The organism is Novosphingobium sp. KA1, assembly GCF_017309955.1.
Lineage (GTDB): Bacteria > Pseudomonadota > Alphaproteobacteria > Sphingomonadales > Sphingomonadaceae > Novosphingobium.
Window position 1 is genome coordinate 399,726 of the sequence record NZ_CP021248.1, and the last position, 112,295, is coordinate 512,020.

112 protein-coding genes and 5 pseudogenes (2 of these 117 cut by a window edge) are annotated in these 112,295 nt (G+C 62.0%); 58 read left to right on the forward strand and 59 right to left on the reverse strand.

Translation table 11 applies throughout. The features are described from left to right. Both CA833_RS19570 and gtdA (CA833_RS19575) read right to left on the reverse strand, forming a co-directional pair. Positions 1-263: the 5' end (the start) of a fumarylacetoacetate hydrolase family protein gene (locus CA833_RS19570; protein ID WP_207080861.1), read on the reverse strand. The gene continues 436 nt to the left of window position 1, outside the view; 263 of the gene's 699 nt are visible here — the first part of the coding sequence; its start codon is at positions 261-263; its stop codon lies off the left edge, out of view. Positions 264-341: 78 nt separating this feature from the next. Continuing rightward, positions 342-1,445 carry a gentisate 1,2-dioxygenase gene (gtdA, locus tag CA833_RS19575; protein WP_207080862.1) on the reverse strand — a complete coding sequence of 368 codons (1,104 nt, stop codon included), beginning with the start codon at positions 1,443-1,445 and terminating at the stop codon, positions 342-344. A gap of 724 nt (positions 1,446-2,169) precedes the next feature. On the opposite strand from gtdA (CA833_RS19575), the gene CA833_RS19580 reads away from it, so the two are divergent. Further along, positions 2,170-3,693, forward strand: coding sequence for a hypothetical protein (locus CA833_RS19580; RefSeq protein ID WP_207080863.1), 1,524 nt, complete (start codon positions 2,170-2,172; stop codon positions 3,691-3,693). On the opposite strand, the gene CA833_RS19585 is transcribed toward CA833_RS19580, so the two are convergent. The 9 genes from CA833_RS19585 to CA833_RS19625 all read right to left on the reverse strand — a co-directional run bounded on the left by CA833_RS19585 (position 3,659) and on the right by CA833_RS19625 (position 12,105). Further along, on the reverse strand, positions 3,659-4,453 hold the full coding sequence (locus CA833_RS19585; RefSeq protein WP_207080864.1) for a helix-turn-helix domain-containing protein: 795 nt from the start codon (positions 4,451-4,453) through the stop codon (positions 3,659-3,661). The two genes, CA833_RS19580 and CA833_RS19585, sit on opposite strands and share 35 nt — an antisense overlap. A 236-nt stretch (positions 4,454-4,689) precedes the next feature. Next, complete coding sequence (locus CA833_RS19590; RefSeq protein WP_207080865.1) at positions 4,690-5,439, reverse strand: sulfite exporter TauE/SafE family protein; 750 nt, start codon at positions 5,437-5,439, stop codon at positions 4,690-4,692. A gap of 90 nt (positions 5,440-5,529) precedes the next feature. Next, positions 5,530-6,216, reverse strand: a complete 687-nt coding sequence (locus CA833_RS19595) for a fumarylacetoacetate hydrolase family protein (RefSeq protein ID WP_207080866.1) — start codon at positions 6,214-6,216, stop codon at positions 5,530-5,532. Beyond that, positions 6,209-7,276, reverse strand: a complete 1,068-nt coding sequence (gene gtdA, locus CA833_RS19600; protein WP_207080867.1) for a gentisate 1,2-dioxygenase — start codon at positions 7,274-7,276, stop codon at positions 6,209-6,211. The genes CA833_RS19595 and gtdA (CA833_RS19600) overlap by 8 nt, the downstream gene beginning before the upstream one ends. Continuing rightward, complete coding sequence (locus CA833_RS19605; RefSeq protein ID WP_207080868.1) at positions 7,276-8,109, reverse strand: fumarylacetoacetate hydrolase family protein; 834 nt, start codon at positions 8,107-8,109, stop codon at positions 7,276-7,278. Before CA833_RS19605 ends, gtdA (CA833_RS19600) begins: the two co-directional genes overlap by 1 nt. Beyond that, positions 8,106-8,528 (reverse strand): heme-binding protein, encoded by a 423-nt coding sequence (locus tag CA833_RS19610; protein WP_207080869.1) that lies wholly within the window; start codon positions 8,526-8,528, stop codon positions 8,106-8,108. Before CA833_RS19610 ends, CA833_RS19605 begins: the two co-directional genes overlap by 4 nt. Then, a complete protein-coding gene (locus CA833_RS19615) occupies positions 8,525-9,337 on the reverse strand; it encodes an alpha/beta fold hydrolase (RefSeq protein ID WP_207080870.1) in 813 nt (270 codons plus the stop codon). Before CA833_RS19615 ends, CA833_RS19610 begins: the two co-directional genes overlap by 4 nt. Continuing rightward, complete coding sequence (locus CA833_RS19620) at positions 9,337-10,485, reverse strand: VOC family protein (protein ID WP_207080871.1); 1,149 nt, start codon at positions 10,483-10,485, stop codon at positions 9,337-9,339. Before CA833_RS19620 ends, CA833_RS19615 begins: the two co-directional genes overlap by 1 nt. 21 nt (positions 10,486-10,506) lie before the next feature. Beyond that, on the reverse strand, positions 10,507-12,105 hold the full coding sequence (locus tag CA833_RS19625) for a bifunctional 3-(3-hydroxy-phenyl)propionate/3-hydroxycinnamic acid hydroxylase (RefSeq protein ID WP_207080872.1): 1,599 nt from the start codon (positions 12,103-12,105) through the stop codon (positions 10,507-10,509). Between the two features lie 103 nt (positions 12,106-12,208). Here CA833_RS19625 and CA833_RS19630 point away from each other — a divergent pair, with 103 nt between their 5' ends. Beyond that, positions 12,209-13,228 carry a LysR family transcriptional regulator gene (locus CA833_RS19630; RefSeq protein WP_255535888.1) on the forward strand — a complete coding sequence of 340 codons (1,020 nt, stop codon included), beginning with the start codon at positions 12,209-12,211 and terminating at the stop codon, positions 13,226-13,228. A gap of 118 nt (positions 13,229-13,346) precedes the next feature. On the opposite strand, the gene CA833_RS19635 is transcribed toward CA833_RS19630, so the two are convergent. From CA833_RS19635 to CA833_RS19675, 9 genes are all read right to left on the reverse strand, one after another. Beyond that, a complete protein-coding gene (locus tag CA833_RS19635) occupies positions 13,347-13,955 on the reverse strand; it encodes a DUF1080 domain-containing protein (RefSeq protein ID WP_370584616.1) in 609 nt (202 codons plus the stop codon). Between the two features lie 348 nt (positions 13,956-14,303). After that, complete coding sequence (locus CA833_RS19640) at positions 14,304-15,368, reverse strand: sugar phosphate isomerase/epimerase (RefSeq protein WP_207080874.1); 1,065 nt, start codon at positions 15,366-15,368, stop codon at positions 14,304-14,306. 17 nt (positions 15,369-15,385) lie between these two features. Continuing rightward, a complete protein-coding gene (locus tag CA833_RS19645; RefSeq protein WP_242526545.1) occupies positions 15,386-16,501 on the reverse strand; it encodes a Gfo/Idh/MocA family protein in 1,116 nt (371 codons plus the stop codon). After that, positions 16,498-18,192, reverse strand: a complete 1,695-nt coding sequence (locus CA833_RS19650) for a GMC oxidoreductase (RefSeq protein ID WP_207080875.1) — start codon at positions 18,190-18,192, stop codon at positions 16,498-16,500. The genes CA833_RS19645 and CA833_RS19650 overlap by 4 nt, the downstream gene beginning before the upstream one ends. Next, positions 18,192-18,836, reverse strand: coding sequence for a gluconate 2-dehydrogenase subunit 3 family protein (locus CA833_RS19655; protein ID WP_207080876.1), 645 nt, complete (start codon positions 18,834-18,836; stop codon positions 18,192-18,194). The genes CA833_RS19650 and CA833_RS19655 overlap by 1 nt, the downstream gene beginning before the upstream one ends. Then, positions 18,833-19,840, reverse strand: coding sequence for a sugar phosphate isomerase/epimerase (locus tag CA833_RS19660; RefSeq protein ID WP_207080877.1), 1,008 nt, complete (start codon positions 19,838-19,840; stop codon positions 18,833-18,835). Before CA833_RS19660 ends, CA833_RS19655 begins: the two co-directional genes overlap by 4 nt. Before the next feature lie 10 nt (positions 19,841-19,850). Continuing rightward, positions 19,851-20,228, reverse strand: coding sequence for a DUF6379 domain-containing protein (locus CA833_RS19665; protein ID WP_207080878.1), 378 nt, complete (start codon positions 20,226-20,228; stop codon positions 19,851-19,853). An 11-nt stretch (positions 20,229-20,239) separates the two neighbouring features. Next, complete coding sequence (locus CA833_RS19670; protein WP_207080879.1) at positions 20,240-21,589, reverse strand: MFS transporter; 1,350 nt, start codon at positions 21,587-21,589, stop codon at positions 20,240-20,242. Positions 21,590-22,125: 536 nt separating this feature from the next. Then, entirely contained in the window at positions 22,126-24,519 is a 2,394-nt protein-coding gene (locus CA833_RS19675) for a TonB-dependent receptor (protein ID WP_207080880.1), read from the reverse strand. Between the two features lie 2,085 nt (positions 24,520-26,604). On the opposite strand from CA833_RS19675, the gene CA833_RS19680 reads away from it, so the two are divergent. The 5 genes from CA833_RS19680 (at position 26,605) to CA833_RS19700 (ending at position 31,553) form a co-directional block, all read left to right on the forward strand. Next, positions 26,605-27,168 carry an RNA polymerase sigma factor gene (locus CA833_RS19680; RefSeq protein ID WP_207080881.1) on the forward strand — a complete coding sequence of 188 codons (564 nt, stop codon included), beginning with the start codon at positions 26,605-26,607 and terminating at the stop codon, positions 27,166-27,168. Between the two features lie 576 nt (positions 27,169-27,744). Next, a complete protein-coding gene (locus CA833_RS19685) occupies positions 27,745-28,311 on the forward strand; it encodes an AraC family transcriptional regulator (protein WP_242526546.1) in 567 nt (188 codons plus the stop codon). A 323-nt stretch (positions 28,312-28,634) separates the two neighbouring features. Continuing rightward, positions 28,635-29,564 (forward strand): sce7726 family protein, encoded by a 930-nt coding sequence (locus tag CA833_RS19690; RefSeq protein WP_207080883.1) that lies wholly within the window; start codon positions 28,635-28,637, stop codon positions 29,562-29,564. A gap of 7 nt (positions 29,565-29,571) precedes the next feature. After that, positions 29,572-30,513, forward strand: coding sequence for a sce7725 family protein (locus CA833_RS19695; RefSeq protein WP_207080884.1), 942 nt, complete (start codon positions 29,572-29,574; stop codon positions 30,511-30,513). 8 nt (positions 30,514-30,521) lie between these two features. Continuing rightward, positions 30,522-31,553 (forward strand): RES family NAD+ phosphorylase, encoded by a 1,032-nt coding sequence (locus tag CA833_RS19700; protein WP_207080885.1) that lies wholly within the window; start codon positions 30,522-30,524, stop codon positions 31,551-31,553. Positions 31,554-32,149: 596 nt separating this feature from the next. Here CA833_RS19700 and CA833_RS19705 read toward each other — a convergent pair. Next, positions 32,150-32,317, reverse strand: coding sequence for a hypothetical protein (locus CA833_RS19705; protein WP_207080886.1), 168 nt, complete (start codon positions 32,315-32,317; stop codon positions 32,150-32,152). Between the two features lie 125 nt (positions 32,318-32,442). On the opposite strand from CA833_RS19705, the gene CA833_RS19710 reads away from it, so the two are divergent. Then, positions 32,443-33,614 (forward strand): IS3 family transposase gene (locus CA833_RS19710; protein WP_207080887.1). Its coding sequence is split into 2 segments (ribosomal slippage): positions 32,443-32,707 and positions 32,707-33,614, totalling 1,173 coding nucleotides; the frame shifts between segments, so codons are not numbered across the junction. On the opposite strand, the gene CA833_RS27020 is transcribed toward CA833_RS19710, so the two are convergent. Continuing rightward, positions 33,603-34,559 (reverse strand): PAS domain S-box protein, encoded by a 957-nt coding sequence (locus tag CA833_RS27020; protein ID WP_242526547.1) that lies wholly within the window; start codon positions 34,557-34,559, stop codon positions 33,603-33,605. The genes CA833_RS19710 and CA833_RS27020 overlap by 12 nt on opposite strands. Positions 34,560-34,863: 304 nt before the next feature. On the opposite strand from CA833_RS27020, the gene CA833_RS19725 reads away from it, so the two are divergent. From CA833_RS19725 to CA833_RS19740, 4 genes are all read left to right on the forward strand, one after another. Next, a complete protein-coding gene (locus CA833_RS19725; RefSeq protein WP_207080888.1) occupies positions 34,864-35,079 on the forward strand; it encodes a hypothetical protein in 216 nt (71 codons plus the stop codon). A 227-nt stretch (positions 35,080-35,306) separates the two neighbouring features. Continuing rightward, the gene (locus CA833_RS19730; RefSeq protein ID WP_207080889.1) at positions 35,307-36,557 is read left to right on the forward strand and encodes an Nramp family divalent metal transporter; all 1,251 of its coding nucleotides are present in this window, start codon (positions 35,307-35,309) and stop codon (positions 36,555-36,557) included. Between the two features lie 19 nt (positions 36,558-36,576). Continuing rightward, positions 36,577-37,071 carry a DUF421 domain-containing protein gene (locus tag CA833_RS19735; RefSeq protein ID WP_207080890.1) on the forward strand — a complete coding sequence of 165 codons (495 nt, stop codon included), beginning with the start codon at positions 36,577-36,579 and terminating at the stop codon, positions 37,069-37,071. Between the two features lies 1 nt (position 37,072). Continuing rightward, entirely contained in the window at positions 37,073-37,336 is a 264-nt protein-coding gene (locus tag CA833_RS19740) for a hypothetical protein (RefSeq protein ID WP_207080891.1), read from the forward strand. Here the strand turns inward: CA833_RS19740 and CA833_RS19745 are convergent, their stop codons facing one another. Genes CA833_RS19745 through CA833_RS19755 form a run of 3 tightly spaced genes read right to left on the reverse strand, consistent with a single transcriptional unit; the run spans position 37,337 to position 38,818 of the window. After that, positions 37,337-37,912, reverse strand: a complete 576-nt coding sequence (locus tag CA833_RS19745) for an isochorismatase family cysteine hydrolase (protein ID WP_207080892.1) — start codon at positions 37,910-37,912, stop codon at positions 37,337-37,339. Positions 37,913-37,969: 57 nt separating this feature from the next. Next, on the reverse strand, positions 37,970-38,158 hold the full coding sequence (locus CA833_RS19750; protein ID WP_207080893.1) for a hypothetical protein: 189 nt from the start codon (positions 38,156-38,158) through the stop codon (positions 37,970-37,972). A 51-nt stretch (positions 38,159-38,209) separates the two neighbouring features. Beyond that, entirely contained in the window at positions 38,210-38,818 is a 609-nt protein-coding gene (locus CA833_RS19755) for a flavodoxin family protein (RefSeq protein ID WP_207080894.1), read from the reverse strand. A 192-nt stretch (positions 38,819-39,010) separates the two neighbouring features. On the opposite strand from CA833_RS19755, the gene CA833_RS19760 reads away from it, so the two are divergent. The 7 genes from CA833_RS19760 to CA833_RS27320 all read left to right on the forward strand — a co-directional run bounded on the left by CA833_RS19760 (position 39,011) and on the right by CA833_RS27320 (position 43,111). Beyond that, on the forward strand, positions 39,011-39,664 hold the full coding sequence (locus CA833_RS19760; protein WP_207080895.1) for a class I SAM-dependent methyltransferase: 654 nt from the start codon (positions 39,011-39,013) through the stop codon (positions 39,662-39,664). Beyond that, positions 39,642-40,262 carry a DUF6766 family protein gene (locus tag CA833_RS19765; protein ID WP_207080896.1) on the forward strand — a complete coding sequence of 207 codons (621 nt, stop codon included), beginning with the start codon at positions 39,642-39,644 and terminating at the stop codon, positions 40,260-40,262. The genes CA833_RS19760 and CA833_RS19765 overlap by 23 nt, the downstream gene beginning before the upstream one ends. Before the next feature lie 69 nt (positions 40,263-40,331). After that, a complete protein-coding gene (locus CA833_RS27315) occupies positions 40,332-40,706 on the forward strand; it encodes a transposase (protein WP_370584539.1) in 375 nt (124 codons plus the stop codon). A 17-nt stretch (positions 40,707-40,723) separates the two neighbouring features. Further along, on the forward strand, positions 40,724-41,050 hold the full coding sequence (gene tnpB, locus CA833_RS19775; protein WP_348635608.1) for an IS66 family insertion sequence element accessory protein TnpB: 327 nt from the start codon (positions 40,724-40,726) through the stop codon (positions 41,048-41,050). Positions 41,051-41,112: 62 nt separating this feature from the next. Continuing rightward, complete coding sequence (locus CA833_RS19780) at positions 41,113-42,723, forward strand: IS66 family transposase (RefSeq protein WP_207079232.1); 1,611 nt, start codon at positions 41,113-41,115, stop codon at positions 42,721-42,723. Then, on the forward strand, positions 42,723-43,019 hold the full coding sequence (locus CA833_RS19785; RefSeq protein WP_207079233.1) for a hypothetical protein: 297 nt from the start codon (positions 42,723-42,725) through the stop codon (positions 43,017-43,019). The genes CA833_RS19780 and CA833_RS19785 overlap by 1 nt, the downstream gene beginning before the upstream one ends. Positions 43,020-43,039: 20 nt before the next feature. Then, entirely contained in the window at positions 43,040-43,111 is a 72-nt protein-coding gene (locus tag CA833_RS27320) for a DUF6766 family protein (RefSeq protein ID WP_370584617.1), read from the forward strand. A 28-nt stretch (positions 43,112-43,139) separates the two neighbouring features. On the opposite strand, the gene CA833_RS19790 is transcribed toward CA833_RS27320, so the two are convergent. From CA833_RS19790 to CA833_RS19840, 11 genes and pseudogenes are all read right to left on the reverse strand, one after another. Next, entirely contained in the window at positions 43,140-43,313 is a 174-nt protein-coding gene (locus CA833_RS19790; RefSeq protein ID WP_207080897.1) for a hypothetical protein, read from the reverse strand. Then, the gene (locus CA833_RS19795) at positions 43,310-43,492 is read right to left on the reverse strand and encodes a hypothetical protein (protein WP_207080898.1); all 183 of its coding nucleotides are present in this window, start codon (positions 43,490-43,492) and stop codon (positions 43,310-43,312) included. The genes CA833_RS19790 and CA833_RS19795 overlap by 4 nt, the downstream gene beginning before the upstream one ends. A gap of 12 nt (positions 43,493-43,504) precedes the next feature. Continuing rightward, complete coding sequence (locus CA833_RS19800) at positions 43,505-44,014, reverse strand: hemerythrin domain-containing protein (RefSeq protein WP_207080899.1); 510 nt, start codon at positions 44,012-44,014, stop codon at positions 43,505-43,507. A 156-nt stretch (positions 44,015-44,170) separates the two neighbouring features. Continuing rightward, positions 44,171-44,872, reverse strand: a pseudogene (locus tag CA833_RS19805) (SDR family NAD(P)-dependent oxidoreductase); the annotation flags it as partial. Between the two features lie 37 nt (positions 44,873-44,909). After that, positions 44,910-45,521: a UPF0149 family protein gene (locus tag CA833_RS19810; protein WP_142635965.1), complete on the reverse strand. Its 612-nt coding sequence runs from the start codon at positions 45,519-45,521 to the stop codon at positions 44,910-44,912. Continuing rightward, the gene (locus CA833_RS19815) at positions 45,518-47,026 is read right to left on the reverse strand and encodes an IS66 family transposase (RefSeq protein ID WP_185928620.1); all 1,509 of its coding nucleotides are present in this window, start codon (positions 47,024-47,026) and stop codon (positions 45,518-45,520) included. Before CA833_RS19815 ends, CA833_RS19810 begins: the two co-directional genes overlap by 4 nt. A gap of 92 nt (positions 47,027-47,118) precedes the next feature. Next, positions 47,119-47,472, reverse strand: a complete 354-nt coding sequence (gene tnpB / locus CA833_RS19820) for an IS66 family insertion sequence element accessory protein TnpB (protein WP_142635969.1) — start codon at positions 47,470-47,472, stop codon at positions 47,119-47,121. Next, positions 47,469-47,912: a transposase gene (locus CA833_RS19825; RefSeq protein WP_142635971.1), complete on the reverse strand. Its 444-nt coding sequence runs from the start codon at positions 47,910-47,912 to the stop codon at positions 47,469-47,471. Before CA833_RS19825 ends, tnpB (CA833_RS19820) begins: the two co-directional genes overlap by 4 nt. Before the next feature lie 85 nt (positions 47,913-47,997). Beyond that, positions 47,998-48,084: pseudogene (locus tag CA833_RS19830) on the reverse strand (oxidoreductase); the annotation flags it as partial. 117 nt (positions 48,085-48,201) lie between these two features. Then, on the reverse strand, positions 48,202-49,395 hold the full coding sequence (locus CA833_RS19835) for a zinc-dependent alcohol dehydrogenase (RefSeq protein ID WP_207080900.1): 1,194 nt from the start codon (positions 49,393-49,395) through the stop codon (positions 48,202-48,204). Next, positions 49,395-49,988: pseudogene (locus tag CA833_RS19840) on the reverse strand (SRPBCC family protein). The gene CA833_RS19835 and the pseudogene CA833_RS19840 overlap by 1 nt, the downstream one beginning before the upstream one ends. A 302-nt stretch (positions 49,989-50,290) precedes the next feature. On the opposite strand from CA833_RS19840, the gene CA833_RS19845 reads away from it, so the two are divergent. Both CA833_RS19845 and CA833_RS19850 read left to right on the forward strand, forming a co-directional pair. Continuing rightward, positions 50,291-51,196 carry a Ku protein gene (locus CA833_RS19845; RefSeq protein ID WP_207080901.1) on the forward strand — a complete coding sequence of 302 codons (906 nt, stop codon included), beginning with the start codon at positions 50,291-50,293 and terminating at the stop codon, positions 51,194-51,196. Between the two features lie 3 nt (positions 51,197-51,199). Then, on the forward strand, positions 51,200-51,460 hold the full coding sequence (locus tag CA833_RS19850) for a hypothetical protein (RefSeq protein ID WP_207080902.1): 261 nt from the start codon (positions 51,200-51,202) through the stop codon (positions 51,458-51,460). 4 nt (positions 51,461-51,464) lie between these two features. Here CA833_RS19850 and CA833_RS27025 read toward each other — a convergent pair whose 3' ends face one another. After that, positions 51,465-51,890: a KTSC domain-containing protein gene (locus CA833_RS27025; RefSeq protein WP_242526549.1), complete on the reverse strand. Its 426-nt coding sequence runs from the start codon at positions 51,888-51,890 to the stop codon at positions 51,465-51,467. On the opposite strand from CA833_RS27025, the gene CA833_RS19860 reads away from it, so the two are divergent. From CA833_RS19860 to CA833_RS19880, 5 genes are all read left to right on the forward strand, one after another. Next, complete coding sequence (locus tag CA833_RS19860) at positions 51,879-52,787, forward strand: GNAT family N-acetyltransferase (RefSeq protein ID WP_242526550.1); 909 nt, start codon at positions 51,879-51,881, stop codon at positions 52,785-52,787. The two genes, CA833_RS27025 and CA833_RS19860, sit on opposite strands and share 12 nt — an antisense overlap. A 65-nt stretch (positions 52,788-52,852) precedes the next feature. After that, positions 52,853-55,240, forward strand: a complete 2,388-nt coding sequence (gene ligD / locus CA833_RS19865; protein ID WP_207080904.1) for a DNA ligase D — start codon at positions 52,853-52,855, stop codon at positions 55,238-55,240. A 124-nt stretch (positions 55,241-55,364) separates the two neighbouring features. After that, positions 55,365-56,906, forward strand: coding sequence for an IS21 family transposase (gene istA / locus CA833_RS19870; protein ID WP_370584601.1), 1,542 nt, complete (start codon positions 55,365-55,367; stop codon positions 56,904-56,906). Then, positions 56,903-57,760 (forward strand): IS21-like element helper ATPase IstB, encoded by an 858-nt coding sequence (gene istB, locus CA833_RS19875; RefSeq protein ID WP_207080631.1) that lies wholly within the window; start codon positions 56,903-56,905, stop codon positions 57,758-57,760. Before istA (CA833_RS19870) ends, istB (CA833_RS19875) begins: the two co-directional genes overlap by 4 nt. 89 nt (positions 57,761-57,849) lie before the next feature. Beyond that, positions 57,850-57,993, forward strand: coding sequence for a hypothetical protein (locus CA833_RS19880; RefSeq protein WP_207080906.1), 144 nt, complete (start codon positions 57,850-57,852; stop codon positions 57,991-57,993). 57 nt (positions 57,994-58,050) lie between these two features. Here CA833_RS19880 and CA833_RS19885 read toward each other — a convergent pair whose 3' ends face one another. Next, complete coding sequence (locus CA833_RS19885; protein ID WP_207080907.1) at positions 58,051-58,521, reverse strand: cupin; 471 nt, start codon at positions 58,519-58,521, stop codon at positions 58,051-58,053. A 9-nt stretch (positions 58,522-58,530) separates the two neighbouring features. After that, complete coding sequence (gene xth / locus CA833_RS19890; RefSeq protein WP_207080908.1) at positions 58,531-59,334, reverse strand: exodeoxyribonuclease III; 804 nt, start codon at positions 59,332-59,334, stop codon at positions 58,531-58,533. A 636-nt stretch (positions 59,335-59,970) separates the two neighbouring features. Between xth and CA833_RS19895 the strand changes: the two genes are divergently transcribed. Together CA833_RS19895 and CA833_RS19900 are read left to right on the forward strand one after the other, a co-directional pair. Beyond that, positions 59,971-61,245: a DUF763 domain-containing protein gene (locus CA833_RS19895; protein ID WP_207080909.1), complete on the forward strand. Its 1,275-nt coding sequence runs from the start codon at positions 59,971-59,973 to the stop codon at positions 61,243-61,245. 995 nt (positions 61,246-62,240) lie between these two features. Further along, positions 62,241-62,537 carry a plasmid stabilization protein gene (locus tag CA833_RS19900; protein WP_207080910.1) on the forward strand — a complete coding sequence of 99 codons (297 nt, stop codon included), beginning with the start codon at positions 62,241-62,243 and terminating at the stop codon, positions 62,535-62,537. Positions 62,538-62,612: 75 nt separating this feature from the next. On the opposite strand, the gene CA833_RS19905 is transcribed toward CA833_RS19900, so the two are convergent. Beyond that, positions 62,613-62,870, reverse strand: a complete 258-nt coding sequence (locus CA833_RS19905; protein WP_207080911.1) for a hypothetical protein — start codon at positions 62,868-62,870, stop codon at positions 62,613-62,615. A 156-nt stretch (positions 62,871-63,026) separates the two neighbouring features. Next, positions 63,027-63,533 carry a DUF4126 domain-containing protein gene (locus CA833_RS19910; protein ID WP_207080912.1) on the reverse strand — a complete coding sequence of 169 codons (507 nt, stop codon included), beginning with the start codon at positions 63,531-63,533 and terminating at the stop codon, positions 63,027-63,029. A gap of 231 nt (positions 63,534-63,764) precedes the next feature. Between CA833_RS19910 and CA833_RS19915 the strand changes: the two genes are divergently transcribed. After that, positions 63,765-63,932 (forward strand): DUF1328 domain-containing protein, encoded by a 168-nt coding sequence (locus tag CA833_RS19915; RefSeq protein ID WP_207080913.1) that lies wholly within the window; start codon positions 63,765-63,767, stop codon positions 63,930-63,932. A 270-nt stretch (positions 63,933-64,202) separates the two neighbouring features. Here CA833_RS19915 and CA833_RS27030 read toward each other — a convergent pair whose 3' ends face one another. The 8 genes from CA833_RS27030 to groES all read right to left on the reverse strand — a co-directional run bounded on the left by CA833_RS27030 (position 64,203) and on the right by groES (position 71,228). Further along, complete coding sequence (locus CA833_RS27030; protein ID WP_242526552.1) at positions 64,203-64,406, reverse strand: hypothetical protein; 204 nt, start codon at positions 64,404-64,406, stop codon at positions 64,203-64,205. 2 nt (positions 64,407-64,408) lie between these two features. Next, positions 64,409-64,960 (reverse strand): SDR family NAD(P)-dependent oxidoreductase, encoded by a 552-nt coding sequence (locus tag CA833_RS19920; RefSeq protein WP_242526553.1) that lies wholly within the window; start codon positions 64,958-64,960, stop codon positions 64,409-64,411. Continuing rightward, entirely contained in the window at positions 64,957-65,403 is a 447-nt protein-coding gene (locus CA833_RS19925) for a pyridoxamine 5'-phosphate oxidase family protein (RefSeq protein ID WP_207080914.1), read from the reverse strand. The genes CA833_RS19920 and CA833_RS19925 overlap by 4 nt, the downstream gene beginning before the upstream one ends. Positions 65,404-65,634: 231 nt before the next feature. Beyond that, positions 65,635-67,449, reverse strand: a complete 1,815-nt coding sequence (locus CA833_RS19930) for a recombinase family protein (protein ID WP_242526554.1) — start codon at positions 67,447-67,449, stop codon at positions 65,635-65,637. Between the two features lie 717 nt (positions 67,450-68,166). Next, the gene (locus tag CA833_RS19935; protein WP_207080915.1) at positions 68,167-68,643 is read right to left on the reverse strand and encodes an Hsp20 family protein; all 477 of its coding nucleotides are present in this window, start codon (positions 68,641-68,643) and stop codon (positions 68,167-68,169) included. Positions 68,644-68,891: 248 nt separating this feature from the next. Then, the gene (locus CA833_RS19940) at positions 68,892-69,083 is read right to left on the reverse strand and encodes a YdcH family protein (protein ID WP_067736065.1); all 192 of its coding nucleotides are present in this window, start codon (positions 69,081-69,083) and stop codon (positions 68,892-68,894) included. Between the two features lie 157 nt (positions 69,084-69,240). After that, positions 69,241-70,860: a chaperonin GroEL gene (gene groL, locus CA833_RS19945; RefSeq protein ID WP_207080916.1), complete on the reverse strand. Its 1,620-nt coding sequence runs from the start codon at positions 70,858-70,860 to the stop codon at positions 69,241-69,243. Positions 70,861-70,913: 53 nt separating this feature from the next. Beyond that, on the reverse strand, positions 70,914-71,228 hold the full coding sequence (gene groES / locus CA833_RS19950; RefSeq protein WP_188822545.1) for a co-chaperone GroES: 315 nt from the start codon (positions 71,226-71,228) through the stop codon (positions 70,914-70,916). 263 nt (positions 71,229-71,491) lie between these two features. Here groES and CA833_RS19955 point away from each other — a divergent pair, with 263 nt between their 5' ends. Continuing rightward, positions 71,492-71,725 carry a hypothetical protein gene (locus CA833_RS19955; protein ID WP_207080917.1) on the forward strand — a complete coding sequence of 78 codons (234 nt, stop codon included), beginning with the start codon at positions 71,492-71,494 and terminating at the stop codon, positions 71,723-71,725. After that, positions 71,722-71,991 (forward strand): usg protein, encoded by a 270-nt coding sequence (locus CA833_RS19960; RefSeq protein ID WP_207080918.1) that lies wholly within the window; start codon positions 71,722-71,724, stop codon positions 71,989-71,991. Before CA833_RS19955 ends, CA833_RS19960 begins: the two co-directional genes overlap by 4 nt. A gap of 179 nt (positions 71,992-72,170) precedes the next feature. On the opposite strand, the gene CA833_RS19965 is transcribed toward CA833_RS19960, so the two are convergent. Further along, positions 72,171-72,803 carry a tyrosine-type recombinase/integrase gene (locus CA833_RS19965; protein WP_207080919.1) on the reverse strand — a complete coding sequence of 211 codons (633 nt, stop codon included), beginning with the start codon at positions 72,801-72,803 and terminating at the stop codon, positions 72,171-72,173. Between the two features lie 455 nt (positions 72,804-73,258). On the opposite strand from CA833_RS19965, the gene CA833_RS19970 reads away from it, so the two are divergent. From CA833_RS19970 to istB (CA833_RS19990), 5 genes are all read left to right on the forward strand, one after another. Beyond that, complete coding sequence (locus tag CA833_RS19970) at positions 73,259-73,879, forward strand: cytochrome b/b6 domain-containing protein (RefSeq protein WP_207080920.1); 621 nt, start codon at positions 73,259-73,261, stop codon at positions 73,877-73,879. A gap of 9 nt (positions 73,880-73,888) precedes the next feature. Beyond that, a complete protein-coding gene (locus tag CA833_RS19975; protein WP_207080921.1) occupies positions 73,889-74,419 on the forward strand; it encodes a hypothetical protein in 531 nt (176 codons plus the stop codon). Then, complete coding sequence (locus CA833_RS19980) at positions 74,416-75,108, forward strand: VIT family protein (RefSeq protein WP_207080922.1); 693 nt, start codon at positions 74,416-74,418, stop codon at positions 75,106-75,108. Before CA833_RS19975 ends, CA833_RS19980 begins: the two co-directional genes overlap by 4 nt. Before the next feature lie 612 nt (positions 75,109-75,720). Continuing rightward, entirely contained in the window at positions 75,721-77,214 is a 1,494-nt protein-coding gene (gene istA / locus CA833_RS19985; RefSeq protein ID WP_207080923.1) for an IS21 family transposase, read from the forward strand. Beyond that, a complete protein-coding gene (gene istB, locus CA833_RS19990; protein WP_207080924.1) occupies positions 77,211-77,984 on the forward strand; it encodes an IS21-like element ISSsp5 family helper ATPase IstB in 774 nt (257 codons plus the stop codon). Before istA (CA833_RS19985) ends, istB (CA833_RS19990) begins: the two co-directional genes overlap by 4 nt. A 235-nt stretch (positions 77,985-78,219) precedes the next feature. Here istB (CA833_RS19990) and CA833_RS19995 read toward each other — a convergent pair whose 3' ends face one another. Beyond that, positions 78,220-79,131: a LysR family transcriptional regulator gene (locus CA833_RS19995; RefSeq protein ID WP_207080925.1), complete on the reverse strand. Its 912-nt coding sequence runs from the start codon at positions 79,129-79,131 to the stop codon at positions 78,220-78,222. Positions 79,132-79,336: 205 nt separating this feature from the next. Between CA833_RS19995 and CA833_RS20000 the strand changes: the two genes are divergently transcribed. The 18 genes and pseudogenes from CA833_RS20000 (at position 79,337) to CA833_RS20085 (ending at position 98,105) form a co-directional block, all read left to right on the forward strand. Beyond that, positions 79,337-81,598, forward strand: a complete 2,262-nt coding sequence (locus tag CA833_RS20000; protein WP_207080926.1) for a TonB-dependent receptor — start codon at positions 79,337-79,339, stop codon at positions 81,596-81,598. Then, positions 81,588-83,006: a nucleobase:cation symporter-2 family protein gene (locus CA833_RS20005; protein WP_242526555.1), complete on the forward strand. Its 1,419-nt coding sequence runs from the start codon at positions 81,588-81,590 to the stop codon at positions 83,004-83,006. Before CA833_RS20000 ends, CA833_RS20005 begins: the two co-directional genes overlap by 11 nt. A gap of 1 nt (position 83,007) precedes the next feature. Next, positions 83,008-84,036, forward strand: a complete 1,029-nt coding sequence (locus tag CA833_RS20010; RefSeq protein WP_207080927.1) for an isopenicillin N synthase family oxygenase — start codon at positions 83,008-83,010, stop codon at positions 84,034-84,036. Position 84,037: 1 nt separating this feature from the next. Beyond that, positions 84,038-85,021, forward strand: a complete 984-nt coding sequence (locus CA833_RS20015) for an isopenicillin N synthase family oxygenase (RefSeq protein WP_207080928.1) — start codon at positions 84,038-84,040, stop codon at positions 85,019-85,021. 11 nt (positions 85,022-85,032) lie between these two features. Continuing rightward, the gene (locus tag CA833_RS20020) at positions 85,033-85,425 is read left to right on the forward strand and encodes a VOC family protein (protein WP_207080929.1); all 393 of its coding nucleotides are present in this window, start codon (positions 85,033-85,035) and stop codon (positions 85,423-85,425) included. After that, complete coding sequence (locus CA833_RS20025) at positions 85,422-86,501, forward strand: Rieske 2Fe-2S domain-containing protein (protein WP_242526556.1); 1,080 nt, start codon at positions 85,422-85,424, stop codon at positions 86,499-86,501. Before CA833_RS20020 ends, CA833_RS20025 begins: the two co-directional genes overlap by 4 nt. A gap of 129 nt (positions 86,502-86,630) precedes the next feature. Next, positions 86,631-87,661 (forward strand): annotated as a pseudogene (locus CA833_RS20030) (IS110 family transposase). A 393-nt stretch (positions 87,662-88,054) separates the two neighbouring features. Then, positions 88,055-89,635, forward strand: a complete 1,581-nt coding sequence (locus tag CA833_RS20035) for a gamma-glutamyltransferase family protein (RefSeq protein WP_305082438.1) — start codon at positions 88,055-88,057, stop codon at positions 89,633-89,635. Beyond that, positions 89,629-90,885, forward strand: coding sequence for an allantoate amidohydrolase (locus tag CA833_RS20040; protein WP_207080930.1), 1,257 nt, complete (start codon positions 89,629-89,631; stop codon positions 90,883-90,885). The genes CA833_RS20035 and CA833_RS20040 overlap by 7 nt, the downstream gene beginning before the upstream one ends. A gap of 37 nt (positions 90,886-90,922) precedes the next feature. After that, positions 90,923-92,119: an alanine--glyoxylate aminotransferase family protein gene (locus tag CA833_RS20045; RefSeq protein ID WP_207081234.1), complete on the forward strand. Its 1,197-nt coding sequence runs from the start codon at positions 90,923-90,925 to the stop codon at positions 92,117-92,119. Continuing rightward, positions 92,116-93,003, forward strand: a complete 888-nt coding sequence (gene puuE, locus CA833_RS20050) for an allantoinase PuuE (protein WP_207080931.1) — start codon at positions 92,116-92,118, stop codon at positions 93,001-93,003. Before CA833_RS20045 ends, puuE begins: the two co-directional genes overlap by 4 nt. Then, the gene (uraD, locus tag CA833_RS20055) at positions 92,996-93,469 is read left to right on the forward strand and encodes a 2-oxo-4-hydroxy-4-carboxy-5-ureidoimidazoline decarboxylase (protein ID WP_207080932.1); all 474 of its coding nucleotides are present in this window, start codon (positions 92,996-92,998) and stop codon (positions 93,467-93,469) included. The genes puuE and uraD overlap by 8 nt, the downstream gene beginning before the upstream one ends. Next, positions 93,466-94,899 (forward strand): NAD(P)-binding domain-containing protein, encoded by a 1,434-nt coding sequence (locus CA833_RS20060; RefSeq protein WP_207080933.1) that lies wholly within the window; start codon positions 93,466-93,468, stop codon positions 94,897-94,899. The genes uraD and CA833_RS20060 overlap by 4 nt, the downstream gene beginning before the upstream one ends. Further along, positions 94,896-95,225, forward strand: coding sequence for a hydroxyisourate hydrolase (uraH, locus tag CA833_RS20065; protein ID WP_207080934.1), 330 nt, complete (start codon positions 94,896-94,898; stop codon positions 95,223-95,225). Before CA833_RS20060 ends, uraH begins: the two co-directional genes overlap by 4 nt. A 6-nt stretch (positions 95,226-95,231) precedes the next feature. After that, the gene (locus CA833_RS20070) at positions 95,232-95,411 is read left to right on the forward strand and encodes an alpha/beta hydrolase (RefSeq protein WP_207080935.1); all 180 of its coding nucleotides are present in this window, start codon (positions 95,232-95,234) and stop codon (positions 95,409-95,411) included. Further along, entirely contained in the window at positions 95,408-96,745 is a 1,338-nt protein-coding gene (locus tag CA833_RS20075) for an AtzE family amidohydrolase (RefSeq protein WP_207080936.1), read from the forward strand. Before CA833_RS20070 ends, CA833_RS20075 begins: the two co-directional genes overlap by 4 nt. Further along, positions 96,742-97,122 carry an oxalurate catabolism protein HpxZ gene (hpxZ, locus tag CA833_RS20080; protein WP_207080937.1) on the forward strand — a complete coding sequence of 127 codons (381 nt, stop codon included), beginning with the start codon at positions 96,742-96,744 and terminating at the stop codon, positions 97,120-97,122. The genes CA833_RS20075 and hpxZ overlap by 4 nt, the downstream gene beginning before the upstream one ends. Further along, entirely contained in the window at positions 97,119-98,105 is a 987-nt protein-coding gene (locus tag CA833_RS20085) for a bile acid:sodium symporter family protein (protein ID WP_207080938.1), read from the forward strand. Before hpxZ ends, CA833_RS20085 begins: the two co-directional genes overlap by 4 nt. A 17-nt stretch (positions 98,106-98,122) precedes the next feature. Here the strand turns inward: CA833_RS20085 and CA833_RS20090 are convergent, their stop codons facing one another. After that, entirely contained in the window at positions 98,123-98,656 is a 534-nt protein-coding gene (locus CA833_RS20090; RefSeq protein WP_207080939.1) for a phosphoribosyltransferase, read from the reverse strand. Between the two features lie 9 nt (positions 98,657-98,665). Further along, positions 98,666-99,619 carry a LysR family transcriptional regulator gene (locus CA833_RS20095; RefSeq protein ID WP_207080940.1) on the reverse strand — a complete coding sequence of 318 codons (954 nt, stop codon included), beginning with the start codon at positions 99,617-99,619 and terminating at the stop codon, positions 98,666-98,668. A 136-nt stretch (positions 99,620-99,755) separates the two neighbouring features. Between CA833_RS20095 and CA833_RS20100 the strand changes: the two genes are divergently transcribed. Beyond that, the gene (locus tag CA833_RS20100; RefSeq protein ID WP_207080941.1) at positions 99,756-100,751 is read left to right on the forward strand and encodes an isopenicillin N synthase family oxygenase; all 996 of its coding nucleotides are present in this window, start codon (positions 99,756-99,758) and stop codon (positions 100,749-100,751) included. A gap of 5 nt (positions 100,752-100,756) precedes the next feature. Here CA833_RS20100 and CA833_RS20105 read toward each other — a convergent pair. From CA833_RS20105 to CA833_RS20115, 3 genes and pseudogenes are all read right to left on the reverse strand, one after another. Next, positions 100,757-100,900 (reverse strand): annotated as a pseudogene (locus CA833_RS20105) (integrase); the annotation flags it as partial. A 504-nt stretch (positions 100,901-101,404) separates the two neighbouring features. After that, complete coding sequence (locus tag CA833_RS20110) at positions 101,405-102,598, reverse strand: IS91 family transposase (protein WP_207080942.1); 1,194 nt, start codon at positions 102,596-102,598, stop codon at positions 101,405-101,407. Positions 102,599-102,602: 4 nt separating this feature from the next. Further along, a complete protein-coding gene (locus CA833_RS20115) occupies positions 102,603-103,523 on the reverse strand; it encodes a site-specific integrase (protein WP_207080943.1) in 921 nt (306 codons plus the stop codon). Between the two features lie 1,004 nt (positions 103,524-104,527). Between CA833_RS20115 and CA833_RS20120 the strand changes: the two genes are divergently transcribed. After that, complete coding sequence (locus CA833_RS20120) at positions 104,528-104,932, forward strand: hypothetical protein (RefSeq protein ID WP_207080944.1); 405 nt, start codon at positions 104,528-104,530, stop codon at positions 104,930-104,932. Positions 104,933-104,962: 30 nt separating this feature from the next. Here CA833_RS20120 and CA833_RS20125 read toward each other — a convergent pair. Further along, a protein-coding gene (locus CA833_RS20125) for an IS3 family transposase (protein WP_207080945.1) occupies positions 104,963-106,326 on the reverse strand; the annotation gives its coding sequence in 2 pieces (ribosomal slippage) (positions 104,963-105,976 and positions 105,979-106,326; 1,362 coding nt in all). A 155-nt stretch (positions 106,327-106,481) separates the two neighbouring features. On the opposite strand from CA833_RS20125, the gene CA833_RS20130 reads away from it, so the two are divergent. Together CA833_RS20130 and CA833_RS20135 are read left to right on the forward strand one after the other, a co-directional pair. Next, positions 106,482-106,631, forward strand: coding sequence for a hypothetical protein (locus CA833_RS20130; RefSeq protein ID WP_207080946.1), 150 nt, complete (start codon positions 106,482-106,484; stop codon positions 106,629-106,631). 403 nt (positions 106,632-107,034) lie between these two features. Further along, positions 107,035-107,433, forward strand: a complete 399-nt coding sequence (locus CA833_RS20135; protein WP_207080947.1) for a hypothetical protein — start codon at positions 107,035-107,037, stop codon at positions 107,431-107,433. 2 nt (positions 107,434-107,435) lie between these two features. Here CA833_RS20135 and CA833_RS20140 read toward each other — a convergent pair whose 3' ends face one another. After that, positions 107,436-111,176, reverse strand: coding sequence for a conjugal transfer protein TraG N-terminal domain-containing protein (locus CA833_RS20140; RefSeq protein WP_207080948.1), 3,741 nt, complete (start codon positions 111,174-111,176; stop codon positions 107,436-107,438). A gap of 8 nt (positions 111,177-111,184) precedes the next feature. Beyond that, a protein-coding gene (locus tag CA833_RS20145; protein ID WP_207080949.1) for a conjugal transfer protein TraH crosses the window boundary here: on the reverse strand, positions 111,185-112,295 show its 3' portion. It continues 329 nt past the right edge of the window; the window shows 1,111 of its 1,440 coding nt (coding positions 330-1,440); its start codon lies off the right edge, out of view — the gene reads right to left on this strand; the stop codon is at positions 111,185-111,187.

Genomic DNA, 112,295 nt, shown 5'->3' on the forward strand with positions numbered 1-112,295 from the left:
GCGACGAGTTCTGCCTCGTAGTGGTAGTTGTCGGTCTCGGCCGGATAGGCGAGCGTCAGGATATCGTCGTAGCCCACCGGCACGACCGAGTTGTTCGGCTTGCAGAAGAAGAAGGGCGGATCGCGGTCGGGATCGAACCCCATTTCGCGGGCGTGAGCGGCATAATTGCGCCCAACGCAGTAGACGCGGCGAACTGCAATGGCGTCATCGGATCCGACGACCGGAACAGCGACGGGAGCTTCGGGCGGAAATACGAAGGTCATGAAAGCGGGTTCCTCGATTGGCATGGGTGTCGGTGTGTGCTTCGGCCCGATAGAGCCGAGGTTCGCCTTGTCTGATGGTTATGCGCGCTCTTCGCGAAGCAGTCCGACGCCGGCGAGCACCGGGCGGTTGGAGTAGCTGAAGAGGACCGCGTCTTCGTCGGCCTCGAAGCGGACGGGTTCCCACGAGGGCGCGACGAAGAGATCGTGCGGTGCAAAGGCGAAGACCTCGCTCCCGATCTGGACCTTCCCGTGACCCTCGACCACGCTGAAGACCGTCGATTCCGTCGATCTGGAGCTCTTCCCCCGGAAACCCTTGGGCAAGAGCTGCATGAAGGTCGCCATCGTCGGGATCGGAAAACCCCCGGTTGCAGGGTTCACATAGCGCAGCTTGAAACCGTCCCATTCATCGAGAGGGCTGGTTTGGCCGAGCGTGTGGAGCGCTTCGCGAGTCCGCTCGTAGGGATAGTTGAAGATCGGCGAGTTTCCGGTCGTTATCTCATGCCGGACGGGCAGCATGTTCTGACCGTAACGGGCAAAACTGTCGCCTTCCGGCCGGCTGATCGGCTGGACGTCGGCCGGGTAGTTCTCGGCAAACCCTGCATCGAGCTGCTGGACAAGCGGAATGTCGAGACCATCCAGCCAGACGACGGGTTCGCCGCCTTCCTCGAGGCTTGGGTTGCCATGGTCGTGCCACGTCCAGGAAGGCGTGATGATGAAGTCGCCCGGGGTCATCGTGGTGCGCTCGCCGTCGACAGCCGTCCATGCCCCCTTGCCCTCTACGATGAAGCGTAGCGCGGATTGGGTGTGGCGGTGGCTGGGGGCGATTTCGCCTGGGAGGATGAGCTGGAGGCCGGCGTAGAGGTTGGAGGTGATGCTTGAAGTTCCGGGCAGGCCAGGGTTTTCGAGGATAAGGACGCGTCTCACCGCTTCCGCCGCGGTGATCAGATCTCCGGCCTCCATCACATAGTCGCGAAGGTCCGAGTAGCGCCAGTGGGCAGCGAGTGCGCGCGGGCGGGGCGCGTTCGGGACCAGGGCGTGCAACGACTCCCACAAGGGAGCCAGATTGTGCTTTGCGATCTCGCCATAATAGGCGTGCCGCGCATTGTGCGACCGTCCGGACACGACCCTCTCCTCAATGAATTTTCTGTTGTTACGCTCAGGACGCGGGATGTCCGTCGGCATCGTTGACTGAAGCATGCTGTATAAAGTCGAGGATGTCGGCTTTCTTGGGAATCCCTGCTCGCTTTTGTGAAAATCTGCGAAAGTCGCAGCCGCTGCGGTTGTTGGAACGGCGCAGCCGTTCCGGACCGGTCCAGGCAGTGCCGTCGAAGGGTTTCGGACCGGCGCGACTTGTCGGCGCACGCGCGGATGCGCACCGAGCTTCAGATAGCCAAGTCGGCTCCGAAATAGGCGCCGGTACTGGCATGGGCCAGGAAGCAGTCCCACGTCCCGGCGGTCGGGACTAGAGCTGCCTTGTTTCGATAAAGCCGATCAAGTTTATCAAGGCGAGCCTTTGATGCTTGAGCGTTTCTGTACTCTCAAGAGCATTTTCCAATCAGGTGGAATCACCTGATGACTCGGAAAATGCGGCAAACCACAAACTTAGAGCGGTCGAGCCGATGCAATCGAATCGGAAACCGCTCAAGGCGACGAATATGGCGCCCAGCTGTCGAAAAGTGTGCCTGGCGACATCTCCTTTCGATTGGCCGACTTGCTGTGCACCAGTCGAAGCGTGCATGCACACGCCATGCTTGAAATCCGACCCCTCAATTCCGATGAACTGGGCGCGAAAGGCGAAGCGCGGTTCCCGGAACTCTGCCTCGACGCAAAGTTGAAGCCGGCGAAGCCGGACAGGGACAGGACCGGTTGAGATCTTGTCGTCACCTGGCCAATTTCATCCGGCGGTTTGCTCGACAGACGACCAGCGCCGCTGGTATGTCACGTCCAGCTCAAGACGGTCTGGGTCGGCAACGACAGTGTCAGCCTCAATCTCGGAACCTTGTACAACATCGTCAGTGACAGCCGGCCTGCCTACATCGTTGTCCTTGAAGTCGATGATCCGAGCCTTGCTTTTGTCGGCATGCGCATCATTCACATCACCGGGGGATTCCTGGCCGAAATCCTCAAGCGGCTGCGCAAGGCACACAGTGAAGGAAAGTCGGCCGGCGAAATCATGTTCCAGGCATCGATCTCCAAATGGAGCGTTCCTGCAACAGATTTCAGCGGAGCTGCGTTTCGGCGTGCTGTCGAAGCCGGTATCCCGGATGGTATGGTGGCCTATGGAACTGCCAAACAAACGCTTCTCGGCACTCTCGGTTATGAGAAAGGTCAAATGAGCCTTCAGACCGTATTCGAGACGACGAGCCACGAGGATATTGTCGACGGCTTCCTGGGCCTTCGGCCGCTGAAGCTCATCGAAGCTGAGAAATTCGACACTCGGTTCGATATCCCGGTGTCTCTTGGCAAGTTGAGCGCCGAAAATGCTCTCCTCGAGATCAAGCCTTCCCGTTTCGATCGAGGCGTGGTCAAGGTGAAGAGATCGACGAGCGACGAGACGCTGACATTTCCAGGCGATATTTTTACCGCTCCTTCGGAAATCGTGGGGCCAGACCGCCTCGTTCTCGAATTTCGCACTTCGCTCTTCCGGATTCGGATCGATCTTCGAGCCACGGGCCGCACTTCGATTGCAACGATCAATCTCACCACCGCCCAGGACATCGGGTCGGTCGCGGAGACCGCAGCTGCCTGGCGCGACTTCTACACTCTGTTCGCTTGGGCAAGCGCAGCGGAGGTTGGCTTCGAACTGCGGGCCCGTAGAAAGAAGATCGAACCGATTGTAGCCACTAGCAACCCCAGGAACGATCCGGATCACGCAAGGAAAATGGCGCGCTACGCGCGCGGCGCTGACCTCGTGGATTGGGTGATGTGCCGCGCGGAAGCGCCGGATACCCGGATTTCGGGGGAGGACCTGTTCAAAGCCGCCGACGATCTAGGGATCATCAAGGCGATCGAGCAGACACCGGAAGCGCTGACGCCATTGAGTTTCACGACGATTCTCGGTGATGCGCCTCCGCCGGATGACGAGTACGAGATGCTCTACATCACCCACGTAAAAATCGGTGCTCACCAGATCGCCTACGCGGCGAAGGCTAAGTTCAAGCCAGTGCGGAAGGGTGATGTGATGCACTGGAGGTCAGGGCCGCTCCAACTGACCTATGTCCGCAAGCTCAAGGCTGGCCAGCAGGCATTCGTTGGCTTCATCAAGAAGGCGCGTCGCGTCACCGGGATTGTGCGGTGGGTGGCGCTAACCGAGTTTGATTTGAGCGCGCAATTGCCATCAGCGCCTTTCATAGTGGCAGATAATGGGGAGCGGCGGATGACCTTCGGCTTGCCCGCTATTGAAGCTGCTCTCGGTAGCGCTTCGGTGTAATGCCTGTCAGGCGCTTGAAGACCTGAGTCAGGTGGGCTTGATCGGCAAACCCAAGGCTGGCGCTGATTTCCTTGATCGGCGTCTTGCCGCGGGCAAGTAATTCCCTGGCTTTCGCGACACGGCGCTCCATGACGTAGCGGTGGGGTGTCTGGCCGGTTCGAGCCTTGAACATGCGGCTGAAATGGTACTCACTGAAACCTGCAATTGCAGCGAGGTCTCCAAGCGAAAGATCCGCATCGAGGTTGTCCTCGATGAAGTCGGTCACCTTTCGTAGTCGCCAGAGAGGAAGCCCGCGGCCATCTTCCAGCGTGTCGAGGACGGTGTTCGAATAGCAACTCGTGAGGCGCGCTGCGAGTGCCATCGCCAAAGCCTCGCCGTAGAGCCGCCCGGAAGGAAAGCCACTTTGGCATTCGCTGAGAACGGCAAGGCCGATCTGCCTGATCTGCTGGTCGGGCACATAGCTTGCGCGCATCAATTCGAAGCTGCTGGCAGGTGCCTTTGCCTCATTCATCACGCGTTGGAACGTGAGCTCGGACGGCATCATGAACAGCACCGTGAGCTGCTCGGTCCATCGTGCGCCCGTCAGCAGTCCAGGCGGGTCGATATGCACGATGTTCCGGATCGATCCGGTCTCGTAATGGCTCCTGGATTCAAGCCGCCCGACGTCAATGTCATCATCGGAAAGGGGCTGAACGATCGTTGTCTGCTCGACATAGCAATCGCGCATTTCCGCAGGCGCAACGACAGCCAGTTCGGCCATAAGCGAATCGTCCCATCGCGAGCCCCGGCTCGACAGCTTGATGTCGACAGCGTCAGCAAATGGACGAAAATTCTCGCTTGGCGAACTGCTTACTCTCACCCGTGTCTGAACCGATTGTATGCTCGACATCCGATCAGCTTTCTCCCGAAACCAGTTGAAGTAAGGTGTCGGAATTTGCAAGCCCGCCTCGGGTGGATGCGCTGGCGGAGATGGCCGTGAAATTCGCTTTCTGGGTATCAGAAAATGCCGTTCCAAAGCAGCTTGGCGCCGATCAGGACCATCAGGATGTAAATGATCTTATAGAATTTCTGCGCGTCGATGGCCCGGATCAGGAAGACACCGCCAATGGTAGCGGCAAGCGCGATCGGCATGAGCATCAGTGATGTCTTCAACGCCGAAGGCGTGAACTGCCCCAGCGCAATGTACGCCGGCACCTTGATCCAGTTCATGTAGGCAAAGCAGATCGCGTTCGAGCCGACGAGCTCATCGCGCGGCAGTTTGCGGGGAAGCACCCACATCTGGAAGGGCGGTGCGCCGGCATGGGCTATCTGGCTGCCGAACCCCGATGCGACCCCGAACACAGTGCCAAGCCATTTGGGAGAATTGGAGGCAAGGACGATGGCACCGCCGCGCTCCTGCCAGAGACGATGCAGACCGAACAGGAGCGAAAGGCCGCCGACAGTGGCAAGGACAGCGCTTTCGGCGACTCTTGCGGCAAAGAAGTAGCCAATCACGACCCCAAGCGTCATGCCCGGGATCATCACTGCCAGGACCGTGCGATCCCAGGTTTTGCGGAACGACCAGACGCTCACCATGTCCTGGACAATGAGGATCGGGAGCAGGACGGCGGCGCTCTCCACTGGCGGATTGGCGAGAACCATGATCGGCATCGAGAGCGCCCCGATACCGGCAAAGCCGCCCTTCGAGAGGCCGGAAATGAGGACCGCGAGCAAGGCGCAGGCGATCGCGGTAGAACTGTCGAGCATTTCCAGGTCGTTCTTCAAGAATGAAAGGGACGGAACCGTTTTACCGGGAGGAGTTGATAGCCCGGTCCCGTCCCCGCTGCCATCGCCCCCCTAGACGACGGCAACGTTGAGATTTGGCAAGCCGGCAATGCGGCCCACGATCTTGTCTCCCGGCAGAACCGGCCCGACGCCGGCAGGAGTACCAGTGTAGATGAGGTCGCCAGGTTCGAGGCGGTATTGCTTCGAAAGCTGCGAAACGATTTCCGCGCAGTTCCAGATCAGCTGCTCGAGATCGCCCGACTGGCGCTGCTCGCCATTGACATCGAGCGAGATCGCGCCGGTCGTGGGCAGTTCGCCGTTCTCAAGCGGAACGATCGCTGAGATCGGGGCGGATTCGTCGAACGACTTGCCGGCTTCCCAGGGACGGCCGGTATCTCGGGCCTTGAGCTGAAGATCGCGGCGCGTGAAATCGATGCCGACAGCGGCACCGAAGACATATTCGGCCGCGTTCTCGACCGAAATGTCCGCGCCGCTCTTGCCGATCGCAAGCACCAGTTCGATCTCGAACTGAAAGTCCTGGGTCGAGGTCGGATAGCGAACGGCTGCACCGTCGAGGACTATGGAATCGGTCGGCTTCTGAAAAAAGAAAGGCGGCTGACGCTCGTCCTGACCCATTTCGCGAATGTGGTCGAGGTAGTTTCGGCCGACGCAGTAGATGCGGCGAACCGGGTAAACCTGCTGGCTGCCTGCAACCGGAACGGTTGCGGGTGCGGCAGGGGCGAAAACGAAATCAGTCATTACCACGCTTCTCCCGGAAGTAGTCGAGCTTCGCTTGAGCGATCTGGTCCGAATAGCTGAACATCACGGTGTCCTCCTCGGCTTCGAACTGGACGGGGAACCAGCTCGGCACGACGAAGATGTCCTTGGCGACCACGGAAAAGGTCTGGTCGCCGATCCGCACAGTTGCCTTGCCTTCGACAACGTTGAAGACGGTGCCCGCGGTCGAGCGGTACGGGACCGACGAGAAGCCCTTCGGCAGCAAGCGCATTGCTGTCGAGATCGTCGGCATGGCCGAGCTGCCCGTCAGCGGATTGATGTAGTTCATGCGGAAGCCATGACAGGCGTCATGCTCGCGGAAGCGGGCAAGCTGGTCGAGCGCCTCGCGCGTGCGGCGATAGGAATAGTTGAAGATCGGCGAGGTCTGCGAAGCGTGCTCGTAGCCCTCGGGAATCATGTTGTATCCCACCTCGGCCATCGTTCCGCCCTGCGGCTTCAGCGTCGGGTGCGTTGCGCCCGGATAGCTGTCGCGGAAGGAGGCGCTGAACAGGTTCACCATGTGCATGTCGAGACCGTCGATCCAGACCATCGGACCATCGGACTCGTTGCCGTGATCGTGCCAGGTCATGCTGGGCGTGATCACGAAATCGCCGACCTCCATCATGGTCTTTTCGCCGGCGATCGCCGAATAGGCATCGCGGCCCTCGACGATGAAGCGCAGCGCCGAGGCGACATGGCGGTGCGCAGGTGCGATCTCGCCGGGCAGGATGATCTGCAGGCCGCAGAACAGGCTCGGTGTGATCCGCGACTGGCCCGGCAGCCCGGGGTTCTCGAGCACCATGACGCGGCGCTCGGCTTCCTCGGTGCCGATGAGGTCGCAGGCTTCCATGAGGTAGGGCCGGACCTTGTCATAGGAGTAGTGCGCGGGAAGGGCGGTCACCTTGGGCTCGGCGGTAACCAGCCCGTGAAGCACGCGCCAGAGCGGCGCGAGGTTTTCCTCGCGCGCTCGGTCGTAGAACCCCATGCGGCCTTCCTCGGCCGCAAGGTTCACGGTCTCGACGATGCCATCCGTTTCGCTCATCACACTTCGTCCTCGATGGGGTGGCGCAAGGTGCCGACGTCGCTGACTTCGACCTCGAGAACATCGCCCGGCTTCATCCAGAGAGGGGGATTGCGCTTGCCGCCGACGCCGCCCGGCGTTCCCGTGGCGATCACGTCACCGGGCGAGAGTTCGGTGAAGGTCGAGCAGAACGCAATGATCTCGGGGATGCTGAAGATCAGCAGATCGGTTGTGGTGCGCTGTACTTCCTCGCCGTTGAGGCGCGTGACCAAGGTCAGGACCTTGCCGTCGGGGATTTCATCGCGGGTGACGAGCCAGGGGCCGAAGCCGCCGGTGCCGACGAAGTTCTTGCCGGGTGTCCATTGGCCAGTCTTGTGCTGCCAGTCGCGGATCGTGGCGTCGCAGTAAGGCGCAAAGCCAGCCACGTGATCCCAGGCATCGGCAGCCTCGATGCGCCGGCCGCCCTTGCCGATGACGACGGCGATTTCGCCTTCATAGTCGAGCTGGTCCGATTCCGGCGGCCGCAGCAGCGGCAAGCCGTGGCCGACCTGCGAGTTGGCAAAGCGGGTGAAGATGATCGGCGCTGCGCTTTCGTCGCGGCCGGTCTCGATGCGATGCGCATGGTAGGCAATGCCGACACACAGGATCTTGTCGGGATCCGGCACTACCGGCAGCAGCTCGATCTCGTCGATGGCCGGGCCCGGTTCGCGTCCTTCGATCGAGGCGGGAACGAGGTCGCCCTCGAGAGCGGCGCGAAGGGTGGGGGCGACGTCGGCGAGATCGACGACGCGATCGTCAGCGGTCAGCGCGCCCCAGCTGGCCTTGCCGGCCTGCTTGTAGCTTACGAGTCTCACTTGTTCTTCTCCCGTTCCAGGAACGCATCGATGGCGGCTTGGGCAAATTCAGCATCGAGGTGTGGGGGGGCGCCGGCAACGCCGACGGCGCCGACGCACTGGCCTTCGATCAGGATCGGAAGACCGCCTTCGATCGGGGTGTGCGGGAGCTTCACCATCGAGAAGCGGCCCTCGTTGAGGGGCTTTTCGAAGAAAGTGGTCGGATGACCGCCTTCTGCCGAACTGCGTGCCTTGTCGAACGAGCCTTCCGCGCTGAACAACGGAGCGCCATCCATTCGGGCGACCGATTGCATGTAAGTGCTCGCATCGACGACCGTGACCGAGATCGGGAACTTGCCGCCCTTGGACTCGGAGGCCTTGCAGGCGGCTGCGGCCAGGAACTGAGCATCATCGAGGCTCAGGCTCAGTTTCGTGATCATGCTTGGGCTTCCTGAATCTCGCGGACGTGGCCGTGCTTCTGGATGAATGTCTCGACGACGCGATTGTAGTGTGCGGGTTCCTCGAAATAGGAGGAATGGCCGCTGTCCGGGAAAGTGTAGACCTCGGATCCCGGAATGAAGCTCGCGGCGATCTTGTGCGTTTCGGCGCCCAGCAGCTTGTTCTGGAGCCCGCTCATCACCAGCGTCGGAACCGAGTAGCCCTCGAAATGCTCAGGCAGGAGACGCAGTTCGGGATCGGTGATGTGCGAGGTATCGACCTTCTGGTTCTGGCGCGCGAGGATCTGGTAGAGCGCGATCAGGTCGGGTCGTTCGCTGACGAAACGCTCCGTGAAGCCGAGCGATGTCGGCGCCACCTTCTCGCCGTTGCCTGCTCGCTTGAAGGTATTCGAGACGTTGGTCAGCGCGGCATGGTGCGGGCCATAGGCAGGCGTGGGGGAGCCGGACAGGACGAGCGCACGGAAACGGTCAGGCTCCCGAACTGCCAGCGGCAGACCGGCCCAGGCACCCATCGACTGGCAGACAGCCGCGACGGGACCGTCTGCTTCCTTGTCGAGGATGCGGGCGAGGTCGTCGGGAAACCAGCGCTGGTGGAACGTCTCTGCATTGCAGATCGAACCACCGAACCCGCGCATATCCATGCACAGGACCCGGTAGTTCTTCGAGAAATGCTCAACCTGCTGGAAGAACACGGTGGAGTTGGCACCCGCCCCGTGAACGAACACGAGGAGGGGACCGTCGCCGGTTACGTCATAGCGCAGGCGCGCGTCGGGTACGTCGATGTATGGCATCAGCCCAGAGGTCCCAGGAAAGGAGGTTCATACCAGTTGGCGCCGCCGTGGCGGATCGTGGCGGGAAGCGTCGCCATCGGCTGGGGCGTTGTCGCATCGGCATCGAAACGCTCGGTGCCGTAGACGATCTGGATCGCGACTGCGTCGGGGCCCTTGACCCAGAAGCCGTAAGGAAGGCCGGGCGACAATTCAGCGGGAAGGTCGAGGATCTCGACTCCGCGCTTGGAAAGGTAGTCGTAAGCTGCCTTGAGCTGTTCGTAGCTGGCGACAGTGAACGAACAGGCCGCGCCAATGCCGAACTGTTCCTTGACCGTGTTCGAGAGCAGGGCGAGCGAATGATGCTCGCTTGCGGCACGAAGGAAGATGGCAGGCTGGCCCGCGACTTCACTGCGGCTGGTGACCGAAAGACCCAGCACGTCGCGGTAGAAGGCGAGGCTTTCCTCCGGGTTCTCGACGAACAGGCAGACCCTGGCCAGACGCGTCAGCTTGAAAGGCTGAGCCAGCAGCACGCCGTCGACGACATAAGCACCTTCGGGCTTGTCATCGTAGCGATAGCCGATCAGCTCGCCTTCGCGCGCCAGAGCCTCGTCGACTTCCTGATGTTCGGAAATCTGGGGAAGCGGCGGCAGCGAGTGGAACGCGCGATCGTACATCGAGGAGGGCTTGCTGCGCCCATCCCAACCGATCTGCTCCATGCCGTAGTAGATCTCGTTGACGTAACCATCGGGGCAATAGGCATAGGCATGCCAGTTCGAACCCGGCGAATCCCGCCCGATGCGGCGGATCTTGGCGTTTTCCTCGAGATAGGTGACGCCGTCGATCACTTGCTGGAGGCTGCCGATCTGCCAGGAAAGCTGGTTGACCAGCGCGCCCTTGCGGGCAGGTTCCCGGATGTCGACAAGCATCTGGCTGCCGATCACCAGGGTGTGGTGATCGTGAGCGCAGCGCACGAAATAGCCGGTTGCGTGCTCCTTGGGCAACTCGGGAACGCGCTTGGTAAAGTCGTCGACATCGCTCAGCAGCAGACCGAGATCCTCGGTTAGGAAGCGGATCGTGCCGGAAAGATCGGGCGTGTGATAACCGAAGTGGCCCAGTCGCTCGATGCGGTAGGGCCGCTCGAGTTCGAGACCTCCAACAACGTAAGTCATGTGTCTGTCCTGTAGTCCGGTTCAGGCCGCGGCTTCGGGAAGCCGAGCAGTGATGGGGGCGTGCATCTGCGCGGCGAGATCGCCGATCAGCGAGGCGGCTGCCTCGTGGGCAGCGCCGCCGAAGCAGAAGAAGTCCGGGCGAATGATCGCGAGATCGACGCCGTGGCTGTTCAGGAATTCGAGGTAGACGCCGTCGCAATCGAGCACCGCGTCATGCGAGGAGGGATCGTCGAAGACTGCCACGCTCACATCGTGCTCCTTCAGCCAGGCGCGGCTCTCGGGATCGAGGGAGGAGACCAGGTCCTTGCGCGCCCAGATCTGGAATCCGGTGCCGAGCAGGTTGTCGCCTCGGCACCAGCGCACGCCGCGCCGGACCATGCCCTGCGGCGTCTTGGCGCCGGCTGCGGGGCCAAGAGTGCCATCCGCCTCGCGATGAAGAATGCCGGCGGTGAGGTTGGGCAGATCGGGCGGGCGGCGATCGCCGTCCTTGCGCATCCCGGCGTTGCGCTTTTCCGCTTCTGCCGGATCGACGATGTTGACGATGCGCGAAAGCATGTCGGAGCCCATGAGAATGGTCGTCACATGCGGCTTGCGCTCGACTTCGTAGGTATCGAGCAGGTCCTCGGCGCTGCGCCCGGCAAGCACTTCGACGAGCTTCCAGCCGAGATTGCGTCCGTCGCGGATCGCTGCACATCCACCCTGGCCCATGTAGGGAGGCATGGTGTGGGCCGCGTCGCCGGCGATGAACACCCGGCCAACCCGCCACTTTTCGGCAAGGCGCGTGTGGTAGTGGTAAACGATCTGGCGCATGATGCGCACATCATCCGGTCCGAGACCGTGTTGCTTTGTCAGGAACTCCCAGGCGACCGAAGGGACCGTGACTTCTTCGTCGGTCTCGTTTTCCATGACACGGAACTCGAGACGCAGGTAGCGCTCACCGATCGGCATGTACATGTGCGGACGCGCCGGATCCATGAAGATGGCAAGCTTGTTGAATTCCTCGGGGAGGGGGCGCTTGAGCTCCGCGTCGAAGTTCAGCCACCGCTCATGCAGGTTGAAATCGCGGACCTCGATGTTCATCGCCGAGCGCACGAAGCTGCGCGCTCCGTCGCTGCCGACCAAGTACTTGGCCCGGAAGGTCTCGGTCTCTTCGGTCGGCCTTGCGATCTCGGCATCAAAGCGTGCAGCCACGAGCGTGACCCCATTTTCGTCCTGTTCGATGCTGAGCGCTTCCCAGCCCCGGCGTACCTCGACATTGGGCATCGTCGCGACCTTGTCGGCGATCCCGCGTTCGAAATCGGGCTGGAAGATCGAAACGCGTGCCGGCCAGCCACCCATCTGTCCGGGATAGAGCACACGCATGATCGGCTCGCCCGCCGTGTCCACGAAATGGGCAGCGTCCTGAACGCAGCTTTCCTGGAAGCCGAGATCGACGTCGGCGCTGGTCGCCTGAACGACGCGGCAGCACTCGCCGTCAAGTGTGGTGAGGCGTGGCAGCGGGTAAGGCTCCGGCCAGCGTTCGAGTACAAGGACCTTGAGTCCGGCTTCACCCAGGGTCGAGGCAAGGACTTCACCCGCCGGCCCATATCCAATGATTGCAACGTCGACGTCGTGCGACACCAATCCACTCCCGTTTGCTTGTTTGCAGTTCTGGAAACCGGAATATGGAGGTGAGGATCATTGAACAACGTCGTGATCTATATTACCGTCATCACTCAGGCTGATGACCTGCCGGGATCAAAAAGGCAGGCGAAACTGGGAGAGAACCTTGCCTCAGGTGCAAGTCCAAGAAGATGATTCGGGTCGAATCGACCTCAATCTCCTGCTCGTTTTCGACATGGTCATGGTCGAGCGCCATGTGACGCGCGCGTCGTACCGTCTTGGCCTCACGCAGTCGGCCGTCAGCAATGCGCTCAACCGCTTGCGCAAGCTGTTCGACGATATGCTCTTCGTGAAAGCCGCGCGGGGCGTCGAGCCTACACAGCGCGCGCTTGCGCTCTGGCCCGAGATCCATTCGGCTATTGCGCAATTGCAGAGGTCGGTAAGGCCCGGCACTTTCGATCCGGGCGTGACCGAAGTCGAGTTCCGCATGTCGATGGTCGACCTCTCAGCGGCGCTGATGACGCCGCACATCTACACGCTGATTTCTGCCGAAGCTCCAGGCGTCAATCTCTCCTTCCTGCCGCATAACCCGGATCTGACTGCAGAGCGCCTCGTGCGCGGCGAGGTCGATTTTGCCGTCAGCATCGAGCCGCCTCGAATGAGCGTTCTTGAGGCAATGCCTTTGTGGACCGAGGAATACGTCGTCGCCGGCAGGCGCGGCCATCCCATGCTGAACCGCAAGATATCGCTTGAGGATCTGTGCAGTTACCCGCAGTTGGCGGTCAATCTCTCGGGAGCGCCTGACGCGCTCTCGCCATTCGATATCGCACTGCAGGAGAGGGGGATGAGCCGCCCCGTCAAGCTGGTGGTCAACCAGTTCCTGGTCGCGACGACGATGTTGCGAGAATCGGAGTTGCTCGCAGTGTTGCCTTTGCGCCTCGTGGTCGATGCGTTTCGTCGGAACTGGATCAGCTACCAGCCCCTTCCGTTCAAGATGCCCGAGGCGACCCTCTATCTCGTCTGGCACAAGCGCAACAACGGGCTGCCGGGCATGACCTGGCTGAAGGATATCATTCTGCGCGCGACCGCTGCCATGAACGAGGATGTGGCGCGGGAACTGGGCGAAGCGAAGGTCGCCTGACGCCAAAAAGGAAACGAGCCAGCCGAATGCGCCAACCCCGGCCCGGTGCTATCTAGTGGGAAGGGCTCGGCGTTCGGTTTAAGCAGGCAATGGGTCGCGGCGAGCGGAAATCGATAGGTTAGATCGAGCGGATCTTGATGTTTCTGAACATGATTTCTGCAGCCTCGATCTGTAGCAGGATGCGGCCTTTGTCGAGCCGGACATACTTGGTCTTATCGATGGCGTCCTGTCGCTGCATGCCGTAGAGGGCGGTGACAATTCGGCCATTGACGATGTGAGCTGCTGAATCGCCTTTGGCGATGACTTCCACGGTGTTCCATCCATCGAGTTCGTCAAACGCACCGTCGGCCCTGATCCATTGCCGCAGAGTGCCTCCAACATTTGCTTGAGGGGCATATTGCGAGTTTCCGGGCAAATCCTCAGGCCAGGATGGAAGTCCGCCAAGCGAGACCGCCTGGATCGCGCGGTGATTGATGGGCAGCGCGTCGCCGGTATTGCGATCCATGATCTGGTATTCGATCGAGTCAGGCCAAAGGAAATCAGGCCCCATCGGCGTGTGATATAGAATTCCGCTGTCTCGCTTCCACAGCATGCGCGGGTCATGGCGCCGCGTACCCCACTGGTACTCGAGACTGAGATGGTAGTCTGCGTATTCGCGGTCCGTCGCCAGATAGCCCATGCCGGCCTTGAGCGGGCCTCGAAACTTCGGACCGAGGATATGAATGATACCGTGCTCGACAACGGCAGCGTCGTCGCGGTCGGTCGCGCCGACGCCGTTCTGAAAAAAACGTCCAGCCGGAAAGATCGTGACCGTTGAAGAGGGGGCGCCAGTCCGGCGCGTCGGCGGGCCCGCCGGACGAATGAGCCGGCTTCCTGGTTGCAGCCTCGATCCCTGATCCTGTTATGAGCCCGGTGGCGGCCATCGGGCCAAGTGCTTCTCTCCTGGTCGGTTTCATGGATCATAGCTCCTCTCGCATGCGGACGAGATCGCGATCTCGTGCGCACACAGGTTCTCTCTCGGCAGGGCAAGGCGCCGCCGCGGATCGTTATCCGACTTCAGCGTAGTCCTTTTGGGCTAAACGCTGGCAGCAATCCCCATCAGGCGCGCGTTGAGAGCGCGGTCGCTGCCGCTGCTGGCGAAATCGTCGAAGGCCCGCTCGGTGACGCGGATGATGTGATTTGCAATGAACGGCGCTCCCTCTGCGGCGCCTTGCTCGGGGTGCTTGAGCGCGCATTCCCATTCAAGCACGGCCCAGCCATTGAAGTCGTATTGCGCCATCTTCGAGAAGACCTGCCCGAAATCGACCTGCCCATCGCCCAGCGAACGAAAGCGTCCCGGCCGGTCCACCCAGCTCTGGTAGCCACCGTAGACGCCGACGCGGCCATTGGGGCGGAACTCGGCATCCTTCACATGGAAGCACTTCACGCGCTCGTGGTAGATGTCGAGGAAAGCCAGATAATCGAGCTGTTGCAGCACGAAGTGCGAAGGGTCGTAGAGAATGTTGGCGCGCGGGTGATTGCCGACGCGATCGAGGAACATCTCGAAAGTCGCCCCGTCGTGCAGGTCTTCGCCGGGATGCAGTTCGAAGCCGATATCGACGCCGTTCTCGTCGAACACATCGAGGATCGGTTTCCAGCGCCGCGCCAGTTCGTCGAAGGCATCCTCGACCAGACCCGCCGGGCGCTGCGGCCAGGCGTAGAAGTAGGGCCATGCTAGTGCACCGGAGAAGCTCGCCTGCGTGGTCAGGCCAAGACGGCGGCTGGCCATCGCGGCAAGCTTCATCTGCTCGACGGCCCATTCCTGCCGCGCCTTGGGATTGCCGCGCACATGCGGGGCGGCAAAGCCGTCGAACTGGACGTCATAGGCCGGATGAACGGCGACAAGCTGGCCTTGCAGGTGCGTCGACAGCTCGGTGATGGCGAGGCCCTTGTCGGCCAGCATACCGGTGATTTCGTCGCAGTAGGTCTGGCTTTCGGCGGCCTTTTCCAGATCGAACAGCCGGGTGTCGTTGCTGGGGATCTGCAAGCCCTTGTAGCCAAGCCCGGAAGCCCAGTCGGCGATGCTCTCCAGCGTGTTGAACGGCGCTTCGTCCCCTGTGAACTGGGCCAGGAAGATGGCGGGGCCTTTTATAGTTTTCATGGGTTCTCTCGCTTCGGTCAGGCGGGGAACGCGGTCCAGCCGAGGTCATCGCGGCTGGCGCGCACGGCAAGGTCGATCAGGCGCATTCCGCGCAGGCCATCAGGCATGCCGGGAACCAGAGAACCCGGCTCGCCGCGCAGCTGCTTCGTGAAATCGCGATAGAGGTTGGCGAAGGCTTCGAGATAACCCTCCGGATGGCCGCCCGGCGTGCGGCTGGCGGCCACCGCATCCGCACCAAGGCCGGGATCGCCCGCCTGCACCAGTTCGGTCCGGCCATCGAGTTGGTAAAGGCGCAGCTCGTTCGGGCTCTCCTGCCGCCAGCAGAGCCCTCCCTTCTCGCCATAGACACGCAAGGCAAGGCCATTGCGTTCGCCCACGGAGATCTGGCTAGCGAGGAGCGCGCCGCGCGCTCCGTTCTCGAAGCGCAGCAGGATCTGGCAATCGTCGTCGAGCACGCGGCCCGGCACCACTGCACCAAGGTCGGAGAGGAGGCGCGTCACTCGAAGACCGGTCACGAACTCTGCCAGTTGGAAGGCATGGACACCGATATCGGCAATGCACCCGCCGAGCCCGGCCCGCGCGGGATCGACGCGCCATTCTGCCTGCTTGCCCTCGGCCTCGGCGGCGAGCCAGCCTTGCGGATATTCGACCACGACCTTGCGGATCGCGCCGAGCGCGCCGCCCGCAATCCGCGCCCGTGCTTCGCGCACCAGCGGATAGCCGGAATAAGTGTAGGTCAGCGCGAAAGGTAGCCCTGCATCGGCAACCAGCGCGGCCATTTCCTCGGCCTCGGCTAGAGTGGCGGTGGCAGGCTTGTCGCAGATCACCGGCACGCCTGCCGCAAGCGCGGCCTTCACGGCGGGAAGGTGATGGAAGTTGGGCGTCGTTACTGCAACGAAATCGATCCCGTCCTCGCGTGCTGCCTCTGCGCGCAGCATCGACTCGATGTCGGCGTAGGCGCGCGCAGGGTCAATCCGATAGCTCTCGCCCGCTTGGTGGGAGCGCTCGGCGTCGCTGCTGAAAGCGCCGGCGACGAGCTCGATTTCGCGGTCGAGTTCGGCAGCGATGCGGTGCACGGGGCCGATGAAGGACCCGGGGCCGCCGCCGACCATGCCCATCCGCAACCGCCTCACAGAGCGTGCTCCTTCATGCGAGAGACCGCTGCATCGCAGGCCCGGGCGGTCAGCGCCATGTAGGTCAGCGAGGGGTTCTGGCACGCCGTCGAGCTCATGCAGGCGCCATCGGTAACCAGAAGGTTCGGTACGTCGTGAGCCTGGTTCCAGGCGTTGACCACCGACTTGGATGGATCGTTGCCCATGCGGGCGCCGCCCATTTCATGGATCGAGGAGCCGCCTGGATCGGGCTCGGCCGAGCTCATGACGACAGTGCAACCTGCTGCCTCGAGCATCTTGCGAGCCTCGGCTTCGGCATCGCGAAGCGCTGCCTTTTCGTTTTCGCCGTAGCGGAAACTGATCTCGACTTGCTCGAGGCCGTAAGGGTCCTTGATCTCCGGATGAAGGGTGATGCGGTTGTCGGCATTGGGCATGCATTCGGCAAAGGCCCCGAGGAACAGCGACCACTCGCCGGGTCCCTTGAGCTCTTTCTTGAGTTCGGTACCGAGGCCCGCCATGTCGCCGCCCCGTTTCCATCCGCGCCGGGAAGCGGCGCCCTGGAACATGTAGCCGCGATGGAAGCTCTGCTGATCGTCGCCAACATTGCGGAAGCGCGGGATGATGATGTTGTTGGGGCGATTGCCGAAATAGCTGCGGTTGTCGATGCCGTGGACAAGGCCGACCGCCGCGGTCGAGGACGCGTGGTCCATGAGGTAGCGACCCAGAACGCCGCTCGAGTTGGCAAGGCCGTTGGGGAAGCGTTCCGAGCGCGAGCGCAGCAGAATGGCGTTGGTGTTGATGGTCCCGGCGTTCATCATGATGAGCTTGCCGGAGTAGGTCTCGCGGACCCTGGTCTTGGTGTTGAGCGTACGCACGCCGGTTGCTCGTCCGGAAGCCGGATCGTACTCGATCGATTCCACGATGGTGTCGGTCAGCAGTGTAAGCAGGTTCGTGTTGCGGGCTGCGGGCAGGGTCGAGGACTGGGTCGAGAAATAGGCGCCGTACGAGCAGCCGCGACCGCAGAGCAGACGTTTCTGGCACGGGCCGCGATCGCCCACTTGCTTCGTGATGTTCGAAGAGCGGCCCATGATCATCCGGCGGTCCGGGAACTTGGCTTCCATAGCCTCCTTCACCACCTTTTCGGCGGCGCGCATCTCCATCGCGGGCAGAAAGTGGCCGTCCGGGAGCACTTCCAGCCCTTCCGTGGACCCGGATACACCGATGAAGTCCTCGACATGGTCGTACCACGGCGAAAGGTCGGCATAGCGGATTGGCCAGTCGACGCCGTGGCCGTCGGCCTTGTTGGCGCCGAAGTCGATATCCGACCAGCGATAGCACTGGCGGCCCCAGATCAGCGATTTGCCGCCGAGCTGGTAGCCGCGGAACCAGTCGAAGCGCGTTCCTTCGGCCTGCTGGTAGGGGTTCTCCTTGTCGTTCACCCAGTGATCCTGCGTGTATTCGTTGAAGAACATCGTCTTCTGGCTCTGCAGGAAATATTCGCGCTTGTAGAGATTGGCATCGCCAAACCCCTGGAAGGGCATATCCCACGGGGCTTTCATCTCGTTGGTGTAATCGGTCTGGTGCTCGATCATGCGCCCGCGTTCGATCATCAGGACCTTGAGCCCGCGCTCGGTGAGTTCCTTTGCGGACCATCCGCCGGTGATGCCGGAGCCAACGACAATGGCATCAAACTGCTCGAATCTAATGTCCATCAGAACACATTCTCTACCCAATAGTTTGACAGGTACGGGACTTGGTTGACGTCGACGTCCGCGCGGTAATCCTCGCCCGCAATCAGCTGGAAATGAAGTTCGTGCGCGCCGCCCGTTTCGGTGGTGTAATAGCTGCACACGATAGCATCCTTCACGATCCGCCAGAGGTGCTGCTCGAGCGGTTCGCTGAGCGCTGCGGGACCGTCAGCACCTGCCGAGGTCTGCGAGACGGGAGGCCTGCGGTGTGAGAAGGTCTCCTTGTCGAGAGCCTCGAGCGCGCGAAGCTGTTCCTCCGGGCTGGCCGTATCGAAGAAGCGGCCGGGAACGCGCCGATCGAGGAACGAGGCCAACATGCCGAGCGTTCCCCCGTCACCGCCGAACAGGCCATGTACGAAGGCGTTGGGCAGGAACTGTGCGACGCCGGCCCCAGTGGCGCCTGCGGTTTCTGTCGCCGGCAACACGATGTCACATACCCTCGATACGAACAGGGGAGAAGCTGCGCGCGCGGCAAGAACAGGCTCGGCCGTCATTGCACCGCGCACGAGCAGCCCTCCACCGAAGATGGCGAGCCCGCCAAGGCCCGCCAGCTTCAGCACATCGCGCCGCTGAGTCCCGATCCGGGTACCGGACGCAGCCTCGTTCACGGCTGGATCTTGTCCAGAATGCGGCGGGCGAGGGCATGGTGACGGCGTATCTTGTCGAAGCCGTCGGCATCGTTCCACATGTGCCCCTCGTACTCGCTGGACATGAAGCCATCGTACCCGGCCTCGACGAATACGGGGAGGATTTCCTCATAGTCGACGGCGATTTCATCGCCGTTGTCGTCGAAATCGAAGAACTTGCCATGCACGTGGATGACCTGGTGCATGATGTCGGCCCAGCTCTTGGGCAGCGCCCTCGAGAACAGACCGAAGATGATCACCAGCGACATAATGTGGCGATCGTTGAAGCCGCGCTCGCGTGCATCGGCTATGTAGGCATCGCGCCGGACGTAAGGCTCGCCGTCCTTGATCCAGTAGTCCTTGGCGAGCGCGATCAGGTCTGCCGGCACACCGTTCTGCATTTGCGCTTCGAAGAAGCTTGGCGGTACGGCGCGGGCGGTGGCGCCAAAGTCCGGGATGAAGCCGACATGGCTCGAATTCACCCGGTCATACATCTTGCGATATGCAATGATGTCGGGATGGTTCGCGTGGTGCGGGGCGTGGACTTCCAGGCCGAGCTTCACGTCGAGTTTCTCGGCGGTGGGCACCAGACGTTCGATAACGGAAGGGCCTGCAGGGTACTGATAGCGGACCAGCGGGAAGCCGAGCTTGGCTGCGGCTTCGAGCTGGCGAACATGGTAGGCGAAGCTTTCGTCCTCGGTCATCGGACGATCTGGATCGATGCGCAGATCTGCATTGATGCCGAGGCACGAGGGAATGAGTCCGGTCTCGTCGATCAGTCCCTTGAAGTGTTCTGCAAACTCATCGGAGACCTCGGGAAATCCGCGGATGCTCTGGAAGCCCACGACTTCGAGGCCGGGGCCGATACCCTCGGCGGCCACTTTGCGGACCAGTTCGTCGAAGGTGTACTCGCGGGCATGAAATTGGGTGGTGAGGCTGTAGAGGGTCGTGCCCAGCTTCAGTCCCCGGGAGGTAACGGTGGTCATGGCGGGTTCCTCAGTTCGCAGTCAGGGTCTTGGTCGTCTTGACGATGCGATTGAGCCCCTGGATGTAAGGGGGGCGCACTGCGATCGTGACCGAGACTTCGTGTTCGGTTCCACTGGCGACAGGTTCGTGGTCGACATGCAGCAGGGCGCTGTCGAGAACATACCACCAGTCATCGGTTCTGGGGCGGAGCTGGTCGAGGCGAAGGTTTTCCCCGTTCAACTCGAACGAAACCTTTTCGCGTTCGATCGTCTCGCCATCGAGGACGACCTCGACGACTTCGACAACCGAGAGCGGGAGGGTGCGATACCAGGGAAGGCGCACATCCACATCGAAGCCAGTCGAGGTGCCGGTAAGGCCACCATCGCTGACCACGCGATGATCCATCATTGTCTTGTTCCTTAGTTAGAAGAAGGTGCCTCGGCGCTGTGCTCGAAGCGATAAAGCGACATGACGACGATGAACCCGACCATCAGTATGGCCTGGCCACCGTAGAAGACCCAGCGCAGGGCCGTATTGGCGCTCTCGGACGGCGCATGCGGCGAGTATCCGGCGAGGCCGAGCGCATAGGCGGTGACGGCGATGCCGACTGCCATACCGAGTTTGGTTGCGAAGCTGACCGAGGAGGAAAGCAGGCCCTCGGCGCGTTCACCGTAGCGCTCGTCCTGGTACTCGACTGCATCGGCGGCCATGATGAACGTCGTTGCCGCAAGAATGCCGCCTACGACATTCGTCACCGCGAAAATCGCGACGAACAGGGGGATGTTGTGCTCGACGAAGGGCAGGGTGAGAAACAGTGCCAGCGTCACGCTGTTCGCGATGATATTGCCGCGCCGCTTGCCGAAGCGCAGCAGGAACAGTCCCGAGACGAGGCCACCGATCAGGATGGCTACCGACATTAGCGGAAGCGCGATCGAGACCACGCCCGGATTGCGCAGCACATCCTTCGCCAGATAGACGAAGCTCGAGACCATCACGCCGATCTTGATGAAGATCAGCATCGCGGCAGCAAAGGTCAGGCGCCAGATCGGATTGGAGACCATCTGCCGGATGCTGGCGGAAATCGGGCGGCCTTTGCCGGTGGCCGCGCGCGAGTGGCGTTCGCGGCAGTTGCGGAAAGTGATGAGGAAGATGCCCGTCGTTGCCAGGCCTAGGATCGCGGCAGTGGCCGTGAAGCCGAACTGGCGATCGCCTTTCCCGATCATCCCGACCAACGGCATCGCCGCGCCGTAAGCGACGATCGAGGCGATCGAAGAGCCCATGGCGCGGAAACTGCCGAGCTGCGTTTTCTCGCGCGGATCCTTCGTCAGCATCGGCTGCATGGCGCTGTAGGGCACGTAGAGCAAGGCATATAGGATGCCGAGGACCGTGAACGTCACGTAGGCGTAGACAAGCTTGAGCGTCGGGCTGACATCCGGCACCGAGAACGTCGCAATCGTCATGAGCCCGAATGGCAGCGCCGCCCACAGAAGGTAAGGTCGGGCCTTGCCGAACCGGCTGCTGGTCCGGTCGACGAGAAGGCCGACAATGGGATCGATCGCGGCATCGGCTACCCGGGTGACCAGCATCAGCGTGCCGAGTGCGGCAACGGGCAGGAGAGCAACGTCCGTGTAATAGAGAAGCAGGAAGCCGGTGACCATGTTCCAGGCCAGATTGGCGGCAATCTCGCCGCCGCCGTAGCTCAGCTTCTCGGTCATCGTCAGCTTGGCGCTTGGCGCCGCAGACTGACGCGGGTGTTCAACGGGAGGCATTGCCGAAGCGGTCAAGGAAGCGTTTTGGTTCACGAGCAAAGGGCCGATCCTGAAGGGGAATTCGTAAGGTTCACGAATGTGGGCAGCGCGCCCGGAGCAATGCGCGGCCGTTTTGCGTGCTCGACAGCCGCGGCGAGCTGCGCTGGAATGCGCGCGCGCTATCGGGACCATTGGTCAAAAGGGCTGCCATCTCATCTCTCCGTGCGCCTTTACGTCCTGTGGCTTTATGCCACGGGCAGGACCTGCGCTGGCCCGGCTGGATCAGTTGAGCGAAGCCCAGGGGAGGACTCAATAGCCTCACACGCATTACGATTATCACTGGGAGTGATGACGGTGTGTCGTATTCCGGCGCAATCGGGGCAGACCCGCAGTCGATCCGCGAAAAAATGGCAGGAAACGCGGGGGTTCTGAGCGCGGAAGGGTGTTGCCCTATACCTCCGCACTAGCGGTTGCCTCGTGCGGAATGTGTTGCGCCGTGCGAAGAAAGGGGACGCCTTGGCGCCCTCTTTCCCAGATATTCGCCGGCCGCAGCGCGCTTACCAGTTGAGGCGTGCTCTGATTCCGTAAGTTCGGGGCGCCAGCGGACTGCTGGTGAAGACCTCGAGCTGGTCGTTATAGGCACTTTGGCCGAACGGCCGGTTGTTCTCGATGTTGTTGACGTATACGGAAACCGACCAGTCCGATTTTTCGGGAGCGAACTCGATCGAGGCGTTACTCATGAAGTAGGATTTCTGCTCGCTGACGCCTTTCAGCATCTCGAAGCCGATTACGCTTGCCGACTGGTAGTGGGTTTCCGCCGACAGAACGATGCGGTAGTCACCGAGCGGCACGGTCTGGTCGATGCCGCCGTTGAGCGTCCATTTGGGCGAACGAAGTGCCCGGAAGCCAGAGCAGTCCACCTTTGCGAGCGATGCGCTAACAGCTTCCACCGGGCATCCGGTTACCACGGGGCCGTTGGTTGTCGGAGCTTCGTAGGTGAATTCGTCATACTTCGCGTCGAGGTATTGCGCATCAAGATGCAGCTTCGTGTTCGTAAGGGCCCTCAGCTGCGCCGAGACCTCGAAGCCCTTGTTGGTCGAGCTCCCTGCATTCTCGGTGATGAAAACCTGCGCGCCGTTGATGTCGGTCGCGAAATGGGAGATCTGCTGATTGCGGTATTTCCAGAGGAACGCCTCGAAATTGAGTTGGAGGCGGCCGGAGAAGAAGCGGTTCTTCGAGCCTATCGTGTAGGCATCGATGGTCTCTGGCCCGTAGCTGTTGTTGAGCAGCGCGAAGGCGAAGCCGCCCGCATGGAAGCCGTTTTCGAAGCTTGCATAGAGCATCGATTCTGCCGCCACATCGTATTCGACGGCCGCCCGGAACGTCGTCTTGTTGGTCGTGAGATGGTCGTCGACCGGAATTGGCCCAAGCTGATAGATTGTATGGGCGGCATCAGCGCTCGGCTGGATGAAGACGGAGGGCGGGCCGGCCGCGACCTGGACGAGGTTCATCTTGGAGATCACGTCGGCGACGCTGGGACCGAGCACGAAGAACGGAGCATTGGGACAGGCCGGGATCGGCACCGTCGGTGCGGTGCAGATATTGAGAAATACGTTGCTCACGCCGTCGAAACGCTTGCGCTCATGAGTGTAGCGTATCCCGCCGACGAACCGTAGATTGTCGGTCGGGGCAATGGTCAGGCGGCCGAATCCGGCGGTCGAGGTCGTTCCGGTCTTGAGGTTCTGCAACGAGGTGAGCGAGTAGATGTTGAACTGATACTGGCTCGAGATATTTTCGTCGTAGTTGTAGGCGCCGACTAGCCAGCGGATCAAACCTTCGTCGGGGCCAGCAAGGCGCGCTTCGAGGCTGAACTGGTTGTCCTTCTGTTTCGTGTACGCCGGGAAGCCGACGCCGAAATCGAGCCCGTTGAGATCCGACCACCGCGTCGCCGCAAGCACAGTCAGCTTCGCGAACCCGAGGTCGGCGCCCAGCTCGCCCTTGAAACCCCAATAGTCGTTGTCGGTGAACGGCTGTTCGACAATGCCCTGGCCAAAGCGGCCACTCAAGAACGAGTACTGGCCTTCGAAAATGGCAGAGCTCAGCGGATCCTTGAGGCCGATCCTGCGCGATACCGGCGATGTGGTCGTCGTGCCGGAAAGCGGATCGATATAGGCGGAAATCACTGAGCCGTTCCCGTTCCCGCCGTCGTGGGCGTAGTCCGCCGAAAAGCGAATGCTGAATGCGTCGCTGGGTTCCAGGAGCAGCTGCGTGCGCATTGCCCAGCTCTTGGCATCGTTCGTTCCATCCGAGAGATAGCCGTCGTGGCGGTTCAGCGTTCCAGCAACGCGCAGAGCTGCGATCTCTCCGAGCGGGACATTGACAGCGGCGTCGAGCTTCAGGTCGTTGTAGTTTCCATATCCTGCGCCAACGCTGCCCTCGAAAACGCCGAGATGGGGTTTGGCGGGAATGACATTGATGGCGCCCCCGGTCGCATTGCGGCCATAAAGCGTGCCCTGCGGGCCTTTGAGAACCTCGACCCGCTCAAGATCGAAGAAGGTGTTGCGCATCGAAGTCGGCCTGCCGATGTAGATGCCGTCCACGTTGAAAGCGACGCCCGGATCGGTGTAGCTGTTGGCCGAAAGCGTGCCAACGCCGCGAATGAAAAGCGACTGGGCACCGGCTCCGGTCTGGCTGATCTGAAGAGCAGGAACTACAGCGGTCAACTGGGTTGGATTGGTGACCCCGGCATTGGCAATGTCATTGCCGCTTACGACATCGATGGGAACGGCCGCCCTCTGGAGACTTTCCTGTCTGAACTGTGCAGTGACCACAATTTCGTCGAGCGAAACGGTTTCGTTCGATTGAGCTTCTGTAGTAGTCGTTTGCGCTAGAGCCGTATTCGGCAGAATGATTGCCGCAGCACTAGTCGCTGCGAAAATCCCAATTCGCATAACCTCTCCCCTAGGTGATGATCGGGGCGCTTATTCATTATTGCCCCTAGGAAGAGATCGCCTATCCAACGCCTATTAATCAATTGGCTGCTCGCTGATATTGCTTATTGATTGGAGTGATAATCCTCTGTTTCCGCACAGATCGACTGTAAGTGCGGCCAGTGACGCAGCACTCTGGTCTGCATTCTCTTCTATCCGGCGGGGCCAGCGAGCCCACTGTCGACTTTGAGCCCAGGCAGCTTTGGAACTCCGTTGGCCTTGGCACTGGCTCTCAACATAGTGACGATGTTCTAGCATCGACCCTAGCGTTACATCAGCTTTTTAAGGGCATGATCGACCCGGTGGCTTGCAAAGGCCCGCGCTGGTAGCGCGCGGCGTCGCGCGTCGATCGATTAACCATCGACGACTGGCCTTCTTGCGCCGTCGAACCGCGACAGCACGCCTGGAGCCGCAAGCCGCTAGAGTTCCTGTTGCAAGGGGTTGGCCTCTGGGGAGGTCGCCACCAAGACGAGGCGCTGAACCATTTCCTAGTCTGGCGCGATTATCGGTCCGACAGTCAGTGGGCGTTGGAGGCGGCGTTGTGGCCGGTGGGAAGCGAACTGGGGCCGACAGCGCGCCAACCTCTGGTATGCCGCTCGAGAGGAACGCCGCACTCGTCGCAAAGCGCGAGATAATGGTCATTCTTGCCCCGCGAAAGGGATACGGGTGATGGCTTGTGCCGGCCGATCAGGCAGAAAATCGACATGACCGGACAATACTGCAAAACCGGCCAGGTCGGGCAGGGGGAGTTTCTCCACAGCTTGTGGATAGCGTGGATAATTGTGTCTCGGTCGCTTTAAGTGTTCGCATTCGGGACTGACGTGCGGCCCCCGTCAGTGGAGGGAAGGCCTTGTGTAAGCGAAATCCCGTGGACCTGTCGAACTATACGATCTTTCCGGCGTCTCTTGGTGCCTCGCCCGGTATCTGCGTCAGCGAGGGACGCTGTTGATGACGTGAGGCTCACGTTGTGCGACGCCGAGCCGAGGTCGATGGAAATGGGCATGAACCCGTCTGTCCAGCGGTGGCAATGGGTTCGTGTTCTTTTTCGGTTCCCGCACCATGGCCAGTCGCAAGGGCGGGATGTGCCTCCTGTCTTCCGCATTTCGCGGAGAGATGAGGATTTGCAGATGGAGCCGGGCGGACGTGCTGAGAGCAGCGCGATGTGGATGGGGGGAGAGGGAGAGAGGGAGAGAGGGAGAGAGGGAGAGAGGGAGAGAGGGAGAGAGGGAGAGAGAGAGAGAGAGAGCGAGGAAGAGAGGCTCCTGCAAATTTCCGCGTGGCTTGTGCAGTATCCCGTGTTCGTGACCTTGCTCCGAATTCAGCCGGCGAGGTTCAAGGAATGCAGCCCTTGAGCTGGCGAAAAAAAAGCCGGCCATGAAGGCCGGCTGGAAAGTCTTTGGGAGAGGATGCCTGAAAGGCACGCGCCATATGTGGTAGATGTCGCTTCTCGGCAATTGCGCAAAGCGCAAGCAATGTTGCTTATCCTGGTTGCGTTTTCCGATACAGCCGACTGGCCGTGATCGAGCTGCGATAAATCGATCATGATACGATCCCGGCTTCCCTTTCCAGAGCCGATCGAACCTTTCCAGCGCCCTCGAATTGGCATCGAGGTGCGGCGTCGCCCGAGCGACTTCGCCGTACCGGAGCATTGCCGTGCCAACAGGGTGGGAGTGGGCATTCATTGTGGTCACTACCAAAACGAAACGGAGCAGTAGCCGCAATTGTGAATGGAAAAACGAATGCCCAATTCACTCATGAATTTGATTGTCTGACAATCGCTACTTTCGAGAAGCGTGCGTAGAAGAAAGATTGTGTGATTGAATTAAATTGTCTATGATGTTGATATTCGAAGACTTATCCATGATGACAAGATTTTAATAGTCCAAGTATGTACAGGGTAGATCCGTTTGGACAGTGTGAAACGCGCGCGTCTGAACACGACCGGCCCTCTGCCTTCACCCGCGCATCTTTGAAAGCTTGATGAGGGGATTGATTGGCGATTTGCCGAACCCTGCGAGGTGCGACTTTCCATGGATTTGAGGCAAAATGACCGAGGACCCTCCCGATCCCCCAGAATCGGGCGCCGAGTACCGGGATGGGCCGCATGCGGAAGACCATGCCGCCGGCTTGGCGCGCCTTTTGCAATCGATCTACGAGGAGTTGGCTGCACGGCTTGAGTTTGACCTAGGATCGCGCGAGGCTGCGCAGGACGCCCTTCAGGACTCCTGGATAAGGCTTTCGGTTGGGCCCGCGATCGGACCGGTGCGCAATCCCCGCGCCTACATCCGCAGGATGGCGCACAATCTCGGACGCAACAGGCTCCGGGGAACCGCACGCTACTCCCTCATGGCCTCGTCAATGGTGGCGGGCCTTGCCGATCCGGCTCCCGACCCCGAACGGATCGCTGCCGATCGGCGCGATCTGGCGGTGGTTTTCGAGGCGATCGCAGAGCTGCCCGAGCAGCGGCGGACGATCTTTCTCGACAGGTTCCGGGACGATCTCTCCCTCGACGAAATCGCCCGCTTGCGAAAGCTCCATCGCCGTACCGTCCAGAAGGAATTGCACCGCGTTTCGCAATTCCTTCGCGAACGGCTGCAGCGCGAGTCCTGAAGCGTCGGGCGCGGCGCCGCAGAGAAGGCGGCGGCCCAAATATATTTTCCGGGCATGGGCGCATCGATGCCTTGCCGAGTGTCAGGGGACGGGAAACACAGGGCCTCCTCCGATGCCGGGGCGTTTGCACGCTAGCGGCCGGTGGTGGCCGCAGAGTGGCAGGTCGATCCCACGGTGGGAAGACGGTGGCACTTGCAACCCCACGGAGGTCGCTATGGCGGCTTGGAACGCATGACCGCGGGAGCATCCCGCATCGTGCCTGGTGCAGATGCTGCAGCCCTTTGCGGTCCTGCGGCGGGACGTATTGTCGGACCGGACAGCGTCGGCCTGGGCGCGGCTACCTCAGCAAACGCCGCGCGCGCCGCGCCCGCTTCCGAGCTCAGGCATCATTCGCGGCGGCGACAATCTTTATCTCATGCGCGGGCGTCATGGTCAGGGGAAGGTTCATGCCGTCACAGCCCTGAATGCCGGGTGCGATCCCTTTGTCCTGACGAGGCACAGTGCCGCGACCGCGCGCCGTGCCGTGGATACGTTGTCGCGGGCCCCTCCCGGCGGCCGATGCTCGCCGATTGGCAAGTGAAGACTGCGACCCAATTTCTGCGCGCGAAGTTGCCGGAGCAAGTCTCCATCAAGCAAGTCGCCGGAGTGTGTCACCTCTCGCCGTCCTATTTCATCAAGGCTTTCGCCCAGACGGTCGGACTTTCGCCTTATGCATGGCTTATAGCGCAGCGCGTCGAGAAGGCGTGCGGCCTGCTCGGCGAAAACAAGCTACCCCTTGCGCAGATCGCCCTTGAATGTGGGTTTGTGGATCAAAGCCATCTTACGAAAGCTTTCGTGAAGCGAACCGGCATCACTCCTGCGCGCTGGCGTCAAGCTCGGGTTCAGGAGACTGGCGAGGCGGAAACTCGGGACCCGGAAACTCGGAACTCGGAAGCTCGAAGTGGCGAAACTCTGGCCGGGGAAGATCGCGCCCTGGAACCTCAGGTCCAGGAGGCTCAGGCCCGGGAAGTCCAGACCCGGGAAGCCCAGACAGAGGAACGCCCGAGGCCGGAAGACTTGATCCCGCAGACAGGCAGGCAGAGTGCGGGTTACAATCTGCGCGCCTGCTTCGGACGCGTGTGCGAGTGCAGGGACGAGAAATGAGCCTAAGGGAAGTAGTGCCGCCCGCTTCGCCTTGCGCGCGCTTACGTGCTTGTGCGGACGGCCCGCTCTTGAATTCGCCTCGCGCACTGGTTCGCGTTGGCAGCGAGGCAATACCTGCTACTGGCTCCCAAAGGACTGCGCGAGGACGATGTCCGGTGACAAGGATGCCGGAGGGGCAGTCCAGGCGGGCGACCGCCTCAATGCCGCACCGGGATGCGTACATTTCCGGTGAACGGCGTCACCGAAACCGCGGCGCCGATCCGGGAAGCAACCCAGGCCCGAAAATTGTCGCTTCCTGGGAGGCACTAGTCTAGATCATTGGCATGACGCCGCGTCCTGGCGCGCCGTCTCCCGGAGCTTTAGAATTGACGTCGTCCTTATCCGAACTGAGCGCGCTTGACCGCCTGTTCTCCTCTGCCGTTTTCCAGGAAATGGCGAGGAAGGGGCGCTCGCCCTTGTTCAGCCGCCTCATGCACCAGGCAGGCGTAGCGGAGCGCTGCGGGAGGGACGCGACTGTCGGTTCGGCATTCGATACCGCCTTCGCGCGCCTGAAGACCGCTGGGAGCCGGAACGAATACGTCTACCGCGCGGCGGTCACCAAGAACGTCCTTCTCGGCAAGCATTCGCTGCGCACCGCCTCGATGCTCAACGAGGTGCGCGCCGGTGAGTGCAAAGCGGATCTCGTCATCCTGAACGGCACAGCCAGCGTCTACGAGATCAAGTCGGAACGCGATTCTCTAGCGCGCCTCGTCAACCAGGTCGCCAACTACAAGCGCGTCTTTGCGACCGTGAATGTCATTGTCGGCGAGGACCATGTCGAGGGTGTCCAGCGCGTGCTGGACGGTGATGTCGGCATCCTCATGCTTTCCCGGCGCTACCGGATAACCCAAGTGCGCGAGGCCGTGGATGCGCCCGAGCGGACTTGTCCTGCAACCATCTTCGAGACCCTGCGATCCGCCGAGGCCGTGGCCGTCTTGAAGTCGCTCGGCATCGCCGCGCCCGATGTTCCGAATACGCGGCGTCATGCCGTGCTCCGCGCGCTGTTTTCCGAGCTGGACCCAGCCGACGTCCACCGCGAAATGGTCAGGACGCTGAAACGGACGCGTTCGCTGGTGCCTCTGGCGGAGCTCGTTGCGCGACTTCCGGTCTCGCTGCAAGCTGCGGCGCTTTCGATACCGGTCAGGCGCGGCGATCACGACCGCGTCGTCAGCGCGGTCGAAACACCTCTCGAAATTGCGATGGAGTGGGCATAAACCGGCGATGTACTATCCCTATTTTCGCGGCAAGCAGTTCGAACTCATCACCATTCGTGAGACAGCGGGGGTAATGGCACAAGCGGGATTTGTGCCGATCATCGAACCGGTCAAGGAGACCCTGAAGGGGCTTCACAAGGCCTTGCAGACGGTCTGCGAAGCGGGCGGCAAGGCGATCGTCATCGTCAACCCATACGTCGGCGACCACCAGGAAAACGGGATCGGCATTTCCGGTCTCCTGGCCCAGGAGTTTGCAGACAATGCCGCGATATCGGCAGGCATCCTTCTTCGGGACGGCATGAACCTCGATGATGCCTACGCGCTTTTCGAAGCGCACGCCGCGCACGATCCGGTCTTCGTCCATGCCGGTTTCGGGGACCAGAAGGCTCTGGCCGACCAGCTTGGCGCCGGCCTCAAGGACACCCGCCACGTATTCATCGAGAAGCATGCAAGCACGCTCTATCGCAAGCCCTTTGCGGACGCGATCCGGGTGCTGGTCCGCGATGGCTTCGAGCGCCTCAAGAACTCCGAATATGCCAAGATCCCTTCGGAAGAGTTTTCCGAACTCCACATCACCTACGGCGATCTGGGCATGAAGGGCTTCGGCGATTTCCTGATGGTAGGCGACAGCTACTCGGAAGGCGGCGGTCCAGCCTATGCAGTCGCGATCCACCTCACGTACATCGACCCCGAGCGCGACGACGTGATGTATATCTACCATTTCGTCTCGACCACGAACGACACCCCGACCGACCCCGCCGGCAAGTTCGGACAGGCACTGGAAAAGCTGATCGCCAAGCTTGAGAGCGGCAATTCCAAGCTTCTGGAAACCTCGGCGATCAAGGAATTTCGCGATCTGCACGCCAAGGGCCACTTCCCCGGGCTTGGCTACGTCAAGAAGCTCTCGATGAACCATCACATCGAGACACTTGCCGACTTTCTTTCCTGAGGCGGGCCGTGGCCAAGCGTCAGTGCTGCCCGGAATGTTTCGGCGACCACCATTTGCGCGATCACGTCTTCCCGTTCCTTGGGGCGACCGGAGGGCAATGCGACTATTGCGGGACCGAGGATGTCTTGCTGATCGAACCTTCCGCTCTGGCGGATTGGTTCGGACCTTTGATCAGCGTCTATGAGCCGCACGAAGACGGCGAACCGATCGCCGACTGGCTGAAGCGGGACTGGCAGCTGTTTTCCCATCCAAGGATGGATGCGGCGCACACCAAGGAACTGCTTGCCGACATTCTCGATGACGGCCAAATCGTACGAGGAAAGTTCATCCCCTCGCCAAGCTACAAGAGCGAGGCGCTCATGCAGTGGGAGACCCTGCGTGATGAGATGATGTACCAGAACCGCTGGTTTCTGGACGTCAGTTTCGACAAGGACCGATTGGCCCAGCTCCTGGATTATCTCGTTGCGACGGACTTGCCGACGCAGTGGTTTCGCGCCCGTATCCGCACCGGCGATGTCAGTTATCAGATTGCGGAAATGGGGCCGCCGCCCAAGCGCCTGGCGAGCCACGGCAGGGCGAATCCCGCCGGCATTCCCTACCTCTATCTCGGCTCTACCGCCACCACGGCCGCAGCCGAAGTGCGGCCGCATACAGGCGAGATCGCCTGCGTCGCGAACTTCGAGGTTCCGCCGATCCGTGCCGTGGATTTGCGAGCGCCGCGCAAGGGCGTTTCTCCATTCATCGTGCAGGATCCAAGGCCGATAGGCCAGCTTCGAGCGGACCTGCCGCTCCTTGAGCGTCTTGGTGAGGAGCTTACGCGTCCGGTTCTGCCATCGGGCGCGGCGATCGATTACATTCCGAGCCAATATCTGTGCGAGTTCATCAAGAAGCTCGGGTTCGACGGCGTCGTCTATCGCAGCTCGGTAAGCGACGGCATCAATCTGGCGCTCTTCGAACCGGCGCGGGCCACCGGCGGCGCCGTATCGCTCTACACGGTATCGCGGGTATCCGTGGAGGTCGCGGTAGTTCCGGTAGCCTGAAGTTATCGGACTGCGAACAAGTGGGCTCTGCGGGCGGGGCGGAGATCGATTGCCGGCCAAATCAAAGGAATGAATGGCTTTTTCATGCCGGGCCACGTGACAGGCGGTACTCCTGTCTGCAATGTCACGCGATGAAGACGAATCCGCTCCGTTTCTATCGAGATTGCCTTCAGCGAGCATTTGCCGGCTGGTTCAAGCGGATTGAGGGCTGGATCAGTTCGCTTTCTCTTTGTGTCGGCCTCGTTCTTCTCTTCTAGCATCCGGGAGAACACGTCGAAAAGACGGTGACCTCTGTGCCCAATATGGCTTTCCTGGCCGTATTCTTGGTCATCATTCTCTTCCGACTTGCGATGTCTCCCTATTGGCTTTGGGCGGAAGAGCACCAAAAGCGTGGAGCCGCCGAAAGTTTGCGACGGCCCAGACTGGAACTTGGTCTGCCCGACCCTCCCGTGATCGACGTCATTACCCTGGGCGGTACGACCTCGCAGTCGCTGGGCGGCACGCGTCAAACCGTGATCAATCGATGGGTGCACGACGTGGTTGCGCTTTCCTGCATCAACACCGGTGAGACGGCGGTGCAGGGGTGCCGGGCAAGGCTAATCGCGGTAGAGGCCGTCCGTTCCGATGGGAGAGAGCCGACACGAATTGTCGGCACGGTGGAACTTCCGTGGAGGAAGGAAGATCCCGAAGGCAGTCTGAAAATCGACATAGCGCCAGGAGAGGCTCACCGGATCTGGGTTGGCGGTGTCCGTGGTGGCGGTCATGTTTGGCTGTTTCGCGAAATTCAGTCCTTGCCCATCGAGTACCAGCAGATGCTGGGCGGTCCTGACCTGCCCCCCGCTGAGTGGCCCAGAGACTATGATAGTCTGGACCACGAAAGGGACGATGAATGCCGAGCAAGAAGCACAAGCCGGAAGAGATTATCGGCAAGCTGCGTGAAGTTGAGATTGTGCTGGCGCAGGGAGCGAGCACGGCTGAAGCCTGCCGCCGGATCGCGGTCAGCGAGCAAACCTATTATCGCTGGCGGAAGGAATATGGCGGCCTGAAGACGGACCAGGCGCGGCGTATGAAGGATCTGGAGAAAGAGAACCAGCGTCTTCGCCGGGCGATTTCGGACCTGACGCTGGACAAGCTGATCCTGCAGGAGGCTGCCAAGGGAAACTTCTGAGCCCTGCGCGGCGGCGGCGCTGCATCGATCATGTACGACGAGAGCTTCCGGTGTCCGAGCGACGGATATGCCGGGTGCTGGGTCAGCATCGATCGACACAACGCAAGGTGCCGCGCGGGGCGGATGACGAACAGGCGCTGACAGAGGATATCATCGCTTTGGCGAAGCAATATGGCCGTTATGGCTATCGCCGGGTGACGGCATTGCTGTGCCATGCGGGATGGACGGTGAACCATAAACGGGTTGAGCGGATCTGGCGGCGTGAGGGGCTGAAGGTTCCGCTGCGTCAGCCAAAGCGGGGACGCCTGTGGCTCAATGACGGTTCATGCATCCGCCTGCGGCCCGAATATCCGGGACATGTCTGGGCCTACGATTTCGTCGAGGGACGGACGCATGATGGCCGCAAGTTCCGCATCCTCACGATCATCGACGAGGCCAGCAGGGAATGCCTGGCGCTCATCGTTGTACGGCAGCTCAAGCATGAGGATGTTCTGGCGGCCCTGGCCGACCTGTTCATCTCGCGCGGTCCGCCTGCACATATACGGTCCGATAATGGCAGCGAATTTATCGCGACCGCCGTCCAGAAATGGCTGGGCCAGATCGGCGTGAAGACACTCTACATCACACCGGGATCACCATGGGAGAATGGCTATAACGAAAGCTTCAACGGGTCGCTTCGCGACGAACTGCTCAACGGCGAGATCTTCTACAGCCTCGCGGAGGCCAAGGTACTGATCGAGGCATGGCGGCGGCATTACAACACCGTTCGCCCTCACAGCAGCCTGGGCTACCGACCGCCGGCACCAGAAACGGCGACACCGCCATATCCGGCCTCCGGTTCCGCTTCGCTCCACCTCCGTCCGGATATGGCGGTGATGAGCTTAATGCACTAACAAACCAATCGGTCCACTCGGTGGGGGCAGATCACCTGCTTCATCGCGGATCGGCGAAACCGAAAGAGAAACATGGATCGCCGAGCCATCCTTTCGTCTGCGGACGGTCTCGAAGTGCTCGGTTCTCTCTCCTGACCGGATACGCGAAAGGATCTCGTCCTCTTCGTGCAGTCGATCCTCAGGTATGAGCAACGAAATCGGCTGCCCAATCACCTCGTCAGCCGTGTATCCGAAGAGGCGCTGGGCACTTTCGTTCCAGCTCATGATCGTGCCGTCGAGCGATTTGCTGACGATCGCGTCTTCTGAACTTTCGACGATCGCGGCGAGTTTTGCACCGGCGTGCTGGGCGACCCGGCGAAGCTCGGCTTCTTTTCTTGCGTCGGCAATGAGCGCGGCATTGTCGATGGCGATTGCGGCGTGGGCAGCAATTGCCTTCACGACTTCTTCTGCTTCTTCATCGAACACGCCCGGCTTCTCATGTGCGATGAAGAGGCCGCCGTGGACGGTACCCTTCCTGGAAATCACCGGGACAGCGAGATAACTAACGACAGGCAGATGCCCCTTCGGCGTTCCGAAGTATGGGCTATTCAGCCCGAATCGCGGGTCCGCGCGAATATCATGGGACCGCACCACGCCGGTTCCATCGAAGGTCGGGGCAAAGACTGCCGTATTGCGCGGCATTGGAAAGCCGGCAAAGTGGGACCGGGAAACGCCGGAAAGCGTGTAAAGGCTGTATATCTCGCCCTGGTCGTCAATCTGGTTGTAGAAGAACGCACCGAACTTGCCGCCGGACGCCTGAGTGGCTGCATCGGTGACCTTTTGAACCAGATCCTCCAGATCAAAGTCGCCTGCGACGGTTTGCGCGATGCGGCTGAACAACCTCAGGCGCTGGACCTCGGCTGACACCGGGTGTTGGTCGTCATCACCTGGCAACCCTCGTGTCATCGGTCTGTGCTGACGAAGAATTTATCCATAAACGGGCCCGATCGCTGGGCGCCGACTGTAATGCCGCACCGATTGCTGCGATCTTAGCGAAGTGCCGATGGCAAGCAAGCCTCCCTGCCGGTCACATGCCTTCAGGCGCATGCCAGTCTCCGGTGTGTGGGGCCTACCGGGCCATTTACGCCTGAGGGACCCGCGAAAAGAGAGGCCGGGCTGTCAGCAAAAATCGAACAACGTGTGCGGCTCTGGAACCGGGCTTCGGATCGCGAGCTTACATGGGCGGTGGGAGGACGACGGAGCACAGAGCATGATCAATCGACTGAAAAAGCTGTCCGAAGCTGCGAGCGGCCGCGAGAAGGAAAAACGGTTCGTCCGGACGCTTGAAGAAACCGCGGCAAAGGCGGTCGTGACTGCCACCGTGACATTTGCGGTGGGGTTGATCCTCAAAAAGATGTTCGAGCGCTCTGTAGCACAGGCTGCGGAAGAGGGCGCTAAATCAGGGCTTGAACAACGGATGGATTGAACAGAGCCGGCGGAAAGGAGCCACCGATGGGAATCAGCCATTCGCTCGAAGCCGCATTGGATCTTAGCGCAATTTCCACCCGTTCGACCTGAATTGGGGGGGCGGCGCGCCTGCTGATGGTCAGATCTGGCAACCTGCGAAGGCGGGAAGGATTTATTTCCCTGATAGAGCAATAACGGGAAGAGCCTCATGGATTTTGCAGAAACGTGCCTTTTCGCGGAGTTATTGTGAGCATTGGCGAAAAGCTGCGGCGGCTTGGGCCGGGGCTAGTAACCGGAGCCGCCGACGACGATCCCAGTGGGATAGCCACGTACTCCCAGACCGGCGCCCAGTTCGGCACTGGTCTCATGTGGACTATGGTGCTGTGCTATCCCCTGATGGTCGCTGTCCAGCTTGCCAGCGCGCGCGTTGGACGGGTGACCGGCAAAGGACTTGCGCACAGCTTGAAAAAGATCATGCCGCGATGGCTGATCATCATGATTGCCATTCTGCTGTTCGTCGCAAACACTATCAATGTCGGCGCCGATCTGGCGGCCATGGGCGAAGCAAGCAGCCTGGTTGCTCCCATCAACAAGCATATCTTCACAGCGATCTTCGCCCTGGTTTCATTGGGATTGCAAATGCGCATCCCTTATCATCGCTATTCGTCGTGGCTGAAATGGCTCACGCTTGTTCTCTTCGCCTATGTAGCGCTGCTATTCATGGTGAAGATCGAGTGGTCCGAGGTGGTCACGGGCCTCTTCATTCCCAAGATCTCGGGCACCGACGAGATCACGACGATCGTCGCTATCTTTGGCACGACCATCAGCCCATATCTGTTTTTCTGGCAAGCGGCCCAGGAAGTCGAGGAACTCGATAACGATGAAGAGCGCGAACCTCTATTGGAGCGTAAGGATCAGGCCCCGGACGCCTTGAAGCGTATCCGCTGGGACACATTCGCCGGCATGGCGGTTTCCAACATAGTGGCGCTTGCCATCATCCTCGGGACGGCTGCGACGCTGCACAATACCGGCAAGACAGATATCCAGAGCGCCGCCGATGCCGCGAAGGCATTGCAGCCGGTGGCGGGGAACTTCGCTTTCGCGATCTTCTGCCTCGGGATCGTAGGTACCGGCCTGCTGGCCGTGCCCGTGCTTGCCGGATCCTCTGCCTACGCGGCGTCGGAAATTGGCGGCTGGAATGCGAGCCTCGAGGACAAGCCTCGCAGGGCGAAGGCTTTCTATTTCGTGATCGCGCTGGGGGTTGTCCTCTCGATCGGTATCGATTGGTCCCCCTTCAGTCCCATGAAGGCGTTGTTCTGGAGCGCAGTCCTAAACGGCGTGGTGGCCGTACCCGTGCTGATAGGCCTCATGCTGGTCGTCGCGCGGAGGCAGATCATGCAGCGGTTCGTTGCGCCGGCGTCGCTGCGCGCTTTCGGTTGGATGGCGACAGCGGTGATGGCGATCGCCGTCGCCGCGATGCTGGCCACTGCCGGATAGACGGTTCGGGAGAACGGGAATGGAATGGGTGCAATCGATCGTGGGCTCTGACCAGGGATCGCCCAGCACGGCACAGCTCTGTGCCCGAGCGGTCATCCTGTTCATCTATGGGATCGCATGCATCCGTATCGCTGGCAGGCGGACATTTTCCAGCCTCACGCCGCTTGATATTATCGTGGCCATAATTGTCGGCTCGAACATCAGTCGCGCCATGACCGGCAAAGCGCCATTCCTTCCTGCTCTGGCAGCGACGCTTTTGCTGGTCGTGCTGCACCGCCTTGTCGCGATGGCCACGGTTCGCTGGAACCCATTGGCGAGCTTTGTCAAAGGACGCTCGACTGTCCTCATCAAAGACGGTCGGATCGACGCCGAGGCCATGAAACGCCATGGCATCAGCACAGCCGATCTCATGGAAGGCTTGCGGATGGAGCAAGTCAGGCATGCCGACGAGGTGGAACTCGCCACATTGGAGCGCGGAGGCAAGATCAGCGTCGTTCGGCGCGGAAAGGCGTGATATGCCCGATTGGGCGAGAGACGCGCTTCAATACTACGGCGCAGGCGCGGCCGTTGTCGCATCGCTTCTGGTATCCCTCAATCTGGGGAGGCTATGGACCGGCCGGGCGATGGTGATCTTTGTTTCCAGTTCACTTGCCCTCATCGCGTGGGGATTCCTCAATCCGGATAGCGAAGGCATTGGCTGGCAAAATCTGGTCCTGCTGGCAATCAACGCGGTTGGCGTATGGCGTTATCTCGTGTCCGGCGCTCGAGCCGGGGCCTGATCAACCCGCCAAGTCACCGCACTTCCATGCCGAAAGCGCCATGTTGACGGTGGAATCGATCCGAGCGTTCATCGAGGCGTTGGCGATCTTCAGAGCCCATTTTTCCCGACTTTCGTCCTCGCCCGCAACTGCATCTGCCGGAATCCACAGGGTGTAATCTTGCATATGGGCGTCAGCCGCGGTGAACAAAATGCAGATATCCGCCGCGATCCCGGTCAGCACCAAGCGCGTGACGCCGAGCTTGGGCAGCAACACGGGCAAATTCGTCGCGTAAAACCCGGAGAACTGCGGTTTGAGGATGAAATAGTCCTTGTCCCGTGGGCGGAGTCTTTCGGCGATCGGATTGGGTCGTTCCAATGCGTGATCAATCAACGCGGAACGGTCCGAATGCCATTCTCCGAAATTGTCGTTCACATAGATGACGGGGTAGTCGAGCGCATCGCATTGCCCGATGAGGCCTTCGATAACCGGTACGATTGTCCTTGCCCGAGGCTCGAGAGTTTCCCCCCCCGGAAAGTCAAAGCAGTTGATCATGTCCATGATCAGCAGGGCGGTGCCTGTCGCGGGGTGATCCATATGCGCTCCGGTTTGCTGTTCGGGCAGGGTCTGACCCTGCGCGGCTAATCCGCGCCGTCAGTCGGGTTTTTGTTCCGCTGTTTCCTGTCGGGACTGGCGGATGCGACGCAGGCCTTTAGTCTGCTCCTTTTCTCCTTCTAGGACGAGGTCGGGACGCGGGGCGATTTCTCCGGCAAGCCTTTTCGCGTAACCCTTGATGACCGCGCCGATGCCTGCTGCGACACCTTTGTCCTTACTATCCGTCATATTGGCAGTCCTTTCGTACCCAAGCCTCGCGGGCTTCAAAGCTTCCATTTGCTATCCGGGGTAGGGGGCCGTCTTTAACAGTCCTGCGAGGTGGGCCGCATTCCCGGCCACCATTTTTGCTGTCTTCGCGACCATTTCAGGTGTTTCATCCAGGTCCTTGAAGTCGGTAGAGCCCATCGCTTCACCCACCCAATAGCAAGCGGCCACCGCAGGGATCGTCCAACCGACATCGTTGAGAGCCTGGAAAAGCTGGGCGGAGGAAAAATGTGCGCCGTCCTCATTCCCCACGATCGCCGCGACCGCGACCTTGCCATAACTCGGCATACGTCCGGCATCGTCTGTCTCATCGAGAAACGCATCCATGCGTTCGAGCACGCGTTTGGCAATGCTGCCGATCTGCCCCATCCAGATCGGTCCGCCGAAAATCAGAATATCATGCGCGAGGATCTTCTCCCGAAGGGCGGGCCAGTCGTCACCTTCTCCCTCGTCGGAGGTGACACCGGGCAGGATGTTGAGCGCGGCGACACGGACGGTTTCGGAGACGGATACCTGTCGTCCGGCGAAGGCCTTCTTGAGGACCGCGATCATCGCGTCGCTCGAAGATGCTTCACTCGGATCGGATTTCAGCGTGCAATTGATAGCCAGAGCCTTGAGTGCCATCGGCGTTCTCCTTGGAGGCGACATCCCGCACGGGATCGCTGTTGATAGTGCAACGTCTGGCTGGCTGATGGGTTCGCGACAAATGGTTCGGCTAAACTCGGAACATCCCGTTTTGCGAAAGCCATCAGTAGTCTTTGGAACCGCGAGGCCTTGCCGCCGGTTGAAAATGCATGTGGCGCGAGAGGAAAGCCGATGTCGACCAAGCCATGGTCTTTAGCGAAAAGCAGCGCACGGATCGCGTTAGCCGAATTTGTTCGGGACCCGGCGAAGGTCGGATCGGCGTTTCCAGCAACGGAACGTCTGGTCGACCGGGTATTCGAGCCGCTAAACTGGCCGAGGATTGGGGTTCTGGTGGAGTTCGGCCCCGGAACCGGACGTTTTACCTCAGCGGCCCTGGCGCGGATGCGCCGCGGGACTCGCCTGATCGCGATCGAGCCAGGCGGCGAATTCGTGGACCACTTGCAAAGTTCCATACGTGACCCGCGCCTTTCCGTAGTGCGCGGCCTCGCCCAGGACGTTGCAAAAATATTGAGCGATCACGGCCTTTCGCAGGTGGATTGCATTGTCTCAGGACTTCCATTCTCGACGCTGAACCACGCCGTGGGCGCTCAAATCGCTGAGGCCAGCGCGTCGGTTCTGAGCCAGCACGGCAGTTTCGCCGCATATCAGATGAGAACCAGCGTGAAGCCGCTGCTGAGACGTTACTTCTATTCGGTTCGCAGCCGGTACGAATGGCGAAATATTCCTCCATGCCATCTGTATTGGGCCAGCCATCCCAGGTTTCGTCCCCACATGCATTCATTGGTGGGAGGGAGAGCGCATAATGCCAGCCTTTCTGAAGAATAACGGCCTTACGCTCGTTTTGGTGGTGCTCTTTGCATTGAGCATTCTCGGTCAGTGGTTTACCGGCTGGAGGGTGGCGATCGAAGACGCGGTGCGCCACGGGCAGCATGCCGACAGTATCTGGGACTATGCGCGCAGCCCGCAGTTCCTCTCCTCGGTTTTCGAAAATTGGGAGAGCGAGTTCCTGCAAATGTCGGCCTACGTGATCCTCACTGCATTTCTTGTTCAGAAGGGATCAGCGGAATCGAAAGATCCGGATGAGCCGCCGCGCGATTCCGAGCTGGCCCTACAGGCCAACAAGTCGGGTGCGCCCAAGATCCTCAGATGGGGCCGCGTCTGGCGTGCGCTTTACGCCCGTTCTCTGGGGATTGCTCTGGGAGCTTTGTTCGTGATCTCGTTCGTGATCCACTGGACCCAAAGCGCGCAAGTGGCCGCAGAGGAGGCGCTATCCCATGGTCAGGCGCCGTCCACGCTCCTCGAATATCTTTTCGATCCGCAGCTGTGGTTCGAATCGTTCCAGAACTGGCAAAGCGAATTTCTCTCGACAGCCGTGCTGGTGGTGCTGTCTATCGTAACCGTCCGATTGGGACCGCCTGCCTGATGGCGCGATAATCTCTTAAGAGACGGTCATAGCGACGTCGCTAACGACGTCTCTTGATCGGGGATTGCGATGAGGGTGGAGATACTGGGTCAGGAACGTCGGCGCCGGTGGACGGATCAGCAGCGGCTGGAGATCATTGGTGCCGTTGGCGTGAATGGCGCTACACTGACAGAGGTGGCGCAGCGCCACGATGTAACCCGACAGCAGATTTATACTTGGCGGTATGATTTGAAGAAACGCGGGCTCTTGGGAGCCGCCCCCGAACCTGTCTTTCTCCCCCTGGACTTGCCTGCCGTTCGAGCCCCTGAAGTTGCTTACGACCCTGGCCCAGACGCGACGTCCATGGTTGAGCTGCGCCTGACGAAAGGCCGGACTTTGCGCTTTGGAAGCGACATCGAGGTCATCTCCCTGGCACGGCTCATCCGCTGCGTGGAGGCGGCGTGATAGGGCCGGGAACTGGCGTGCGGGTTTACTTGGCCTGCGGCGTCACTGACATGCGCAAAGGCATCTCTGGTCTTGGTCAGCTGGCCCAGACGGTGCTGCGACAGAAACCGACAAGCGGCGCGGTGTTCGCTTTTCGAGGACGTCGCGGCGACAGGGTGAAGCTCCTGTACTGGGATGGGCAGGGATTTTGCCTGTACTACAAGGTCTTGCAGCGTGGCCGTTTTCCTTGGCCTTCCGCTGCAGACGGGACGGCGCGGCTGACGTCGGCACAACTCGCGATGCTTTGGGAAGGCATCGACTGGAGGCGCCCAAATTGGGGCGCGCCGCCTGCCCATGTGGGCTGATTTTTGTTCCTGAATCTACCTGTTTTCATGGATATTCCTGCCCCTGGCTGGTAAGCAGGATCATGCTGAGCGCGGCGCAAAATCTTCCCGAAGACCCAGCTTTGCTGAAGGCGATAATCGCCGACTTGCAGGCGGAAAACGCGAAGCTGGCGGCAACGGTCCGTGCACATGATCTGGTGGTTCAGGCCCTGCGTCTGCGCATTGCCAAACTGAAGAAACAGGCCTTCGGCAAATCCTCGGAAAAGATCGAACGCGAGATCGAGCAGCTGGAACTGGCCCTAGAGGACATTCTGGTCGCCGCGGCACAAACCGTCGCTTCGCCGAGTGATGTCGAAGAGGATGAGGCCACTGCGCACGTAGACAGTGCACGGGCCATGGCCCGGCGCCCGCGCGTTGCGCCTGACACCCCGCGCGAGCGAAAAGAACTCGACCCGGGCAGCGCTTGTCCCGATTGCGGGGGCCAGTTACGCCTCGTCGGCGAGGACGTAAGCGAAATCATCGAAATGATTACCGCCAAGCTGAAGGTGATCGAGGTCGCGCGGCCGAAGAAGTCCTGCCGCGGCTGTGAGAAAATGGTGCAGGTGCCGGCTCCGAGCCGCCCGATCCCCGGCAGCATGGCCGGAAGCAGCCTGCTTGCCTACGTGCTCGTCTCAAAGTTCGACGATCACTTGCCGCTGTACCGGCAGAACGAAATCCTTGCCCGCATGGGCGCTGACATTCCCCGCAGCACGCTGGCTGACTGGTGCGGCAAGGCGATGCGAAGCCTGCAGCCCTTGATCGAGCGTATTGAGGCATCGGTCCTTGCCAGCACCGTCATCCACGCCGATGATACACCGATCCAGGTGCTGGATCACACAAGGCGGGCCAAGGGGCTCGGCAAGGGCGTGAAGCAAGGCAGGATCTGGGGTTATGTCTGCGATCAGCGCCCGTGGAACGGGCCGGCACCGCCGGGTGTGGTCTATCGCTTTGCCCCCAACTGGAAGGCGGAGCACGTGCAAAGCCACCTTTGCAATGCGAGCGGCATTCTCCAGGCCGACGCCTATAAGGGATATGCGAAGCTCTATGAGCCCGGCGCGGACGGCGAACCGCGCTTCCGGGAAGCTGCCTGCTTCGCCCATTGGCGGCGTGACTTCCACGACATCTGGAAAGCGAACAAATCCCCGATAGCGCGAGAAGCCCTCGATCGCATCGGCCAGCTGTACGACATTGAACGCGAAATTGTCGGGAAACCTGCCGATGTTCGGCGTGCCGTCCGCCAGGAGCATAGCAAACCCAAACTCGAGGCGTTGCGCGCCTGGGCCGAGCAGCAACTCACCCGCATTCCCGTCAAGGGCGACTTGGCCAGCGCTATTCGTTACGGCTTGGGTCGCTGGCAAGCCTTCTCATTGTTCACCGAGGACGGGCGCGTCGCCATCGATAACAATGCCGCTGAGCGAGCCGTCAGACCTATTGGTCTAGGAAGACGCAACTGGCTATTCGCCGGCTCCGAAGCAGGCGCTGAAACACTGGCGCGAGCCATGACGCTTATTGAAAGTTCCAAGATGAACGGTCTTGATCCGCAGGCTTATCTCGCCGACGTGCTCGGCCGTATCCATGATCACAAGATCAACCGGATCGAGGAATTGCTGCCTTGGAAATGGGTGCCCTTGGTACCGTTGGCAGAGGTAGCCTGATGGCCACGATCACCCATGTGCACACACTGGCCTATGCTGCCGAAATGCTCGGCGAGGACGTGGAGCTGTTGCAAGCCATCATCCGGAGCGGCGACAATCTGACATACGGCAGCATCATCAGCGTTTACACTGGCCCCGATGAGACCATTACGGCGCTCACCGACGACGGCGTCGACGAACTGTCAGATATGCTTCGAGAAGCACGCCGCACCACCCAGACCTGGCACGGCTTCCTCGATGACTTCGTTGACGATCCCGAACTCGCCACTCGCTTCAAGGCCCAACCACCGCGGTAACAATCGGACGGTTACTGTCTATCTATCTGCGCCAGCGGGAGTCCCCGGAATCGAAACCCGTCGCCGCTCCCCACGCCAAGACCGGGAATTGATCTGGAAGCGAAGGGAGCGGCGATAGCCTCAGTTGAGGCCATTCTGTTCCTTGACGCCAGTTTCCTGTTCCTGGTCGAGTTTTTCTGCGTGCCAGATGTTGCGGCCGGCAAAAACCAGGACGATGACCGCAAGGATAACCGCGACTACGAAAATGCCCGCACGGCTCAGCCTCCGCTCGCTCGGTTGATTGGGCTTCTTCATGGCTTGTCAGCGCCTTTCGCGCGCTGGTCTTCCGGGTAATCCTCAGGCTTGACCGTTCCCACGTTGGGGCGATCTTCCACCTTTTCGGGCTTCAGCGGACCTTCTTTTTGGCGACGGGGATCGACTGCGTCGGGACGGGCATCGCCCAAGGGGCCCCGCTTGCTGGCATTATCGTCCATCAGGTCGCTCCTTTATGTTGTGACAAGGTTGACGGCAGTGGGCTTGGCTGCCGGCAATCCGCCCGATTTCGCCATCGCCAAGAGTTCGGTTTTGCGCGCCAACATACGGTCCCGCAGTTCAACGAGATCGACGTCTGTCTTGCGGCACTGTGCGAACATCCCCTCGGAGGGCATTTCCTCTTCGTGGACATGGTGCTTGATCTCTTCCGACAGCACCTTGACCTTGGCTGCAAAGAAGCTGTCTTCGGGCGCGGCGGCCTCGATGTCATTGATGAGAATCTTGGCGCCATCGTGTTCGACATAGGCTTCATCGAGAGTGTCATCTTCGATCTTGCCGCGGAAACTGGGGTAGAAGATCTCTTCCTCGATGGCCGTATGGATCTTGAGCTCAAGGCATATCTGATGGGAGATTGATTTCTTCTGCGAAGAACTTTTGGCGCTTTCAAACTTGTCGAAGAGTTCTTCGACTTTTCTATGATCGGCCTTCAGCAGGGCAATCGCGTCGGTGAAGGAATCTGTCATGGGATATCTCCGTTTTTTTAGTTATCTGCTGGTTAAGCGCGTCCCGGGCGGACTCGTTCCCCGAATTCGGCGTCCTTCGGCTCGCTGGATCCCGCGGGGATTAAAAAAAGAGGAAGGGCGTTAAAGATCGAGGCCCTGACCGCTTTTGTCGCGGGACTAATGCGCGCTGCCTGGCTCGGCCATCTTCCGGTGCTGTTCGGCGAGCATAGACTGAGGGACGACGCCGGCTGCCGCCACCTGCAACTTGTTGAACCAGCCAGAAACGACCGTGCCCTTTCCGGCCTGCAGCGCGTCCCAGCCATCCTTGGCGACTTTCGCAGGATCGGCCTTGCTGTCGTCGGCCCCGACATCGGTATCTTTGCCAAGCCCGGCACGGTCGAAGAAATTCGTATCGGTGACGCCTGGCATGAGAGTAGTCAGGGTAATGCCATCAAGGTCCTTCAGCTCATTGCGCAGCGCTTCTGTGAAGTTGTCGACGAATGCCTTGGTGCAGTTGTAAACGGCATTGAAGCTGCCGGGGATGAACCCGGCGATTGATCCCGTCACAAGTACCTTGCCGTCGTTCCGGGCGGCCATCGACTTCAGAACGCTTTGCAGGAGATAAAGGGTTCCGGTCAGATTGGTGTCGATAACATGCCGCCACTCGGAAACCTCCTGGTCGAGAAACGCATGGCCCAGGCCGTGGCCGGCATTGGCGCAGAGCAAGTCGATCTGCCGGCCGGTGGCACGCACGAGCAGAGCGTCGACGCCTTCGAGAGTTGATAGATCGGCCTCCAGAGTTTCGACCGAGACGCCGAGCGCCTCCAACCCCGCCTTGGCATCGCCAAACGAAGTGTCGGCGGCCAACAACAGATCGTAGGTTAGCGGTGCGAGAACCCCACGTTGACGCTGCTGGTTATCGGATTTCGATGTTTCGGGCGCCGCCGATGCTGACGTGAAGCATCTCGACCAGCTCTGGAACGATTTTCCAGGATTGAGCCAGGATCTCGCCGGCCTGGCCGCGTAGTGCGTTCTGGCGTTGATCCTCGGGCATCATTGTCGTGCAATGACCGAGGATGGCGGTCAGTGGGTGGCCGATTTCCGGATTGGATATGTGCGGCTTCCAGTCGTCGATGCTGAGCCGCATGCCGAGGTAGAAGCCATTGGCGAAGTCCTCCAGGAGAACTTCGCCAGCGTCCGTGCGCATGTAAATGGGGGCATAGCGCTTCGGTCCGCCGGACAGGGTCGCGCCAATCTGGCTATACCGCTGGAAGATCGTGTTGCGGACAGCCTCCTCGATACTGCCATCCGGCGCCCAGGCGATGCCGTCTCCGACTATGGGGCGCAGCCAGTCTTCGGGAGGAATGAACTGGGGCGATACGACAAGCGCGGCGAGATAGCCGTCGATCATCGATACGCCCGGCATCGGATGCTCGCGAGTGGCCAGCCATTCCTCAAGCTTTTCATGCGTGAGGATGCGCGCTCTTCTGGGCTTCTTTGGGCGCTTGAAGCGACTGGTGCTACTCATGCGGCCAGTCGCATAGCGGTCGGTTCAGCGGGGCGCCAGTTCCATGCCAGGAGCTGCTCGAGATCATTGCTGAGGACTTCACCCGAGACCATCCGGGCCAGCACATCGTTCAGCCAGGTGTAGGGATCGAGCCCGTTCAGTTTTGCTGTCTGAAGCAGGGAAGCGAGCACCGCCCACGTATGGGCCCCGCCTTCGTTGCCGGCGAACAGACTATTGCGGCGTCCGATTCCAATCGGGCGCATTTGCCGCTCGATCATGTTGTTATCGACCTCGACGCGGCCATCTTCGAGGAACAGGTTGAGGCCGCGCCAGTGGCCCTGAGCATAGCGGATGTGCCCAGCCAGATCCGAGACCTGCGAGACGCGCGGCAAGGTATCGTCGAGCAGCGCCTTGAGTTCCTCCATGATCGGCCTGGACTTCTCCTGCCGCGTGAGCAGCCGGTGCTCGGCACTGGTGCCACGGATTTCCGCCTCGATCCGATAAATGCGACTGAGCAGAGTGATGATCTGCGCGGTGATCGGCGATCGGGTGCTTTTATGAAGGTCCACGAAGCGTCGCCGCAGATGCGCGAGGCAGAACGCGAGCCGGATATCTCCGGACAACTCGTCCGGGTTCTCGAAGGCCTTATAGGCACGATAGCCATCGACCTGGAGCACGCCCTGATAGCGTCCAAGCTGCTCGGATATCGTGCGATGGCTTCGGGAACGGGCATGGACATAGCACACCGCCGGCGGTGCCGGACCATTCCAGGGGCGATCATCGGTTCCATGGGCCCAGAACTGGTCGATGCGGACTTTGCCGTTGCCACCTCCAACCACAGGCATCCGGGTTTCATCGACGTGGATGCGGGGATGACTATGGATTGCCCGCAGTTGCAGATCGTAGAGGCCTTCGAGCCACCAGGCTGCGCACTTCAGCCAGCGTGTCAGCGTCGATCGATCAATCTGCAGGCCATGCCCTGCCAGCATCTGGGCCTGGCGATAAACCGGAAGATACCATGCGAAGCGCTGTGTCACGATCCAGGCGATCAGCGAGGTTGTCGCCATTCCGCCTTCGATCATCCTGCGCGGCGCCGGTGCCTGGACGATGCCGCCCTCACAGGTCCGGCAAGCGTACTTGGGGCGGACGGTCGCAATCACACGCAGGATGGCCGGCACGATGTCGAGCGCCTCGCTCACGTCCTCGCCGATTTTATGCATGCCGCCCTGACAGCAGGCACACTGCGTGCTTTCAGGTTCGATGACGTGAATGATCCGGGGCAGATGCTTGGGTAGAGCGCCGATGTTGCGCCTGGCACGAGGCTTTACCCCCATGGGCATCGGATCATCGTTGGCTGCTGGCGCCACGTGAACGGCACTCAGGTCCCCCAGATCGAGGCACCCTTGCTCGTCCAGAACGACGCGCGCTTTTTCGGAGCGCGAACCGAACAACATCGCCTTATAGGTCTGCAACAGCCTGGAGGCCGCCGCGAGTTCGGCCTCCAGTTCCGCCACCCGGCGGGTCATCGCATCGAGTGCGTCAGCCTGATTTTCCGGGGGTCGGGTCACCCGATTTTGTTAGCACACAATCGCGCAAAAACCCATAAAAACCGGCACTTTCACCCTGCCATGTCGGGCTTTTTTATCGGGTTTTCCTCAAGGCGGCGCCAGTCCATTCCGCCCAGCAGCAGCGTCATCTGCGCCGAGGTCAGCTTGATCACCCCGCCTGTCACGGGCGGCCAGAAGAACTTCCCAGCCTCCAGCCATTTTGTCACCATGATGGTTCCGGAGCCGTCAAAATGCAGGAGCTTCAAACGGTCCATCCGCTTCGACCGGAACACGAAGACATCACTGGAATAGGGATCTCGGCCCAACTCGTTGGCCACCAGCGAGGCGAGCCTGTTGATACCGGCCCTGAAGTCGATCGGGCCCGACACCAGCACGACTTTCAGATCGCTGCGCCCGCCGATCATCGCTGACGCAGCGCCTCGCAAACAACCCTCAGGACGCCCGCGTCCACCGCGCCGCGCACCACGACGTGGGCGCCGTCGAACCCAATCTCGAGACTGCCTTCCGGAGCCCGCGTGCCATCGTCGACTTCCAGCGGCACAAACGAGATCGGCTCCATCGCCGCCCGGTCGCGCACCGTTCGCCGCCAGTAATGGAGCAAGCCCGGGCTCATGCCATGGCGCCGCGCCACCGCGCTGATGTTGGCGCCCGGCTCAAAGCTTTCCGCAGTGATCCGCGCCTTCTCGTGTGCATCCCACCGTCGGTTGCGCTTCTGCGGGCCCAGGATTGTCGCTTCGGCTACATCCGACTTCGCACTATGCGGCACACCGTTCCAATGCGTATTCGCACACCGTGCCGCACTGTTTAAATCGCCGTTCAAACCACTGGCGTCATCATCGAGCATCTTGCCATCTCCGCTGCCAATTCAAAGGCAGGGTCATTGGCTCAGCAATCAGCGCCGTCTACGTGGGGCGCTCGCATCGCTAACGATCGTAGCCGTCTTTGGCCGCGAGCTTGGCCAGCTCAAGGCCAATGCCGCTAGATGCGCCGGTGATCACAGCAAATTTATTCGTCATGGGTTTCTCCTGCAGACAAGATTCGAACGGCCGCCGAATGGCCGGCGTGAGCCGGAAGCCACTCGGGACCGGCCGTTAGTTCCGCGACCTCGGGGAGGGCCGTAGCCCTCCAACTCGTCAAGGCACCCGCGCGAGGTCGAGGCCAGGCTTCAGTACGACCTTGGTCACCTCGTTCTGCTTGTCATGGAACATCTTGTAGCCATCGGGCGCCTGCTCGAGGGGCAGACGGTGGCTGATGAGGAAGGTCGTATCGATCTTCTCTTCCATGATCGCATTCAGCAGCCCGGGCAGGTAGTGCTGGACGTGGATCTGGCCGGTCTTGAGCGTCAGGCCCTTCTCCATGAATGCACCTAGCGGGAACTTGTCGACGAACCCGCCGTAAACTGCCGGCATCGACACTCGGCCTCCCTTTCGGCACGCCAGGATGGCCTGCCGGATCGAATGGGTGCGGTCGGTTCCCAGAAACGTGGATGCTTTGATCTGGTCCCAGACATTGTCGGCGAAGAAACCGTGCGCCTCGAGCCCGACCGCATCGATGCAGGCATCGGGTCCGATGCCGCCGGTCATCTCCATCAGAGCCTCATAGGTCTTGGTCTCTTCGAAGTTGATCGTTTCGGCTCCGAACTTTCGGGCGAGTTCAAGCCGGTGCGGAAAGTGATCGATGGCGATGACCCGCTCGGCGCCCATCAGAAACGCCGACTGGACGGAAAACAGCCCGACCGGGCCGCATCCCCAGACCGCTACCGTGTCGCCCGGCTCGATCTCGGCATTCTCCGCTGCCTGCCAACCGGTGGGCAAAATGTCGGATAGGAAGAGGACCTTGTCATCTTCAATCCCATCCGGAATCACAATCGGCCCGACGTCGGAAAACGGGACGCGAACATATTCCGCCTGGCCGCCGGCATAGCCTCCGGTCATGTGGCTGTAGCCGAAAAGGCCGGACATGGGCTGTCCGTAGAGTGTCTGCGCGATGTCCTTGTTGTCGGCGGGCAGGCCATTGTCGCATGCAGAATACTGATGCTTCGAGCAATGGAAGCAGGATCCGCAGGCAATGGTAAAGGGGACGACCACGCGTTGCCCCTTCTTGAGCGTGGAATCCTTGCCGATCTCGACGACCTCGCCCATGAATTCGTGGCCGAGGATGTCACCCGCCTGCATCGTCGGTATGTAACCGTCGTAGAGATGAAGGTCCGAGCCGCAGATCGCGGTGGAAGTGATCTTGATGATGGCATCGCGTGGATTGAGAATTTCGGGATCATCGACGGTGTCGACGCGAACGTCGTGCTTCCCGTGCCAGGTCAACGCGCGCATCAGGCGTTCTCCTTGTCGAGCTGTTTGCGAGTGCGCGCCGCAGTTGCGACCTCGCCGGTTTCCATGAATTGCTTGAAACGCCGCAGGTCGCGCCGCGCCTGGATGGCGGGCTCACGCTGGAACATCTTTGCGACGATCTTGCCGACTAACCCTGCCGGCGGATCGTACAGGATTGTCGCCGTCACCCAGGTACCTCGGCCACCGGGCGCATCGCTGAACTCGATCCGGCCGCTGTTGGGAACGTCGGCGCCTTCTTCTGTTGTCCATGCGATGAGTTCGCCCGGCGTTTCTTCGGTAATGACGGAAGTTCATTCGACCGAGCGCCCGCCCGGTGCCCGAACCGTCCAGCGAGATCGCCCGCCATCCAGATTTTCTACGCAAATGACGTTGTCGAGAAATTTGGGGAGGTTCGAGAAGTCTCGCCAGACGGCAAAAAGGTGGTCTCGCGGGCAATTGATCGTAACGGTCTTGCTGGAAAGAGTGTCACCTTTGGCCTCATCGAGCTCGCTGGCGACTCTCTGCGCCCTTCTGCCGTCCTTGGCGGTGGTCAAGGGGGCATCGTCGTGCCCCGTGCGATCGCGCACGTCGCCCATTCACTCACTCCCACTGGTCTGAAAATCGGCTTCAAGACGGCAACGCTTTTGACGCCGCATTAGTCGCCGCAGTCTGTCCGTTTTGCGATAAAGCGGGGCAAGGAGCCGCCCGAATATGCGGAGGTTAATTCAGGTTACTCGCCAGCGTCGCCACGCAAGCGCCGGGGTGGACGTTTTCTGAGGCAAGGAGGATATCTGTCGATGCGGAGGCGGGGTGGCAGATGCGATGATCCCGCCCTCGAAAGCTCCGGAACGACGCGGCGATCCGCGAATTAAAGAAGTCTGCCCGAAGGAGAGGACAGATGGCTGCACGTCCATACTGGAAAGGCCAGATCCGCCTGGCGCTCGTTTCGATCCCTGTCGAGATATATTCCGCCACTAGGAGCGGAGCCACGATCGCCTTCAATCAAATCCACGAGCCTTCGGGCCAGCGTATCAAATATGAAAAGGTCGTGCCCGGCATTGGTCCAGTGGACGTCGAGGACATCGTCAAGGGCTTCGAGTATGCCAAGGGAGAGTATGTCCTGCTCGACGAAAAGGAGATCGAGGGCGTCAAGCTCGAGAGCAAAAAGACCCTCGAGCTAACCCAGTTCGTCGACGCGCATGATGTCGACATGATCTATTTCGAAAAGCCGTATTACGTCGTGCCGGCCGACGATCTGGCAGAGGAGGCGTTCATCGTCCTTCGCGAAGCGCTGCGGCGCACCCGCAAGATAGGGTTGGGGCAACTCGCCATGCGCGGCCGGGAGTACGTCGTCAGCATCAAAGCCTGTGGGCGCGGCATGGTGATGGAGACGCTGCGCTACGCCGACGAGGTAAACAAGGCGACGAGCTATTTTCGCGACATCGGCGATACGGATCCCGACGAGGAGTTGCTCGACCTGGCTACCACGCTGATCGACAAGAAGACCGGCAAATTCGACGCGGCCGAATTTCACGATCGCTATGCCGATGCCTTGAAAGAGCTCATCGAGCGAAAAAAGAAGGGCAAGACGCTCAACATCGATTCCGACGACAGCGGCAAGGATCCGCGCGGCTCGAACGTCGTCGATCTGATGGCGGCGCTCAAAAACTCGCTCGGCAGCACGGGCAGGGCGGCGACCAAAACGACTGCCAAGAAGCCAGCCGCCAAGAAAACTGCGAAGCCCGCCGCCAAGAAACCGGCCACCAAATCGGCTGCGAAGCCATCGACGCGCAAGCGGGCCTGAGCCGTGACGGAAAGCCTCGACCATCCCGCCCCTGCGCTTGGGGACGATGATGCCGCTTTTGCCGAAGGGGCGATAACGCTTTGGGCCAACCTCCTGACACTGATCGGCACGCATCTTCGCGAGACAGGCATGCCGAGACAGGAGGTGCTTGACATGCTTGCCATGCTGCACGAGACAAATGAGGAGACCATCCGCTCGCCGCGCGCCCGCGCGGTGGCATCGCGGCATCTGATGTCGGTTTATCGTGCACTTGGTGAAGCCTGATCGCTCAGCCATTTGGCCCGAAGCGCTTGCGCCCGGGATTTCGCAGGTGCCGGAAATGGTCCTTGATACGCGCGTTGAAGAATGTCCCCGCAGAAGGCGCTCTGCAGAACGCCTCAAAGAGGGGTGCAGGCACGTCGTAATAAAGATAATCGCCGGTCTGGTAGAACGAGATCCTGAGGGTCCCTGCCTCGTCGTCGTAGGCGATTTGATCGATGATCGAGGACTCAGAGAAACTATGCGTGCGCATATCATACCGAGCGCACGGGGCAGCGGCTCGTTCCCGGCTCAGCCACGATCCGACTGCATTGCCGGGAAGACGGCCAATGCTGAGTTCGAAAGTCGGCAAAAATCCTACTTCGGGCCAGTCGCCGAGGATTTCCAGTAAATGGCGTCGGCAAGCGACGATCAGCTGCGCGCGATGGCGCAGCATCGCGGGCTCAAGCTGCTGCGCTCCAGGCGGCGCAAGCCCGGCGTCGGTGACTACGGTAAGTATGGGCTGGCTGATGAAAGTGGAAATGCCCTTCTTGGTGTCGGCGAAAACGGGCTAACCGCGAGCGCGCAGGATATCGAGGACTTCCTGCGCGAAAGCGAATTTGGCACATGGAAGCAATCCGCTGAGACGACGCAGCAGCGCCCACGACCGCCGAAAAAGCCTCCGGAACCCGAGCCCGACGATGAAGATGCACCTGTTCGGCGGCGCTCCGGGCAGCGACTGCGCCGGCGGACGGCGTCTGGTGCGGATAATCCGCCGCCTGGCAAAAAGGACCTAGCAGGTGGAACCCGCCCAAAACCGGCTTTGAGGCTAGTTCCCCAATCCGGACCGGCGCAAGAGAAACTATCCCAGCTCACCGAAAAGCCCAGATCAAGGAACGAGTCCTCACTGGTACCCGTACCCGACCCAGTGCTGGTTGTGCGTTCAGCCGCCACCGCCGATAGCGAGGAACTGGCGGCGCTGCTCCATCAGCTCTCGGGCGTGGCGATTGAGCAAAGTGAGGTGGAAAAAAATCTGGCCATGGTCCGAAAGGCGAAGGCCGGGTTGATCGTCGCCGAGCTCGGCAAGGTGATCGGCTGCTGCCAGTGGTCGATCATTCCCGCTGTCCATCGCGGTGCCCTGGGCCGTCTGACCGTGCTTGTCGTCGATAAAGCGCATCGGCGGCGGGGCATTGCAACGGCCATGCTGGCCGCGGCGCAGAAGGCGCTGGCGAAGGCTGGATGCAAGCAGGTCGAGGCGCTTAGCGATATCGCGATCAATAACAGTCACAATTTCTTTCGCTCGCTCGGCTTTGAACAAACAAGCTATCGTTTTGTCCGCGACCTCGGCGAATAGGGAAGGGCGGCGAGGGAACGAGTTCGGCTCCGCATCGATTAACTGGCATATCGATCGGAACCGACATGGCACGAGCCCTCAAGACAAAGCATACGCAGGCGGAGGAGCGTCTCGGAAAATATCGCGAGAAACGTGATTTTTCGCGTACCGCAGAGCCTTCCGGGGCGACTGGCCCCACAAGCGGCAACGGTTTTGTCGTTCAAAAACACGCGGCATCGCGCCTTCACTTTGACTTCCGGCTCGAGTTGGACGGCGTGCTGGTAAGTTGGGCGGTTACGCGGGGGCCAAGCACCAATCCCGACGACAAGCGTCTCGCGGTCCGCACCGAGGACCATCCGCTCGATTACGCGCGCTTCGAAGGAACGATCCCCAAAGGCGAGTATGGCGGCGGCACCGTGATGCTGTGGGACAATGGCACTTGGGAAACGATTCCAGGCAAGGATCCCCGCAAGACTCTGCCCGAAGGCCACCTCCACTTCGTCCTCCATGGTCGCCGCATGCAGGGCGAATGGATCCTCTTCCGCCTCAAGCCGCGCGGCAGGGAAAAGGGAGAAAACTGGATATTGCGCAAGGTGCAGGATGAATTTGCAGGCGGGTCGGATGACCTGACCGGTACCCACCTCACCAGCATCGATACCGGCCGCACCATGGAGGAGATAGCTGCGGGCAAAGCGGTCCCGAAGCATAAGGCGAGAAACGGGAAAACCGTTACGGCTCCCAATCAGGATAGTGCCGGGCCGCGTAGAGGCAGGAAAGCGAGTTCGCCCCCGCCGTTCCAATCCGTGCAACTCGCCGCCCTGGTCGACCGTGTCCCACCCGGCGACCGCTGGCTCCATGAACTCAAATACGACGGCTACCGCACGCTTCTCGCCCTCGGCGGGGGTGAAGGACGAGCGTATACTCGATCGGGCCTCGACTGGTCGGACCGTTTCGCAGCCCTCATTGCCGAGGCGCAGAAGCTAGGAGTCCGCAGCGCGCTCATAGACGGCGAGGCGGTCGTCACCCTTCCTGACGGTCGCACCAGCTTTCAAGCCCTGCAAGCCGCGCTCAAGGCCAACCCCGAGGCCATCGATTATTTCGCGTTCGATCTCCTCGAACTCGATGGCGAGGATCTGACCGGTCTCCCGCTCATTGAGCGCAAGGAGAAGCTCGCTGCGCTGATCGGCAAGGGCGGAGGCCGAATTCGCTATTCGGATCATATCGTCGGTAATGGCGAGAAGCTTCTTGCTAGCTTCTGCAGCGCAGGGCTCGAAGGCGTCATCTCGAAGCGCATCGACGCGCGCTACAGTGGCTCGCGCAGCGGCAGCTGGGTCAAGACCAAGTGCATTCGCCGTCAGGAGTTCGTGATCGTGGGTTGGACGCCGTCCGACAAACAGCGCGGATTTCGCTCGCTTCTGCTGGGGGTCAATGAAAATGGCAAATTGCGATACGCTGGCAAGGTTGGCACCGGCTTCACCGGTGATGAGATCGACCGATTGATGGAGATCATGGAACCCCTCGAGCGCAATAAGCCAACGGTCGAAGCGCCCCGCGCCGCCGTTCGTGACGCTCACTGGATCGAGCCGAAGCTGGTTGCCGAAATCGCCTATATCGAGTTTACCGATGAAGGCGTCCTTCGCCATCCAAGCTATCTCGGCCTGCGCGAAGACAAGAAGCCCGAAGCGATCGTGCTCGAGACCGAGGCTCCGGTGGCCGCCGCGATCGCTCCGGCGACAGACGCCGTGCGGATCAGCAACCGGGAGCGTGTGATTTTCCCGGAGGGAAAGCTCACCAAAGGCCAGCTTGCGGATTATTATGAGATCGTCGCGCCAATCATGCTGCCATGGGCGGGAAGCAGGCCAATAAGCCTGGTCCGCTGTCCGCAGGGCCGAGCCAAGAAGTGCTTTTTCCAGAAACATGATGCCGGAAGCTTCGGCAGCGAGGTCAAGCAGATCGGTATCCGCGAGAAAGACGGGCACGAAGAGGCGTACCTGTTTGTCGATACGCCGGCGGGCCTTCTCACCTGTGTTCAGATGGGTACGATCGAGTTTCATGGCTGGGGCGCGCGGATCGAGGATATCGAAAAAGCCGATAGGCTCGTATTCGATCTCGATCCCGACGAGGGGCTGGATTTCAAGGACGTCGTTTCAGCAGCATTTCACGTCCAGGACTTGCTTGCCCAGATGGGGCTGACCACCTTCCCGATGGTTACGGGCGGGAAGGGCGTCCATGTGATCGCTCCGCTCACTCCCTCGGCCGAATGGCCAGAAGTGAAAGACTTTGCCCACCGCTTTGCCCTGGCGCTTTCCCAGGCAGACCCCGAGCGCTTCACCGCCGCTCTTGCAAAAGCCAAGCGGACAGGACGGATCTTCATCGATTACTTGCGCAACCAGCGCGGCGCGACAGCGGTCATGCCTTACAGCGCCCGCAGCCGCGAGTTTGCGCCGATCGCTGTCGCGCGACATTCAGGGTGAGAAAGCGCGACAAACAAGATGAGAATCCTGCGTTCCGGAATTGGCGAAGGGCGTAGCCCGTAGCCGATACCGGAACGCAGGAGGCGCCTTTTGAAGGGTGCCTGTGATGGTCGTGGCGGCCGCTATGCATTGGGTTTTCCTGGGAAGGAGGACCTGGCGTGTGGCGGGCCGACACATCAACGATCATCAGGTGAGACTTTTCATGACTAACAGACGTAACGATCCCGTCGCCCTGGCAGCGGCGAAGGCCGGTTTCAGCCCGGCGACCGGCTATCGGGTGCTGCAGGATGCGCGCCTGCCTTCCCAGCGACAGGCGCCGCGCGGCCGACGGCGCCCTGATCCGCTATCGGGCATTTTCGAGGAGGTTGTCGTGCCGATGCTGGAGGCCGCCCCCGGTCTTCGTCCTGTCGCGATCTTCGAGGAACTGCGCCGCCGGTACCCGGATACCGAGTTCGGCTCACGACGAACCCTGGAGAGGCGTATTCGCGACTGGCGAGCTCTGAACGGCCAGGATCGGGAAGTCATCTTCAGGCAGGTTCATGAGCCGGGGCGGCTCGGCATGTCCGATTTTACGTGCATGAACGATCTGGAGGTCGCCATCGCCGGGGCGCCTTTGGACCACTTGCTCTATCACTTCCGCCTGCCTTGCGGCGGCTTTGAACATGGGCACGTCATTCTAGGCGGCGAGAGTTTCGTCGCCCTGGCCGAAGGGCTGCAGAATGCGCTCTGGTCTGCCGGCGGAGCGCCCAGGCTCCACCGTACCGACAGCTTGTCGGCCGCCTTCCGCAACCTGGACGCAGATGCGAAGGCCGACCTGACCAAGCGCTATGACGCCCTATGCGCCCATTATGGAATGGTGCCGACGCGCAACAACACAGGCATTGCCCACGAGAACGGTGCGATCGAGAGCGCCCACGGCCATATCAAGGCTGCAGTGAAGGACGCGCTGTTATTGCGCGGGACCACGGACTTCACCGACCTTGCCGCTTATCGCCGCTTCATCGACGAAGTCGTGACCGCAAGGAACCGGCGCCACGGTCCCGGCATCGATGCTGAGCGCAAGGCGCTGCAATCCCTCCCGAACGCACGGACTACCGATTACGAGGAAGTCCTCGTGACAGTGACGTCCTCGGGCGGCTTCACCCTGCGCAAGGTGTTCTACACGGTCCCCTCGCGCTTGATCGGACATCGCCTGCGAGTGCGCCTTTACGACGATCGTCTCGATGTCTTCATCGGCGGCACAAGGCTCATGACCCTGCAGCGCGGCCGCGCCGGTGTGAACGGTAAGCACGGCCACGTTGTCGATTATCGCCATGTCATTCATTCCCTGCGCCGCAAGCCGATGGCGCTACGGGGATTGGTCTATCGTGACAGCCTGTTCCCCCGCGCGCCCTACCGCCTCATGTTCGAGCACTTGCTGGAAGCTGTGGGCGAGAAAGAAGCCTGCCGGATCATGGTCGAGCTTCTGGCCATGGCCCACGAGCGCGCCTGCGAGGCGGAGCTCTCCCATATCCTGGAAGAGGACCTGGCAATCCGCAGGATCCCATGCCTGTCGGCACTTCGGGCCCGCTTTAGCCCCGATCCCGCCACTTTGCCTGAAGTCGTGGTCGAGATGGTCTCGCTCTCGATCTACGACGGGCTGATCGAACAGGGAGAAGCGGCATGAGCACGGCTCCCATGATCGACGCACAGCGCCTGGGCCTGATGCTCAATGAACTGCGCTTGCCAACCATCAAGCATATCTGGGGAGATTTTGCAGCCCAGGCGGACAAGGAAGGATGGCCCGCGAGCCGGTTCCTTGCAGCTCTCGCCGAACACGAACTCGCCGAACGCGATCGTCGCCGGATCGGGCGTCATCTGGCTGAAGCCCACCTGCCGGCGGGCAAGACGTTGGACTGCTTCGCCTTCGAGGCCGTGCCGATGATCTCCAAGGCACAGGTCATGGCCCTGTGCGCCGGCGATGGTTGGCTCGACCAGGGTTCCAATCTCATCCTGTTCGGTCCGCCAGGCGGCGGCAAAAGCCATCTGGCGGCGGCGATCGGCCTGGCATTGGTGGAAAATGGCTGGCGAGCACTGTTCACCCGCACCTCTGACCTCGTCCAACGTCTGCAGGTGGCTCGCCGCGAACTGACGCTGGAATCCGCAATCGCCAAGCTCGACAAGTATCATCTGCTCATTCTCGACGACTTCGCCTACGTCTCACGCGACCAAGCGGAAACCTCTGTCCTCTTCGAACTGATCAGTGCCCGATACGAGCGCAGATCCTTGCTCATCACCGCCAACCAGCCCTTCGGTGAATGGAACCGCGTCTTCCCGGACCCGGCAATGACGCTCGCTGCGGTCGACAGGCTCGTGCATCACGCCACGATCTTCGAGATGAACGTGGAAAGTTATCGCCGGCGCACGGCTCAGGCCCGCCGCTCCGGGGCTGGACGTCCTGCCGCCTACACCACTCCGAAAGTCCTCGAGACCATCCGCGACAATCAGGATGAGAACGAGATCCTTGCCAGCGACAATTAAAATCGGCACTGAATGACGCGCCGCGACAATCACATTCTCATCCTGATTGACGCGCAATCCTCATCCTGTTTGTCGCGCTACAGATCGCCGTGCCGTTGACTTGGGAGGAGCTGCGCGACATCGACGGGCCTTCGCGTTGGCATATCGGCGACGGCGCGGAGATGGTGAAGCGCGCCGGGTCGAAAAATCTCGCACTCTGGGGGCGCGCCGACCAGATCCTACCCGACCTGTAAAAAATCGGGACATACAAAACCAGAAGCCGGACGATTGCTGTTCGTGCCACTTCGAGATCATTTGCCAGTAACGGGATCTTGCTCAGCTGCGAGCATCGTCTGGATACGCTCGAGCGCCTCCTTCGATGGCGGGTCCTGGCAAATGTCCCAATCCTGTCCCTCAGGGTAGGCACCCACGACCAGGAAATCTTCACTGGCCTCGATCAGGCAATGGCCGGTGCCGACCGGCAATACGAGTGCGTCACCCGCTGCAACGCTCACGATCTGTGCGCCTGGTCCGCCCAGGATCAGCGAGGCGCGGCCGCTCGCGACGCCCAATGCCTCATGGGTGGTCGAGTGATAGTGATGATAGTCGAATATGGTATCCCGCCATTTCGCCGGCCAGCCGTGATCAGCGAAGCGCGTCTCGAACGCTTCGGCGATCTGTTCCCGGGCACCGCTTTCCACGCTTCGGTAGATCAGTACCGGCAATCCTTGATTGTTGGGCACCCAGTCATTGGCGTCGAGCAGGAATTTCTCTGGGTTCATGGGATGCTCCTACGGTTTGCGCCGGGTCTTGCGCACGAGCCCGTCGCGCAGCTCGATCCATACCGGTGCATGATCACTGGTCTTTTCCCAGCTACGTGGGCGCCGGTCCACCTCGGCAGCCACCAGCAGCTTGGCTGCAGCCGGGTTGAGGAGGACATGATCGATCCTGAGACCCGCGTCGCGCTCGAAGGCGCCGCGCCAGTATTTCCAGAACGTGTATATGGCCTCGTCCGGATGAAGATGACGTAGCGCGTCGGTCCATCCCTGCTGGAGCAACCCGGCGTAAGCCGCTCTCACTTCCGGTGTGAAAAGGGCATCGTCACGCCAGCGATCCGGCGCGTAAACATCGAGATCCGTCGGCATAACGTTGAAGTCTCCCGCAACAATCACCGGAGCGTCCAGTGCGACAAGCTCGGCAAGACGATCGCTCAAACGCTCAAACCATCTCAATTTGAATTCGAATTTGGCGCTCGGCCGCGGATTGCCATTGGGAAGGTAGAGGCCGGCAATGAGCGCTCCATTGATTGCCGCTTCGATGTAGCGGCTCTGCTCATCATCTGGGTCGCCAGGAAGCCCGCGACGGGTTTCGTGAATATCACCGACCCTGCTGAGGATCGCGACGCCGTTCCAGCGGCTCTGTCCATGCCAAATGGCCCTATAGCCCGCTGCCGTAATCGCAGCATCTGGGAACCTGTCCTGCGGCGCCTTCAGTTCCTGCAGGCAGACGATGTCCGGTTCTGCAAGCTCAAGCCAGCGCAAGAGCACTGGCAGGCGCCCGTTGACACCGTTGACGTTGTAGGTTGCGATTTTCACAGGTATGGTCGCTCCTGGCTGCGGCCGCACATCTGGAAAGTGCCTGGAATTCTTCGCCTTCCAAAGCGCCCGGCAGCGCTGGCGATCGAGAAGGCGGGGCCTCATTGATCGTCTTATTTTCCACCCGGCTGCCAGGCGCAGCGATCGGAGTGCTCGCCGTCCTTCCTGGTGAACGCTCTCCCAGTCGCCCACTGATTTGTTGAAAAGGTTCCCTACTGGCTGGGCTTGCCGCGACGGCTCCCCGCCTGAACACCGGTTCTGGTGTCGAGCGGAGTATCCTTCGCTGCGCGGCCGCCATGGTTTTCGCTCGGCCGGGCTCCAACGCCGCCGGTACCTCCGGTGTCCTGACCGGGAGCGGCACGCTCATGATCATGATCAGACTTGTCCCGGATCGGCGGGTAAGTGTTTTTCGTATTTGCCATGACGCTCGCCTTTTTTGCCCTCGCATCGTCACAACGGATGCGGGGCATCTCCCGTTCCGCAGGATATTGCGATTGTTCGGGGGACGGCGGGCTTCACCCATATGTTCATATTATGTTCGGCGTGTGCTAGGATCTCGCCCATGATCGCTTTTCAATTGCCGGCCCTCTTCCCAGGCAAGCCCGAGACCTGCCGGCTTTTGGCGGGGAGGAACTCTTGAGCAGGCGCGGTGGGAGCGCCGACCTTCCCCTGCACGGCGGCAGGGTTCCCGCCTGGCTGGGCGAACGCATGACCAGACTGGGCGCCGTTATCACCCAGGCAATCGTGCTCGAGTATGGCCGCGATGAATTCCTTCGCCGTTTGTCCCATCCCTTCTGGTTTCAGTCGTTCGGTGCGGTGATGGGAATGGACTGGCATTCCTCGGGCATCACAACCAGCGTTATTGGCGCGTTGAAGCGCGGACTGGCGCCATTGTCGGGTGAGCTTGGCATTCATGTCTGCGGCGGGAGGGGCAAGCACAGCCGCAAAACGCCTGATGAGTTGGTGCTTGTAGGAGAACGTACCGGCATCGACGGCGCGGCACTCGCCGCCACCAGTCGTCTGGTCGCCAAAGTAGACAGCGCGGCGCTTCAGGATGGTTTCGACTTGTACCTGCACGGGTTCATCGTCGCGGATGACGGGCGGTGGGTAATTGTGCAGCAAGGCATGAACGCTGATCGGCGGCAAGCTCGACGTTATCACTGGCTGAGCGAAGGTATTAAGGATTTTGTCGACGCTCCTCATGCGGCGATAGAGGGGCGAGGCGGTGGCCAAATCGTCAACCTTGCCGATCGCCGCGCAGCAGACTCACGCAGCGGGCAACTGGAGCTCCTGGGATCGCTCGGGCCGGACGGAATCTTGCGCGAGTTGCGGCGCATGACGCCCGGGGTCGAGCCGGAACAAGGCCTTCTCCCTCATCTGATCATGCCGGACCATCACGATGTTCGTCCCGAAAATGTGATTGAACGGCGTTTGCATGGTGCCCTTGCGGCTGCGGCGGATCTCGGTCCCAAGGATTTTTCCGAATTGCTGCTGGTTCCAGGAGTGGGAGCACGAACGGTTCGTTCCCTGGCTATGGTGGCGGAAGTCGTTCACGGCGCCCCGTGCCGTTTCAGCGATCCGGCTCGATTCTCCCTCGCGCACGGCGGCAAGGATCGACATCCTTTTCCGGTACCCACGAACGTGTACGACCATACGATTGCGGTAATGAAGTCTGCGGTGCGAAAGGCCAGGCTCGGGTACGGCGAAGAGTTGGCAGCGATCAGGCGGCTGGATGAGCAGGCGCGGAGACTTGAGGCAACCGCCTCGGGCCCGTCGCTTGACGATTACCTCGCCGAGGAACGGTCGCGATCGCATGAATACGGGGGGCGAAGCGTATTCGGATGGGAACCGCCAGCTGAACAGGTTGCGGCGATTAGTCGGCCGCTCAAGTCAGCAACACGGCCAGAGTGATCGCTTGCACAGCCAGGACCGTCCGCCCTCAGATGCTGCATTTCGGCGATTTCGGTATTCTCGTTGGATGCAGTCCCGCTTCCCCTATGGTAACCGTCAATAGGGAACAATCGGGGGCAATCCCGATTGTTCTCATCATGATGGAAAATCGTTCGGACCGGAGACCCAACTCCCGATGTCTCGCGGCGTAAATCTATGACACCGCTTGAACGTATGGCCCAGGCGGCATTTACCGCAGACTGGCCTGCCGAGAATTCGCAGCCGTGGGACCAGGCGCCACCTGAAACTCGTCTCCGTTACAGATCGATAGCCTTTGCGGTTCTCGCAGCAATCCGCGAGCCTAATGATGGCATGGAGGCAGCCGGCGATAAATGGCTCGATAGTGCCAGTTGTCGGGCGATTTGGTCGGCGATGCTCGAAGCGGCGCTTACGGAAGAAGAAAGCGAGACACGTTAGGACGGGCGATCACCTCGTTCGTCTTTCCTCTCCATAGACTGCCGCCAGCCATTGCCGACCACCTTGGCAAGGAACCATCAGCATCCGCTCCTTGTTAGGAATAGACATACAGCAGCCGAGCGTCAGGCTGTGAAGGAGATGGATCATGAGCGATAACCGATCGCGGCCCAACAACCATGAGGTCGAGAACGAGATGATCCGAACTCCGGCTGTCGAAGGTGATCCGCCGACACCAGCGACGGAACCGAACAAAAAGGACGAGAGCACGCGTAGACCCAAGGATGGACCGGCTCCGCCGGGGAAATATTCGGGAAGTCGGCGGTAAAACATGATGCCCGTGCAGAGAAAGAATTTGGCTGGGTTTCGTCGAAGGCAACTTCCTGACCTGGTTTCAACTGGTCGCTCAGCCGCGATTAAAAGCCCCTAGCTTTGCCCTTTCGGCAGTTCGGTGTGTCAAAGCCGCTCACAGAAGCCGCTGGAGACGAATGCGCGGCCTCCAGATCGAGGTCGTATAGTAGGTTTGTGAAAGGAGAGAGGTTGTGCCGCGAGGTGACAAATCAAGCTACACAGATAAGCAAAAGCGCAAGGCCGAACATATCGAGGAAGGCTACGAAGACCGTGGTGTCGGCCACAAAGAGGCAGAACGACGGGTTTGGGCAACGGTCAATAAGGAGTCCGGCGGCGGTAAAAAATCCGGGTCGGGTCGGGGAAAGATGGAAGACCACGCAGCATCCAAGAAAGGAGGTCGCATCGGCGGAAAATCGCAGAGCCATGCCGATCGTTCCGCGGCAGCCAAAAAAGGTTGGGAGACGCGACGCAAGCGGTCTGGAGGCTGATAGGGTATAAGGGTTTCGATCGTTCAGAGCGAAGAAACCGTCAGGCTTGCGGGAGCGGCAAATTCACAGATCGCTTCATTGTGCCGGCGGCGCCGGGCTTTGCATCCCGGGTTGATCTTGCGGCGCCGCGTAACCCTGTTCTACCGCTTGGCGGGTATCGCTGATGCGGCCTGTATCCTTTGGCGCCTGAACGGCGCGAACGATCCAGACCATCGACAGTGCAGCGACCACCAAGATCAAGCTGATAAGTAGCACATACCGGACAACTCCGGGCGTTGTTCCGGCACGGGCATCCTCTTTTTGAACCTTTATCCTTTCGTTGTCGGGGCTCATTATTTCTCTCCTAGAGCGTTTTCTGACCAGGTGGAATCACCTGGTGACTCGGAAAACGCGACAAACAAACGATAAATAGAGCGGGCTTCGGTTCGGAACGAACGGATTACGCTCTAAAATAAATAGCGAATGATCCTCGGGCATTGATCTCAAAGGTCAGACTCTCCCGCTGCGAACCCTTGGAGCAGGGAATCCGCCGGTCTCCCGTCCCGCGATCAGATCGGGGTTCGCCACGAGAATGCCGGAACCGAGGACCATGACATCTTCGACAAATCCGGTGGCCGTCTGGCCATAGCGCCGCATCGCCGCGCAGCGCAGGCGCCAACCAATGTACGAAGACATCAGCGCAGTTGCGGTCGCGATGATCGCGCCCGCCGCGCGGCTACCACGGGGGGCAAGCGCAGCCCCGGCGTATGCGGAAGTCACAGAACGCACGGCCAGCCCTATCGGCACGATGCGATCCGGCGCCGATTTCATCTTGTCACCGGCCATCTCTGCAGCGGCCAAGGCCGCCGTTCCTGCCGCAACAATAGGATTTTTCAATAGTGCCTGCAGGGGAAGGGCTGACGGAATAGCACCCCGGCGCGTTGCAAGAGCGATCGAGGCGAGCGGCGATATTCCACGCTGTCCGGCCACAAGACCGATGAGGATTGAGCGGATCATGATCGGCTTTCATGCTGCGTCGTGAATGCATGAAATGCGCGCTGCCGAAGATTTGATCCCGTCATGCACGGTTGCCGTGTCAATGTGTTGGATCGCTGCGCCAGACCGCTATGCATCTCGCCTGCTTTCTTCAGGACAAAGACATCCGCGGAACATCGGGGGAGGTCGAATGTTTTAGAACAGGGCTGCTCGAAAATGTCGACGCAGCGTTTGTATCTAGGGAGAGGCCTCATGTTTCGCTGGGCCATCATTTTTGCTGTCGTTGCACTCATTGCAGCGCTTCTGGGATTTGGCGGTGTAGCAGGTCTTTCCGCCAGCCTTGCCAAGGTCTTCCTGCTTGTTGCAGTCGTGATCCTGGTCCTTGGCTTCTTTTTTGGTCGAGGCCGAAGGGTGCCGTGAAGCGCATTGGACGGAGCCAATGCCCAGGGGCTCAACCGCATGCCATAGCTTGGAGCCTCCGATTCTGCGTCGCAGGGGCCTACAGCAAAGGCTGCTGCGACGTTGAAACAAGCAGCAAGGGGGCAGCATTGTCGGCGGCGAGAGGCCTTGCCCATGTCGCTTGAAAGATCGCAGCCATCCATGGCGTGCGAATGCAACTCATTTCCCGAGACCTGACTTTCGCTGTTCTCAAGTCCCACACTTCGATGACGGTCAGACCAGTTCCCTCGGTCATTCCTGCGCCTGTTCGCGTGGGGCTATCGTTATTTGTTGGACCACGGCCCGCCTCGGCTGAGTAAGCAGGTAGTGGACGCCTACCGCGATATCTTCGGCGCGCAGCATCGTTTCCTCCGCAATCATGGCGCGCTGTTTCTCCGCCGGGATATCCGGATAATGGAAGTCCGCACCGGTCTTGCCAGGCTCGATCAGACCCACTTTTATTCCTTGGGACCCAGCTTGCGGCGAAGGGCCTCGGCAAAGCCGGCGATACCTGCTTTCATGCCAGCATAGACGGTTGATCCGGGCCCAAGAATATGCGCCGACATGGAACCTATCAACACGATATCGCCCTTGTCTGCCAATATCTCCTGCGCGGACTTTGCGCTGAGGATGTAAGCGGTGAAATCGACCTCCACCGCGTAGCGTATTTCGTCGGCGGACATTTTGGAGAGGGCTTGGGCTGGAACGGCGGCATTGACGATCACGATATCGGGAGAGCCGAGGTAGCTTCGGGCTTCGTCGAAAAAGCGGTCCAGTTGCCCAGGTTCGGCAAGATCGAGCGCGATGCCGTTGCCCTTGCCGACTTCGCCTATTCTCGCCAGCGCATCGGCGAGGTGCTCGGAGGAACGGCCGCAAATGAAGACTTCCGCGCCTTCGCTGGCCAACAGGACTGCTATGGCCCTTCCGATCCCGGTCGTCCCACCGGTGATGATCGCCTTGCGACCGGCGAGCGGCGAGACTGCCGTGTGAGTGTCCGAGAGAGGGGTCATGACGATGCAGACCCCAGAACGATCTCGCCTTCTTCCTCTTCTTCCCAGTAGTGAGCTCGCTCGCCTCGCGCTTCGATCAGCACGAGACCCGGGGTTTCAGGTCCTTCCGGCCACCAGCGATCAAGACCATCCGTCCAATGTTCGGCAAGTGCAGCTTTGTCGCGAATGAGCCTTGCATGACCTTCGACAGCGAGGAAAAACGGACGCTGGCCAAGTAGCTCCGACTTGCCCTGATAGGACAGCAAGATTTTGGGATCGGCCTCAATATCGGCCACTATCAGCGCGGTCTCCTTGGTGAAGAACCAGGCGGTGCCTTGATAGTCTACTTCTCGGTTGTTGCTCATCGGCCGCGCCGCGATCGCTCCGCCCCTGGTGTGCGTCGCAAGCATTGCGAAGTCGATGTCCTTTATTTTATTGGAAAGCTCTGCAAGAGACCATGTCATTAGGGCTATCCTCGTTCGTTTGCACTTGAGGAAGGAACGCTTGAGGCAGCCGTTCGATGCGTGATCGCTGACGGGAATTAGCGGGTTCTAACATTGCCGACCGGCAGCTTTCAGCATCAACCAAATGGCCGCTGAGTGTCCGGTTTGGGGGCGGCAGCCGTCACCGCTTGTCGCCTGGATCCTGGCATTGACTTCGGCGCGGCTTTCATACGCGTGTAAGCGTCAGGTCCCTCACAAACTCTGGACGTGCAAGTCGATCAAGAAGTTGTTCGATGCTTTGTGTCGGCTTTCGAATTTGTATTTCAGATGGTTGTGAGCCCCCGCAACCACCGATACCGACAAACCAGATTTTCCTGGCGTTTGTCGGTCACGGTTGGATCGCCCTCCCGCAACCACCGATACCGACCTAGCGGACACCCCTGGCGCACCAGCGCCGGGGGTGGTGTCGTTTTTGGCGGATTGCTGCCGCTCAAGCCAATCCAGGATGGTACCGAACTCGCCATGCAGCATGGCGTTGACTTCGCCGCGCCTGCTGCCCGGCGTCAGGACGACGCGCTCGATGAGCCCGCGCAGGGCGTCGGCCGCTTCCTCACGTTCCTCGGGACAGACCAGGGCATCTGCCAGGCGCTCGACCTTGCCGCGATAAATCTCGGCGATGTTGGGATGGATATCCGGAACATCCGCCGGGGCGGCAGCGAGGCGCGCGCGAATGGCGTCCTCCTGCGCTTCCAGATCGAGAAGGCGGTCGACGAGCGAGCGAGTTCCCTTGCCTTCTTCCACTATGTCCAGAACGCCCTTGATCGCTTTCAGGACCTTGTCGAGTTCAGCGCGATCTGCCGTGTCGGTTGCCCGGCGCTCGCGGTTCAGGCGATTGGTTTCCTCTACGCAGGTGCGAATGGCCTTGGCGGCAACTTCGGGACTCATCATCCGATCGCGGAGGCCATCGAGAACCCGCGTCTCCAGTTTTTCACGAGAAATGCTATGACCATTCGAACAACTTCTCGTGTCGATATGGTTCGAACACGCAAACCGCCCCTGCCCGCGAAGGGTATAAGACCCGCCGCAGCATCCGCAGTAAACGAGGCCTGAGAGCAGGCTCCTGGGGCGACGGGTGCGGTTCAGCTTATTGTGTGCCGCGCGCGTCGCTTCGATCACGCCGGCATATTGGACCGCTATATCTTCCTGTCTTGCCTTGGCTGCCTGCCACAGTTCCTCATCGACGATCCGTAGATCGGGGACGTCGGCGACGATCCATTCCGATTGCGGATTGATCCGTGACACGCGCTTGCCGGTCTGCGGATTCTTGAGATAGCGAAGCCGGTTCCAGACCAGCTTTCCGATATAGAGCTCATTGTTAAGCAGACCGGTTCCACGCTTTGCGTGGCCTCGGATCGTGGTCGATGTCCAAAGTGTGCCGGTCGGAGCGGGTATGCCCGCTTCATTCAAGCGGCGCGCAATCGCCTGAGGGCTAAGTCCGTTGGCGAACTGCCGAAAGACCTGACGCACCACCTCGGCTTCAACGGAATTGATGCTGCGCTCGCCATGGACAGCCTCGCCTTCGCTGGAGAAGCGACGAACAACGTCATAGCCGTAGCACAGGCCGCCACCAGACTTGCCTTTCTCGACGCGTCCGCGCAGGCCACGATGCGTCTTCTTGGCAAGATCCTTGAGGAACAGGGCATTCATAGTGCCCTTGAGGCCTACGTGTAGTTCCGACACTTCGCCTTCAGCCAGCGTGACGATCTTCACGCCAGCGAATTGCAGGTGCTTGTAGAGCGTTGCAACGTCGGCCTGATCGCGGGACACGCGATCCAATGCCTCCGCGAGCAGAACATCGAAGCGACCCATCTGTGCGTCCTGGACGAGAGCCTGAATGCCGGGGCGCAGGATAACGCTGGCACCCGAGATCGCCGCGTCTTTGTAGCTGCCTATAACATGCCAGCCTTCACGCTTCGCCTGCTCTCGACATATCAGGAACTGGTCGTCGATCGAGGCAGCACTCTGCTTGTCGTCGGAATAGCGGGCATACAGGGCGACACGGGTCATATCGTTCTCCTCGCCAGAAAAATAGCATGATCTCTCTAACGGACCAAACTGGACAGGGTGATCTCGGCGCGCTGCCACCCGAGCTTTGCTAAAGAATTGAAATAGAAGGCCGTTAAGTTCTTTCTCTTTTGGATGCTGGTGGCGGGCCTCGCAATTGTCTCCACATTGTGCGTGCGCCTGACATGTGGTCGCATGATGCCTTTAGCCCGTCACGAGCAAGCAGAGCTACGTGAAAGCAGGGTCAGCAAGGAGCCTTCAGGCTTGCGCAGCGCTGATCCTGCTCTGCCCAGCGTCGATGGGCTCCCTCATCTAAGGATCGTCTGCGACACACAACTAGCACGGGTATGTCGCCTATAGATGGCCGCGATGGCCGTTAGTCGAATGTCCGGATCCGAGCCGGGGTGCGGGCATAGCCGACCTTCGCGCGGGGCAGCTGCCGACCAGACCCGGTCGTTCCCATCAACCATCATGAAGGACCGTTCACGCCAAAAACTGCCGTTGGTGTGGCTCTCAGCCCCCGGACAGAAGCCACGAACATCTCGGCCATACACTCGCTCAAATGAAGCCGCCGGAAGCTGCCGTTTATTCATTGCTAAGCCAAAGACGATAGCGATCTCGACATTCCTCCAATGTACCGACTGGTTTGGGCAAAGCTTCGTCAAGCGGGGCAGGTGCGATTGCACCCACCCCGCCGAGGATTTGCCCGATGATTGGGGCTTAGGCCGCCTTGTCTTCAGTCAGCTGCGGCGTGTCGTCGTTGACATGCTCGCGGCTTCCGATGGCGATCTTGCGCGGCTTGAGCGATTCAGGGACGCTCCGCTGGAGCGAGATCGTCAACATGCCGTGCTCATAATCCGCATCGCGCACTTCGACATAGTCGGCCAGCTGGAACCGCCGCTCGAACGCGCGGGCAGCGATACCGCGGTGAACGAATTCAACACCGTCTTCGTCCTTCTCGGTCTTCTGACCGGAGATGACGAGCTGGTTCTGCTGTGCAGTGATGTCGATTTCGTCCGGACGGAAGCCGGCAACCGCCAGAGTGATCCGGTAGCTGTCCTCGCCGGTGCGAACGATGTCGAAGGGTGGGTAGCCATCCTGCGTCTCGGCGCGGAAGCTGTTCTCGAGCGCATCGAAGAGCCGATCGAAACCGACCGTCGAGCGGCGATAGGGGGTCAAATCAAATGCAGTTCTCATTTCCAAATCCTCCTTGTTGAGCAATCTGGGCGTGAGAGGCGCCGGGAACCAAGAGCCGACGCCCTCTGTCCAACCGGACCCGTTATGGCATCCGGCATTGATAAAATTATGAAACGCGCAATTGGTTTCAAGACCTATTAAAAATTTTAATGGGTTTGTTTTCAGCACCTTGCAAGAGAAGACCAGGCGCACCGATGGAGGTGCGCCTGGTCTTCTTCCAGGAGACAATTTGATAGGATCAAGTCCGTTTACGCGGTCAGCCGATCGCTGCTCGCGTGACTGGAAGCCCAGTTTTGCATCTGGTCCTTGACCGCCAGTTTGAGCTTCTTCAGCCGGGCAATCAGAACTTCGTCAGGCCGGGGTCGTTTGCTTTCCAGCCGGATTTCATCCTCCAGCCGTGCATGTTCGCGTGAAAGATACTCCAGATACCTGTCGGCCATAGACTCCTCCTCTCTCATTCGACCGATCGATCCGTTAAGCCCCGTTCAGAACCTGCCCGGTGTCAGGCCGCGTGAGCAGGTGCCGAACTGGCATTGCTAACTGCCTGGTGTTCGCGGATTGGAGAGCGCGGTGCGATACCCGGCTCTCCTCTCGCGATTAAAAGTCCATCGCCGGCATCGGTGCTGGCGTGTCTTCCTTCGGCAGCTCAGCCACCAAAGCCTCGGTGGTGATCAGCAGTGAGGCAACCGAAGCCGCATCCTGCAACGCCGTGCGTACGACCTTTGCCGGATCGATGACGCCTGACTTCACAAGGTCTTCGTATTCGCCGGTCGCGGCGTTGAAGCCGTGGTTGTAATCGTCGCCTTCGAGCAGCTTGCCGACGATATAGGCACCGTCCTCGCCTGCGTTCTCGGCGATCTGGCGAGCCGGTGCTCGCAGCGCGCGGCGGACGATGTCGATACCCGACTGCTGGTCGTCATTGGCGGCCTTGAGCCCTTCGAGCGACTTGAGCGCACGCAGCAGGGCGATACCACCACCCGGCAGGATGCCTTCCTCGACAGCGGCACGGGTCGCGTGCAGCGCATCGTCGACGCGGTCCTTGCGCTCCTTGACCTCGACCTCGGTGGCACCACCGACACGGATGACGGCGACGCCGCCAGCCAGCTTGGCTACGCGTTCCTGCAGCTTTTCGCGGTCGTAGTCGCTGGTCGTGGTCTCGATCTGGGCACGGATCTGGCTGACCCGGGCGTCGATGTCGGCCTTGTTGCCGGCGCCATCGACGATGGTAGTGTTGTCCTTGTCGATAATGACCTTCTTGGCCCGGCCGAGCATGCCGATCGTGACGTTCTCGAGCTTGGTACCAAGTTCCTCGCTGACCACATTGCCGGCGGTAAGGATGGCAATATCCTCCAGCATGGCTTTGCGGCGATCGCCGAAGCCGGGTGCCTTGACCGCCGCGACCTTCAGGCCACCGCGCAACTTGTTGACCACAAGGGTAGCAAGGGCTTCGCCTTCGACGTCCTCCGCGATGATCAGCAACGGCTTGCCCGACTGCACGACCTGTTCGAGCAGCGGGATCAGCGCCTGCAGGTTCGACAGCTTCTTCTCGTGAATGAGGAGGTACGGATCCTCGAGTTCCACCTTCAGCTTTTCGGCATTGGTCACGAAATAGGGCGAGAGGTAGCCGCGGTCGAACTGCATGCCCTCGACCGTTTCGAGCTCTGTCTCGAGGCTCTTGGCTTCCTCGACCGTGATCACGCCTTCATTGCCGACCTTCTCCATCGCTTCGGCAAGGATGCGGCCGACGGTTTCGTCGCCATTGGCGGAAATGGTCGCGACCTGCGCGATCTCGCTGTTGGCCGACACCTTCTTAGCATGGCTTTCGAGGTCCTTGACCACGGTGCCGACGGCGAGGTCGATACCACGCTTCAGGTCCATCGGGTTCATGCCGGCAGCAACCGCCTTGGCACCTTCGCGCACGATGGCTTGGGCCAGAACGGTGGCGGTGGTCGTGCCGTCACCCGCCTTGTCGTTCTGCTTGCTGGCGACTTCGCGCAGCATCTGCGCGCCCATGTTTTCGAACTTGTCCTTGAGTTCGATTTCCTTGGCAACGGTGACGCCATCCTTGGTGATGCGGGGAGCGCCGAAGCTCTTCTCGATCACCACGTTGCGCCCCTTGGGGCCGAGAGTTACCTTGACCGCATTTGCAAGCGTATCCACGCCGCGCAGCATGCGATCACGCGCGTCAGACGCAAACTTTACTTCCTTCGCAGCCATTTTGGCCTGCTCCTTTCTCTTCTTTCGATTGAACTGAAGATTGGGTTGATTGCTTACGCCGCCTTCTTGAGTTCGGCGGTTGTTTCGATGATGCCGAGAATGTCGCTCTCCTTCATGATGAGCAGGTCCTCGCCATCGATCCGCACTTCGGTGCCGGACCACTTGCCGAACAGGACGCGGTCGCCTGCCTTGACGGCGGGTTCCACCAGCTTCCCGGAATCGTCACGCGCACCAGGGCCCACGGCGACGACTTCGCCTTCCATCGGCTTTTCCTTGGCGGTGTCGGGGATGATAATGCCGCCGGCCGTCTTTTCTTCGGCCTCGATGCGGCGAACCAGCACGCGATCGTGCAAAGGTCGGAAATGCATGCATAACCTCCATTACAAAGCGAAATGACTTACAGCGCCTCCCCCGGATGATCGGCAGGAGGCAGTGCGCGATCTAGTTTTGCTGAAAACGGCTTCAAGAGGTCCAAACCAAATTTTTTGGCACTCGCCGATTGCGACTGCCAATGGGCACTTTCCGTACGCCTTATCAGGGTCTTGACGGTCTGAAATGGACTCACAAAATATGGTGAGCGGAGCAATCCGCAGTGAGTGATCAGCGGCAAGGCAGAAAGGAGGATGTTCCTATGTCGCAACCATTCGCGCGCTACCTGCATCCGCTCGATGTAGCGCATCATCCCTCGCTTGAGCCCGAAGTGAAGCGAGCCATGCTGGCTTCCTGGGCGTCCGATCGGCATGCCGTCGAAAATCATCCTGCAATGCGCCAGCCTCCCGAACTCAAAGACCCGGTTTCCGTTGACGATGTATTCGCGGCACTGCGCTCGCTCGACGGCCCAGACAGCCAGCCCACACTGCAATGACCGACCGCGCTTTCCTGGTTCAACTGGAAGGATACGGGCTGACCACGGCAGAAATCTGCTATTTCATGCCGGATCACCCCTCGCTCCTGCAGATTTATGCCTGGCAGGAATACGATGCAGCACCGGATTTTCCGGTGCTGTTCGATTTCCTCGCGCATTGGCGGCGCGAGATCGAGGCGGAGATAAGGTCAGTCCGAATCGCTCATGAGAAAATGATCCAGCCAGCGAGCTGGCGTTCGGTGGACGGCGTGATCTCGTGGGAGTAGCAGAGCCGGGTGATTGAGCTTGCAGACCCGTATTCATGCTAGTTGCAGTCATACCGCCGCCCTGCGTGGCCCGAGGTCAAATGTCGGCTTCTGGCAGGAGCTGACCTTCATCCTACGGCATAGGAAAGGCAGAAAAGTCCCAGCGCCCGTGCCCGGCACGGGCACGGGCGCCAGCAGGTTCAGATCTCGGTGTTCTCGGCAAGTGCGAGTGCGTCTTCCACGTCGATCCCAAGATAACGCACCGTGTTCTCGATCTTGCTATGGCCGAGAAGGATCTGGACAGCCCGTAGATTGCCGGTCGCCCTGTAGATGATCGATGCCTTCGTTCGGCGAAGTGAGTGCGTACCATACTCGCTCCGCATCAGGCCGACGCCTGTCACCCATTCGTCGACAAGCCGAGCGTACTGCCGTGTGCTCAGATGCCCATTGTGATCGACCCGGCTCGGGAACACATAATCGTCCACTGTGCCGCCCCGGCGTTCAAGCCACGCCAGCAAGCTGGCTCGAGCATCTGGCAGTAGTTCGAATTGAACGGGCCGTCCGGTCTTCTGCTGCATGACGATTGCCCGCGTTCGGATCTGGCCGCCGCTGACAAGGTCGCCGATCTTTATCTGCACCAGGTCGCAACCCCGAAGCTTGCTGTCGATCGCCAGATCGAACAGTGCACGATCTCGCAGGCGGCGGCGCTGATTGAGATAGAATCGGATTTCCCAAATCTGCTTCGGCTTGAGAGCCCGCTTTGCACCCACGGTCCTTCCGGCATTCCAAACCGGGCGCTTGGCGGCGGTGACTTTTGTTTCAGACATCTCCATGATCGCTCTCCTATGGCCACATTGGCCATCTGCAGAACGCTCGCCGATAGAGATGCTCAGGATTTGCTGTTCGGCTCGTGTCGACCAGTCCCGGTCGTTCACCACAGCGACCATGGACGCCCGCTTTTGACAGAAGCTGCCAATAGTGCGCTACAAAGCGGCTAGTCAGCTTTCGCCCTGTTCAGACATTGAGCGAATCCGCGAGTGAGCCCGAAAGCGGCCGTTCGCGCGATGCCGTGGCAAGTCATCCGCCATCGTCTGCAAGGCGATAGGAAGGACGAAACTCGATCGCGCCTTCGCTAAGCACGCGCTTATCGTCGCGCCTGTAAGCGCGGGACTGATTCCCCGGGGCGCCCCGTCAGACCAGATGGGGCTGGTCAGCGGCTAGTGCGTGATGCTTCCCCGTCCCTTCAACCAGTCGGTCGCTAGCATCAAATCCCAAGGAGACCGGTACCATGACCGCCCCTGCCGCCAAGAGAAACTGGGACCCCCTGATCAAGTTGACCCACTGGTCGATTGTTCTGGCCATCCTTGCCAACGCGCTGTTTACCGAGGAAGGCAGCGCCGCCCATATATGGGTGGGATATGCGCTGGCGGCGATACTGGCGCTGCGCCTGCTGTGGGGCTTGGTCGGCCCGGCCGAGGCGCGCTTTACCGCCTTCCCGCCCAATCTGGCCCGCGCGCTGCGCTACGTGCGCAAAATTCGCCGGGGTGAGAAGACCGAACACGCCAGCCACAATCCATTGGGCGCGCTGATGGTCTATGCCATCTGGTCTTGTCTGGGCGTCATCATAGCCTCCGGCGTTGCCATGGCTGGCTTCCCCCCGCAGGGCGTAAGCCGCGGAGAAGGCCATCCGGCTGCTTATGCCTCTGCCGAATATGGCGAGGAGCGCGAGCGGGCCGGAGAAGCCGGCGAGAGTCGCGAAAATCACGAAGACGGCGGAATGGAGGAATTGCACCAAATCGCGGTGAACCTGCTATACGTGCTGATCGTGCTGCACATCGCCGGTGTGGTGTTCGAAACGCGGCGCAGTGGACAGCAAGTCGTGCTGGCGATGCTGCCCCGCCGCCGATAAGCTGGGCCCATGAAAGAGCGCGCACGCAAGCTGGAACACCGGGCCGCGGCGATGACCATCGTCGTGGTCCTACAGGCACTCGCTGCCACCTTCTTCCTGGCCGACCTGGCGGGAGACCTGGCCGTTGAACAAGCCGATGGCCACCTAATCGTGGAAGGGCTGGCTGCCGTAGCCCTTCTGGTATCGGTGGTGCTCGGCGCGATCCAGATTCGCCATCTGATCGCCGCCGCCCGGGCGGACGAGGCTGCCGTGGCGGTCGCCCGCGGCGCGCTGATCCAGCTGGTCCAGCTGCGGTTTGCCCAATGGCAACTGACTCCGGCTGAGACCGATGTGGCGCTGTTCGCGCTGAAAGGCTGCGACGTGACCGAGATTGCCGCCCTGCGCGCTACGGCCGCGGGCACGGTACGGGCGCAACTGGCGCGTATCTATGCCAAGGCCGGCGTCACATCGCACACAGCGCTGCTGGCACTGTTCGTGGATGAACTAATCGATACCTCGCTGCTGCAGGCGGCCGGACGGGAGGAGGACGGCGACGCATGAGACCGCATACCGAACAGCATCTCATATCTCGGATTGGCTGGCTGCGCGCCGCCGTGCTGGGGGCGAACGATGGCATCGTGTCCACCGCCAGCCTGATCCTGGGAGTGGCGGCATCAGGCGCGGACCGCCCTGCAATCCTGGTGGCGGGCGTGGCCGGGCTGGTGGCAGGAGCCATGTCGATGGCGGCGGGCGAGTTTGTCTCGGTCAGCTCGCAATCGGATACCGAGCGATCGGACATGGTGCGGGAGAAGCAGGAGCTGGCCAGCGCACCCGATGCCGAACTGGCCGAACTGTCGGGGATCTACGAAAGCCGCGGCGTCGATCCCGAAACCGCCCGGAAGGTAGCCCAGCAAATGACCGCCTTCGATGCGCTGGGCACCCATGCGCGCGACGAATTGCACATCACCGCCATGACTGAGGCGCGCCCGGTGCTGGCGGCCTTCACCTCTGCCGGCACGTTCACCGCCGGAGCCGCCCTGCCGCTGGTGCTAGCGGCGCTGCTGCCGATGGCGCTGGTGGTGCCGGGGCAGGCCGTGGGCTCGATCATGTTCCTCGCACTGCTAGGGGCGGTGGGCGCCAAAGCCGGCGGAGCCAAACCGCTGCGCCCGGTGTCCCGCGTTGTCTTCTGGGGCGCGCTGGCGATGGGGCTTACAGCCGCAATCGGGAATCTGGTGGGCACGAGTGTGTAAAAGGTCGCGCAACGGCCGAAATGGGGCAGTTCGTGGAACGACCACCATGATGCGTTGGCGAGCTAAAACCGGGCAGTCCTTAGCCAGCCCAATTTCTGCTGTTCTGCTGACCATATTAGGCAGAGGTAGTGTGTTCGCTACCGGCCCAGTTCTGTCCGCCTGGGATGCCGACCGGGCGATCCTGCTAGGTCGGCTTAGGACGGCAACTGCCGTTCGGAATGTCACGTGCGAATGTCGGCAATGTCCCAGCCCCAGTCATAAGCGGACCGACCGGTCGTTGACACACCATTTTTCCACTCGAGCGACTTGGATGGGCGCGTGCGTGCCGACCACACATGACCCGTCGTGCGGCCGTTATTCGCCGCTGTCTTCTCGCCGCCTCTCGAGAAAGCCATCGACGCCAGAGCCCTCGACATCTCCTGTGTGGAGCTCTGCCAGAGCCTGGGCCTGGGCGACAGCTTGCGCAGCGGTGCGCAGCACTGCTCCATGCTTTGAGAACGGCGGAGCAATATTCGACCACGGTAGCGGCGGGATAGTCCTGCTGCGGGCGGCGTAAAAGTCGTCCACCTTGAAGCCTTTCTGCCGAGTCAAGGAAGTGTGGGGATCTACAGCGTGGAACTTTATCTTCAGGTCCGTCTGGCTTGCGCGGATGGCATGAGCCAACGGGCGGCGGCGAAGCGTTTCAATGTGTCGCGCGATACGGTACGCAAGATGCTGTCGTTTTCATCGCCGCCGGGTTACCGGCGCCAGTCCGTACCGCAGCGCCCGAAGCTGGACGGGTTTGTGGCGATCATTGATGGATGGCTTGAGGGTGACCGCAGTGTCCCGCGCAAGCAACGCCATACGGCGAAGCGGGTATTCGACCGTTTGCGCACCGAGCATGGTTTCACCGGCGGCTATACGATCATCAAGGATTACATCCGGGAGCGCGAACAGCGCAGCCGGGAGATGTTCGTGCCGCTGGCGCACCCTGCGGGAGATGCGCAGGCCGATTTCGGGGAAGCGCTGGTGGAGATCGGCGGGGTGGAGCAGAAGGCCTACTTCTTCGCGCTCGATCTGCCGCACAGTGATGCCTGCTATGTGCGGGCCTATCCGGCGGCGGTGGCGGAGGCCTGGGTGGACGGACACGTTCATGCCTTCGCGTTCTTCGGCGCGGTACCGCGCTCGATCGTCTATGACAACGATCGCTGCCTTGTGGCGAAGATCCTGCCCGACGGCACGCGGCAGCGTGCAACATTGTTCAGCGCTTTCCTGTCACATTACGTGATCCGCGACCGCTATGCCCGCCCCGGCAAGGGGAACGAGAAGGGCAATGTGGAGGGGCTGGTAGGCTATTGCCGGCGCAACTTCATGGTCCCGATCCCGAAGTTCCCGACCTGGGAGGCGTTCAACCTGTGGCTGGAGGAGCAATGCCGCAAGCGCCAGCAGGACAAGGTGCGCGGGGAGAGCGAGACGATCGGCGAGCGCCTGCAGCGCGATCTTGCCGCCATGCAGCCTCTTGCCGCTACACCCTTCGAGGCCTGCGATCAGACCGGCGGGCGGGTCTCCTCGCAATCGCTGGTGCGCTACAAGACCAACGATTATTCGGTTCCGGTGGCCTGGGGCCATCAGGAGGTCTGGATCAGGGCCTATGTCGATGTGGTGGTGATCGGTTGCCGCAGCGAAGTCATAGCCCGTCATCCCCGTTGCTATGCCCGCGAGGAGGTTATCTTCGACCCGCTCCATTATCTCCCGCTGATCGAGCAGAAGATCAACGCATTCGACCAGGCCGCCCCTTTGCAGGACTGGGATCTGCCCGAAGCGTTCACGACACTGCAGCGGTTGATGGAAGGGCGCATGCACAAACATGGCAGGCGCGAATATGTTCAGGTGCTGCGCCTGCTGGAAACGTTCACCCTCGCCGATCTTCAGGCGGCGGTGGAACAGGCCATCGATCTTGGCGCCATCGGCTTCGATGCCGTCAAGCACCTCGTCCTGTGCCGGGTCGAACGCGTGCCGCCCAGGCTGGACCTGGACGTCTATCCCTTCCTCCCACGCACCACGGTCGAGAAGACCGTTGCCAGAGCCTATCTGAGCCTGCTGTCCGACAGGCAGGAGGCCGCATGAGCGATCAGGCTCCGGAGATCCTTCTCGCTCACCATCTCAAGGCACTCAAGCTGCCTACGTGCCTGCGAGAGCATCACAAGCTTGCCCGGCAATGTGCCGCTGAAGGCGTCGATCATATCCGCTTCCTCGCCCGTCTCGTCGAGATGGAGATGATCGACAGGGAGCGTCGTATGGTCGAGCGGCGCATCAAGGCCGCGCGCTTCCCCGCCGTCAAAAGCCTCGACAGCTTCGACTTCGCCGCCATCCCCAGGCTCAACAAGATGCAGGTGCTCGAGATGGCGCGGTGCGAGTGGATCGAGCGGCGTGAGAACGCCATCGCTCTGGGGCCATCAGGCACCGGAAAGACGCACGTAGCGTTGGGGCTCGGACTGGCAGCATGCCAGAAAGGACTGTCGGTGGGCTTCACCATCGCGGCAGCGCTGGTCAGCGAAATGATGGAGGCCCGCGACGAGCGCCGTCTTCGTCTTCTGCGCTTCCAGAAGCAGATGGCCGGATACAAGCTGCTCATCATCGACGAACTGGGCTTTGTGCCGCTCTCCAAGACCGGCGCCGAACTGTTGTTCGAGTTGATCTCCCAGCGTTACGAACGCGGCTCCACCTTCATCACCAGCAACCTGCCCTTCGACGAATGGACCGAAACCTTCGGATCTGAGCGTCTCACAGGCGCGCTCCTCGATCGCCTGACCCATCACGTCAGCATCCTCGAGATGAACGGCGAAAGCTATCGCCTCGCGCACAGCCGGGCCCGCAAGGCCAAAACCAGACCCTGAAAATTACACCAATGCCGGGGGGAGTGGCCCTCGGGCTACGCCCTCACGCCACTCCCCCCGGCATGTAACACGATGGCCTGGTTTTACGCCGCCGAATGGCCGACTTTTGCTCCGCCGTTGACACCCGACCGTGATAATCTCCGACATGACCGCTCTCCTGTGTGGATCGTTCCAGCCCCACCTTCGCACATCAATGCCGTCGGGGGGCGGTCACATCATCAAAGCCGTTCTGACCCTAGATTACAGGAACACCTTGCTGGTCCATTATCTGTGCCAGATGCTGAATCAGCAGGGAAGCTGGAACTGATAACGTCCGTCCCGACGCGCTGACAATTGAAAGCGTGGACAGGTCGATCCGCTCGTCGGACAACGGGACGAAGATCAGGCTGCCCGCCTGAATCTCGCTGATCGCGTCGAAGGCGGTCAGCAATCCCACCCCCGCACCGCGCATTGTCAGCGACTTGATCAGCCCGATGCTGCTGACTTCCGCCACGGCGCGGGGCGGCCCCCCGACATGGCGCCCCCAGGCGATGTCGAACACGCGGCGCAGCGACAATGTTTCGCTGGGCACGATCAGCGGATGGCTGGCGCATTCGGCCAGCGATATTTCCTTACGGCCGGCCAGCGGATGGTCGGGATGCACCACCAGCCCCAGTCGATAGATCATCGTCCGGTCAAGCCGGATCACCGGATTATTGGGCGGGTTGAAGGTCACGCCGACATCGATGTCGCCCGCCATCACCTGATCGATCACCCCCTGCGCGCCGAACACCTCCATGCGGAACTGGATGGCGGGATAGCGTTGCTGGAAGGACGCGACCGCCTCGGCGATGAACTCCGTCGCGCCCTCGACCAGCCCGATGACGACGCTGCCCCTGCGCAGCCCGACCAGATTGTCGATTTCCGACCGGATGCGTTGCAGGTCGCGACGCCAGCGGCGCACCCCGTCGATCAGCAATTCCCCCGCCGCCGTCATGCGCATGCCGGTGGGGGTGCGTTCGAACAGCTGGGTGCCCATTTCCTCCTCCAGCTGGATGATCTGGCGGTCGACCGCCGACGGGGCGATGTGCAGCACATCGGCCGCGCGGCGCAGCCCGCCCCGCCGGGCGACTTCGTCGAAATACAGGGCAGCCCGGCTGAGGAGCATGAGGAAGTCTCCGTCTAAACTGTTCTCATTATGCGAACAGTCATTGCGATAATCTGCGATGGATCAGCACAGGTTTCAATGGCAGATTTTGTGCAACGGCAAAATCGAGAGGGCGAATCAAAGAGCGATCAGCCGGTCGTCCTGTCGAAAAGGGGGTATGTGAATGTTGAATCTGCGGTTGAAATCGACGTTTCTGGCCAGCACCATGATATCCGTCCTGTTGGGCGCAGGGGTCGCCGCCCATGCAGCAGAGGCACCCGCCGCCGGGGGCGCGGCAGAGGATAGCGCCTATGCCGAGGGTGAGATCATCGTCACCGGCGAAAAGCAGCAGACCACGCTTCAGCGCGCGCCGCTGGCGATCACGGCGATTTCAGCCGATACTCTGGCCCAGTCCAACATCACCCAGCTGATCGACATGAACGGCTTTGTGCCGGGCCTGACCATCGCCAACAGCGGCAGTTTTGTGCGGGTCGTGTCGATCCGTGGCGTGGGCTATGAAGCGTCCGACAATCTGAGCGCGCAGCCCGGCACCTCCTTCCACATCGATGGCGTCTATGTCGTCAGCCCCTATGCGTTGCAACAGGATTTCCTGGACCTTCAGCGGGTAGAGGTGCTGCGTGGCCCGCAGGGCACCGTCTTCGGCCAGAGCGCGACCGGCGGCATCATCAACGCCATCGCCGCCAGGCCCGACACCCAGGCGCTCAGCGGATCGACCCAGCTGGAACTGGGCAATTACGATCTGGTGCGCGGCACCGCAACGCTGAACGTCCCGATCAGCGACACGCTGGCCGTGCGCGGCACCGTGCAGCGCTATTATCACAAGGGTTTCGCGCGCCAGACCGGCCTCAGCCCGGCCTATGGCCGCTACGGGCTGGACGATGCCGACCGTATTTCGGCCAAGATTTCACTGCTGTGGACACCGACCGACACATTTTCCGCCCAGCTGACGGCGCAATATTTCAACGCCGACGAACATGGCGCCGCGCAGAAGAATGTCGACGATATCGACACCGATCCGCGCCGCATTTCCCAGGATTATGCGAACAAGTACAAGCTCGACTTCTTCCTGACCTATGCCGACCTGCAATATGATATGGGCTTTGCGACGCTCAAGTCGCTCAGTTCCTACCAGACGACGCGCAACCACAACCAGATCGACGTCGACCGGTCCACCTATGCCCAGACCGGTGCCTATGATGCCCAGCCCTATTGGAACAACAGCGTTGACGCCTTCAGCCAGGAATTCAACCTGACTTCGAACGGCGAAGGGCCGCTCAGCTACATTGCCGGCGCCTATTTCCTCTATCAGAAGCTGGGCCAGGACATATTGGAATATCGCGGCACGGACGCGAACCCGGTCTATAATCTGACCCTGCCGCTGACCTTCGCCAACTATCCCTATAATCTCGATTATGCGCTCAACAGTCGGCAGAAGCGCTATAGCTATGCCGGTTTTGCCCAGGCCAAGTACAAGCTGGCCGACACGGTCAGCGCGACGCTGGGGCTGCGCTACGCCCATGATGATTTCAAGAGCAGCAACAGCACGCTGTTCGATATTTTCGGGCCCACCGTGCATGCGAAAACCAGCGAAAATGCGCTGACCGGCAAGGGCGAGGTCGATTTCGAACTGACCCCGCGCAACATGGTCTATGCCAGCATCTCGCGCGGGTACAAGCCGGGCGGCGTCAGCAACAACAGCACGCCGTTGCTGGTGCCGCTGACCTATGAGCCGGAATATGTCTGGTCCTATGAGATCGGCGCGAAGAACCGCTTTGCCGACGGCCGGGTGACGCTGAACACCGCTGCCTTCTTCTATGACTACAAGAATCTGCAATATCAGATGGAGGATCCGATCCCCTATCAGGGCGGCGTGTCGAACGTGCCCAAGACGCGGATCTGGGGTGCGGAGGCGGAGGCCACGGTCGAACTGACCGGGAAGCTCAAGCTGGATGGCAATGTCACCTATCTCGATGGCGAACTGGTGGGCGATTATATCACGCTGGACCCGTCCCGCGCCCATGCCGCCACGCTGGCCGCCGCCGCGCTGGGTTATGGCCCCTTCGATGCCTATACCATCGCGCTGCGGGCGCAGCAGACCCGCAACACCAACGGCAATGTGCCGCCCAAACTGCCCAAATGGCAGGGCGCGGTCGGCGCGACCCACACGCTGGACATCGGTTCGCTGGGCACGCTCAAATCGCATGCGGAACTCATCTATCGCGGCAAGTTCCAGTATCGCATCTTCAACGACGGCGCCCGCGACGTGGTGCCCGCCTATACGCAGGTGAACGCCAATTTCGCCTTCACCCCGCAGGACAGCGGCTGGACGCTGGGCGTCACCGTGTCGAACATCTTCGACAGGAACGGCATCGCCTCGCGCTATTCCAACCCGTTCGGCAGCTTCACGACCAGCGACATGTACATCCCGCCGCGCCAGGTCATCGCATCGGTGAAATATGACTTCTGATCGCGTCCTGCCCCATCCGGTGGACCATGTCCCGCCGGCGGGGGCGCTGGGGGCCCTGGCCTTCCAGCATGTGCTGACCATGTATGCAGGGGCGATCACCGTGCCCCTGCTGGTCGCCTCCGCGCTGCACCTGTCGGCGCAGGACACCGCCTATCTGGTCAGCGCCGACCTGTTCGCCTGCGGGCTGGTCACGCTGCTGCAATGTCTGGGTCTGGGTCTGGGTCTGGGCCGGGGCGGCGACCGGGGCGGGGTGGGCATTCGCCTGCCCATCATCATGGGCGTGACCTTCGTGGGCGTGATGCCCGCCATCGCCATCGCCAGCCAGCCGGGTCTGGGCCTGCCGGGCGTCTATGGCGCGGCCATCGCCGCCGGGCTGATCGTCCTGCCGCTGGTTCCGCTGGTCGGACGGCTGCGGCGGGTGCTGACCCCCACCGTCACCGGTACCGCCATGCTGCTGATCGGCCTGTCGCTGATGGGCGTGGCGGTGGACTGGGCCGCCGGCGGGCAGGGCGCCGCCGACTATGGCGCGCCTGTCCATCTGCTGCTGTCGGGCGGCACCGTCGCGGTGATCTTGCTGGTGACGCGGCTGGGCACCGGCTTCCTGGCCAATTGCGCGATCCTGACTGGCATGGCGGCGGGCTATGCCGTCGCGGCGGCCATGGGGCTGGTGGATTTTTCCAGCGCCGCCGCCGCGCCCGTGCTGCAACTGGTCACGCCCTTCCATTTCGGCCTGCCCCTGTTCGACCCGGCGGCCATCGCATCCATGGTGGTGGTGCTGCTGATCACGCTGGTGGAATCCAGCGGCATGCTGACCATGATGGGCGACATGGTCGATCGCCCGGTGACGACGCGCGACCTGTCGCGCGGGCTGCGCGCCGATTGTCTGGGCGCGGTCATTGGCGGCCTGTTCAACAGCTTTCCCTATACATCCTATGCTCAGAATATCGCGCTGGTGAACATGACGGGGGTGCGCAGCCGGTTCGTCTGCGTCGGCGCGGGCGCGATGATGCTGGTGCTGGCCCTGTTCCCCCGGCTGTCCGCGCTGGTCGCCGCCGTGCCGCCCAGCGTGCTGGGCGGGGCCGCGCTGGTGCTGTTCGGCATGGTTGCGGCGTCGGGCATCCGTTCGCTCGCGGCGGCGGGGCTGGACCGCTCGCGCGAGGATCTGCTGGTCGTCGCGATCAGCCTGGGCGTGGGCCTGATCCCCACTTTTTCCGACCGTTTCTTCGCCGCGGCCCCGGCTGCGCTGGCGCCCTTCACCCATAGCGGTGTGCTGCTGGGCATTGTCACGGCGATCCTGCTCAACATCATCCTTGGCACCGGGCGCGCAACGGACAGCGCTTTTGCCGGGGAATCCGACATCCACAATCAACACGTGCCGGCACCCCATGCCGGCCACGCAGGAGGCTGAAATGAAGTTTGACGGTAGCGTGGTTCCCATCATCGACCTGACCCCCGCGCGCACGGGCAGCGAAGCGGACCGACAGGCCGTGGCCGAACAGGTCGGCGCCGCCGCGCGCAGCATCGGTTTTCTGGTGGTGTCGGGCCATGGCGTCCCGGCCGAGGCGATCGAGGCCGCCTCCACCGCCAGCCGGGCGCTGTTCGACCTGTCGGGTCCGGAAAAGGGGAAATATCGCTCGCCCGACCCGGCCGTCTATCGCGGCTATTTCGGGATAGAGACCGGCAACCTCGCCAGCACCATCGGCGAGGAAGAGGCCAAGCCCGACCATCGCGAATATTATAATATCGGCCGCTTCGACCTGGACGAAAGCGACCCCTATTTCACCACGCCGACCGCACGCCGGATCTTCCAGCCCAATATCTGGCCCGATGCCGACGTGCCCGCCTTCCAGCCCGCCATCGTCACTTATTATCATGAGATGGAAAAGCTGGCCGCGCTGCTGATGGAATTGTGCGCCCGCGCGCTGAACCTGTCGCCCGACTGGTTCGCGGACAAGATCGACCGGCACATCACGAACATGGTCATCAGCAACTATCCCGACCAGCCCGAAGCGCTGGAGGATGGCCAGCTGCGCGCCGGCGCGCACACCGATTATGGCGGCCTGACCATCCTCAAGACGGAGGACAAGCCCGGCGGGCTGGAAGTGCTGACTGCCGACGGCCGCTGGGAAGCGGTGCCCATCGTGCCGGGCGCGTTCATCATCAACCTGGGCGACCTGATGGCGCAATGGACCAATGACGAATGGGTGTCGACCATGCACCGCGTCGTCAATCCGCCGCGCGACAAGGGCGTGGGCAGCCGCCGCCAGTCGCTCGTCTTCTTCCACCAGCCCAATTATGACGCGGTCATCGAATGCATCCCGACCTGCGCCATCGACAAGGCGCCGAAATATGCGCGCACCACGTCGCTGGAACATCTGGAAATGAAGATGGACCAGATGAACGACACGCCCAAGTTCAAGGAAGCGGAGGCCGCCTGACATGATCGTCTACACGCCCCCCAAGCCTGCGGAGACGATCCCCGTGATCGACCTGGGGCCCAGCCTGTCCGGCGACCTGGCGGCGAAGAAGGCGGTTGCGTGGGAAATCCACAAGACCGCACGGGACACCGGCTTCTTCTACATCGCCAACCATGGCGTGCCCCAGGCGATGATGGACGGCCAGCTGGATCTGGCGCGCCGCTTCTTCGACCTGCCGCCGGAGGAAAAGGCGAAGGTCGATGCCAAATATTCGACCTGCACCCGCGGTTACGAGGCGCCGGGCCTGCAAACGCTGGACGACGGATCGCCGCCGGACCTGAAGGAAGGTTTCCTGATCGGCGTCGATCTGGACGAAGACCATCCCTATGTGCGCGACGGCGTGCCCAATTGCGGCGCCAATCTGTGGCCGGAAAAGCCCGATGGCTTTCGCGCCCGCTATGAAGCCTATGTGGCAGAGATGTTTCGCGTCGGCCGCCATCTGATGAGCCTGATCGCCCTGTCCATCGACCTGCCGGAGGATTATTTCGTCGACGGGCTGAAGGAGCCGCTGTTCAACAGCCGGCTGCTGAAATACGGCCCGCAGCCCGCCAACGCCGCCTATAACCAGATCGGCGCGGGCGCGCATATCGACTGGGGCATGATCACCATTTTGCTGCAGGACGATGTCGGCGGGCTGGAGGTTGAAAATGCGGCGGGCGAATGGATCGCCGCGCCGCCGATCCCGGGCACCTTCGTCATCAACCTGGGCGAAATGGTGCGGGTGCTGACCAACGGCCTGTACCACGCCAACATGCACCGGGTGCTCAACAACCATAGCGGCCGGGATCGCTTTTCGGTGCCGACCTTCTTCGACCCCAATTATTTCTACAAGGTCAGCTGCGCGCCGACCTGCCTGCCCGAAGGCGGCGTCCCCACCTATCCCGACACCACGGTGGGGGATCATATCGCGGAAATGTACCGCAAGACCTATGGCCTCGCGGCGTGAAGGATCGAATAATGGCTGTTCTTGCTTATACCAATATCTTCACCGCCGACATCGACCGGCTGGCCGATTTCTACAGCAGCCTGTTCGGGCTGGAGGAATATCTGGAAAGCCGCTCGCCCATCTTCCGGGGCTTTGCCGCGGGCGGTACGTCGCTGGGCTTCAGCGGCACGGGCGCTTATGAACTGCTGGGCATGGCGCCGCAGACGGAGCCGGGCGACCGCGTGTTCCAGACCTTCAACGTGGATTCGCCCGAAGAGGTGCAGCGACTGACCCGGCAGGCCGTCACGCTGGGCGCGCAGGTCGTGAAGGAACCGTTCGAGACCTATTATGGCTGGTATCAGTCGGTGCTGCGCGATCCCGACGGCAATGCCTTCCGCATCAATTATCTGGGAGTTCCCGCATGACGCAGGCGCCGTCGCTGTTGCAGGAACGGGACGATATGCCGCCGCCGGTCGCGGCCCGTCCCGCCCGCGTCACCCGGCCGCGCAACTGCACCTATGCGCCGGGCGACTGGGAAATATTGTCCCGCTACTGGTTTCCGATCGCGCGCGTCGAGGATATCGGCAACGCCCCGGTCAAATCGAAGCTGCTGGACGTCAAGCTGGTCGTCTATCGCACCACGTCGGGCATCAGCGTCGCGCGCGACCTGTGCCCCCATCGCGGGGTGCCGCTCAGCATGGGCTGGGTGGAGGGCGACGATCTGGTCTGCCCTTATCATGGCCTGCGCTTTGCGGCGGATGGGCGCTGCGTCAAGATTCCGGCCCAGCCCAATGTCGTGCCGTCGGACCGGTTCCGCGCCACCGCCTTGCCCATGGTCGAACGCTATGGGCTGGTGTGGACCTGCCTGGACCCCGACAATGCGCTGACGGACATTCCCGACTTTCCCGAATTCGGCGCGCCCGATTTCCAGCCCATCGTCTGTCCGCCAGTGCCGATTAAGGCCGCCCCCGGACGGCAGGTGGAAGGGTTTATCGACGTCGCCCATTTCGCCTGGATCCATCATGAGGCCTTTGCCGATCGCGAAAACAGTGTCGTGCCGCTCTACCAGACCCGGCAGACCGACTATGGGTTCCGCAGCATCTATGTCAGCGATGTCAGCAATTTCCCCAAGCCGTTGCAGCATCTGGAACCCGAAGGCTTCATCTGGCGCCGGATCTTCGACGTCCATCCGCCCTATATCGCCTTCCTGACGGTCGATTTTCCCAATGACGGCGTGCTGCGCATCATGAACATCGCCACCCCGGTGTCGGCGCGGGAAACCATGCTCTATGTGCCGCTGGTGCGCAATTTCGACCGCACCGGATCGGTCGAGGATGTCTACGCCTTCAACGCGCAGATCTTCGCGGAGGATCAGGCCATTGTGGAGGCGCAATGCCCAGAGGACCTGCCGCTGGAGCTGGAGGAAGAAGCCCATTTCGCGGCCGACCGCTCGTCCGTTTCCTATCGCAAGGCGTTGCGGGCGCTGGGCCTGACCTGCTGAAACAGACGTTCCATGGCGCCTGCGGGGGCGGACGGCGAGGCATCGCTGTCCGCTCCTTATGGGATGGCCCGCCCCTTTTCCCCGGCATCGGGTATGATGCTGGTGCTTGAAAAGGAAAGGAGCGGACCGATGTCTATTGTGATCCTTGACGTTGATTTGGGCAAGAATGCCTGCAGTGTCGTAGGCGTTGATGCAGCAGGCGCTGTCATCGTGCGTAAGTCGATGCGCCGACAGACACTTATCGATTACGTAACCAAGCTTCCGGCTTGCGTGATTGCAATGGAAGCGTGCTGCGGTGCCCACTACCTTGGTCGCCTTTTCACCGCGCAGGGGCACGAAATCAGATTGATGTCGCCGGAGAACGTACGCCCGTATGTCAAAGCGCAGAAGAATGATGATCGTGATGCGGAGGGGATTGCCGAGGCCGCCTCGCGCCCGACGATGCGCTTCGTCGAACTCGAGACTCAGGAGCAGTTGGACATCCAGACCCTCCACCGCGTCAGGTCCCGCCTGGTAGCCGAGCGCACAAACCTTATCAACCAACTGCGGGCGATCCTGCTGGAGCGGGGGACCATTTTCCCGGCCGGACGGCGCAAGCTGGAGCTGGCATTGATGCCATGCTGGCCGCCGAAGATACGACCCTATCACCACGCTTGAAGCAACTGGTGGGAGAACTGCGCGCCGAATGGCACGAACTTGATACCAAGGTCGAGGCACTGAACGGCGAGTTTGTCGAACTGGCTCGCAATGATGCGGCTTCCCGGCGGCTCACGTCCATCCCCGGCATCGGCACATTGAACGCAACCGCTTTGATTGCAGCCGTGGGCGATGCCAGCAGCTTTGCCAAAGCGCGAGACTTGGGTGCTTGGCTCGGCCTGGTACGCAGGCAACATACTACCGGCAGCAAGCCCCGGCTGCTCGGCATCTCCAAGCGTGGTAACACCTATTTGCGCACCTTGCTCATCCATGGCGCCCGGGCAGCATTACCGTCACTGGCGCGCAGCGAAACCCCGCTGGGACGTTGGTTGACAGGAATGATCGAGCGAGGAGTTCATCGCAACGCAATCGTCGTCGCATTGGCTAATAAACTGGCGCGGATCGCTTGGGCAGCCCTTCGCAAAGAAGTGAGCTTCGAACGCGGCTATCCAGCAGCGGCATAAAGGATCGGCTGCGTGCTTCTGCGCGCGTAGCCCAACGATGTTTGCAGGAAGGATCGTGAAGATGGCCTGACAGTCGATCGGCGTCTGGAAAGCCCGGGCAAAAAAATGGCACCTGTTGCCGGTTCCCTTATTGTGGCTCCAGACGTGCGGATGTCCATCTTGGCCACGGGATGCTCCCGTGAGACCGCATACGTTGACGCAGACTGATCAGAACACCGTAAAATCCTACTTGCAAACGGGGCGGGACATACGTTTTTTGAGCCTTCTCTCCCTGTTCGAACGGATTATCTGCTGTCCCCATTTCGGCATCGGCATGGACTAAAATAAGTTCTTTTTTAGATCGGTCGCCAGCGGCACAAATTCCGCCATCAGCCTGACAGGGACGCCCATGACATGATGCACGCACCATCCGGATACAACGGCCTTGCCACAGCGCCGCATCATCTGGCGAGCCAGGCGGGCCTCAGTGTTCTCAAGGATGGCGGCACCGCGGTCGAGGCGTGCGTGGCGATGGCCGCGACGCTGGCGGTGGTCTATCCCCATATGACCGGCATCGGCGGCGACGGTTTCTGGCTGATCCACGATCCCGACGGCCATGTCCATGCCATCGACGCCTGCGGCGCGGCGGCCGCGCGCGCCGATCTGTCGCTCTATGCCGGGCTGAAGGGCATTCCGTGGCGCGGGCCGCTGGCGGCGAACACGGTCGCTGGCACGGTGTCGGGCTGGAAACAGGCGCTGGCAGGCGATGCCGGCACGCTCAGTCTGGACCGGCTGCTGCGCGACGCGATCGATCTGGCGCGGCAGGGCGTCGCCGTGACGAAGGGCGGGGCGGAGATTGCGGTCGCCAAACATGCCGAACTGATTGCCCAGCGCGGCGCTTATGGCGATATTTTCGCGCCGGGCGGCCGCCCTTTGAAGGAGGGCGAGCGGCTGTGCCAGCCCGCGCTGGCCGCCACGCTGCAGATGTTGGCCGACAATGGCCTTCAGGATTTCTATACCGGCAAGCTGGCCCGGTCGATCACGGCGGATCTGGCCGCGCTGGGCAGCCCGGTCACGGCCGCCGATCTGGAGGCGCACCGCGCCATCGAACCCCGGCCGCTGACCCTGACGGTCAAGGGCGCGCGCCTGTACAACACGGCGCCGCCGACGCAGGGGCTGGCGTCGCTGCTGATCCTGGCCCTGTTCGACCGGCTGGGCGTGACGGAGGGGGAGGGGTTCGCCCATCTCCACGGCCTGATCGAGGCAACGAAACAGGCCTTTCTGGTGCGCGACAGCCATGTCGGCGACCCGGCCCATATGCCCGTTCCAGCCCAGTCGATCTTGGACGACCGGGATGCGCTGGCGGCGATGGCCGGGCGCATCGATCCGGCGCGCGCGCTGCCCTGGCCGCAGGACAGCGCGCTGGGCGACACCTGCTGGTTCGGCGCGGCCGATGCGCGCGGGCAGGTGGTCAGTTGCATCCAGTCCACCTATTTCGAATTCGGGTCCGGGCTGGTCCTGCCGCAGACCGGCATTACCTGGCAGAACCGGGGCGCCAGTTTCCGTCTGGCGCAGCAGGGCTGGAACGCGCTGGCGCCGGGGCGCAAGCCGTTCCATACGCTGAACCCGGCACTGGCGCGTTTCTATGACGGGCGGGTCATGGCCTATGGTACCATGGGCGGGGAGGGGCAGCCGCAGACGCAGGCCGCGATCTTCAGCCGCTATGCCTGGTTCGACGTGCCCTTGCAGCAGGCGGTGTCGATGCCGCGCTGGCTGCTGGGGCGAACCTGGGGCGAAAGCAGCACCACGCTGAAGCTGGAAAGCCGTTTTGACCCTGCCACCATCGCAGCGCTGGCGGCGGCGGGCCATGATGTGGAGATGCTGGCCCCCTTTACCGCCACCATGGGCCATGCCGGCGCGGTCGTGCGCCATGCCGACGGCCTGATCGAGGGCGCGACCGACCCCCGTTCCGATGGCGCGGTGGCGACATGGTGAGCGGCGCGCGCGCGGTCGAACGGTGCGACCGGCTGGGTCTGCCGCCCTATAGCGACAGCGCTGACGGGCTGTACCGCGCCTATCTGACGCCCGCCTATGCCACGTCGCAACAGCTGGTCGCGCGCTGGATGGCGCAGGCGGGCATGACGGTGCGGATCGACGCGGCGGGCAATCTGATCGGCCGCTATGAGGGGACGGGCGACGGCCCGCCGCTAATCGTGGGCAGCCATCTGGACAGCGTGCGCGACGCGGGCCGCTATGACGGCCCATTGGGCATCATGCTGGGCATCGAATGCGTGGCGGCGCTGCACGATGCGGGCGAAAGGCTGCGCTTCCCCGTCGAAATCTACGCCTTTGGGGATGAGGAAGGGTCGCGCTTTCCGCTGGCGATGCTGACCAGCCGGGCGGTGGCGGGCACGCTGGACGCGCAGCTGACCGAACCTGCGGATGCCGATGGCGTCACCCTGTTTCAGGCGATGGCCGCCTATGGCGAGGCAGTGGGCGCCGCGGTGCCCCGCGATTTCGACGCCTATCGGCAGGCGCGCCACCCCGGCGCCTTCGCCTATCTGGAGGCGCATATCGAACAGGGCCCGGTGCTGGAGGCCGACGGGCTTGCGCTGGGCACCGTCACCGGCATCGCCGCGCAACGGCGCTTTGGCATAAAGGTCGGCGGCCGGGCGGGCCATGCCGGGACCACCGCCATGACGCTGCGCCGCGACGCGCTGGCGGCGGCGGCGGCGATGATCCTGACGGCGGAGCAGGAGGCGCTGGCCGCCGGGGGCGACCGGGTGGCGACGGTCGGGACCGTCACCGCCGGGCCGGGCGCGGCCAATGTGGTGCCGGGCTGTGCCATGTTCACGCTGGACGTGCGCGCCGCGCGGGATGCCGATTGCGCCGCGCTGGCCGATGTCATCGTCGCGCGTTTCGGGCACATCGCGGCGGTGCGCGGCGTCACCCTGTCTGTCGACGCGCTGCACAGCCTGCCCGCTAGCCCCTGCGACCCGCAGCTGATGATGCTGATGGACGGCGCGCTGGCGGCGGAGGGGCTGCCGGTGCGGCGGCTGGTGTCGGGGGCGGGGCATGACGCGATGATCCTGTCCGCGCTTTGCCCCACGGCGATGCTGTTCATCCGCTGCCGCGAGGGGATCAGCCACAATCCGGCCGAAAGCGTCCTGCCCGAAGACGCCGATCTGGCCGCCCGCACGATGCTGCGCTTCATCAAATCCCTGGAGGATATCCACCGTGCCTAATGTCTTTGCAGAGATTGACCCGCCCCAGCGCCTGCTGATGGGCCCCGGCCCGATCAATGCCCATCCCCGCGTGCTGCGCGCCATGTCGGCCGATCTGCTGGGCCAGTTCGACCCGGAAATGACCGCCTATATGAATGAGGTGATGGCGCTGTACCGCCCGATCTTCGGCACGCAGAACCGCCAGACCTTTCTGGTCAACGGCACGGCGCGCGCGGGCATAGAGGCGGCGCTGATCAGCATGGTCAGCCCCGGCGACACGGTGCTGGTGGTGAATTTCGGCCGTTTCGGCCTGCTGCTGACGGAGATATTGGAGCGGGTCGGCGCCCGGGTGGCGCGAGTGGATGCGCCCTGGGGCGAAGTCGTGCCGCTGGACGCGATCGGCGATGCCATCGCCCGGACCGGGCCCAAAGTCGTCGCGACCATCCATGGCGACACATCCACCACCATGGCGCAGCCGCTGGCCGGGCTGGGCGCGCTGTGCCGCGATGCGGGCGCGCTGCTCTATGTCGACGCCACCGCGACCATCGGCGGCATGGAACTGGCGGCGGACCGCTGGGGTGCGGATATCGTCACCGGCGGGTTGCAGAAATGCCTGGGCGGATCGTCCGGTTCGGCCCCCATCACCATTTCCGATCGCGCGGCGACGCATATTTACGGCCGCCGCCGCGTCGAACTGGGCCTGCGCAGCGCGGCCATTGAAGAGGGCGAGGATGAGGGCGGGGGCATCGTCATCGGGTCCAACTATTTCGATCTGGGCATGGTGATGGACTATTGGTCCGAAAAACGCTTGAATCACCATACAGAGGCGACCACCATGCTGTATGGCGCGCGCGAATGCGCTCGCATCATGCTGGAAGAGGGGCTGGAGCAGCGCTATGCCCGCCATGCGGCGGCAGGCCGCGCCATGGCGACCGGGCTGCGCGCGCTGGGGCTGACGCTGTTCGGCGACGACCGCTATCGCATGACCAATGTGACCGCGGCCCACATTCCCGAAGGCGTGGATGGAGAGCGGGTGCGCCGCCGCATGCGCGAGGATTTCGAAATAGAGATCGGCACCGCCTTCGGCCCGCTGGCGGGCAAGGTGTGGCGGTTCGGCGCGATGGGATATAATGCGCGCAAGCACAAGATACTGATAACATTGGGCGCGCTGGAGGCGGTGCTGCGGGCGGAAGGGCATGGCTGCCCCCCGGGCGAGGCGGTCGACGCCGCGCTCAACGCCTGGAACGCACGATGAGCGCGCGGGACCTGATCGGCTATGGCCAGACCCCGCCCGCCGCGCACTGGCCCGGCGGCGCGCGGATCGCGGTGCAGTTTGTCATCAATTATGAGGAAGGCGCCGAAAACAGCGTCCTGAACGGCGACCGGGGATCCGAAGCCTTTCTGTCCGACATGGTCGGCGCGGTCAGCCACGCCGACCGGGCGATGGCGATGGAAAGCCTGTATGAATATGGCAGCCGCGCCGGTTTCTGGCGCCTGCACCGGCTGTTCACGGATCGCGGCCTGCCCGTCACCGTTTTTGGCGTGGCAGCCGCGATGGCCGCCAATCCCGCCGCCGTCGACGCGATGCTGAAGGCGGACTGGGAAGTGGCCAGCCACGGCTATCGCTGGATCGATTATCAGCACATGCCGGCGGACCGGGAAGCGGAACATATCGCCCGCGCCATAGAGGTCCACACCCGCCTGACCGGGCAAAGGCCGCTCGGCTGGTATCAGGGCCGCACCTCGCCCAATACCGCCCGGCTGGTCGCGCAGGAGGGAGGGTTCCTTTATGACGCGGATTCCTACGCCGACGACCTGCCCTATTATGACCAGCGTTTCGGCCGGGCGCAGCTGATCGTGCCCTATACGCTAGACGCCAACGACATGAAGATGGTGGCGCTGAACGGCTTTACGGAAGGGGACCAGTTCTTCCGCTATCTGCGCGACACGTTCGACCAGCTGCGGGCGGAAGGTGGGCAGATGATGTCGGTCGGCCTGCATGGTCGCATCGCCGGACGGCCCGCCCGCGCCCATGCGCTGGCCCGTTTCCTGGATCATGTCCTGGCCCATGACGATGCCTGGGTCGCCCGCCGCATCGACATTGCCCGCCACTGGCTGGAGCTGCACCCCCATGACTGAAGAAAAAGCCGATTTCATCGCCCGCTATGGCGCGCTGTTCGAACATTCCCCCTGGGTGGTGGAGCGCGCCGCCGAACGCCTGCCCTTCGACGATCTGCATGCCGGGCTGATGCAGACGGTGCACGACGCCACCCGGGACGAACAACTGGCGCTGATCCGCGCCCACCCCGAACTGGCGGGGAAGGCCGCCATCGACGGGTCGCTGACCGATGCGTCCGCCGCCGAACAGGCATCGGCCGGGCTGGACCGGTTGTCGCCCGAGGAATATCGCGCCTTTCACGACCTGAACGCCCGCTATGGCGCGCGCTTCGGCTTTCCCTTCATCATCTGCGTCCGGCTGACGAACAAGGCGGGCATATTGGCGGCCATGGAACAGCGGCTGGCTCATGACGAACAAAGCGAAATCGCCACAGCCCTTGCCGAAATCGGCAAGATCGTGGCCCTGCGTCTGGAGGATCTGGCATGACATTGGCACAGCATGAGGCCCGGCTGGCCCATGATCTGGACTGTCTGGGCTTTGGCGGGGCGGACTGGACCCGCACCTCGATGTCGGACGCCGGGCAGGATGGTGCCCATATCCATGACGTGGTGATCGTCGGCGGCGGGCAGAGCGGGCTGGGCGCGGCGTTCGGCCTGCTGCGCGAACGGATTTCCAACATAGTGGTGCTGGACGAAAATCCGGCGGGGCAGGAAGGGCCGTGGGACAGCTATGCGCGGATGATGACGCTGCGCACGCCCAAGCATCTGACCGCCATCGACTATGGCATCCCCGCGCTCACCTTCCGCGCTTATTGGGAGGCGATGCACGGGCCGCAGAGCTGGGCCGCCATCGACAAGATCCCCCGGCGCGACTGGATGGACTATCTGCGCTGGTATCGCCGCGTGCTGCGCCTGCCGGTGCGCAACGACAGCCGGGTGACGCTGGTGGAGCCGGTGCGGCGCGGGCTGTTCCGCCTGTCGCTGGCCGATGGCGAAACGCTGCTGGCGCGCAAGGTCGTCATGGCCACCGGCATACAGGGCGGCGGCCAGTGGCAGATGCCCGCCATGGTGACGAAGCTGCCCGGCCACCTTTATGCCCACACCTCTCAGGCCATCGATTTCGACGCGCTGGCGGGCAGGCGGATCGCGATATTGGGCGGCGGCGCGTCGGCCTTCGATAATGCGCAACATGCCCTGTCGCTGGGCGCGGGGGAGGTGCATGTCTTCGTCCGCCGCCAGCAATTGCCCACCGTCAACCCGATCCGCTTCCTGGAGGCGAACGGCGTCATCCCGCGCTTCCCGGCGCTGGCCGACGAAGCCAAATATCGGATGATGAAGAGCTTTTTCGAACGCAACCAGCCGCCCACCAACGACACGTTCGCGCGCGCGGCCAGCCATCCCGGCTTCCATCTCCACCTGGGCTCGCCTTGGCTGGATGTGGAGGAATCTGGCGCGGGGGTGGATGTCATCACGCCGCAGGGGCGGCAGCGCTTCGACTTCCTGATCCTGTCCACCGGCCTTACCACCGACCCCGCGCTGCGCCCCGAACTGCGCCCGGTCGCGGCGGGCATCGCCCGCTGGTCGGACCGGTTCGCGCCGCAGGATCGCGACGCGGTGCTGGATGCGCACCCCTATCTGGGCACGGGGTTCCAGCTGCTGCCGCGCACGCCGCAGGATGAAGACGCGCTGCACGGCCTGTTCGCCTTCAACTATTCGGGCCTTATCAATTTCGGCCTGTCGGCATCGGCGATTTCGGGGCTGAAACATGCACTGCCCCGGCTGGTGCAGGGGGTCGCGGACCAGCTGTTCCTTGACGATCAGGGGGCGATACTGGCCGATTATTTCGCCTATGCGGAACCTGAATTTTCCGCGCAGCTGCCCACGCCCCGCGCCACGCGGACGGACGCCGCGGCATGAGCCTGTCCACCCATGTGCTCGACACCATGCACGGCCGCCCCGCTGCCGGCATGGCAATCCGCCTGATTTCGGGCGACCGGCTGCTGTTCGAAGGGCTGACCGATGCGGACGGTCGCTGCCCGGCGCTGCGCGATCTGGACCTGGCGGCCGGATCCTATCGGCTGACCTTTGCGGTGGCGGATTATTTCCGCTGGCTGGGCGTCGACCTGCCGCAGCCGCCCTTCCTCGACATCGTGCCCATCGATTTCGGCATGGGCGAAGGGGGCCATTATCATGTCCCGCTGCTAGCCTCGCCCTTTTCCTATTCCACCTATCGCGGAAGCTGAAGGTCCATGAACCCCGACACGCCCCCCTTCGCCCCCCTCTTCACGCAAACGGCCGACGTGGATCTGGCCGCCGAAATCGCGGCGCGGATCGGCATGGACCTGCCCGATGCATGCGTAGCGGGCGTGGCGGCCAATGCCCGCCTGCTGCAAGGCCATGCCGACCTGCTGCGCGGCGGGCAGGCATGACCGACCTGTCGACATGGGGCGTCGGCGCCTGCGCCGATGCGGTCCGGTCCGGGCGGCTGTCGGCGGTGGCGCTGGCGACCGCGGCGCTGGACCGCATCGCCGCGCGCAACCCGGCGATCATCGCGGTGACGCGTACCCTGCGCGACCGGGCGCTGGCGGAAGCGGCGGCGGTCGATGCGCAGCTGGCCGCCGGGCAGGATCCCGGCCCGCTCGCCGGCGTGCCTTATGGCGTCAAGGACCTGTTCGACGTCGCCGGCCTGCCGACCACGGCGGGCGCCGCACGGCTGAGGGATGCGCCGCCCGCCACCGCCGACGCCGAAGCGATCGTGCGGCTGCGCGCGGCAGGCGCGGTCTTGGTGGCGACGCTCAACATGGACGAGTTCGCTTATGGCTTCGTGACCGACAATGCGCATTGGGGCATCACCCGCAACCCGCACGATCCGGCCCGGTTCGCAGGCGGATCGTCGGGCGGGTCGGCGGCGGCGGTGGCGGCGGGCATGCTGCCGTTCGCCCTGGGGTCCGACACCAATGGATCGATCCGCATTCCGGCCAGCCTCTGCGGCATTTATGGGACGAAGCCGACCCATGACTCGCTGCCGCTGGCGGGAGCCTATCCCTTTGTCCACACGCTGGACGATATCGGCGCCTTCACGCGCAGCGCCCGGGATCTGGCGCTGGTCGACGCGGTGTTGCGCGGCGGCGCGGACGACGCCCCGCCGCTCGGCCGCCCCGCTCTGCTGGGCGGCTGGTTCGCGGCCAATCTGGCGCCCGACATGGCGGCGGCGCTGGACCGCCTTTCCGCTAGATTGGGCAGGCTGCCGGTGGTCGACCTGCCGGATGTGGCGCGGGCGCGATCGGCGGCCTTTCTGCTCACCGCTTATGAGGGCGGGCGCCTGCATCGCGACGCGCTGGCGGCCGATCCGCTGTCCTACGATCCGGCGACGCGCGACCGACTGATTGCGGGCGCGGCGCTGCCGGATGCCATATATGCGCAGGCCATGGCCTTCCGCAGCGTCTTTGCTGAGTATGTGGAGCGCGCGCTGGCTGACCATGATGTGCTGATCGCGCCGGCCACCTTCGGCCCGGCGCCGCGTATCGACGATCCCACCATCCCCATCGATGGCGCGCCGCAACCGGCCCGCGCAAATCTGGGCCTCTACACGCAGCCGATCAGCTTTCTGGGCCTGCCCGTGGTGGCCGCGCCCCTGCCGGTGGAGGGGCTGCCCATGGGGGTGCAACTGATCGCGGCGAAGGGCCGCGACAGCGCCCTGATCGATTATGCGACCCTGCTGGAGGGCAGGGGCCTGATCGCGGCAAAAGGGGAAGGACGATGACCATGAACGATGCAGGGGTTGTGGCGGAAGTGACGGCGCAGTTGGACCGCTATGAACGCGCGCTGATGGCGGACGATCTGGCAGAGATGGACGCGCTGTTCCATGACGCGCCGACCACCGTGCGCTATGGCGTGGGCGAAGTGCTGTACGGCATGGACGAGATTCGCGACTTCCGCAAAGGGCGTGGCGGTTCCCCCCCGCGCCGCGTCGGCCGGGTCGCGGTCGCTGCCTTCGGTCCTGACGCCGCCATCGCAAATATCGAATTTTTCCGCGAAGGGTCCGACCGGCGCGGCCGCCAGAGCCAGACCTGGATCCGCTTCCCGGACGGGTGGAAGATCGTGTCCGCCCATGTTTCCATCGAAGGCAGCGCCTCGTGAAAGCGCTGCTGGCACGGCTGAACATCGACAGCTATATCCTGCTGCTGCTCGGCATGGTGCTGCTGGCGTCCTTCCTGCCGGTGCGGGGGATGGCGGCGACGGTCGCGGAGGGCTGCGCCGACATCGGCATCGTCATCCTCTTCTTCATGCATGGCGCGCGCCTGTCGCGGCAGGCGGTGATCGACGGCGCGCGCCACTGGCGGCTGCACCTGACGGTGGCGCTGATTACCTTTGCGGTGTTCCCGCTGCTGGGCTTGGCCGTCCGGGCGATCCCGGGCATCGATCCCGCGCTGGGCACGGGCATGCTGTTCCTCACTCTACTGCCTTCCACCGTACAATCGTCCATCGCCTTCACCGCCATGGCGCGGGGCAATGTCGCGGCGGCGGTGTGCAGCGCCTCCTTTTCCAACCTGGCGGGCATTTTCATCACCCCGCTGATGGTCGCCTTCCTCATAACCGGGCGGCAGGGCGGCTTTTCCGGCGACGCGGTCGTGACCATCGCGGTCCAGTTGCTGCTGCCCTTTCTGGCGGGCCACTTCCTGCGGCCGTGGATCGGCGCCTGGATCGCCCGGCAAAAGAAGCTGCTGACCATGGTTGATCGCGGATCGATCCTGCTGGTGGTCTATACCGCCTTCAGCGCGGCGGTGGTGGAGGGGCTGTGGAACCGCGTCACGCCGGGCGACCTTGCCCGGATTGCGGGGCTTTCCGTGCTGTTGCTGTCGGTCGTGCTGCTGCTCAGCCATGCGCTGGGCAAATGGCTGGGCTTCAACCGGGAAGACAGTATCGTGCTGCAATTTTGCGGCTCGAAAAAGAGCCTGGCGTCGGGCGTGCCGATGGCCGGCGTGCTGTTTTCCGCGTCGCAGGTGGGCGCGATCATCCTGCCGCTGATGTTCTTTCACCAGATCCAGCTGATGGTCTGCGCCGTGCTGGCCCGCCGCTATGCCGCCGCCGATACCGGGCAGGAGGCACTGGCCGGCGTATAGCCGGCCAGTCGCGCGCCCTACAGGCTCAGCCGCTCGGGATCCTCGCGCGCATCCTGTTCCTGCATGGCGCGGGTCGCCACCGACCCCCAAGGGAAGATGAACCACCGCTTGTCGACCCGCCGGTCGATATTGCGCGACGCATGGTCCACCGTCTCGCGCGAACGGACATTGTTGATCAGCACGGCAAAGCGCACATTGTCGGCCAACCCGCCATTGTCGATCAGCAGCGACCGGAAGCGGGCGATGGTCTTGCCGCTGTCGTTGATGTCGTCGACGAACAGATATTTCTCGCCCAGCTGGGTGCAAGCGGCCAGATGGACCAGCAGCGAATCCGAAAAGGCGTGCACCTTCGAACTATGGTCGATGGACAGCATGGCAATGCCCATGCGGTGCGACAGGAATGTCGCGGGGACCAGCCCGCCCCGGCCGATGCCGACGATATAGTCGGGCACCCACGGATCCCGTTCGACCGCGCTGGCGATGGTTTCGACATCGGTCAGAAACTGGTCATAGGACATTTCGGAAAACTGGATATCTTGCGTCTGCGTCATGATGGGCTTTCAGGTGGATGATGGGGGTGCGGCCGGTTCGGCTTCGCCTGCGACTGTCGCGCATCGGGCGAGCGCCGCGTTCAGCAGGTCCACCAGCGCATGGACAGCAATGGGCGGATTGCGCGCGGACCGGACATAGATGCCCAGGTCGGCTTGAAGATAGGCGGGCCGGGCGATGGGAATATGGACCAGTTCGCCTCGCTCGATCTCATCCTCGATGCCGATCCGCGTTTGGAAGGAAATGCCCAGCCCGCGCATCGTCAGCTGCTTGGCCAGTTCGACCGAGCTGGTCTCCACCGCGCCCTGGGGTAACTTGCCCAGCGCGCGTTGCAATTGCTGGCGGATCGATAGGTCCGCTTTGGGCAGGATCAGCGAATGGGACAGGCAGGTCGCCAGCGTTAGGCGTTTGTTGCCCGCGAGCGGATGGTCGCGCCGCATGGTCGCGCCGAGCGGCAGGCGGCTGTGCGACATCTGGCGCAAGTCGGACGTCCGATCCACGCCAAAGGCGATACCCATGTCCGCATCGCCGCCGATGACCGCGGCGGAAATAGCGGCCGACCCCAGCACGCTGACCCCCACGGTAATGCGCGGATGGCGTTCGCGCAGTTGCAGCAGCACGTCGGGGAGGAGGCCCGACGTCAGTGCCTCCACCGCTGCGATCTCGAGATGGCCCGACCGTAGGCCTTGCATCGCTTCCAGCTCCGACCGTACTCGTTCGGCGTCCTGCAGCACCTCAATCGCATGGCGGGCGAATGTCGCGCCTGCATGGGTGAGTTTCAGCCCGCTGGGCAGCCGGTCGAACAGCGGCGTGCCCAGTTCATCCTCCAGCTTCAGCAATTGCCGGTTCACGGCCGAAGATGCGACGTTCAGTCGCCGTGCCGCCTCCCGAACCGAACCCGCACGGCGGATAGCGTCGAAATAAACGATCATGGGGGCATGAAAACGATGGGCGCGGTTGGACATGGCCGCTCGTGGGCCATAATCCTGATTCAGTCAACGTCCTCGTTTCGGCATCGGGGTGGGCTATAATCGATGCTTTTTTTCGAGCGACTAGACAGGAACAATGGCCGCCGATGTTTAACTCGAGTGAGGATATGAGATGACGCTGACCCTAACAGGGGATACGATTGAGCGGGACGATGCGCTGACCCTGCCGACGGTGGATATTTCCAGCCTGCTTGGTTCGGACGCAGGCGCCCGTGCCGCCGTGGTGCAGGCGATCCGCACCGCTTGCCTAGATAAGGGCTTTTTCTATTGCGTCGGCCATGGCATCGACCCGACGCTGCTGGCGCGGGTCTTCGCGCAGAGCGCGGCCTTCTTCGCTCAACCGATGGAGCGCAAGATGGAAGGGGCAATGACTCTTTCTAAAGCCAATCGCGGCTATGAACCGCTGCGTGGCCAGACGCTGGAACCGGATTCCCCGCCCGACCTCAAGGAGGGCTACTATATTGGCGCGGAAGTGGCGGCGGACGATGAACGGGCGCAGAAATTCTTCAACACCGGCCCCAATGTCTGGCCCGAAGACCTGCCCGACTTTCGCGCCACGATGGAGGAATATTATGCGACGATGCGCAACCTGATAGCAGTGCTGCTGGAAGGGCTGGCGCTGTCTCTGGGGCTGGACGCGGACTATTTCGCGGATTTCCAAGCATCCCCCATCGCGACGCTGCGGCTGCTCCATTATCCTGCGCAAGAAGCCAACCCGCATCCCGATGAAAAGGGCTGCGGCGCGCATACCGATTTCGGCGCCATCACGGTGCTGATGCAAGACGGGATCGGCGGGCTGGAAGTGTGGGACCATGACGGCGCGCGCTGGCTGGCAGCCCAGCCGCTGAACGGCTCCTTCATCATCAACCTGGGCGACATGATGGCACGCTGGACCAACGGCCGCTATCGCTCCACCATCCACCGTGTGATCAACCGGTCAGGCCGGGAACGCTATTCAGTGCCCTTCTTCTTTTCTGGCAACCCTGAACATCGGATCGCGTGCATACCATCCTGCCTATCTGCGGGCGAAACGCCACACTATGCTTCAATCACGGTCGAGGGGCATATGCGCGAACGCTATTCAGCGACTTACAAGAAGGATTTTTGATAAGCGTCTCGCAGGCGGCGGCGCTGATTGAGGTAGAACCGGATTTCCCAGATCTGTTTCGGTTTCAGGGCTCGCTTCGCACCCACGGCCCTTCCGGCGTTCCAAACCACGCGCTTAGTGACGGCGGATTCTGTTCCAAGCATTTCCATGATCGTTCTCCTATGGCCACATTGACCATCTGCAGAACGCTTGCCGATATGGATGCGCAGGAATTGCTCCAAGGCAACGCTGGACGTCGGCTCCTGGCAAGACTTGCCATTCTACACATTACCTAGGAACGGCAGAAATGTCCCAGGCTACGTCATAGCTGAAGGTCCGCTTCCAAGCGCAGCAACATCGCGATTGAACGACCGGCTTGGTGAAGGTTTTCGGGCGCTTGCGTACGAAAGCCTCCCATGCAGGAACCCGCGGGGCCGATAGGCTGGGCTATGGGGATTTGCGCTTTGGTGTGATCTGGCGGGGTGAAGTGCGCAGGTTGATGGACGCAGGACAGCAGCGCAGGGGCGGGTGTCTGGATGCGCCGGAGATGCGTTTTCCGGGCTGTCGACGTTGATACCAGGAGCGGACGTAGGCGCGGCGCGTGCCGGGGGCAGGTCGGCCCTCTGACCACCGCGCGCTCTGCGGGGCCATGGTGAGAGGCGGATCATGCCGGGTCATGCGGCGCGCTCCCGGATTGGCGGGCTGGGCCTGGGCGGCGCGCGGGGCTGGCTCCAGCGCGGGAAGGTTTCGATGACGATCATGAGCCCGCCGCAGCACGGGCATGGCGCACAGGTGTCGGGCTCGGCTTCGGGCTCTGGCGCCTCCGTCTCCGGGGTGACCGCAAGCAGGCGGCGGGCGAGCGCGAGATTGTCGTGGCGTGCGGCGCTGGCGAGCAGGCCGTAATGGCGGATGCGGTGGAAGCCGCGTGGCAGGACGTGGAGCAGGAAGCGGCGAATGAACTCGTTTGCGGTGAGCGTCATGACCCGCTGGCGATCGGGCCCATCGCGGCGATAGTCCTTGTAGCGCAAGGTCACGCCGTTCGCGTCGAAGGCGACGAGGCGCCGGTTCGAGATGGCAACGCGGTGCGTGTAGCGCGACAGGTAGGCGAGCACCGCTTCCGGCCCGGCAAAGGGCGGCTTGGCATAGACCACCCAGCGTTTCTTGCGCGCCGGGGCAAGGTGACGCTGGAAGGCCCGCCGCTCTGTCAGATCGGTCAGGGAGCCGAAGAAGGCGAGCTTGCCGGCACCGTGCAGCGCGTTCAGCCGGGTGAGGAACAGTCGCCGGAACAGCGCTCCCAGCACGCGCACCGGCAGGAGAAAGGCCGGACGCGAGGAGATCCAGCGACTTGCATCGGGCGCGATACCGCCGCCCGGCACGATCATGTGGACATGCGGATGGTGGGTCATTGCCGATCCCCAGGTGTGGAGGACGGCGGTGATCCCGATCCGGGCGCCCAGATGGCGGGGGTCGGCGGCGATGGTCAGCATCGTGTGCGCGGCCGTCTTGAACAACAGATCGTAGACCAGCGCCTTGTTCTGCCACGCGATGTCGGCGACCTCAGCGGGTAGCGTGAAGACGACATGGAAGTAGCCGACGGGAAGCAGGTCGGCCTCCCGTTCGGCCAGCCAGGTGCGCGCGGCGGCGCCCTGGCATTTTGGGCAATGCCGGTTGCGGCAGCTGTTGTAGGCGACCCGCCAGTGCCCGCAGTCCTGACAGGCCTCGACGTGTCCGCCCAGGGCTGCGGTCCGGCAGGTCTCGATCGCAGACATCACCTTGAGCTGAGTAAGGCTCAGGTGCCCGGCATGGCTCGCCCGGTAGGCCGGCCCGGCCGAACGGAAGATGTCCGCGACCTCGAGGTCGGCGCGCACCGGTTCAACCGGCGTCGGCTGACCCTGTGGGCGGCTTGCCCTCCATCAGCGCCATCAACTGGTCGAGCGGGCTCGACACGGCGTGGATCGTGCGGGTGGAGACCTTGGTGTAGAGCGCCGTGGTCTCCAGCTTGCTGTGGCCGAGCAGGACCTGGATCACGCGGATATCGACATCCTGCTCGAGCAGATGTGTGGCGAAGGAATGGCGCAGGGTGTGCGGACTGACGCGCTTGCGGATGCCCGCCACCTCGGCCGCCTCCTGAACCGCGCGGTGCAACTGCCGGGTCGAGATCGGATCAGTGACGTTCTGGCCGGGAAACAGCCAGCCATGCGCGATCAGCACCCCGCGCTTCCTGCCCTCTCGCCACCACATCCGCAGCAGTTCGAGCAGTTGGGGCGAGAGCATCGCATTGCGATCCTTGCCGCCCTTGCCCTGTTCGACGCGGATCAGCATGCGCGTGCTGTCGATATCGTCGACCTTGAGGTGGGCGACTTCCGACACGCGCAGGCCTGCGCCATAGGCCACGCCCAGCGCCGCCTTGTACTTCATGCCCGGCGCCGACTGCAGCAACCGTGCGGCTTCCTCGACGCTCAACACTTCGGGCAGCCGGGGCACGATGCGGGTGACGACCAGGGCCCGCGCCAGATCGCGGCGCTTGAGCGTGACGTTATACAGGAAGCGCAAGGCCGACACTGTGCCGTTGATGGTGCTCGGCCTGACCCCGCTCTCATGCTGCATGAGCTGAAAGCGGCGCAGATCCTCTTCCGTAGCCGTATCGGGAGGGCGCCCGAGGAAGGCTGCAAGGCGCTTCACATGGCGCACGTAGTCCTGCTGGGTGTGGGGACCGAGCCCCCGCATCATCATGTCGTGCTGCATCCGCTGGCGTAGCGGGCTGATCGGTGCGGTATTGATTGAGACAGTCATGGCAAGTTCCTCTCCGTTAAAGGAACTGCCAGCCTCTCCCCGCTAAAGGCCTACATATACCACGCTACGCCGCCCCACGCGCCCCTCCCGCGCGAGCGGGTTCGTGCAAGGGCGCGTAGCAGACACCTTCCTAATCTGAGAGCGCAATGCTCGACGGCGCATCGACGAGCCTCGAGTGCAACGGCGATTCAGTTTCGTTCGCTCTTCGGAGTCAGTCTCGATGCCGCCGCTAGGATGGCATGTGAACCGTGCGAATTGGATCCAGCAGGAAAAGGTTACCACCATTCTCTCGAACGATTATATCCAGATGCTAATGGGGCAATCTGGAACGTGAGCCCCATAGCCCAACTTGGCGAAAACCGATGAGATCACCTGTCGGAGACCTCACGGCACCCAGAAATATTGCTCAGCCGCACAACGGATTGACTTGCACCCCCACCGAACCCAGCCCTAGGCAAGGTTCCCAGACCGTGCGCGTAGTTCCTCCACGACACAGGCGGCACGCGCGGGCAGGGACCACTCGGAACGATGAATCAGCCAGAGCATGTCGACGACTCCAGGCGTGCCTTCAACTACCAGGATCTCTTCTGGGCGCCCGAAGGCGGCGCGGGCATAGCGGGGCAGCACCGTGAAGCCTCGAGGCCGCGACACAGATTGCGTTCTATGCGGGATGGCCACCTGCGATGACCGCGCTGCCGATCATGAAAAAGGTCTTCGAGGAAGCAGGCGTCTGAACCACGGTACGCGACTCTCGTATTCGGCTGCGTAGGCAGTTCGATCGCGATATCGCCGTGATCCGCCATTGCGGAGGGCCAACCCCAGGCTTTCCTGGGACTGGTACTTGGAGAACCTTTCCCGCATCAAGGAGTTTGAAGACCGCTCTATCGAAAGGTAATCTGTGCCCCAATGAATACAGGATCCCGTGTTGTACTGCTGCGATCACTTCGCCGCATGGCGAGCGAACCCTCTGCCGTCAGCGCACGTGGGTGCAATAGCGATCTGCCATGACCGCCATTGACGATGATTTCGCCAATGCAAATTTCCTGCATGGCGGCGGAGACATGGGCCAACGTATCCGCGATCACGCTTGGGCCGACACGCCACTGGGGCCGATCGCGCAATGGCCGCAGTCGCTTCGTTCGGCGCTTGGCATCTGCCTGCATTCAAGCTTTCCGACTGCGATCTACTGGAGCCCCGAGCTTCGCCTGCTTTACAACGATGCGTGGGCGCCAATCCCAGGAGATCGTCATCCGGGGGCCTTGGGCAGACCTGCGGCCGAAGTCTGGCCCGACATTTGGGAGATCATCGGCCCCCAATTCGAGCAGGTCATGGCGAATGGCGAAGGCTATTCGACGTACGACCAGCTGTCCGTCGTCAGAACATTTGGCGCAACTTGCGGCGTAAATTAGCGGAGTGCGGGCCTCATCTGGGGGTTGATGTTAGGCGGCGAGCTTGCGGTGAAGCAAGCGCCGATGCTCGATGGTCTGTCGCTTGATCCTTTCGCGCTGTTTGATGATGGCCGGAGCCCTGCCGAAGTAGACGTCGGCGGGCGTCACATTGTTCAGGCTCTCGTGGTAGCGCTGGTGGTTGTAGTGCTCGACGAAGGCCTCGATCTGGGCCTCGAGGTCGCCGGGTAGGAAGTAGTTTTCCAGCAGGATGCGGTTCTTCAGGGTCTGGTGCCAGCGTTCGATCTTGCCCTGGGTTTGCGGATGGCACGGGGCGCCGCGCACATGGCTCATCTTTCGAGCTTCGATGTATTCCGCGAGCTCCCCCGCGATGTAGCTGGGGCCATTATCCGACAGCAGCCTGGGCTTGTGCAGCACGGTGGCGTTGTCGCAGCCCGAAGCCTTGAGGGCGAGGTCCAGCGTGTCGGTGACATCCTCGGCCCGCATGTTGGTGCATAGCTTCCAGGCGATGATATAGCGCGAGAAGTCGTCGAGCACGGTTGACAGATACATCCAGCCCCACCCGATGATCTTGAAGTAGGTGAAGTCGGTCTGCCACATCTCGTTCACCCGCGTGGTCCTGGTGTGGAACTGATCGGAGGCCTTGATCACGACATAGGCCGGGCTGGTAATCAGGTCATGGGCCTTCAGCAGGCGGTAAACCGTGGCTTCCGACACGAAGTAGCGCTTCTCGTCGGTGAAGCGCACCGCCAGTTCACGCGGTGACAACTCGCTGTGATCCAGCGCCATCTCGACGATCTGCTCCTGGATGTCCTCGCTGATGCGGTTCCACACCCGGCTCGGCGCCGATGGCCGATCTTCCAGCGCCTCCGGCCCGCCTTCCAGGAAGCGGTCATACCAGCGATAGAACGTCCGGCGGGAGACGCCGAGTTGATCCAGCGTGCGCTTGGCGGGCAAGTGCGACTGCTCGACGATCCGGATGATCTCGAGCTTCTCGGATGCGGGATACCTCATTCTTCGTCGCCCCCATCCGCGATCATGCTTTTTTTGAGCAACCGGTTTTCCAGCGTCAGGTCGGCCACGCATTCCTTCAGGGCACGGGCTTCGCGGCGCAGATCCTGCACCTCCCCGGTGGTCGCGGCACGGGCGGTGTCACCAGCCAAGCGCCGTTTGCCTGCCTCCATGAATTCCTTCGACCAGGTGTAATACAGACTCTGCGCGATGCCTTCCTTGCGGCACAGCTCGGCAATGCTGTCGTCGCCGCGCAGGCCTTCCAGTACGATCCGGATCTTGTCCTCGGCCGAGAAATGGCGTCGGGTCTGACGCCGGATGTCCTTCACTACCGCTTCCGCCGAAGCCTTCGTCGGCGATTTTCTTAAGGAGGGTTTGGGCTTCATCTTCGTTCCTTCGTCACTACGAAGAAGCCCAAACCCTCCTTAACTTACAACCTCAAATCTGTGCCATTGGCGCTGACGACGGACATTGTCGTGGACTGCTTTCACTTCAGCTACTCAAAATTTCGCGCTCGGCAAACATCCGTGCAGGAAAACCCATGCCGTACGACATTGATCTGCATTTCGTCTGGCTCGCAGGCGCGCATAGTGCCCTTGCCGCGATGAGTCATCATGACCGACCGGCCTTCGTCGCTGAACCGGGCAAAATCAGCGTTACACAGCGCTTCCGCCCATCCCCTACCTCCTGACAAGCAGCAACCGACCCTCCTGTTAGTGCATGCACCTAGCCCCATTAGGGCTGCTCCGGCGAATTATCCTTCTGTTCCCTCTGCCGGTTTCGCTCTTCGTGCAGTTCCCGCGCGATCTGGCGGCCAAGAAGCTCTGCCAGACGCATGATGGCGGCCTCGGCTCGCGGCGACAGAGCGGGGCCAGGGTCTGACCGCTTGCCCTTCGTCACAGTGACCTCCGGGGCGGCAGCGGCCATCTCGCCTGAAAATCAATCGGTGAGCATCGGCGTGGAGTGTGGGGAGGGAGGAAGGTGGGGTGGGGAAAGGCGGCGATGGTTCGCCTCGTCTTTTCCCTCGACCCACCGCGCCAGGTTTCTCTGCTGTGGGAACCTGTGCTATTCTCCTCTTCGGAAAGGCTCTGCACATGCAGGATGTTGATCACGTAGAACCGGCAGAAGAGGCGCCCCCACCATCGCCGCGCGCGGCCGATTGGTTCTGGCGCCCCTGGTACGCCAAGCTCTACCTGACCCTCGCGCTGCTTTACTGGATCGGCCTCGAGCTGATGATCACCATCCCCTATGACCGGCTGAACATCTATCTCGCCAACACGATGGTCCTGCTGATCTTCGTGTTCAATCCCGTCACGGTGGTTGCGGTCCTGGGATATGGCTTCCTTAAAGCCAAGGTTGAATGCGGCGAATGGACGACGATCGCTAGCCAGCCTCTGCAACCTCCCAAATCGCTGATCGACCCCTATACGGATTCGTTCGATCTGCGGTCCGGTTTGAAGCATCTCCGCCATATTGGTGCGATCAAAGACTAGCCTCATTTGTCCCGCCGACTTTTGAAGCTTGATTCCCCATCGGCCCAACCATCGTCCCGGTCTGACATTAATCGACCCGACTTTAGGATCGAAGATTGTTCCAGCGAGGTGATTGGGCCAGTAACATCGACTGTGCCACGACCGGAATCCGCCTGCTCCAGATACCGATTCCGCAACCCATCATTACCCAGAACTCTCTGGCTCAATTCCCGAGCAAATGCTTCTTCAGGTCTTGATGACTTGGCCGCAGTTCGTTCTGCTCCCGCGATCGCCTCACGAACATCATAGTTTACGATATCGATTGAGGATTGTGCGGCAACGGAGAACCCCCCGCGGTCCGTAATCTCCGCGCCCAAGCTGGCAGCAGCAGTCCCCGAGACACTGCCACTCTTCCCGGCTTTACCGTCTTTGTCCTCTGCGCTTCCGGCGCTACGAGACGCTGAAGCAGTAATGTGGCCCGACAAGCTTTGGCTATCTACTGTGGAATGCTCCGCCGAACGTGACAGCGACCTTTGCCACCCCGTCTGCGCGATGATCGCGGTGACGTCGCGTTCCAGCGTATCGGCCACCTGGGGCTTCAGCCGCCAGTTGCCGCGCCGGTCCATCTCGAACCCGCCACGCAGCCAGTTGGCCATGGCGGCTTGCCCTTCCTTGCCGCTGCCCAGGAAGTGCTCGATCGTGTCGGGCCCTGCCTGCTTGCCGGCCTCGAAGCGCGTGCTGGTGTCATTGCGCGCGGACTGGCTGAACCCGGTACTGCTGGAAACGAGCAGATCGTTGTGCGCAAAACTGAAGCGCGCATGCCCGCCATTGGCGATGGCGCCGAGCTGGCTCTCGTTGATGAGACCGCCGCGCCACATCTGCGCCGCGAGTTCCGGCGTCAGATTAAGACTGAGGTCTCCATTCTGGTCCATGGCGATCTGGCGCTTCGACATTGCGACACCATGCGCGCGCAGCAGCGCCTGGGTGCGAGTAAGACGCTCCCGCTCGACAATCCCGGTCAGGCGCTCGTTTCGCGCGCGATCGGCGATACCTTCCGCGCCGCCCTCGGCCATGTCGACCTGGTTACCGGCGGTACCGGCAAGCGCGCGGATGAAGGAATCGAGACGCGCGGCTTCTCGCACGGAAACGCCCGCAGCCGCCGCTCCCCCAGCAAAGCCGGCATTGTCCGCCTGCCGCCGCTGTTCGCCGATCTGCGCATTGCTGCGAACCCCTTCGGGCCCGATCTCGCGCTGCGCGTCGAGCTTGCCCGACCGCTCGGCGAAGTCGTAGCCCGCGGCTTCGCGCGTGCGCCCATAGACACTCGTGCCCTCGCGGGCGGCCTCGGCGCTCGCACCATCGGCCGTTCCGACCTGGACCGCGGCATTGTAGTTTTCCAGCGCGCGCAGCACCTGCGCTTCGCTCCGCCCGGTCGCGCGGGAAAGCTGGCTGATCGCGCTCGATCGCGCCTCGCCCGAAAGGGCGTTGATGAAGCCGATGCGGCGACTGGTCTCGGTGACGGAGAGGCCGAGCGTGGCGGCTGCCTGGCGCTGGCCCTGGTTGCCGCCGGTCCGATGCGCCTGCTCGGTCGCGACATTGCCGCGCTCGACGGCAGCGACCCTGTCGCCTGCATAGTCGCGCCGACCCTCCATCGCGCCCACCTGCGTCTCAGCCGCAGTCAGGTCGTTGCGCAGCATCTGCTCCTGGTCGAACGCGTTGGCGGTCAGCTTGGCGAAGGTCGGATCGGCGCCTGCCTGCGCGATCACGGTGGAGGCCTTCAGCGCCGCATCCTTCGCGTCATAGCCGCTGCGCTCAAAGTGCCGCTGCGCGCCCGACTGCATCATGTCGTAAACGCGTTGATCGCCGAACGCCTTCCACTGGACCATGTTCTGCGCGAAGGTCGCGAAAGCCCGCTCGCCCGATTGGCCTTCCCCGAAATACGTCGTGCCCAGCTTGCGCAAGGCATCGCCCTGGGCGAAGTTATGGATCGCCGATGTGGCGGCGTTGGCGCGAACGGCGCGGGCCGTCGCCGGATCGCTGAGGTCCCGCCCGGCGAGAGCAGGGGAGAGACCACCCAGCTCGCGCGCGGCGTCGGTCCGGCCAAGACCGAACGCGGCGGTGCCGCTTGCGCCCCCGCCCTGTTCGCCGAGCACGGTGCCGGAGGAGGCGAATGCCCGGTCGAGACCGAAACTGCTTCGCTCGCCGAAGTCGCCGAACCCGGAGGACGCCGATCGCCGCGCAGCGGTGCCGCTCGCCGAAGCCTGGGCTTCAAGCGCCGAGGCGTAGCCCTCGTTGGTCCCGACCGTGGCGGCTGCCATGCTGCCCTGGCCCTGGACCCCGAGCATGCCCGAGGTGAAGGCGGTGAACATGTTCCCCGAGAAGCGGAACACCGTGAACACGAACGCGCCCGCCAGGCCAGCAGCAGCGGTGCGGAACGAGCCGAAGATGGCGAGCGCCTTCATCGCCGATGATGGCGCCAGGATCCAGCTGTCGGCGGCAACGCTGGTCGCGCGCAGCTCGGCCAGCACGTCCATCGCCCGGCCCAGGGTAAGCTGGTAGATGCCGGCATCGATCACGCCCCACAGCGCGACGAAGACGAACAGGCCGAGCGCGAAGCTCGCGACCCTGAGGTTGATCGGCGTCAGGATGAAGAGGAGCGCGATCGGCATCATCATCAGCATGATCGCGAAGACCGAGGCGCGGATGGTCGGCATCCACTCGTTGGCCGTAGAGAGCGTGGCGAGGCCATTGGACTCAATCGCGCGGTTCGCCATCACCCGTGCGGTCGCCGCCGGCGAATCCTCGAAGAGCACGTCGCCGACGGTCTGGCCGAGCAGGATGTTGGTGAGGAACTTCTGCCGGTTCATCGACTGGCCCAGCATCATATCGCCCAGGCCGTCGATCTGCTGGCGGCAGCGATCGCGCTGCGCCGTCTGGGTCACGTCGAAACCGGTGCGCGCGCAGACCTGATCGCTGTAGGCATCGAACAGCGTGGAATCCGACAGACGCTCGGAAATGTGGTTCCATGCCGCCTCGCAGCTCACCGTCGTCCCCGCCTTGTCACTCGCCGTGAACACCGTCGAAAAGGTCGCAGGGCCTGCCATCGCCGCGAAGGACGCAGGAAGATCGGTGGAGGTTCGGAAGAGTTGATCGTCGTCGACACCGTAGGCCGGGGAGACGCGCGCCACAGGATAGCACTGGCGCACATAGTCCTTCACCGTCGCATCGAGGAAGGTATCGACCATCGGGCTGCGCGGAGACACCGCGTTCAGGAACAGGTCGAATGCGTGACCACCCGCTCCGAACTCGAGCTTGGCATTGGGATCGGTGGTGTTGTCGTCGATCGTCTCGGCAAGCGCCCGCTCCATCAGGTTGGTGACGCCCGCGACCAGCACGATGAGATTGGGGACATCGCCCACCGGCTGGTAGGCGTTGCGCACCCGGTCGTAGACATGGACCGTGCCGGTCGTGGCGATCATCCCGGCGAACAGGCCGATGCCGACGAGCATCTGGAAGCCGAAGGCGACGAGACCCATGCCCGAGCCCCGGATGCTCGCGATCACCGCGCCGAAGGCGATGCCCGCCACCGCGATGATCACCACCAGCGTCTCGTAGCGCGGATCGCCGAAGATCATCGCGATCAGGTGAAACGCATCGACGGTCTCGGAAAAGCCGTCCCAGGTGTAATAGCTGGAATCGATCGCCAGCGCCGGCGTCGCGACAAGCGAGCCGGCGAGGGCAATCAGCAGGCGAAGAATGGAGCGCATGGCGGGCCTCACCGGTTACGATTGGCGTTGGCGCCCGCGGCATCGCGGGCGTCGCGGTCACGCTGGCGCACGACCCCGGCATAGCTGGCGGAGAGGTTCGCCTGGTTCATCGCGGCCATGTAGGACTGGCGCATCTGCGCACGCTGGCGCAGAACTTCGTCCCGGAGCTCGCGAAGCTGCTCGATGCCTTTGGTCAGGATGCGGGTCTGGCACACGTTCGTATTCGCCGAGTCCGCCGCGCTCGCTGTGGTGACGCCGCGCTCGGCGTTCTGGAGGGCGAAGTCGATCGAGCGGGTGAGGTCGTTGAGCATCTGGTAGGCGAGGGTGAGCGCCACCAGTTCGTCGGTGTCGGCGATCACGCTGTCGGTCAGGCCTTGGCGCACGCCCCATTCGAGCAGGCGATAGACCGGCAGGGTCCGCACGTTGGCGACGAACTGCTTCTCCTCGGTGGTCAGCGCCGAGCGGGTGCGGATCTTGGCGGCGACCGATTCCATCTTCTCGCGCGCCAGCACCAGAGCGCCGCGCCCGGCGCCGTTCACCGAGCAGTCCGAGGCAGTGGCGGGAATGTTGAGCGCACGGGTCGGTACACGCCCGGTCAGGAAATCGTCGGCGCTTTCGGTGTCCTGGTGCGGGCAGGCGGGGATGGCCGAGAAGATCGGTACCTTGTCGTTCGCATCCCAGCGCATGTAGACGTCGCCCACCCTGGCCCGCATGACGCCCGCCCAATCCGAAGCGCCGACCCGGGCGGCGGCATGCGCGAGCAGCGAGCCGGTCTTGAAGATCTCGGTGACCTCGGCCGGGCAATTCTCGAGCGCGTCCTTCAGGTCCTCGGTCGGATTGCCCTTGTTCGCCTGGATCTTCTCGCGGCTCTGCTGCCAGCTGTTGGCATAACCCTCGCGGATCGACTTGTAGCCGGTCATCTCCTCGAGGATCCCCGACATGTTGTCGTCGCCCTTGGCGATCTGCACCATCCGGTTGGCGAGGCGGCAGTCATTCACCTGGATCGAGTTCAGGTAATTGGTCGCCGCCTCCATCTTCGAGATGATGTTACCCATCTTCTCGTCGAGGGTTTCCAGGAGATACTGGAAGGCGACCGCGGGCGCGGCCTGGAGGATCGTC

What these genes read in the sequence shown, in the direction of transcription:
- CA833_RS19610 (WP_207080869.1), bottom strand. Translation starts at nt 8,528, where the DNA reads ATGATCACGAAACTGAGCCTGAGCCTCGATGATGCTCAGTTCCTGGCC.
- CA833_RS20135 (WP_207080947.1), top strand. Translation starts at nt 107,035, where the DNA reads ATGCAGGATGTTGATCACGTAGAACCGGCAGAAGAGGCGCCCCCACCA.
- CA833_RS19930 (WP_242526554.1), bottom strand. Translation starts at nt 67,449, where the DNA reads ATGACCCGTGTCGCCCTGTATGCCCGCTATTCCGACGACAAGCAGAGT.
- CA833_RS20045 (WP_207081234.1), top strand. Translation starts at nt 90,923, where the DNA reads ATGGGCCCCGGCCCGATCAATGCCCATCCCCGCGTGCTGCGCGCCATG.
- CA833_RS19670 (WP_207080879.1), bottom strand. Translation starts at nt 21,589, where the DNA reads ATGCCTCCCGTTGAACACCCGCGTCAGTCTGCGGCGCCAAGCGCCAAG.
- groES (WP_188822545.1), bottom strand. Translation starts at nt 71,228, where the DNA reads ATGCATTTCCGACCTTTGCACGATCGCGTGCTGGTTCGCCGCATCGAG.
- CA833_RS19640 (WP_207080874.1), bottom strand. Translation starts at nt 15,368, where the DNA reads ATGAAAACTATAAAAGGCCCCGCCATCTTCCTGGCCCAGTTCACAGGG.
- CA833_RS20115 (WP_207080943.1), bottom strand. Translation starts at nt 103,523, where the DNA reads ATGACTGTCTCAATCAATACCGCACCGATCAGCCCGCTACGCCAGCGG.
- istB (WP_207080924.1), top strand. Translation starts at nt 77,211, where the DNA reads ATGAGCGATCAGGCTCCGGAGATCCTTCTCGCTCACCATCTCAAGGCA.
- CA833_RS19955 (WP_207080917.1), top strand. Translation starts at nt 71,492, where the DNA reads ATGTCGCAACCATTCGCGCGCTACCTGCATCCGCTCGATGTAGCGCAT.
- uraD (WP_207080932.1), top strand. Translation starts at nt 92,996, where the DNA reads ATGACTGAAGAAAAAGCCGATTTCATCGCCCGCTATGGCGCGCTGTTC.
- CA833_RS19760 (WP_207080895.1), top strand. Translation starts at nt 39,011, where the DNA reads ATGTCGACCAAGCCATGGTCTTTAGCGAAAAGCAGCGCACGGATCGCG.
- uraH (WP_207080934.1), top strand. Translation starts at nt 94,896, where the DNA reads ATGAGCCTGTCCACCCATGTGCTCGACACCATGCACGGCCGCCCCGCT.
- CA833_RS19965 (WP_207080919.1), bottom strand. Translation starts at nt 72,803, where the DNA reads ATGGAGATGTCTGAAACAAAAGTCACCGCCGCCAAGCGCCCGGTTTGG.
- CA833_RS19925 (WP_207080914.1), bottom strand. Translation starts at nt 65,403, where the DNA reads ATGACATGGTCTCTTGCAGAGCTTTCCAATAAAATAAAGGACATCGAC.
- CA833_RS19790 (WP_207080897.1), bottom strand. Translation starts at nt 43,313, where the DNA reads ATGAAGAAGCCCAATCAACCGAGCGAGCGGAGGCTGAGCCGTGCGGGC.
- CA833_RS19815 (WP_185928620.1), bottom strand. Translation starts at nt 47,026, where the DNA reads ATGACCCGCCGGGTGGCGGAACTGGAGGCCGAACTCGCGGCGGCCTCC.
- CA833_RS19690 (WP_207080883.1), top strand. Translation starts at nt 28,635, where the DNA reads ATGACGCCGCGTCCTGGCGCGCCGTCTCCCGGAGCTTTAGAATTGACG.
- hpxZ (WP_207080937.1), top strand. Translation starts at nt 96,742, where the DNA reads ATGACCATGAACGATGCAGGGGTTGTGGCGGAAGTGACGGCGCAGTTG.
- CA833_RS19745 (WP_207080892.1), bottom strand. Translation starts at nt 37,912, where the DNA reads ATGGATCACCCCGCGACAGGCACCGCCCTGCTGATCATGGACATGATC.
- CA833_RS19940 (WP_067736065.1), bottom strand. Translation starts at nt 69,083, where the DNA reads ATGGCCGACAGGTATCTGGAGTATCTTTCACGCGAACATGCACGGCTG.
- gtdA (WP_207080862.1), bottom strand. Translation starts at nt 1,445, where the DNA reads ATGCCGACGGACATCCCGCGTCCTGAGCGTAACAACAGAAAATTCATT.
- CA833_RS19765 (WP_207080896.1), top strand. Translation starts at nt 39,642, where the DNA reads ATGCCAGCCTTTCTGAAGAATAACGGCCTTACGCTCGTTTTGGTGGTG.
- CA833_RS19620 (WP_207080871.1), bottom strand. Translation starts at nt 10,485, where the DNA reads ATGACTTACGTTGTTGGAGGTCTCGAACTCGAGCGGCCCTACCGCATC.
- CA833_RS19995 (WP_207080925.1), bottom strand. Translation starts at nt 79,131, where the DNA reads ATGCTCCTCAGCCGGGCTGCCCTGTATTTCGACGAAGTCGCCCGGCGG.
- CA833_RS19755 (WP_207080894.1), bottom strand. Translation starts at nt 38,818, where the DNA reads ATGGCACTCAAGGCTCTGGCTATCAATTGCACGCTGAAATCCGATCCG.
- CA833_RS20015 (WP_207080928.1), top strand. Translation starts at nt 84,038, where the DNA reads ATGATCGTCTACACGCCCCCCAAGCCTGCGGAGACGATCCCCGTGATC.
- CA833_RS20000 (WP_207080926.1), top strand. Translation starts at nt 79,337, where the DNA reads ATGATATCCGTCCTGTTGGGCGCAGGGGTCGCCGCCCATGCAGCAGAG.
- CA833_RS19595 (WP_207080866.1), bottom strand. Translation starts at nt 6,216, where the DNA reads ATGACTGATTTCGTTTTCGCCCCTGCCGCACCCGCAACCGTTCCGGTT.
- CA833_RS20095 (WP_207080940.1), bottom strand. Translation starts at nt 99,619, where the DNA reads ATGTCCAACCGCGCCCATCGTTTTCATGCCCCCATGATCGTTTATTTC.
- CA833_RS19920 (WP_242526553.1), bottom strand. Translation starts at nt 64,960, where the DNA reads ATGACCCCTCTCTCGGACACTCACACGGCAGTCTCGCCGCTCGCCGGT.
- CA833_RS19980 (WP_207080922.1), top strand. Translation starts at nt 74,416, where the DNA reads ATGAGACCGCATACCGAACAGCATCTCATATCTCGGATTGGCTGGCTG.
- CA833_RS20060 (WP_207080933.1), top strand. Translation starts at nt 93,466, where the DNA reads ATGACATTGGCACAGCATGAGGCCCGGCTGGCCCATGATCTGGACTGT.
- CA833_RS20130 (WP_207080946.1), top strand. Translation starts at nt 106,482, where the DNA reads ATGCCGTACGACATTGATCTGCATTTCGTCTGGCTCGCAGGCGCGCAT.
- CA833_RS19680 (WP_207080881.1), top strand. Translation starts at nt 26,605, where the DNA reads ATGACCGAGGACCCTCCCGATCCCCCAGAATCGGGCGCCGAGTACCGG.
- CA833_RS20100 (WP_207080941.1), top strand. Translation starts at nt 99,756, where the DNA reads ATGACGCTGACCCTAACAGGGGATACGATTGAGCGGGACGATGCGCTG.
- CA833_RS27020 (WP_242526547.1), bottom strand. Translation starts at nt 34,559, where the DNA reads ATGACACGAGGGTTGCCAGGTGATGACGACCAACACCCGGTGTCAGCC.
- CA833_RS19660 (WP_207080877.1), bottom strand. Translation starts at nt 19,840, where the DNA reads ATGACCACCGTTACCTCCCGGGGACTGAAGCTGGGCACGACCCTCTAC.
- gtdA (WP_207080867.1), bottom strand. Translation starts at nt 7,276, where the DNA reads ATGAGCGAAACGGATGGCATCGTCGAGACCGTGAACCTTGCGGCCGAG.
- CA833_RS19675 (WP_207080880.1), bottom strand. Translation starts at nt 24,519, where the DNA reads ATGCGAATTGGGATTTTCGCAGCGACTAGTGCTGCGGCAATCATTCTG.
- CA833_RS19935 (WP_207080915.1), bottom strand. Translation starts at nt 68,643, where the DNA reads ATGAGAACTGCATTTGATTTGACCCCCTATCGCCGCTCGACGGTCGGT.
- CA833_RS19665 (WP_207080878.1), bottom strand. Translation starts at nt 20,228, where the DNA reads ATGATGGATCATCGCGTGGTCAGCGATGGTGGCCTTACCGGCACCTCG.
- CA833_RS19785 (WP_207079233.1), top strand. Translation starts at nt 42,723, where the DNA reads ATGGCCACGATCACCCATGTGCACACACTGGCCTATGCTGCCGAAATG.
- groL (WP_207080916.1), bottom strand. Translation starts at nt 70,860, where the DNA reads ATGGCTGCGAAGGAAGTAAAGTTTGCGTCTGACGCGCGTGATCGCATG.
- istB (WP_207080631.1), top strand. Translation starts at nt 56,903, where the DNA reads ATGAGCACGGCTCCCATGATCGACGCACAGCGCCTGGGCCTGATGCTC.
- CA833_RS20020 (WP_207080929.1), top strand. Translation starts at nt 85,033, where the DNA reads ATGGCTGTTCTTGCTTATACCAATATCTTCACCGCCGACATCGACCGG.
- CA833_RS20070 (WP_207080935.1), top strand. Translation starts at nt 95,232, where the DNA reads ATGAACCCCGACACGCCCCCCTTCGCCCCCCTCTTCACGCAAACGGCC.
- CA833_RS19810 (WP_142635965.1), bottom strand. Translation starts at nt 45,521, where the DNA reads ATGAGTAGCACCAGTCGCTTCAAGCGCCCAAAGAAGCCCAGAAGAGCG.
- CA833_RS19800 (WP_207080899.1), bottom strand. Translation starts at nt 44,014, where the DNA reads ATGACAGATTCCTTCACCGACGCGATTGCCCTGCTGAAGGCCGATCAT.
- CA833_RS20005 (WP_242526555.1), top strand. Translation starts at nt 81,588, where the DNA reads ATGACTTCTGATCGCGTCCTGCCCCATCCGGTGGACCATGTCCCGCCG.
- CA833_RS20090 (WP_207080939.1), bottom strand. Translation starts at nt 98,656, where the DNA reads ATGACGCAGACGCAAGATATCCAGTTTTCCGAAATGTCCTATGACCAG.
- CA833_RS19750 (WP_207080893.1), bottom strand. Translation starts at nt 38,158, where the DNA reads ATGACGGATAGTAAGGACAAAGGTGTCGCAGCAGGCATCGGCGCGGTC.
- CA833_RS20025 (WP_242526556.1), top strand. Translation starts at nt 85,422, where the DNA reads ATGACGCAGGCGCCGTCGCTGTTGCAGGAACGGGACGATATGCCGCCG.
- CA833_RS19960 (WP_207080918.1), top strand. Translation starts at nt 71,722, where the DNA reads ATGACCGACCGCGCTTTCCTGGTTCAACTGGAAGGATACGGGCTGACC.
- CA833_RS19695 (WP_207080884.1), top strand. Translation starts at nt 29,572, where the DNA reads ATGTACTATCCCTATTTTCGCGGCAAGCAGTTCGAACTCATCACCATT.
- CA833_RS19885 (WP_207080907.1), bottom strand. Translation starts at nt 58,521, where the DNA reads ATGAACCCAGAGAAATTCCTGCTCGACGCCAATGACTGGGTGCCCAAC.
- CA833_RS27315 (WP_370584539.1), top strand. Translation starts at nt 40,332, where the DNA reads ATGAGGGTGGAGATACTGGGTCAGGAACGTCGGCGCCGGTGGACGGAT.
- CA833_RS19615 (WP_207080870.1), bottom strand. Translation starts at nt 9,337, where the DNA reads ATGCCATACATCGACGTACCCGACGCGCGCCTGCGCTATGACGTAACC.
- CA833_RS19705 (WP_207080886.1), bottom strand. Translation starts at nt 32,317, where the DNA reads ATGACCGCCACCACGGACACCGCCAACCCAGATCCGGTGAGCCTCTCC.
- ligD (WP_207080904.1), top strand. Translation starts at nt 52,853, where the DNA reads ATGGCACGAGCCCTCAAGACAAAGCATACGCAGGCGGAGGAGCGTCTC.
- CA833_RS19795 (WP_207080898.1), bottom strand. Translation starts at nt 43,492, where the DNA reads ATGGACGATAATGCCAGCAAGCGGGGCCCCTTGGGCGATGCCCGTCCC.
- CA833_RS19910 (WP_207080912.1), bottom strand. Translation starts at nt 63,533, where the DNA reads ATGATCCGCTCAATCCTCATCGGTCTTGTGGCCGGACAGCGTGGAATA.
- tnpB (WP_142635969.1), bottom strand. Translation starts at nt 47,472, where the DNA reads ATGATCGGCGGGCGCAGCGATCTGAAAGTCGTGCTGGTGTCGGGCCCG.
- CA833_RS19975 (WP_207080921.1), top strand. Translation starts at nt 73,889, where the DNA reads ATGAAAGAGCGCGCACGCAAGCTGGAACACCGGGCCGCGGCGATGACC.
- CA833_RS20120 (WP_207080944.1), top strand. Translation starts at nt 104,528, where the DNA reads ATGACCGCCATTGACGATGATTTCGCCAATGCAAATTTCCTGCATGGC.
- CA833_RS19835 (WP_207080900.1), bottom strand. Translation starts at nt 49,395, where the DNA reads ATGCGCGCGTTGACCTGGCACGGGAAGCACGACGTTCGCGTCGACACC.
- CA833_RS20140 (WP_207080948.1), bottom strand. Translation starts at nt 111,176, where the DNA reads ATGCGCTCCATTCTTCGCCTGCTGATTGCCCTCGCCGGCTCGCTTGTC.
- CA833_RS19825 (WP_142635971.1), bottom strand. Translation starts at nt 47,912, where the DNA reads ATGCTCGATGATGACGCCAGTGGTTTGAACGGCGATTTAAACAGTGCG.
- CA833_RS19725 (WP_207080888.1), top strand. Translation starts at nt 34,864, where the DNA reads ATGATCAATCGACTGAAAAAGCTGTCCGAAGCTGCGAGCGGCCGCGAG.
- CA833_RS19915 (WP_207080913.1), top strand. Translation starts at nt 63,765, where the DNA reads ATGTTTCGCTGGGCCATCATTTTTGCTGTCGTTGCACTCATTGCAGCG.
- CA833_RS19970 (WP_207080920.1), top strand. Translation starts at nt 73,259, where the DNA reads ATGACCGCCCCTGCCGCCAAGAGAAACTGGGACCCCCTGATCAAGTTG.
- CA833_RS20010 (WP_207080927.1), top strand. Translation starts at nt 83,008, where the DNA reads ATGAAGTTTGACGGTAGCGTGGTTCCCATCATCGACCTGACCCCCGCG.
- CA833_RS27025 (WP_242526549.1), bottom strand. Translation starts at nt 51,890, where the DNA reads ATGCTGCGCCATCGCGCGCAGCTGATCGTCGCTTGCCGACGCCATTTA.
- CA833_RS19590 (WP_207080865.1), bottom strand. Translation starts at nt 5,439, where the DNA reads ATGCTCGACAGTTCTACCGCGATCGCCTGCGCCTTGCTCGCGGTCCTC.
- CA833_RS19650 (WP_207080875.1), bottom strand. Translation starts at nt 18,192, where the DNA reads ATGGACATTAGATTCGAGCAGTTTGATGCCATTGTCGTTGGCTCCGGC.
- CA833_RS19740 (WP_207080891.1), top strand. Translation starts at nt 37,073, where the DNA reads ATGCCCGATTGGGCGAGAGACGCGCTTCAATACTACGGCGCAGGCGCG.
- CA833_RS19860 (WP_242526550.1), top strand. Translation starts at nt 51,879, where the DNA reads ATGGCGCAGCATCGCGGGCTCAAGCTGCTGCGCTCCAGGCGGCGCAAG.
- CA833_RS20040 (WP_207080930.1), top strand. Translation starts at nt 89,629, where the DNA reads ATGGTGAGCGGCGCGCGCGCGGTCGAACGGTGCGACCGGCTGGGTCTG.
- CA833_RS19585 (WP_207080864.1), bottom strand. Translation starts at nt 4,453, where the DNA reads ATGGCCGAACTGGCTGTCGTTGCGCCTGCGGAAATGCGCGATTGCTAT.
- CA833_RS19735 (WP_207080890.1), top strand. Translation starts at nt 36,577, where the DNA reads ATGGAATGGGTGCAATCGATCGTGGGCTCTGACCAGGGATCGCCCAGC.
- CA833_RS19905 (WP_207080911.1), bottom strand. Translation starts at nt 62,870, where the DNA reads ATGAGCCCCGACAACGAAAGGATAAAGGTTCAAAAAGAGGATGCCCGT.
- CA833_RS19780 (WP_207079232.1), top strand. Translation starts at nt 41,113, where the DNA reads ATGCTGAGCGCGGCGCAAAATCTTCCCGAAGACCCAGCTTTGCTGAAG.
- CA833_RS20035 (WP_305082438.1), top strand. Translation starts at nt 88,055, where the DNA reads ATGATGCACGCACCATCCGGATACAACGGCCTTGCCACAGCGCCGCAT.
- istA (WP_370584601.1), top strand. Translation starts at nt 55,365, where the DNA reads ATGCATTGGGTTTTCCTGGGAAGGAGGACCTGGCGTGTGGCGGGCCGA.
- CA833_RS20075 (WP_207080936.1), top strand. Translation starts at nt 95,408, where the DNA reads ATGACCGACCTGTCGACATGGGGCGTCGGCGCCTGCGCCGATGCGGTC.
- puuE (WP_207080931.1), top strand. Translation starts at nt 92,116, where the DNA reads ATGAGCGCGCGGGACCTGATCGGCTATGGCCAGACCCCGCCCGCCGCG.
- CA833_RS19845 (WP_207080901.1), top strand. Translation starts at nt 50,291, where the DNA reads ATGGCTGCACGTCCATACTGGAAAGGCCAGATCCGCCTGGCGCTCGTT.
- CA833_RS19630 (WP_255535888.1), top strand. Translation starts at nt 12,209, where the DNA reads ATGACCTGCCGGGATCAAAAAGGCAGGCGAAACTGGGAGAGAACCTTG.